This is a genomic window from Marinomonas arctica, assembly GCF_003259225.1.
GTDB classification, from domain to species: domain Bacteria; phylum Pseudomonadota; class Gammaproteobacteria; order Pseudomonadales; family Marinomonadaceae; genus Marinomonas; species Marinomonas arctica.
In genome coordinates this window covers 1-115,343 of sequence record NZ_QHJF01000005.1, presented here as the reverse complement: position 1 = coordinate 115,343, position 115,343 = coordinate 1, and the positions used below count along the sequence as shown (strand labels likewise).

Annotated in this window: 108 protein-coding genes, 1 tRNA gene, 1 pseudogene and 1 riboswitch (1 of these 111 running past the window's edge); of the genes and pseudogenes, 66 read left to right on the top strand and 44 right to left on the bottom strand. The window is 44.1% G+C overall.

The annotated features are described in order from the left end of the window. The 10 genes from DK187_RS04075 to DK187_RS04035 all read right to left on the bottom strand — a co-directional run. Positions 1-178: the start of an LTA synthase family protein gene (locus DK187_RS04075; protein ID WP_111606067.1), read on the bottom strand. The gene continues 1,787 nt to the left of window position 1, outside the view; only the first 178 of its 1,965 coding nucleotides appear in the window; its start codon is at positions 176-178; the stop codon falls past the left edge of the window. Positions 179-535: 357 nt separating this feature from the next. Then, the gene (locus DK187_RS21190; protein ID WP_188322978.1) at positions 536-706 is read right to left on the bottom strand and encodes a hypothetical protein; all 171 of its coding nucleotides are present in this window, start codon (positions 704-706) and stop codon (positions 536-538) included. A 428-nt stretch (positions 707-1,134) separates the two neighbouring features. Continuing rightward, entirely contained in the window at positions 1,135-2,532 is a 1,398-nt protein-coding gene (locus DK187_RS04070; protein WP_111606066.1) for a PepSY-associated TM helix domain-containing protein, read from the bottom strand. 158 nt (positions 2,533-2,690) lie between these two features. Beyond that, a complete protein-coding gene (locus DK187_RS04065) occupies positions 2,691-3,188 on the bottom strand; it encodes a DUF2946 domain-containing protein (protein ID WP_111606065.1) in 498 nt (165 codons plus the stop codon). Positions 3,189-3,201: 13 nt separating this feature from the next. Continuing rightward, positions 3,202-3,570 carry a DUF2750 domain-containing protein gene (locus DK187_RS04060; protein ID WP_111606064.1) on the bottom strand — a complete coding sequence of 123 codons (369 nt, stop codon included), beginning with the start codon at positions 3,568-3,570 and terminating at the stop codon, positions 3,202-3,204. Between the two features lie 101 nt (positions 3,571-3,671). Continuing rightward, positions 3,672-4,679 carry an adenosine deaminase gene (locus DK187_RS04055; RefSeq protein ID WP_111606063.1) on the bottom strand — a complete coding sequence of 336 codons (1,008 nt, stop codon included), beginning with the start codon at positions 4,677-4,679 and terminating at the stop codon, positions 3,672-3,674. 158 nt (positions 4,680-4,837) lie between these two features. Next, complete coding sequence (locus tag DK187_RS04050; RefSeq protein WP_111606062.1) at positions 4,838-5,905, bottom strand: BMP family ABC transporter substrate-binding protein; 1,068 nt, start codon at positions 5,903-5,905, stop codon at positions 4,838-4,840. 66 nt (positions 5,906-5,971) lie between these two features. Beyond that, positions 5,972-6,904: an ABC transporter permease gene (locus tag DK187_RS04045; protein ID WP_111606061.1), complete on the bottom strand. Its 933-nt coding sequence runs from the start codon at positions 6,902-6,904 to the stop codon at positions 5,972-5,974. 9 nt (positions 6,905-6,913) lie between these two features. Continuing rightward, positions 6,914-7,981 (bottom strand): ABC transporter permease, encoded by a 1,068-nt coding sequence (locus tag DK187_RS04040; RefSeq protein WP_111606060.1) that lies wholly within the window; start codon positions 7,979-7,981, stop codon positions 6,914-6,916. Continuing rightward, a complete protein-coding gene (locus DK187_RS04035; protein WP_111606059.1) occupies positions 7,978-9,537 on the bottom strand; it encodes an ABC transporter ATP-binding protein in 1,560 nt (519 codons plus the stop codon). Before DK187_RS04035 ends, DK187_RS04040 begins: the two co-directional genes overlap by 4 nt. Before the next feature lie 474 nt (positions 9,538-10,011). On the opposite strand from DK187_RS04035, the gene DK187_RS04030 reads away from it, so the two are divergent. The 3 genes from DK187_RS04030 to rlmM all read left to right on the top strand — a co-directional run bounded on the left by DK187_RS04030 (position 10,012) and on the right by rlmM (position 12,948). Beyond that, a complete protein-coding gene (locus DK187_RS04030) occupies positions 10,012-11,073 on the top strand; it encodes a GGDEF domain-containing protein (RefSeq protein WP_223232356.1) in 1,062 nt (353 codons plus the stop codon). Positions 11,074-11,177: 104 nt separating this feature from the next. Next, positions 11,178-11,858 (top strand): TIGR01621 family pseudouridine synthase, encoded by a 681-nt coding sequence (locus tag DK187_RS04025; RefSeq protein WP_111606057.1) that lies wholly within the window; start codon positions 11,178-11,180, stop codon positions 11,856-11,858. Between the two features lie 37 nt (positions 11,859-11,895). Continuing rightward, on the top strand, positions 11,896-12,948 hold the full coding sequence (gene rlmM / locus DK187_RS04020; RefSeq protein WP_111606056.1) for a 23S rRNA (cytidine(2498)-2'-O)-methyltransferase RlmM: 1,053 nt from the start codon (positions 11,896-11,898) through the stop codon (positions 12,946-12,948). Positions 12,949-13,024: 76 nt separating this feature from the next. On the opposite strand, the gene DK187_RS04015 is transcribed toward rlmM, so the two are convergent. Next, positions 13,025-14,692: a L,D-transpeptidase family protein gene (locus DK187_RS04015; protein ID WP_111606055.1), complete on the bottom strand. Its 1,668-nt coding sequence runs from the start codon at positions 14,690-14,692 to the stop codon at positions 13,025-13,027. After that, positions 14,689-14,979: a YkgJ family cysteine cluster protein gene (locus DK187_RS04010; RefSeq protein WP_442915036.1), complete on the bottom strand. Its 291-nt coding sequence runs from the start codon at positions 14,977-14,979 to the stop codon at positions 14,689-14,691. Before DK187_RS04010 ends, DK187_RS04015 begins: the two co-directional genes overlap by 4 nt. A 196-nt stretch (positions 14,980-15,175) precedes the next feature. Here DK187_RS04010 and DK187_RS04005 point away from each other — a divergent pair, with 196 nt between their 5' ends. Next, positions 15,176-16,408 carry a GGDEF domain-containing response regulator gene (locus DK187_RS04005; RefSeq protein WP_111606054.1) on the top strand — a complete coding sequence of 411 codons (1,233 nt, stop codon included), beginning with the start codon at positions 15,176-15,178 and terminating at the stop codon, positions 16,406-16,408. 123 nt (positions 16,409-16,531) lie between these two features. On the opposite strand, the gene gatB is transcribed toward DK187_RS04005, so the two are convergent. Genes gatB through gatC form a run of 3 tightly spaced genes read right to left on the bottom strand, consistent with a single transcriptional unit; the run spans position 16,532 to position 19,739 of the window. Continuing rightward, positions 16,532-17,977, bottom strand: coding sequence for an Asp-tRNA(Asn)/Glu-tRNA(Gln) amidotransferase subunit GatB (gatB, locus tag DK187_RS04000; RefSeq protein ID WP_111606053.1), 1,446 nt, complete (start codon positions 17,975-17,977; stop codon positions 16,532-16,534). 2 nt (positions 17,978-17,979) lie between these two features. Continuing rightward, positions 17,980-19,440, bottom strand: coding sequence for an Asp-tRNA(Asn)/Glu-tRNA(Gln) amidotransferase subunit GatA (gatA, locus tag DK187_RS03995; RefSeq protein WP_111606052.1), 1,461 nt, complete (start codon positions 19,438-19,440; stop codon positions 17,980-17,982). Positions 19,441-19,451: 11 nt separating this feature from the next. Beyond that, positions 19,452-19,739 carry an Asp-tRNA(Asn)/Glu-tRNA(Gln) amidotransferase subunit GatC gene (gatC, locus tag DK187_RS03990; protein ID WP_111606051.1) on the bottom strand — a complete coding sequence of 96 codons (288 nt, stop codon included), beginning with the start codon at positions 19,737-19,739 and terminating at the stop codon, positions 19,452-19,454. Positions 19,740-19,975: 236 nt separating this feature from the next. Between gatC and DK187_RS03985 the strand changes: the two genes are divergently transcribed. From DK187_RS03985 to DK187_RS03955, 7 genes are read left to right on the top strand one after another with little or no spacing between them, the layout of a single operon-like run. Beyond that, a complete protein-coding gene (locus DK187_RS03985; protein ID WP_111606050.1) occupies positions 19,976-21,019 on the top strand; it encodes a rod shape-determining protein in 1,044 nt (347 codons plus the stop codon). A gap of 46 nt (positions 21,020-21,065) precedes the next feature. Next, positions 21,066-21,872: a rod shape-determining protein MreC gene (gene mreC, locus DK187_RS03980; RefSeq protein WP_111606049.1), complete on the top strand. Its 807-nt coding sequence runs from the start codon at positions 21,066-21,068 to the stop codon at positions 21,870-21,872. Further along, entirely contained in the window at positions 21,869-22,342 is a 474-nt protein-coding gene (mreD, locus tag DK187_RS03975; protein ID WP_111606048.1) for a rod shape-determining protein MreD, read from the top strand. The genes mreC and mreD overlap by 4 nt, the downstream gene beginning before the upstream one ends. Positions 22,343-22,362: 20 nt before the next feature. Continuing rightward, positions 22,363-22,971, top strand: coding sequence for a Maf family protein (locus DK187_RS03970; RefSeq protein ID WP_111606047.1), 609 nt, complete (start codon positions 22,363-22,365; stop codon positions 22,969-22,971). Continuing rightward, complete coding sequence (gene rng, locus DK187_RS03965; protein WP_111606046.1) at positions 22,964-24,418, top strand: ribonuclease G; 1,455 nt, start codon at positions 22,964-22,966, stop codon at positions 24,416-24,418. Before DK187_RS03970 ends, rng begins: the two co-directional genes overlap by 8 nt. 17 nt (positions 24,419-24,435) lie before the next feature. Continuing rightward, positions 24,436-28,254 (top strand): YhdP family protein, encoded by a 3,819-nt coding sequence (locus DK187_RS03960; protein ID WP_111606045.1) that lies wholly within the window; start codon positions 24,436-24,438, stop codon positions 28,252-28,254. After that, the gene (locus DK187_RS03955) at positions 28,254-29,087 is read left to right on the top strand and encodes a carbon-nitrogen hydrolase family protein (protein WP_111606044.1); all 834 of its coding nucleotides are present in this window, start codon (positions 28,254-28,256) and stop codon (positions 29,085-29,087) included. The genes DK187_RS03960 and DK187_RS03955 overlap by 1 nt, the downstream gene beginning before the upstream one ends. 91 nt (positions 29,088-29,178) lie before the next feature. On the opposite strand, the gene yjgA is transcribed toward DK187_RS03955, so the two are convergent. From yjgA to DK187_RS03910, 9 genes are all read right to left on the bottom strand, one after another. Continuing rightward, positions 29,179-29,715 (bottom strand): ribosome biogenesis factor YjgA, encoded by a 537-nt coding sequence (gene yjgA / locus DK187_RS03950; protein ID WP_111606043.1) that lies wholly within the window; start codon positions 29,713-29,715, stop codon positions 29,179-29,181. A 6-nt stretch (positions 29,716-29,721) separates the two neighbouring features. After that, positions 29,722-31,074: a magnesium transporter gene (gene mgtE / locus DK187_RS03945; protein WP_111606042.1), complete on the bottom strand. Its 1,353-nt coding sequence runs from the start codon at positions 31,072-31,074 to the stop codon at positions 29,722-29,724. A 9-nt stretch (positions 31,075-31,083) separates the two neighbouring features. After that, a complete protein-coding gene (locus DK187_RS03940) occupies positions 31,084-31,353 on the bottom strand; it encodes an HPr family phosphocarrier protein (protein ID WP_111606041.1) in 270 nt (89 codons plus the stop codon). A gap of 9 nt (positions 31,354-31,362) precedes the next feature. After that, complete coding sequence (gene ptsN, locus DK187_RS03935) at positions 31,363-31,812, bottom strand: PTS IIA-like nitrogen regulatory protein PtsN (RefSeq protein WP_111606040.1); 450 nt, start codon at positions 31,810-31,812, stop codon at positions 31,363-31,365. Between the two features lie 17 nt (positions 31,813-31,829). Then, on the bottom strand, positions 31,830-33,302 hold the full coding sequence (locus DK187_RS03930; RefSeq protein WP_111606039.1) for an RNA polymerase factor sigma-54: 1,473 nt from the start codon (positions 33,300-33,302) through the stop codon (positions 31,830-31,832). Positions 33,303-33,377: 75 nt separating this feature from the next. Next, on the bottom strand, positions 33,378-34,103 hold the full coding sequence (gene lptB / locus DK187_RS03925; protein ID WP_111606038.1) for an LPS export ABC transporter ATP-binding protein: 726 nt from the start codon (positions 34,101-34,103) through the stop codon (positions 33,378-33,380). Then, positions 34,104-34,613: a lipopolysaccharide transport periplasmic protein LptA gene (lptA, locus tag DK187_RS03920; protein WP_111606037.1), complete on the bottom strand. Its 510-nt coding sequence runs from the start codon at positions 34,611-34,613 to the stop codon at positions 34,104-34,106. Then, positions 34,597-35,082 carry an LPS export ABC transporter periplasmic protein LptC gene (gene lptC / locus DK187_RS03915; RefSeq protein WP_229676474.1) on the bottom strand — a complete coding sequence of 162 codons (486 nt, stop codon included), beginning with the start codon at positions 35,080-35,082 and terminating at the stop codon, positions 34,597-34,599. The genes lptA and lptC overlap by 17 nt, the downstream gene beginning before the upstream one ends. A 92-nt stretch (positions 35,083-35,174) precedes the next feature. Beyond that, the gene (locus DK187_RS03910) at positions 35,175-36,155 is read right to left on the bottom strand and encodes a calcium/sodium antiporter (protein WP_223232357.1); all 981 of its coding nucleotides are present in this window, start codon (positions 36,153-36,155) and stop codon (positions 35,175-35,177) included. A 149-nt stretch (positions 36,156-36,304) separates the two neighbouring features. Here DK187_RS03910 and DK187_RS03905 point away from each other — a divergent pair, with 149 nt between their 5' ends. From DK187_RS03905 to DK187_RS03865, 9 genes are all read left to right on the top strand, one after another. Continuing rightward, the gene (locus tag DK187_RS03905) at positions 36,305-37,153 is read left to right on the top strand and encodes an ABC transporter ATP-binding protein (protein WP_111606034.1); all 849 of its coding nucleotides are present in this window, start codon (positions 36,305-36,307) and stop codon (positions 37,151-37,153) included. Then, on the top strand, positions 37,150-37,932 hold the full coding sequence (mlaE, locus tag DK187_RS03900; RefSeq protein ID WP_111606033.1) for a lipid asymmetry maintenance ABC transporter permease subunit MlaE: 783 nt from the start codon (positions 37,150-37,152) through the stop codon (positions 37,930-37,932). The genes DK187_RS03905 and mlaE overlap by 4 nt, the downstream gene beginning before the upstream one ends. Before the next feature lies 1 nt (position 37,933). After that, complete coding sequence (gene mlaD / locus DK187_RS03895; protein ID WP_111606032.1) at positions 37,934-38,398, top strand: outer membrane lipid asymmetry maintenance protein MlaD; 465 nt, start codon at positions 37,934-37,936, stop codon at positions 38,396-38,398. Positions 38,399-38,401: 3 nt separating this feature from the next. Beyond that, a complete protein-coding gene (locus DK187_RS03890) occupies positions 38,402-39,019 on the top strand; it encodes an MlaC/ttg2D family ABC transporter substrate-binding protein (protein ID WP_111606031.1) in 618 nt (205 codons plus the stop codon). Positions 39,020-39,232: 213 nt separating this feature from the next. After that, complete coding sequence (locus DK187_RS03885; protein ID WP_111606030.1) at positions 39,233-39,469, top strand: BolA family protein; 237 nt, start codon at positions 39,233-39,235, stop codon at positions 39,467-39,469. Between the two features lie 24 nt (positions 39,470-39,493). Further along, entirely contained in the window at positions 39,494-40,756 is a 1,263-nt protein-coding gene (murA, locus tag DK187_RS03880) for a UDP-N-acetylglucosamine 1-carboxyvinyltransferase (RefSeq protein ID WP_111606029.1), read from the top strand. A gap of 1 nt (position 40,757) precedes the next feature. Next, positions 40,758-41,402, top strand: a complete 645-nt coding sequence (hisG, locus tag DK187_RS03875) for an ATP phosphoribosyltransferase (RefSeq protein ID WP_111606028.1) — start codon at positions 40,758-40,760, stop codon at positions 41,400-41,402. Then, positions 41,403-42,713: a histidinol dehydrogenase gene (hisD, locus tag DK187_RS03870; protein ID WP_111606027.1), complete on the top strand. Its 1,311-nt coding sequence runs from the start codon at positions 41,403-41,405 to the stop codon at positions 42,711-42,713. It begins immediately after the preceding gene. Further along, the gene (locus tag DK187_RS03865; protein ID WP_111606026.1) at positions 42,713-43,264 is read left to right on the top strand and encodes an SRPBCC family protein; all 552 of its coding nucleotides are present in this window, start codon (positions 42,713-42,715) and stop codon (positions 43,262-43,264) included. The genes hisD and DK187_RS03865 overlap by 1 nt, the downstream gene beginning before the upstream one ends. On the opposite strand, the gene DK187_RS03860 is transcribed toward DK187_RS03865, so the two are convergent. Next, positions 43,261-44,313 carry a S1C family serine protease gene (locus tag DK187_RS03860; protein ID WP_111606025.1) on the bottom strand — a complete coding sequence of 351 codons (1,053 nt, stop codon included), beginning with the start codon at positions 44,311-44,313 and terminating at the stop codon, positions 43,261-43,263. The two genes, DK187_RS03865 and DK187_RS03860, sit on opposite strands and share 4 nt — an antisense overlap. A gap of 18 nt (positions 44,314-44,331) precedes the next feature. Here DK187_RS03860 and DK187_RS03855 point away from each other — a divergent pair, with 18 nt between their 5' ends. Then, a complete protein-coding gene (locus DK187_RS03855; RefSeq protein WP_111606024.1) occupies positions 44,332-45,093 on the top strand; it encodes a Nif3-like dinuclear metal center hexameric protein in 762 nt (253 codons plus the stop codon). 49 nt (positions 45,094-45,142) lie between these two features. Here the strand turns inward: DK187_RS03855 and DK187_RS03850 are convergent, their stop codons facing one another. After that, positions 45,143-45,598 (bottom strand): ZapG family protein, encoded by a 456-nt coding sequence (locus DK187_RS03850; RefSeq protein WP_111606023.1) that lies wholly within the window; start codon positions 45,596-45,598, stop codon positions 45,143-45,145. Positions 45,599-45,726: 128 nt separating this feature from the next. On the opposite strand from DK187_RS03850, the gene zapE reads away from it, so the two are divergent. The 5 genes from zapE (at position 45,727) to DK187_RS03825 (ending at position 49,318) form a co-directional block, all read left to right on the top strand. After that, positions 45,727-46,827 (top strand): cell division protein ZapE, encoded by a 1,101-nt coding sequence (zapE, locus tag DK187_RS03845; protein WP_111606022.1) that lies wholly within the window; start codon positions 45,727-45,729, stop codon positions 46,825-46,827. 153 nt (positions 46,828-46,980) lie between these two features. Next, positions 46,981-47,409: a 50S ribosomal protein L13 gene (rplM, locus tag DK187_RS03840; RefSeq protein WP_111606021.1), complete on the top strand. Its 429-nt coding sequence runs from the start codon at positions 46,981-46,983 to the stop codon at positions 47,407-47,409. 14 nt (positions 47,410-47,423) lie between these two features. Then, on the top strand, positions 47,424-47,816 hold the full coding sequence (gene rpsI, locus DK187_RS03835; RefSeq protein ID WP_072839866.1) for a 30S ribosomal protein S9: 393 nt from the start codon (positions 47,424-47,426) through the stop codon (positions 47,814-47,816). Between the two features lie 399 nt (positions 47,817-48,215). Continuing rightward, positions 48,216-48,848: a glutathione S-transferase N-terminal domain-containing protein gene (locus DK187_RS03830; protein ID WP_111606020.1), complete on the top strand. Its 633-nt coding sequence runs from the start codon at positions 48,216-48,218 to the stop codon at positions 48,846-48,848. An 89-nt stretch (positions 48,849-48,937) separates the two neighbouring features. After that, a complete protein-coding gene (locus tag DK187_RS03825) occupies positions 48,938-49,318 on the top strand; it encodes a ClpXP protease specificity-enhancing factor (RefSeq protein WP_111606019.1) in 381 nt (126 codons plus the stop codon). A 72-nt stretch (positions 49,319-49,390) separates the two neighbouring features. Here the strand turns inward: DK187_RS03825 and DK187_RS03820 are convergent, their stop codons facing one another. The 3 genes from DK187_RS03820 to DK187_RS03810 are packed head-to-tail and all read right to left on the bottom strand — an operon-like array spanning position 49,391 to position 52,111. Continuing rightward, the gene (locus DK187_RS03820; RefSeq protein ID WP_111606018.1) at positions 49,391-49,984 is read right to left on the bottom strand and encodes an SIS domain-containing protein; all 594 of its coding nucleotides are present in this window, start codon (positions 49,982-49,984) and stop codon (positions 49,391-49,393) included. A 5-nt stretch (positions 49,985-49,989) separates the two neighbouring features. Continuing rightward, on the bottom strand, positions 49,990-50,373 hold the full coding sequence (locus DK187_RS03815; protein ID WP_111606017.1) for a YraN family protein: 384 nt from the start codon (positions 50,371-50,373) through the stop codon (positions 49,990-49,992). Next, positions 50,324-52,111: a penicillin-binding protein activator gene (locus DK187_RS03810; RefSeq protein WP_223232358.1), complete on the bottom strand. Its 1,788-nt coding sequence runs from the start codon at positions 52,109-52,111 to the stop codon at positions 50,324-50,326. Before DK187_RS03810 ends, DK187_RS03815 begins: the two co-directional genes overlap by 50 nt. A gap of 101 nt (positions 52,112-52,212) precedes the next feature. Here DK187_RS03810 and rsmI point away from each other — a divergent pair, with 101 nt between their 5' ends. The 7 genes from rsmI (at position 52,213) to DK187_RS03775 (ending at position 59,806) form a co-directional block, all read left to right on the top strand. Further along, positions 52,213-53,073 carry a 16S rRNA (cytidine(1402)-2'-O)-methyltransferase gene (gene rsmI / locus DK187_RS03805; protein WP_223232359.1) on the top strand — a complete coding sequence of 287 codons (861 nt, stop codon included), beginning with the start codon at positions 52,213-52,215 and terminating at the stop codon, positions 53,071-53,073. A gap of 74 nt (positions 53,074-53,147) precedes the next feature. Beyond that, positions 53,148-53,252, top strand: a riboswitch (TPP riboswitch). 183 nt (positions 53,253-53,435) lie between these two features. Continuing rightward, complete coding sequence (gene thiC, locus DK187_RS03800; protein WP_111606014.1) at positions 53,436-55,454, top strand: phosphomethylpyrimidine synthase ThiC; 2,019 nt, start codon at positions 53,436-53,438, stop codon at positions 55,452-55,454. A gap of 15 nt (positions 55,455-55,469) precedes the next feature. Next, entirely contained in the window at positions 55,470-56,984 is a 1,515-nt protein-coding gene (gene thiE, locus DK187_RS03795) for a thiamine phosphate synthase (protein ID WP_111606013.1), read from the top strand. Beyond that, positions 56,981-57,178 carry a sulfur carrier protein ThiS gene (gene thiS, locus DK187_RS03790; protein WP_111606012.1) on the top strand — a complete coding sequence of 66 codons (198 nt, stop codon included), beginning with the start codon at positions 56,981-56,983 and terminating at the stop codon, positions 57,176-57,178. The genes thiE and thiS overlap by 4 nt, the downstream gene beginning before the upstream one ends. Position 57,179: 1 nt before the next feature. Beyond that, entirely contained in the window at positions 57,180-57,956 is a 777-nt protein-coding gene (locus DK187_RS03785) for a thiazole synthase (RefSeq protein WP_111606011.1), read from the top strand. After that, entirely contained in the window at positions 57,953-59,128 is a 1,176-nt protein-coding gene (gene thiH, locus DK187_RS03780; protein WP_111606010.1) for a 2-iminoacetate synthase ThiH, read from the top strand. Before DK187_RS03785 ends, thiH begins: the two co-directional genes overlap by 4 nt. Before the next feature lie 195 nt (positions 59,129-59,323). Then, entirely contained in the window at positions 59,324-59,806 is a 483-nt protein-coding gene (locus DK187_RS03775; RefSeq protein WP_111606009.1) for a Spy/CpxP family protein refolding chaperone, read from the top strand. Between the two features lie 144 nt (positions 59,807-59,950). Here DK187_RS03775 and aroA read toward each other — a convergent pair whose 3' ends face one another. After that, a complete protein-coding gene (gene aroA / locus DK187_RS03770; protein ID WP_111606008.1) occupies positions 59,951-61,228 on the bottom strand; it encodes a 3-phosphoshikimate 1-carboxyvinyltransferase in 1,278 nt (425 codons plus the stop codon). A gap of 276 nt (positions 61,229-61,504) precedes the next feature. Here aroA and DK187_RS03765 point away from each other — a divergent pair, with 276 nt between their 5' ends. The 4 genes from DK187_RS03765 to DK187_RS03750 all read left to right on the top strand — a co-directional run bounded on the left by DK187_RS03765 (position 61,505) and on the right by DK187_RS03750 (position 66,589). Further along, positions 61,505-62,404 carry an aldo/keto reductase gene (locus DK187_RS03765; protein ID WP_111606007.1) on the top strand — a complete coding sequence of 300 codons (900 nt, stop codon included), beginning with the start codon at positions 61,505-61,507 and terminating at the stop codon, positions 62,402-62,404. 196 nt (positions 62,405-62,600) lie between these two features. After that, entirely contained in the window at positions 62,601-63,101 is a 501-nt protein-coding gene (locus tag DK187_RS03760) for a putative pterin-binding protein (RefSeq protein WP_111606006.1), read from the top strand. Between the two features lie 8 nt (positions 63,102-63,109). Next, complete coding sequence (locus DK187_RS03755; protein WP_111606005.1) at positions 63,110-65,518, top strand: response regulator; 2,409 nt, start codon at positions 63,110-63,112, stop codon at positions 65,516-65,518. Positions 65,519-65,536: 18 nt separating this feature from the next. Further along, positions 65,537-66,589, top strand: a complete 1,053-nt coding sequence (locus DK187_RS03750; RefSeq protein WP_204355574.1) for an HD domain-containing phosphohydrolase — start codon at positions 65,537-65,539, stop codon at positions 66,587-66,589. On the opposite strand, the gene DK187_RS03745 is transcribed toward DK187_RS03750, so the two are convergent. Further along, positions 66,586-67,095 carry a YchJ family protein gene (locus DK187_RS03745; protein WP_111606004.1) on the bottom strand — a complete coding sequence of 170 codons (510 nt, stop codon included), beginning with the start codon at positions 67,093-67,095 and terminating at the stop codon, positions 66,586-66,588. The two genes, DK187_RS03750 and DK187_RS03745, sit on opposite strands and share 4 nt — an antisense overlap. Positions 67,096-67,187: 92 nt before the next feature. Here DK187_RS03745 and sbcB point away from each other — a divergent pair, with 92 nt between their 5' ends. From sbcB to pyrC, 4 genes are all read left to right on the top strand, one after another. Beyond that, positions 67,188-68,642, top strand: coding sequence for an exodeoxyribonuclease I (sbcB, locus tag DK187_RS03740; protein WP_111606003.1), 1,455 nt, complete (start codon positions 67,188-67,190; stop codon positions 68,640-68,642). Positions 68,643-68,651: 9 nt separating this feature from the next. Then, on the top strand, positions 68,652-69,686 hold the full coding sequence (locus DK187_RS03735) for an AI-2E family transporter (protein WP_111606002.1): 1,035 nt from the start codon (positions 68,652-68,654) through the stop codon (positions 69,684-69,686). A 169-nt stretch (positions 69,687-69,855) separates the two neighbouring features. Next, a complete protein-coding gene (locus DK187_RS03730; protein WP_111606001.1) occupies positions 69,856-71,784 on the top strand; it encodes a DEAD/DEAH box helicase in 1,929 nt (642 codons plus the stop codon). A 156-nt stretch (positions 71,785-71,940) separates the two neighbouring features. Continuing rightward, entirely contained in the window at positions 71,941-72,972 is a 1,032-nt protein-coding gene (pyrC, locus tag DK187_RS03725; RefSeq protein ID WP_111606000.1) for a dihydroorotase, read from the top strand. A 155-nt stretch (positions 72,973-73,127) separates the two neighbouring features. Here the strand turns inward: pyrC and DK187_RS03720 are convergent. Next, positions 73,128-73,212, bottom strand: a tRNA-Leu gene (locus DK187_RS03720). Between the two features lie 182 nt (positions 73,213-73,394). Here DK187_RS03720 and DK187_RS03715 point away from each other — a divergent pair. From DK187_RS03715 to DK187_RS03695, 5 genes are all read left to right on the top strand, one after another. Further along, entirely contained in the window at positions 73,395-74,126 is a 732-nt protein-coding gene (locus tag DK187_RS03715) for a DUF599 domain-containing protein (protein WP_111605999.1), read from the top strand. Further along, a complete protein-coding gene (locus DK187_RS03710; protein WP_111605998.1) occupies positions 74,116-74,820 on the top strand; it encodes an O-methyltransferase in 705 nt (234 codons plus the stop codon). Before DK187_RS03715 ends, DK187_RS03710 begins: the two co-directional genes overlap by 11 nt. A gap of 217 nt (positions 74,821-75,037) precedes the next feature. After that, positions 75,038-76,966 (top strand): molecular chaperone HtpG, encoded by a 1,929-nt coding sequence (htpG, locus tag DK187_RS03705; RefSeq protein ID WP_111605997.1) that lies wholly within the window; start codon positions 75,038-75,040, stop codon positions 76,964-76,966. Between the two features lie 188 nt (positions 76,967-77,154). Further along, positions 77,155-77,994 carry a DNA ligase gene (locus DK187_RS03700; protein WP_111605996.1) on the top strand — a complete coding sequence of 280 codons (840 nt, stop codon included), beginning with the start codon at positions 77,155-77,157 and terminating at the stop codon, positions 77,992-77,994. 19 nt (positions 77,995-78,013) lie between these two features. Beyond that, entirely contained in the window at positions 78,014-78,709 is a 696-nt protein-coding gene (locus DK187_RS03695; protein WP_223232361.1) for an alpha/beta fold hydrolase, read from the top strand. Between the two features lie 10 nt (positions 78,710-78,719). Here the strand turns inward: DK187_RS03695 and DK187_RS03690 are convergent, their stop codons facing one another. Together DK187_RS03690 and xthA are read right to left on the bottom strand one after the other, a co-directional pair. After that, positions 78,720-79,034 carry an ArsR/SmtB family transcription factor gene (locus DK187_RS03690; RefSeq protein WP_188322979.1) on the bottom strand — a complete coding sequence of 105 codons (315 nt, stop codon included), beginning with the start codon at positions 79,032-79,034 and terminating at the stop codon, positions 78,720-78,722. A 176-nt stretch (positions 79,035-79,210) separates the two neighbouring features. Then, complete coding sequence (xthA, locus tag DK187_RS03685; RefSeq protein WP_111605995.1) at positions 79,211-80,026, bottom strand: exodeoxyribonuclease III; 816 nt, start codon at positions 80,024-80,026, stop codon at positions 79,211-79,213. Between the two features lie 179 nt (positions 80,027-80,205). On the opposite strand from xthA, the gene gorA reads away from it, so the two are divergent. The 15 genes and pseudogenes from gorA to DK187_RS03605 all read left to right on the top strand — a co-directional run bounded on the left by gorA (position 80,206) and on the right by DK187_RS03605 (position 97,927). Next, positions 80,206-81,579 carry a glutathione-disulfide reductase gene (gorA, locus tag DK187_RS03680; protein WP_111605994.1) on the top strand — a complete coding sequence of 458 codons (1,374 nt, stop codon included), beginning with the start codon at positions 80,206-80,208 and terminating at the stop codon, positions 81,577-81,579. Positions 81,580-81,826: 247 nt separating this feature from the next. Then, positions 81,827-83,299, top strand: a complete 1,473-nt coding sequence (locus tag DK187_RS03675; RefSeq protein ID WP_111605993.1) for an aminoacyl-histidine dipeptidase — start codon at positions 81,827-81,829, stop codon at positions 83,297-83,299. A gap of 891 nt (positions 83,300-84,190) precedes the next feature. Beyond that, a complete protein-coding gene (locus tag DK187_RS03670) occupies positions 84,191-84,607 on the top strand; it encodes a cysteine peptidase family C39 domain-containing protein (RefSeq protein WP_111605992.1) in 417 nt (138 codons plus the stop codon). Positions 84,608-84,718: 111 nt separating this feature from the next. Further along, complete coding sequence (locus DK187_RS03665) at positions 84,719-85,132, top strand: GFA family protein (protein ID WP_111605991.1); 414 nt, start codon at positions 84,719-84,721, stop codon at positions 85,130-85,132. Positions 85,133-85,232: 100 nt separating this feature from the next. Beyond that, entirely contained in the window at positions 85,233-85,487 is a 255-nt protein-coding gene (locus DK187_RS03660) for a type II toxin-antitoxin system Phd/YefM family antitoxin (RefSeq protein WP_111605990.1), read from the top strand. After that, positions 85,480-85,743, top strand: a pseudogene (locus DK187_RS03655) (Txe/YoeB family addiction module toxin). The gene DK187_RS03660 and the pseudogene DK187_RS03655 overlap by 8 nt, the downstream one beginning before the upstream one ends. Positions 85,744-86,250: 507 nt before the next feature. Next, positions 86,251-86,484 carry a hypothetical protein gene (locus DK187_RS03650; RefSeq protein WP_223232362.1) on the top strand — a complete coding sequence of 78 codons (234 nt, stop codon included), beginning with the start codon at positions 86,251-86,253 and terminating at the stop codon, positions 86,482-86,484. Positions 86,485-87,255: 771 nt separating this feature from the next. Further along, entirely contained in the window at positions 87,256-88,137 is an 882-nt protein-coding gene (locus DK187_RS03640; protein ID WP_111605987.1) for a 2Fe-2S iron-sulfur cluster-binding protein, read from the top strand. Between the two features lie 62 nt (positions 88,138-88,199). After that, complete coding sequence (sbcD, locus tag DK187_RS03635) at positions 88,200-89,477, top strand: exonuclease subunit SbcD (RefSeq protein ID WP_111605986.1); 1,278 nt, start codon at positions 88,200-88,202, stop codon at positions 89,475-89,477. Beyond that, positions 89,474-93,187 carry an AAA family ATPase gene (locus tag DK187_RS03630; protein WP_111605985.1) on the top strand — a complete coding sequence of 1,238 codons (3,714 nt, stop codon included), beginning with the start codon at positions 89,474-89,476 and terminating at the stop codon, positions 93,185-93,187. The genes sbcD and DK187_RS03630 overlap by 4 nt, the downstream gene beginning before the upstream one ends. A gap of 315 nt (positions 93,188-93,502) precedes the next feature. Continuing rightward, positions 93,503-94,228: a septum site-determining protein MinC gene (minC, locus tag DK187_RS03625; protein ID WP_111605984.1), complete on the top strand. Its 726-nt coding sequence runs from the start codon at positions 93,503-93,505 to the stop codon at positions 94,226-94,228. Between the two features lie 61 nt (positions 94,229-94,289). After that, on the top strand, positions 94,290-95,099 hold the full coding sequence (minD, locus tag DK187_RS03620) for a septum site-determining protein MinD (protein ID WP_111606210.1): 810 nt from the start codon (positions 94,290-94,292) through the stop codon (positions 95,097-95,099). A 1-nt stretch (position 95,100) separates the two neighbouring features. After that, positions 95,101-95,358, top strand: coding sequence for a cell division topological specificity factor MinE (gene minE, locus DK187_RS03615; protein ID WP_111605983.1), 258 nt, complete (start codon positions 95,101-95,103; stop codon positions 95,356-95,358). Between the two features lie 178 nt (positions 95,359-95,536). Next, positions 95,537-96,718 (top strand): cytochrome-c peroxidase, encoded by a 1,182-nt coding sequence (locus tag DK187_RS03610; RefSeq protein ID WP_111606209.1) that lies wholly within the window; start codon positions 95,537-95,539, stop codon positions 96,716-96,718. A 156-nt stretch (positions 96,719-96,874) separates the two neighbouring features. After that, on the top strand, positions 96,875-97,927 hold the full coding sequence (locus DK187_RS03605) for an aldo/keto reductase (RefSeq protein WP_111605982.1): 1,053 nt from the start codon (positions 96,875-96,877) through the stop codon (positions 97,925-97,927). Between the two features lie 169 nt (positions 97,928-98,096). On the opposite strand, the gene fusA is transcribed toward DK187_RS03605, so the two are convergent. From fusA to DK187_RS03585, 4 genes are all read right to left on the bottom strand, one after another. Then, the gene (gene fusA / locus DK187_RS03600; RefSeq protein WP_111605981.1) at positions 98,097-100,187 is read right to left on the bottom strand and encodes an elongation factor G; all 2,091 of its coding nucleotides are present in this window, start codon (positions 100,185-100,187) and stop codon (positions 98,097-98,099) included. Between the two features lie 387 nt (positions 100,188-100,574). Continuing rightward, positions 100,575-101,243 carry a TIGR04211 family SH3 domain-containing protein gene (locus DK187_RS03595; protein WP_111605980.1) on the bottom strand — a complete coding sequence of 223 codons (669 nt, stop codon included), beginning with the start codon at positions 101,241-101,243 and terminating at the stop codon, positions 100,575-100,577. A gap of 123 nt (positions 101,244-101,366) precedes the next feature. After that, on the bottom strand, positions 101,367-101,843 hold the full coding sequence (locus tag DK187_RS03590) for a DUF934 domain-containing protein (RefSeq protein WP_111605979.1): 477 nt from the start codon (positions 101,841-101,843) through the stop codon (positions 101,367-101,369). Further along, a complete protein-coding gene (locus DK187_RS03585) occupies positions 101,827-103,488 on the bottom strand; it encodes a nitrite/sulfite reductase (protein ID WP_111605978.1) in 1,662 nt (553 codons plus the stop codon). The genes DK187_RS03590 and DK187_RS03585 overlap by 17 nt, the downstream gene beginning before the upstream one ends. Positions 103,489-103,738: 250 nt before the next feature. On the opposite strand from DK187_RS03585, the gene nfuA reads away from it, so the two are divergent. Continuing rightward, entirely contained in the window at positions 103,739-104,320 is a 582-nt protein-coding gene (gene nfuA, locus DK187_RS03580; protein WP_111605977.1) for a Fe-S biogenesis protein NfuA, read from the top strand. Positions 104,321-104,404: 84 nt separating this feature from the next. Here the strand turns inward: nfuA and DK187_RS03575 are convergent, their stop codons facing one another. After that, the gene (locus DK187_RS03575; RefSeq protein ID WP_111605976.1) at positions 104,405-105,481 is read right to left on the bottom strand and encodes a 3-deoxy-7-phosphoheptulonate synthase; all 1,077 of its coding nucleotides are present in this window, start codon (positions 105,479-105,481) and stop codon (positions 104,405-104,407) included. A gap of 97 nt (positions 105,482-105,578) precedes the next feature. Then, on the bottom strand, positions 105,579-106,340 hold the full coding sequence (locus DK187_RS03570; RefSeq protein ID WP_111605975.1) for a sulfite exporter TauE/SafE family protein: 762 nt from the start codon (positions 106,338-106,340) through the stop codon (positions 105,579-105,581). Positions 106,341-106,447: 107 nt separating this feature from the next. Here DK187_RS03570 and cysB point away from each other — a divergent pair, with 107 nt between their 5' ends. Continuing rightward, positions 106,448-107,422 carry an HTH-type transcriptional regulator CysB gene (gene cysB / locus DK187_RS03565; RefSeq protein WP_111605974.1) on the top strand — a complete coding sequence of 325 codons (975 nt, stop codon included), beginning with the start codon at positions 106,448-106,450 and terminating at the stop codon, positions 107,420-107,422. Positions 107,423-107,519: 97 nt separating this feature from the next. On the opposite strand, the gene wrbA is transcribed toward cysB, so the two are convergent. From wrbA to DK187_RS03545, 4 genes are all read right to left on the bottom strand, one after another. Next, the gene (wrbA, locus tag DK187_RS03560) at positions 107,520-108,122 is read right to left on the bottom strand and encodes an NAD(P)H:quinone oxidoreductase (RefSeq protein WP_111605973.1); all 603 of its coding nucleotides are present in this window, start codon (positions 108,120-108,122) and stop codon (positions 107,520-107,522) included. A 14-nt stretch (positions 108,123-108,136) separates the two neighbouring features. Next, complete coding sequence (gene arsC / locus DK187_RS03555; protein WP_111605972.1) at positions 108,137-108,481, bottom strand: arsenate reductase (glutaredoxin); 345 nt, start codon at positions 108,479-108,481, stop codon at positions 108,137-108,139. Positions 108,482-108,550: 69 nt separating this feature from the next. Continuing rightward, the gene (locus tag DK187_RS03550) at positions 108,551-110,275 is read right to left on the bottom strand and encodes a proline--tRNA ligase (RefSeq protein WP_111605971.1); all 1,725 of its coding nucleotides are present in this window, start codon (positions 110,273-110,275) and stop codon (positions 108,551-108,553) included. A 75-nt stretch (positions 110,276-110,350) separates the two neighbouring features. Continuing rightward, complete coding sequence (locus DK187_RS03545) at positions 110,351-111,220, bottom strand: SMP-30/gluconolactonase/LRE family protein (RefSeq protein WP_111605970.1); 870 nt, start codon at positions 111,218-111,220, stop codon at positions 110,351-110,353. Between the two features lie 85 nt (positions 111,221-111,305). Between DK187_RS03545 and DK187_RS03540 the strand changes: the two genes are divergently transcribed. From DK187_RS03540 to DK187_RS03530, 3 genes are all read left to right on the top strand, one after another. Continuing rightward, entirely contained in the window at positions 111,306-111,749 is a 444-nt protein-coding gene (locus tag DK187_RS03540) for an HIT domain-containing protein (protein ID WP_111605969.1), read from the top strand. A 62-nt stretch (positions 111,750-111,811) separates the two neighbouring features. Next, on the top strand, positions 111,812-113,434 hold the full coding sequence (locus DK187_RS03535) for a DUF2786 domain-containing protein (RefSeq protein WP_111605968.1): 1,623 nt from the start codon (positions 111,812-111,814) through the stop codon (positions 113,432-113,434). A 164-nt stretch (positions 113,435-113,598) separates the two neighbouring features. Continuing rightward, on the top strand, positions 113,599-115,116 hold the full coding sequence (locus tag DK187_RS03530) for a fumarate hydratase (RefSeq protein ID WP_111605967.1): 1,518 nt from the start codon (positions 113,599-113,601) through the stop codon (positions 115,114-115,116). Positions 115,117-115,343: the final 227 nt, after the last annotated feature.

Below are 115,343 nucleotides of genomic sequence, written 5' to 3'. Positions count from 1 at the left end.
TGCGTAAACCGAAGCCCAGTATTGTGAACCAATCACTAACACTGTCAATTCGATCGTATTTCCAGATCATTAACGACAAGCGACTAAGTAATAAGCAGAGTAGGGTGAGACCTAAAAAAAACAAATATGGTCTGAGAGAAGAGAAAACACGCAAAAACACATTTTTATTATTTGGCATATCTTGTCTCTAAAAGTGGTTATATCTGCGTCAATGTAAAGCATGTGAAGTGAAATAAAAATGAAAAGAAAAACTATATTTTTTGGCTGTTTGATGTTTCAAGCCAATAGAGCGTTTTCTTCCACATGACGTTAGTATTTGTGAAAGAAAAGCCTGAGAGAGTGTTTTTGATTTCCTAATTCGCAGAGCTAGGGAAGGTGCGAATAAGGCTACTAAGGCCCGTAGGGCATGATCTAAAAGCTTGTATTCTGTGTTGAGCACCTCAAAAATAGAACCACTATTGGTATTCGCCTCGAATAGCAAGCTTTTATCCATATGCTGAGACAAGAGGATTTGTTCGTACCTTCCCTAGAGTACTTAGTCTTTTTTCTCTATCGTGATTTCTAATGTTTTACTGCCGCCAGCGAACCACTTTTGTACATACAGCGTCCCCATGATAGGGGCTTTTCCTTCTTCAGGTACTTCTAGATAGCGAACGCTGTTTTTGGTTTCTTTTTCATACTCGAATTTCACTGTGGTTTTAGACATATTAGCTTCCTACGTTAATGAGTGTATGTTGGCGTTTGAAATATCGGATTTTTCCCCGATCTTGAGCAAAAGTGATTATGCTCCGCCCGTGGTCTATTTTGAATTTACGGTCAGATTGATAATGTATTTATGCAATTTATCTAATTTATTTTTTAAAAAAGAGAGATACATCTTAGGTTTGGAAAGCATTTCCTAGATCATGTTGTCATCGTTGGTGATTGTGACTGAGGCTTGCTGCGCCTTTTTTATAAGTAGCTGGATGCCTTTAAAAAATCGTTCTGACGATAAAATTAACCCGATATTCTACTGATAACATGCCAATAGGCCAGAGAAAAAACCATTTAGGGTGTCTGTCCGATGGATTTAAAGCATCGATAATGCTCATCAAGTTCGCAGTGAACTTGATGAGCATAAGCGTGCTGAACGCCTTACTGTTGATATTTCCAGCGAAGGGTGTCAATGATTAAAAAGACAAGCAAACTAATGCCCATTACGGGCATGCTAACACCTAAAATAATGGCAATCAGCAGCGTGATGGTTTTTTGCGTGCCGGAGAGTTTCTTCCATGCTTGGCGCAGTGGTTTGGCCGAAGAGCCTGCTTGTGGTCGACGTAGCCACCACATTTTATAGCCCCAGATAATCATCAAACACAAAGAGAGTCCAAAAAATGCCAAAATGATCTGGTTGGCAACGCCAAACAAAATGCCCATGTGCGCATCAATGCCCCAGCGAATCAGCTTGGCAACAATCGGGAAGGTGGCAAAATCCGCGCGGCTAGTCACTGTCATAGTACTCGCATCAACGGCGACGCTGTCGACTTGCGTTGGCCAAGAGCGATCTATTTCACTCACCCGCCAAGCTTTGTCTTTGGTTGAGGAGGGTCTTATTTCCAGCTTATTCGCGTCGATTCCAGCGTCTCTTGCTGCTTTCAAAACCCCATCAAACAGAGCATCAACATCTTCAAATTTTTCTGCTGCTGGTTTCTTTGCCGGCATATTATGGTGACTTGAATGATTTAGATGATCGGCATGTTCGTCAGACATCATCATATTGTGATCTATGGTTGTGAGGTCTTGTGAGACTGACGGTGTGACCCAGCCAATGCTATTGCGCAATGTGCTGATGTTGTCCCCCGCCCATTTAGACCAAGTTAATCCAGTAATGGAGACAAAGACTAAACCGACAAAAAGCAACAAACCTAATTGATAGTGGCGTCTACGTTTTCGAAGATGCGCTGTTTTGTTGGCCAATTCGGCCTTATTTTTCTTACCGCCTTTGTACCATAAAAATACGCCACCCAGTGCGGCGATCCATAGCCAAGAAGCGGCTAATTCACTGTAATAGCGTCCAACTTCGCCTAAAAGCAGTTGACGATGCATAAAATCTATTGTGGTTCTAAGTGGTAAAATTCCGCTGGTTCCATAGACAGGCAGATTACCTTTGACCTCGAGTGTGATCGGATCGATAAACACCGCTCTGGCACCTGAATGTTGAGCGCTTGCATCTAAGAACATGATGCGTGTTGTATCACCGGTTTCAGGTGCTGGGCGAACGGCAAATAAGATTAAGTTATTCTGTAGGTGCGATTTTGCCGCGGCTATTTGTTGAGAAAGAGGCTGGCTTTCACCCACACTTTGCGTGGTGAGTACGTCTTTGTAAATGGCACTTTCAATTTGTGGTGTGAGCACATAAAGCGTGCCAGTGAATGCGGCCACAAAGATAAAGGGGCCGACGAACAGACCAATATAGAAGTGCAGTCGTGTAATTAGCAGCAACATTGCGTTTGAAGAAGACTCGGGGGTCTTAATAGGTTTTTTTGTCGACATATTGATATTTCTCGTCTTGTAGAAAAGGGCAGAACAATGCCTCTGAGCGGTAAACTCACTTTTCTAGCATTATTAAAGACACGTACACATGATTCAGTACAGTGACGAATCTGAATAGGTCGTGTCGTTTTAGATGTACATATCGATTGCAATATTCATTAGATGAAAACGACTGGTGGCGCTCGAGGTAGAATGGAAGTGAAAGGCACGTGATATTTGTGCGAAAGAGTGGCCACTACGGGGTTTGGGTAACGGTTTTGGCGTAGTGGAATAAGCTCTAAGGTTTTGGCGTCAATCCAATTTAAATGAAAGAGGAGAGAGCAATAACCACAGGCTTCTAGTAAATTTGTGCTTTCTCCATGGGCATGATGCCCATGATGGCTAATATGGGCTGAGTTTGTTTGCGTTGGTTGACTGTCCGTAAGTTCGGAAAGCATTTTGCTATGGTCGTGTCCAGGCATTACCATGGACGTCATAGACATGGCTTCCATTCCAGTATTTTCGATTGATGTGGGCGTTGTTGTGGGCTGGGATGAAAGGGCGTTACTTATTTGCGAGAACAGTGGGCCAAAATAAATCAGGAAAACCGCGATCAAGCACACACACACAGAAAACTGAGTGTGTGTGCTTTTCGTAGGTTGAACGGAAAGGCGCATTGACAAACGACGGCTAGATTTTTAAGTCGGCGCCATGTTCTTCCGCGGATGATACAATGCATTCACCCGCAAGATTTGGTGCGACGCCCACTGAAAAACCATCGCCTTGCATGCCCGGCAGCCATTTTGCGGCCCAATCCACGGCATTGATTTCTAGACTATTGAACCCTGTATAATCTTTTTCGCCCCAAGCCACTGCTAAGGCTTCCGTCGGCCAAATGGGTAATACTTTGTCGCTGCCAAGATCAATGATCAAGCAGCCTTCAGTATCAGCGAGTGTCCACACAGACGAGCCTTTTTTTACGAGTTTTATAACATGCTCATAGCGTTCACGGCTGGGCAAACGGTAAAAAGTATCATCAAGAGGGATTAGGTTTGACATGGGATGGTCTCAATTCAGTCGTAAAAAACGAAATCTTACCACATTGACGAAAAGGAGTGATCCATTCAATCTACCTTTCACCAATGTGGCGGATAAAAATGTTAGGCGAACAGGGTGCGTAACTGCGCTAGGTGTTTTTCTTTTAAATTGTTCTCCATCCAACTCCCCGTTATACCATTTTGCGCCAATTGCAATAATTCCTCTTTGCTAATGCCTGTATGAGTAATTAATGATGCGTAGTTGTCGGCCATATAGCCACCAAAATACGCAGGGTCGTCTGAGTTGACTGTGGCGTTCAGACCACGTTTTAACATGGTTTTAATCGGGTGGTCTTTCATGTCATTAACGACACAAAGCTTTAAATTGGATAAAGGGCATACCGTTAATGTTAGGCCGCGCTTTTTGATTTCTTCAATAAGTTGGTCGTCTTCCAGTGCTCTATTGCCATGATCAATTCTATCGACACCGATTTGATCGATTGCTTGCCATACGTACTCTGGCGGACCTTCCTCTCCCGCATGGGCGGTGACTTTTAGGCCAAGGTCTTTGCAGGCTTCAAAAACGCGCAAGAATTTCTCTGGTGGGTGACCCACTTCAGAGCTGTCTAAGCCAACTCCGTCGATTAACGGCAAAAACGGTTTGGACAGCTCAAGTGTTTCAAAAGCACTTTCTTCGCTTAAATGTCTGAGAAAAGACATGATGAGTTTAAATGTCATGCCCCATTTTGTTTCTGCGTCTTTGAGGGCGTTATAAATGCCGTTGATTTGCGTATCAAAAGGGACGCCACGAGAAAGGTGTCCTTGAGGGTCAAAAAAGATCTCTACATGCACGACGTTTTCGCTGTGAACCTTGCTAAGGTATGCCATGGTGAGATCGTAAAAATCCGCTTCGTGAAGCAATACAGACATGCCTTGGTAATACAGATCTAAAAAGTCTTGCAAGTTAGTGAATTGATAGGCCGCTTTTAATGCTTCAACGGTATGGTATTTCAGTTCAACCTGGTTTCGTTGTGCAATGGCAAACATCTGCTCTGGCTCAAAAGTTCCTTCTATGTGTAAGTGAAGTTCCGTTTTAGGCATTTTCTTTGATAGTTCGATCAGTGTTTCCATAGGTTTCCCTTTCGTTGCTGTGCCTTGAATTCTTAAATATAGCGATAAAAGCGAAGATGAAAAAGAATGGCTGGCAATGTTTTGTGAGTGTGGTTTAAAAAACAGGGGAATATACAGCCAGCAGAGCTGGCCGTATATAAAAAATTACAGCAAACGTATTAACGTGGAATTTCGTCGGTAATACCTTCCACGTACCAGTTAACCTGAGCAAGTTCTACATCGGTTAAGGAGTGGTCAGCGGGTACGGCGATATTGCCTTTGTTGTCTTTGATTGGTCCAGTGAAGGGTTTGAATGCACCGGATTTGATGGCATCGTGAGTGGCATCAATTTTGGCTCGTACGTCCGCTGGTAGATTTGGGTTAATAGACGCAAGCGTTAGCATATCATCTTGGAATCCACCCCAGAAATCTTGCGCTTTCCATGTGCCATCCATGACCGCTTGTACGCGTTTAACATAGTAAGGCGTCCAGTCGTCACGTACGGAAAAGATGTGAGCTTCCGGTGCAAATTTACTTTGATCCGAAGCTTGTCCAATAGCGCGTAGACCACGTTTCTCTGCAGCAATGAGCGGAGCTGGGCTGTCTGTGTGTTGCAGCATGACGTCAACACCTTGGTCCATGAGTGCGTTTGCGGCATCAGTTTCTTTGCCTGGATCGTACCAAGTGTTTGCCCAGACAATTTTCATTTTTACATCAGGGTTAACGCTTTTGGCACCCATGTAAGCCGCATTGATATCACGGATAACTTCAGGGATTGGGAAAGAACCAATATAGCCAATGGTGTTGGTTTTGGTCATCATTCCTGCCGCTACACCAGAGATATAACGACCTTCATAGGTACGCAATACATAAGTACCTAAGTTTTTATCCAGTTTATAGCCTGTTGCGTGTTCAAATTTCACATTTGGAAAGCGTTTTGCAACTTTCACTGTTGGGTTCATAAAACCGAAAGAGGTTGTAAAAATAAGATCATTTCCGGCTTTTGCTAACTGAGTAATAACACGTTCTGCATCGGCACCTTCTGGCACGTTTTCAACAAAAGTGGTTTTGACTTTATCACCAAAATACTCTTCTAAGCCTTTACGGCCCATGTCATGCTCGTAGCTCCAACCTAAATCGCCAACTGGGCCAACATAGATGAAACCAACTTTTAATGGCTCTTCTGCTTGAACCGCAGCGGCCCCCGCTAAAAGCCCCAAACTAACCAGCAAACTTTTCAGTTTCATTTCTCGCTCCTTTTGTGCCCTAAGGCTTTATTGTCTTCAATAGTGAAGTAATGGTTAATGATCTTGTTACGCCATGTTTCTTGGGTCAAAGGGTTTGCCCAATGAACGAGGCGCTAGTAATTTTTCTTTGAAATGGTCGGCACTAATAATCACCATGACAACGACGGTCGCCACATAAGGCAACATGGCCAGTAAGTTGGGAGAAATAGACCATCCCATACCTTGTAATACCAGATGCATAATGCTCGCCAAACCAAATAGATAGGCTCCTAGCATGATTCGTCCAATTCGCCATGAAGCAAAAACAACCAGTGCCAGGGCAATCCATCCTCGTCCAGCGGTCATGTTCTCTACCCACATAGGGGTATAAACGAGCGACATGTAAGCCCCTGAAATCCCCGCCATGGCGCCGCCAAACATGATGGCTAAATAGCGTACTTTGAGTACCGGTATGCCAATCGCGTTTGCCGCGTTAGGATTCTCCCCTACGGCTTTGAGCGTTAAGCCAATGCGGGTTTTATTGACCACGTAAAACAACACTGCGGTCATGCCAAAGGAGAAATACACTAAAATATCATGGTTAAAAAGAATGCGTCCTAGATAAGGAATATCAGACAATAATGGGATGGCGATGGGGGGGAAACCTTGAATGGTTTGACCGACAAAACCCGCCCCCACAAAAGCACTTAAGCCCGTACCAAAAATCGTTAAGGCCAGTCCAGTGGCGACTTGATTGGCACCAAGCTGCAAGACTAATACGGCGAAAATCAGGCTCATGGTACTGCCCATTATCATCGCGGCAAGAACACCAAACCCCATATTTCCAGTAGAGTAGGCGGCTAAAAAGCCAACCACAGCACCCATTAACATCATGCCTTCTTGACCTAGGTTTAATATGCCTGATTTCTCGCAAATGACCTCGCCAAGGGCAATAAAGAGCAGTGGCGTGCCTGTTTTTACAGCGGCAAATAAGATTTGTACGATAAGATCTGAATCCAAGATGTGCTCCTAGTTTGTCGCTTGATTTGAAAAGCTGAGGCGGTTATTAATGAAAAAATCACAGGCCAAGAGGAAGAAAAGTAAAATCCCTTGAAACATACTGACCACGGCAACAGGAATGCCCATTTCGATTTGGGCCAGATCGCCACCCATGTAAATAACGGCCATAAAAACAGCGGCAATGATAGCCCCCAGCGGGTGGAGCCTACCTAAATACGCGACAATAATGGCGGAATAACCGTAGCCCGGGGACACATTCGGTACCAGCTGTCCGATGGGGCCTATGGTTTCGCTGACCCCTGCTAGGCCAGCCAATGAGCCTGCAAATAGCATGACGAACCAACTTAATTTTTTACTATTAAAACCGGCGTATCTTGCCGCGGGTTCATCGGCACCAAAGACGCGTATTTGAAAGCCTAGGTGGGTTTTACTCAAGATAAACCATCCGATGATGCCAGACAGAATGGCAAAAACAATACCAAGATGGATGCGGCTATTTTCAAACAGCGTGGGCAGTAAAGTGGCATCCGTAAACATGGCGGATTCTGGAAAGCCAAACCCCTGTGGATCTCTTAATGGTCCATGCACCGCCCAAATCAATAAATACAGAGCGATGTAGTTGAACATAATGGTGGTTAATATGAGATTTGAATTAAAGCGCAGCTTTAAAAAGGTAGGGACGGCAGCCCAAATCATTCCGGAAGCAATGCCTGCCAATAGGGTAATGGGCAAAGCCAATGCCGAATCTGAGTCGATGAAGTAAAGTGCCATGGCAGAGCCGCCTAATGCCCCTGCTAACAATTGCCCTTCTGCACCGATATTCCACATGTTTGCTCGATAACATAGGGATAATCCCACTGCACAAAGCAGAAGAGGGCCCATTTTGACGAACATTTCACCAATGTTATAACTGTCTGCCAATGGCGCGATCAGTAGTACGTGTAATGCTTGTGAGGGCGATTTACCTATGGCAGAAAATAGAATGCCGCCAAAAATCAAGGTTAACAAAATAGCCAGTAGCGGAGAGGCTACTTTCATTAATGAGCTTGGCTCAGTGCGAGCTTGAATGCGGATCATGCCTTAGCCTCTTGTTCTTGTGCACACACCGATGTGTTATTGATAAAAGTTCCTGCCATCCATTGACCTATTTGGTCGATGTTGGTGTGTTCTGTTTTCACCAAGGGGGATAAATGTCCGTTGCAAACGGCGGCCATTCTGTCAGCCAATAAAAACAGCTCGTCTATGTCTTCTGAGATGAGCAAAATGGCGGCCCCTTGATCTCGAAGCTCGAGTAAGGCTTGATGAATGGCAAGCGCGGCGCCCACATCAACTCCCCACGTTGGGTGGGCACAAATTAATACTTTTGGGTTTTGGCCAATTTCTCGACCCATAATAAATTTTTGTAGATTGCCGCCACTTAAGCTTTTCGCTTCAGAAAACTCGCCATGGCATTTCACTTTGTATTTGGTAATAAGCGTCTGAGTGTAATTTTTGATGCTTTGCCACTGTACGAGTCCGTTTTTAACAAAGCCGTCGCTGTGTGTTAACAGGGTGTTCTCTGTTAGGCTCATATCTGGCACTGCTCCCCGACCTAAACGTTCTTCAGGGACGTAGGCCATGCCCAGTTTTCGCCTTTCGCCGGCATGCAAATGACCAATGTCGAGGTTATTCAGTGAAATAGCCTGTTTGACATTGCGGGCGTCCTCGCCACTAATTATGGCCATGAGTTCGTCTTGTCCGTTGCCCGCAACCCCAGCAATGCCTAATATTTCGCCAGCTTTTAACGTAAGATTGATGTCTTTTAGCGCTGTGCCGAAAGGGTGTTTGGATGGCAGAGACAAATTGGTGACGCTGAATATAACGTTTGTGCCTTCTCTTTTGATGTACCCCGCCTCTTGTTCGGCCAGCTCGCCCACCATCATTTTGGCAATGGTGGCGGGCGTTTCTTCATTAGGGATACAGGTATCCACTACTTTTCCGCCACGGAGAATAGTGGCTTTATGGCAAATTTCAGTGACTTCATGCAGTTTATGGCTGATAAATAGAATACTACAGCCTTCTTTTGAAAGAGTGCGTAATACGTCGAACAGTCCAGATACTTCCTGTGGTGTTAGTACTGAAGTCGGTTCATCTAATATGAGCAGTTTCACCGACTGTACAAGACAACGCATAATTTCCACTCTTTGTCTTTCGCCAATAGAAAGAGAGTGTATGTAGCGACTTGGATCAACGTTTAAACCATATTCTGCCGATAGTTTTTTGATCCTATCCGCCAAATCACCAATGTTATTCAATTGAGCTTTGCTTAGACAGAGCTCAATGTTTTGGCTGACGGTCAGCGTTTCAAACAGCGAAAAATGCTGAAATACCATACCAATGCCTAGGTCTCTAGCGATAGAGGGTGATTTGATGCTGACTTCTCTGCCATCCCAAATGATGTCGCCTTTATCTGGTGCAACCACACCATAAATGGTTTTCACCAGAGTACTTTTTCCGGCGCCGTTTTCGCCGAGTAAGGCGTGGATCTCTCCTGGCATTAGAGTCAGGCTTATATTGTCGTTGGCAAGGCAGCCTGGGTATTGCTTGGTAATGTTCGCAAGCTCAAGGCGTGATACCGAGTTGTGTGTTTTCAATGTTCTGACACCTTATTATTCAAGGTTACATCAATGAAAGAATGCACTTTTTTGGGTGTTGTTTGCTCTATTATGGGGCGCATTATGTTCGTTTTTTACTTATTTGACCGATTAGTTAATGTTTGCTGTCTGAAACAGATATACTGGCTTTATGCTAATCAATATTCATGCCAATGGAGCTGGCAAATATTGTGGCGTAGAATACGAAAGTTTCGGGTGTTTGTCTTAGACTGTTTTATAAGAATGTTATTTATTTAGAGCGATGTTTCTTTGCTCAAATGAATAGGAAAAAGAAAGGCTATTCTGTAGAATACGAGTTTTGGTATTTAGTTAATGGAAACTTTTTTTGCGCGTCTAGTGGTTTTTTGCGAACACAAAGTAGCAAATACTCTGGTTAAGTCTAATGGCTCTTAATGCGGATTGTAAGTGCGGGGTATAGTGTTTTCTTCAATAAAAAAAATCACAGAAAAGCTTTTGAATCTCGGTTTTGACGACGAGTATGGTAATGACCTTAATCAAAAGCATGTGGTGAATTTTTCTTACATGATGTTTTGCATTAGCTCAGTGCTAATGCTAATTGTATTTACATCGCGATGCATGCCTTCTGTTGCGATTTTTTCCTTTGTTGGATTGTTTTTAGGCTTGATTGGTTTGCGTTATAACTACAGAGGATATTTCTATCGCGCGCAAGTATTAATGCCGATTATTAAGATTGTGCAGATTGGCATTCTCAGTTTGTTTTACTTTGGCACAAACAGTGGTCTTCATTGGCTTTTTGTGAATGTTGTTGCCTACTCTTTTGTGGTTTTCCGTTCTGATCAGCGCTCAACCAAATACTGGGTTGTCTGTGTTTCTGCTCTCTTGTTTCTAGCTTGTGAATTATTAGATACAAGAGGTCTTTATCTGACCAAGATTGATCAACATGCAGTGATTGTATTGGTGTTTTTCTCCGTGTCATTCTACTTCGCCATGGTGATACATTTGGTGATGAACAGGCTAAAGTCGGTCAATCGACACTTGCGCATTTTAGCCGAAAAAGATGAGTTAACCGGGTTATCCAATCGAAGAAAGGTGTTGGCGGATGCGGTCAATATTTTTGCTGACTCGGTGATTAATAGAGAATCTTGTGTGTTTGCTATTGTGGACTTAGATCACTTTAAAAAAATTAATGATACGTTTGGTCATGAGGCCGGTGATCTGGTGTTGTCTAAGGTATCTAAACTGATGGCGTCAGTGATACGCCCTCAAGATAAAATTGGTCGTTATGGCGGTGAAGAGTTTATTGTCATATTGCCCAACACTACCCTGAACGCTGCTGAGCGTATTATGGAGCATATGAGGCAATCAGTCGAAGATATGTTGATCGAGACTGAGCATGGCATTGTTATCCCAGTTACTATCAGTATCGGCTTGGCGTCGATAGAGTCCAGTGTGTCTCGTTATGAAGAGATATTGGCGCAAGCTGATAAAGGCTTATATGAGGCTAAGCGCAGTGGTCGAAATAGGCTGTCTGCGCAGTCTAATTATCAAAACTAAAATATAATCGCTTCTTTTTGTTGACATATGAGTTGTCCACTTTCTCTGTGGATAAACTTGTTGGCTAATCTATTTTTCCTTTATTTATTCGTGATGAGGCCGTTTTGCTCGAAGTATTGTTCCGTAGTGATGACTACTGGGTTATTGAAAAGCCTGCAGGCATGAGTTTCCATGCAGAGTCTGAGGAAGTCGGAGTGATGCAGTTTTTGGCCTGCTCCTTCCCTGAGAACACTTTTTATCCAGTGCATCGTTTAGATAAAATGACGTCTGGATTATTGATCGTTGCCTGTAATGCTAAAGCTGCCGCTGCGTTTGGTAAAATGTTTGAAAGTCATGAGATGGAAAAGCGTTACTTGGCGTTGTCCGCAAAAAAACCAAAGAAAAAACAAGGTACTATTGTGGGTGGTATGGTGCCCAGTAGAAGAGGTCAGTGGAAATTAACTAACACTAGGGAAAATTTAGCGGTTACGCAGTTTTTTTCTCTTTCTTTTCAAGGGAGTAGAGTGTTTCTTGTCAGGCCTTTGACTGGCAAAACTCATCAGATTCGTGTGGCGCTCAAGAGTCTTGGGTCGCCTATTCTAGGAGACCTTAGGTATGGTGGGGAGGAAGCTGATAGGGGATATCTGCATGCTTATTCTCTGCAATTTGATTGGCAAGGTGAGGCAGTGCGTTATGTTAGCTTGCCTAGATTTGGGGCATATTTTTCGCCTGAATTGTCTGCTTTTGTTACGGCCCAACTGGGTGAGTCAGTTGTAAAATGGCCCTCTAGAAAGTCATCAATATAACTCAGTAGGAACGATGCCTACTTGAGAAGGAATTGTAATGAAAAATGTTTTGGTTTATTGCCGTCAAGGTTTTGAAAAAGATTGTGCGGCAGAGTTGTCTGAGATCGCAAGTAGCAAAGGATTTTACGGCTACGCTAAGGTGGCTCCAGATACGGGTTATGTTGTGTATAACTTTGATCAGTCGGATGCTGGTGAGCTATTGATACAGCAGCTGGATTTCAATCGTCTTATATTTGCACGTCAGATTATTGCGGTTAACGATGTGATTGCATTGGAGCAGGGTGGCCGAGTTGAATCTTTGCTTGAAGCGGCTCGAGAGTTGCCATTGGCTGAAGATATTTGGATAGAAACCGCCGATACTAATGATGCGAAAGCGTTATCGAATTTGATCAAAAAACTTGAAAAACCCCTACGGGAAGGCTGGAAAAAGTCAGGCGTTTTGCGTAACAAGGCGGTTGGTGTGCGTCATCATGTGTTTATGCTTGACGGAGAGTCTGCTTATTTGGGCGTATCGTATGCTGCATGTCGTAGTGAGTTTCCCATGGGAATTCGTCGCTTGCGCTTTCCTGCAGCGGGCCCAAGTCGCTCAACTCTAAAGCTAGAAGAGGCTTTTTTGCAATTTGTCCCAGAGCGCGCTCTTGAGGCGGATTTAACGGAAGGAATGACGGCGGTTGACTTGGGGGCTGCTCCTGGTGGCTGGACGTATCAGTTTGTTAAAAAAGGCATTCATGTGATTGCCATTGATAATGGTCCTATGCAAAAAGAGTTAATGTCTACGGGCTTGGTGCAGCACGAAAAAGCCGATGGGTTTAAGTTTGAGCCCCCTTACACGGTTGATTGGTTGGTGTGTGATATGGTTGAGCGTCCTATGAAGGTGGCTGAACTGATGGCTAAGTGGTTAGCCAATGGCTGGACAAGGCGTGCGATTTTTAATTTAAAACTGCCAATGAAAAAGCGATATCAAGAAGTCTCGCTGTGTTTACAAGCCATTGAGGCGATGTTGAAAAAAGCGGGAGTAGGTTACCATTATCAAGTAAAACACCTTTATCATGATCGTGAAGAAGTGACCGTTTGCATTATGGTTAGGTAGTGACTGTAAACACGTGTGTAATTTTGAGTTTTAATAAACCCCATAAACGTGCAGTGCGTTTATGGGGTTTATTGCATTAGATGGAGTCTCTAGGATCGATAGGAGAGTACCCCATGGCTTCTTCCATTAGGTTGTCTCTTGCGTAGATATCATTACGAAATTCCAGCATGCCATTTGCGTTTGGCACAACGGTAAAATACACCAAATAAACGGGAATGTAGTTAGGTAAACTGATCACGGTGTTGCTGCCTGTTTTCAGTGTGTTGTTCATTTCATTAAACTGTTTGCTGCCTTTGGTGATTGCTTCAGCAAACACCATAGGCTTTTCTAGTCGAACGCATCCTGAACTAAAAGCCCGCTCCGCTTCACGGAATAGATGTTTCGCCGGTGTATCGTGCAAGTAAATTTCATTCTTATTGGGAAACATGAATTTAAACTGGCCTAGCGCGTTACCCTCGTCAGGTTCTTGTTCAAAGCGAAAAGCAAGTTGGTCTTCACTAATGCTTTTCCAGTTTATTTTGGTGGAGTCCAGTTCTTTTGCACCGATACTCCAGCTTGAATAAACTTTATAGCGATGTTTGATAAGATAATTTGGGTCTGCCTGAAGTTTAGGTAGTAAATTTTCTCTGGCTATACGATGGGGAACGCGCCACGTCGGGTTGGTGACCATGTAAGTCATTAATCCCTTGAAAACAGGGGTTTTACGGTCAGGTTTGCCAATGACGGCTTTCATGGAGGTGAGTTCGCCGTTTAAGTGCATGTCAACTGTGTAGTTGGTTAAGTCCACCCAGATGCGATTTGCTTCTAATTCGCTTGGTAACCAGCGCCATCTTTCTAGATTGTAGGCAATTTGTTTTGCTCTAGATTTCAGTGGGATGTTCAGCATTTCGATGGTTTTTGAGCCAGCGGCACCGTCAGCAGCAATGTGATGGCGTTGTTGAAAGCGCATCAATGCTTCTTTTAAGGAAGAATCAAATTGCTCTTCATTTAGCTTACGTGTAGAGAAGCGTATATCGCCGAGTTGAACTAAGCGTGCCCTTAGCTGTGCAACACGGGGGCCTGTGTCGCCAGCAGAGAGCGGAACCCCAGCGCTTACCAATATGTCTTTTTCTTTGGCGGCTAGCTCTTGGTAATACACGAGCCATTTTTGTAATACTTGATATTGTGGGCTGCGAGGAGCTAGTAGCGGAAGTGCGTTTACCATCTCTGTGGCTGAATCTAAATAAAGAAGCTCTTTCCAATGACTGTTTGGCGCGTCTAGCTGCCAATTCGGGTCGATAAGTTGAGGTTCATAGCGACCATTACTTATGTCATGAGCGTAGCTTGTTAATGCAATCGTCGCGATAACGTCCATTTCTGCCAGTTGTTGAGGGCTGGGTTGCTTTAGCGCTAAATATTCTTTGATGATGCCGGAATGGTAGTGAATAGGATTCAGCCCGTGGGTATAGGATTGCTCAAGCACGTCAACTAGTTTGTAGATAGACGTGTTGACTTTTTCGTCTTGTATCCAAATAGGTTCGTAGTCGCGTGATAGGTAGGCGTCAAGGACGGTTTCATTTGGCAGTGCCTGGCCGGCAACGGGAGTGAAGGCATTTAATGTCAGTGACACTTGAGCTTTGATGCTATTCTCTATTTGAGATTCACTTGGAGGGACTAGGACAAATGACTTATTTGAGCCAGTAGAACAGGCGCTCAAAAATATGCTTGCGCAAAGTATAGGGAGGAGTTGTTTTGCTAATGTCATTTGTCTTTCCTTTTTAATAAACTACTGTGTATTGGCTTTGTGTCGTTTTCCAAATTCGACAAAATACGGATTGCCTCAATTCTGTTGTTACCACAAGTGTCATCGTCTGCCTGAAAGTCTGAGCATACTTTGGGTCTTAATGGATCGCCAAAAATAGCGCAGCGATAGTCATTCAAGAGTTGCACGCAAGTTTCTCCAGCCGCTTTGCCGTTAGGCATGCCGGGGATGGGAGAGGTGATTGAGGGCGCTGTGCAGCATGCACCGCAACTTGGCCGACATTGCATCATTAATTGACCTTATATCTGAAATAAGAGATTGTCTTGTGAGTGATGTATTTTCTTACGTATTATTTACAAAATAGCCTTAAGAATAAGTATTCTAGAGTATCGGAATCTTAGGTCATAGGGGGGAATTAAAAAAGACGCTAAGAAAAGTGTAAACATAATGATTTTACAAGAAGTGCTTTAAGAAAGGATTTTGTTGATGATATCAGAACGGAAAATATTGGTTGTAGAAGATAGTCCAGTTGTACTTAAAGTTCTCAATCATTTGCTGTCTCAAAACCCTATGTTTGTTCCAGTTTTGTGTACTTGCTACGACGAGGCCAAGCGCAAGTTGGAGGAGGATGATTTTTTTGCGGCCATTGTCGATTTAAATTTACCCGATGCTGAAAACGGGGAGATTGTAGATTTGGTGTTGTTCAAGCAAATACCTTGTGTTGTATTAACGGGAAATTTTGATGATGATTTACGTATTAGTCTATTAGATAAAGGGGTTTTGGACTACATCACTAAAGACAGTCGTTATTCGTTTAATCATGCGATCAAAGTGGTTGAGCGTTTGGTTAAAAATGAAGGTGTTAAGGTTTTGGTGGCTGAAGACTCTGTTGCGAGCAGTCGTTTTGTAAAGGCGCTTTTGGAGCAATATCGTTTTAATGTCCTTGAGGTGGATAACGGTCAGGAGGCGTTAGCTAAGCTAGAGGAAGACACAAGTATAAGAATGCTGATAACCGATTATAACATTTCCTTAGTTAATGGTTATGAGTTGGTGCGCATGCTGAGAAGTAACGTTCGATTTCAGGATTTAGTGATTATTGGTCTTTCCGCAGAAGGGGACAGTGCATTATCGGCTAAGTTTATTAAGGCGGGTGCGAATGATTTTTTGAAAAAGCCTTTCTATCACGAAGAGTTTCATTGTCGTGTGGTGCATAGTCTTGAGGCGCAAGAAATGCTAGAGACAATACGTGACTTAGCGAATACAGACCCACTGACGAAGTTGAAAAATAGGCGTTTCTTTTTTGAAGAAGGTGAGCGTCTCTATCGCAAGGCGAATGCTGAAGTTTCTTTGGCCATGTTAGACTTAGATCATTTCAAAGTGGTCAATGATACATATGGTCATCTTATAGGTGATGATTTATTAGCTTTGTTTGGTAGCGATATGCAAGAGGCTTTTCCAGATATGCTAGTTTGTCGCTTTGGAGGAGAAGAATTCTGTCTCATTGCTCAGGTGAATGGGCGAGAGTTACTTGATCGCTTAAACGTATTTTTGGGTCATCTTCGTGCTAAAGAGTATACAGGGGCGAAAGTATCTTTGACTTGCAGTGTGGGATTATGCTGTGAGTCTATGGGCACTTTTGAGGAGCTGATAAAGATGGCAGACCGATATTTATATGAAGCGAAGCGTGAAGGTAGGGATAGAATAATTTCAGGCTTGTAGGTTTTGCTTTGTGTAAAAGCGTCTATAGAATAAAACCTCCCCCTAATGTTTAGATATTAACATTGGGGGGCGATTTTATGTCGCTCAGCTGATGCTTTCACCTGAATAAAAGGAGAGAGAAGGCTATCCTTTTAGCATTCTGGCGAGGATAGGGTTAACTAACCCCGGATTCGCTTTGCCTTGTGATGCCTTCATCACTTGTCCAACAAAGAAGCCAATCATTTTTTTCTGCTTGTCATCATCTGCGGCACGATATTGCTCAACTTGAGCTGCATTGGCATCTAAAATAGTTTGGATCATAGCTTCAATGGCACCCGTGTCTGTTACTTGTTTTAGGCCTTTCGCTTCGATGATCTCATCTGCTGACCCTTCACCGTTCCACATCGCTTGGAAAACGTCTTTTGCGGTTTTTCCATTGATGGTGTCATCCTTGATTCGAACCAATAATTCGCCAAATGCTTGGGCATTGACTGGAGAGTTTTCGATGTCTAGCTGTTCTTGATTAAGTAGCTTGCTCAGCTCACCCATGACCCAGTTAGTTGTCAATTTAGCGTCTTTCACTACATCGTTGGCATTTTCAAAGAATTCTGCCATGGCGCGAGAGGATGATAGAACGCTTGCATCGTACTCGCTGAGTGCATATTCGCTTTGAAAGCGTGCTGCTTTCTGGCTTGGTAGTTCGGGTAAGCTGGTTTTGATGTCGTCAACGTATTCTTGTGTTAATACCACAGGCAGTAAATCTGGGCACGGGAAGTAACGGTAGTCGTTAGCGTCTTCTTTGGAGCGCATACTACGAGTTTCATTTTTCTCTGGATCGTACAGACGAGTTTCCTGAATGATGCGACCGCCGTCTTCTAGAATATCGGCTTGACGCTCAATTTCAGTGTAAATGGCTTTTTCGATAAATCGGAAAGAGTTAACGTTTTTGATTTCGGTTCGGGTGCCGTATTCTTTTTGGCCTTTTGGGCGTAGCGATAGGTTGATGTCACAGCGCATTGAGCCTTCCGCCATGTTGCCATCGCAAATACCAAGATAAGTGACGATAGAGTGAATCATCTTGACGTAAGCAACCGCTTCTTTTGCTGAGCGAATGTCTGGCTCTGATACGATTTCAAGCAAAGGTGTGCTGGAGCGATTTAAATCGATACCTGTCATGCCCTGAAAGTCTTCGTGCAAGGATTTGCCAGCATCTTCTTCTAAATGGGCGCGAGTAATGCCGATGCGTGACGTGGTGCCATCGTCTAGCACAACGTCAAGATAGCCTTTTCCAACAATGGGGTGATCCATTTGGCTGGTTTGGTAGCCCTTTGGAAGGTCGGGATAGAAATAGTTTTTACGAGCAAACACCGATGTCATGCCGATTTCAGCGTTGATGGCATGGCCAAACATAACCGCCATGCGAAGCGCTTCTTTGTTGAAAACCGGTAAGGCACCAGGCATGCCTAGGTCAACAAGGGTTGTTTGTGTGTTTGGCTCTGCGCCAAAGCCAACCGCGGCCCCAGAAAATAGTTTTGATTTTGTAGAGAGCTGAGTATGAATCTCAAGGCCTATAACGACTTCCCAATTCATTGTTATGCTCCTTTTGCCATGTTGGGTGTTTGTAAGTGCCAGTCAGTGTGTTGTTGATACTGATGTGCTACGTTGAGTAGCTTGGCTTCGGCAAAGTAGTTGCCCATGATTTGCAGGCCAACCGGCATGCCATCAGCAAAGCCTGCAGGAACAGACATGGCTGGAATGCCAGCAAGATTCACAGATAGCGTGTAGATGTCTTCTAGGTACATGGCAACAGGGTCGTTGGTTTTGCTGCCGAGGCCAAACGCGGTGGTGGGTGCAACAGGCCCCATGATCACATCGACTTCTTCAAGGGCTTTAACAAAATCTTCTTTTATAAGGCGACGGATTTTTTGTGCTTTCAAATAGTAAGCGTCGTAATAGCCTTCTGATAAGGCGTATGTGCCTACCATGATGCGTTTTTGCACCTCAGTGCCAAAGCCTTCCGCTCTTGAACGCATATACATATCTAATAAATCTTGTGGATTGTCGCAGCGATGACCAAATCGTACGCCGTCAAAACGAGATAGGTTAGAAGACGCTTCAGAAGGTGCAATTACGTAGTAAGACGGGATGCTCAACTGTAAGTTTGGTAGAGAAATCTCTTTCACTGTGGCGCCCAGTTCTTCAAACTCTTTCACCGCTGACATAATGACATCGGCTACCTTTGGGTCTAAACCATTGCCAAAGTATTCTTTTGGTAAGCCAATTTTTAAGCCAGTTAATGGCGCGCTTAGGTTTGCTAAATAATCGTCGGTCGGTTTGTCTGCAGAGGTCGAATCTTTTTCGTCAAATCCCGCCATGGCTTGCATTAAATGCGCGCAATCTTCGGCGCTTTTTGCCATTGGGCCGCCTTGGTCTAGGCTTGAAGCATAGGCAATCATGCCAAAACGCGAGACTCTGCCATAGGTCGGTTTAAGGCCGGTAATACCGCAGAATGAAGCGGGCTGTCGGATTGAGCCGCCAGTGTCAGTTCCTGTCGCAGCAACCGCTAAACCAGCCGCAACGGCAGCGGCGGAGCCACCTGATGAACCACCTGGAACCATGTCTAAATTCCAAGGGTTTTTAACCGCACCGTAGAAGCTATTTTCATTGGAAGAGCCCATGGCGAACTCGTCCATATTGGTCTTGCCCAGCATAACCGCGCCAGCTTGTTGGATGCGACTGGTGACGGTGGATTCGTATGGCGGTATAAAGTTATGCAGCATTTTAGAACCGCAAGTCGTTAATGTGCCTTCGGTGCAGAATAGATCTTTATGGGCAACAGGGATGCCTGTAAGGCTCGTGCCTTTTCCGCTTTGAAGCAGAGTATCAGCCACCGCGGCTTGTTCTAGAGCGCGTTGTTCGCTGACGGTGATGAAGCTGTTTAGTTGAGGATCAAGTTTGGCTATGCGCGCTAAGAACAGACGGGTCAATTCAACGCTAGAAATGTCTTTGTTGCGTAATTTTTTTGCTAATGTCGCGATGCTTTGTTCGAACATGCTTATCTCTCTTAATCGATCACTTTTGGTACGAGGAAAAGGCCTGCTTCGGCTTGCGGCGCGTTCGCTAGGAAGGCGTCACGACGATTTTCCTCGGTGACTACGTCTTCTCTTAATCTTTGCGTCATTTCAAGCGGATTGGAAAGCGGTTCAACACCATCGGTATTAACAGATTGCATTTGTTCGACAAGCGACAAAACGCTAGATAGAGAATGTTGGTATTGATCGGCGTCTGCCTCAGTAAGGGCGAGGCGAGCCAAGTGTGCAATTTTTTGCACGTCTTGTTTGTCTATGGACATGTTCCACCTGATATTTTGATTATCGTAAATGGCTTTTATTGTATCCCTTAGTTGTAAGGCTATAAAGCTAACAGTGTGAAAAATCTAGCTTATTTTTCATTTATCAAAAAAATTTTAGGAAACAACGAAATACTGGGGAACTTTTTCAACATTTACGCGGAATCAACTTGCCCAATGGCCCCGTGATTGTTACATTTTGACGCTGTTCGTTTCGTATTATCAGGGTGTAAGAATTCATGTTTAAGAAAATCAGGGGAATGTTTTCAAGTGATTTGTCTATTGACTTAGGAACGGCAAATACCCTTATTTACGTTCGTGATCGCGGGATTGTGCTTGATGAGCCATCTGTTGTCGCTATTCGTCACAACGGAAACCAGAAAACAGTCGCGTCTGTTGGTACAGATGCTAAGCGTATGTTGGGTCGTACCCCAGGCAATATTACGGCTATTCGACCGATGAAAGATGGTGTTATTGCGGACTTTCATGTCACTGAAAAGATGCTGCAGTACTTTATTGCAAAAGTTCATGAAAACAGCTGGCTAAAACCGAGCCCGCGTGTTTTGGTTTGTGTGCCATGTAAGTCAACTCAAGTTGAGCGTCGTGCGATCAAAGAATCTGCATTGGGTGCTGGTGCTCGTGAAGTGTATATCATCGAAGAGCCTATGGCGGCGGCTATTGGTGCAGGCCTTCCTGTTGCTGAAGCGTCTGGTTCTATGGTTATTGATATTGGTGGCGGTACAACAGAAATCGCGATTATATCTTTAAACGGTATCGTGACGTCGGAATCCATTCGAGTTGGTGGTGATCGTTTTGATGAAGCGATTGTGACTTACGTTCGTCGTCAATACGGTAGCTTGATCGGTGATGCAACGGCTGAAAGAATTAAGACAGAGATTGGTATGGCTTACCATACTGGTGAAGAGTTGCAGATTGATGTACGTGGCCGTAATTTAGCTGAAGGTATTCCTCGTTCATTTGTACTCAGTAGCACAGAGATTCTAGAAGCTTTACAAGAGCCGCTGGCACAAATCGTCCAAGCTATTAAAGGTGTTCTTGAGCAATCGCCACCAGAATTGGCTGCTGATATCGGTGAAACAGGGTTAGTGCTTACCGGTGGTGGCGCTTTGTTGCGTGAGATTGACCGCTTAATCAGTGAAGAAACGGGTCTGCCTGTTATTATTGCTGATGATCCACTGACTTGTGTTGCTCGTGGTGGTGGTATGGCTTTAGAGTTGATGGATAAGCATGCGTCTGAATTGTTTACTGTTGATAATGAGTAAAGGTTAGGAGCGCACCATTAATAATTCGCTTCTTTTTAGCGGTAAGGTGTCCAGCGCCCGATTTATTGTGTTGGTTCTCTTATCTGCAGCGATGATTGTTGCCGACGTTCGCTATGCTGTTTTTTCGCAAGTAAGGCCATATTTGACCTTGCTTGTAACGCCTGTTCAAGTGGTGGTTAATACACCGCAAAAAATGTTTAATTGGGCGGGAGAGCATCTTGCCAGCAGGGAAGGGTTAGTGAAAGAGAACCAATCCTTGCAAGCAGAGATATTGCTCTTGCGTAGTCGTCAGCAACGACTTGACTCACTGCAGGCGGAAAATATTCGCTTACGAGAGTTATTGGATGCTTCGCAACGTGTTGATGAAAAAATTGTCATGGCTGAAGTGATTGGTTTTGATCAGAATGCTTACAGTCATCGATTGATGATTGATAAAGGTTTTTCTTCGGGTGCTTATGTGGGGCAGCCTGTTTTAGATGCGACTGGCGTGCTTGGGCAGGTTGTGGAAACGGCGGCATACAGTAGTCGAGTATTGCTGATTGCTGATGCGAGTCACTTTGTTCCTGTGCAGTTATCTCGAACGGGTTTTAGGGGGATTCTGCGGGGAACAGGGGATTTGAAGCGTATGGAGCTAATGAGTGTTCCTCGATCCGTGGATATTAAAAAGGGAGACATTTTGACAACGTCCGGTTTAGATAATCGGTTCCCAAGTGGCTACCCGGTTGGCGTGGTGCGAAGTGTAAAATATACCCAAGGTAAAGCTTATGCAGACGTTGATGTGGTTCCCTTGGCTCAGTTAGGTCGTAGTCGTCATGTAATGCTGATTGAAAAACCCGAGGCTGAGAGAGAATGAAGCCAGTTTTTGTTTTTTGTATCACGCTATTAACGGCTTTAATGCTTGAGGCTGTGCCTTTCCCTGAACAATTTGTTTGGTTCCGTCCTGAGTGGGCTTTGCTGGTCATCCTATATTGGGTGATTGCCTTGCCATTTCGAGTGGGGGTTGGGGTGGCCTGGTTCTTAGGGTTAATGGTGGATTTATTGCAAGGTGGCATAATAGGTCAACACTCCCTTACTTATGTCATCATTGCTTATACTTGTGCTGTTTTTTATAAGCGCTTAAGAATGTATCACCGCTGGCAGCAAGGTTTTTTCATTTGTCTGTTGGTCAGTATTAATCAGCTGCTGGATTTCTGGATTGATCATTATCTTGGCTATGCTGAGCCTACCTTGATGATTTTTATGCCGGCGGTTGTTACTGGTTTGTTGTGGCCTTGGTCATTTATTGTTTTGCGTAGCGTGCGACGCATTTATGCTATCCGTTAGGCTGTTTTTGGGAAGAGTTTATGCTTGTTTTGGCTTCCGCTTCGCCGAGAAGGAAAGAGCTTCTTAGTCTCTTGGTGAAGGAGTTTAAAGTTCTGCCGGCTGACATTGATGAGACACCACATCATCAAGAATTAGCAAAGGATTATGTTGTTCGTATGGCGGTTGAGAAAGCCAAAGCAGCCATTAAGAAATATAAAGTACAAGCGGATGCTGATGCGTCGGCTATCTTTATGGCATCCGATACGAGTGTTGTGATTGAAGGAGATATTTTAGGTAAACCAACTTCCCTTGATGACTCACGATCCATGCTTAGACGGCTTTCTGGTCGTTCCCACCAAGTCATTACCTCTCTTTGTCTTTGTGACCTTGAATTCGACCAGGTCGTAACAAAGTGCATCATCAATGATGTATTGTTTCGTGACATTTCCGATGTTGAAGTAGCGCAGTATTGGAAAACAGGTGAGCCACATGACAAAGCGGGTTCTTATGCTATTCAGGGATTAGGAGCTGTTTTTGTTCGTTCAATGTCAGGTTCATATTCGGCGGTTGTCGGTTTGCCTTTGTATGAGGCGGCACAAATGTTGGCTCAGTTCGGAATCCATCCACTAGAGGAATTATCCCATGAGTGAAGATGTTCTCATAAATGTGACCCCGATGGAGATACGCGTTGCCTTGGTTGAGAACGGAGTGCTGCAAGAGGTTTACATTGAGCGCTCAAGTCGTAAAGGCATTGTAGGAAATATTTATCAGGGAAAAGTAGTGCGCGTGCTTCCAGGCATGCAGGCGGCTTTTGTCGACATAGGTTTAGAGCGTGCCGCTTTTATTCATGTTTCAGAAGTGGCTGACCGCGATGCTGTTAACCCAAGTGATCAAATTGGCGATTATTTGCGTGAAGGGCAATCATTGGTGGTGCAAGTAACGAAAGATCCTATCAGTACGAAAGGGGCGCGTTTGACAACGCATCTTTCCATACCTTCTCGCTACCTTGTTTACATGCCAGACCAATCTCATGTAGGTGTAAGCCAAAGAATCGAAAATGAAGCTGAGCGTGAGCGTCTTAAATCCTTGGTTTCTGAAGCCTTGACCGATGCCGACGAAAACAGTGGTTATATATTACGAACAGCGGCCGAAAGAGCAGGCGAAGAGGAGATATTGGCGGATATTAAATTTCTTACTCGACTATGGCAGTCTGTGAAACGTCGTATGCAGCATGTCAAAGCTCCTTCTATTATTTATGAAGATCTCCCTCTGCATTTGCGCACTATGCGTGATCTAGTGGGGTTATCGACAGAAAAAATCCGCATCGACTCCAAAGAAAACTATGCAAAATTACGCTCTTTTGCTGAAGACTTTATACCTGAGTTGCGAGATCGTATTGAGTATTACCCAGGTGAGCGTCCGATTTTTGATTTGTACAGTGTTGAAGATGAGATTCAAAAAGCATTAGATAGAAAAGTGCAATTGAAGTCAGGTGGGTATTTATTGGTTGAGCAGACCGAATCAATGACAACCATTGATGTGAATACAGGCGCTTTTGTGGGCAGTCGAAATCTTGAGGAGACTATCTACAAGACGAATCTTGAGGCGGCAACCGCCATTGGTCGACAACTGAGATTGAGAAATCTTGGTGGCATTATTATTATCGATTTCATTGATATGGAAGATGAAGAGCACAAACGTCAAGTGCTTAGAATGCTTGAAAAAATATTGGATGCAGACCACGCTAAAACCAAAATTACCGGTGTTTCTGAGTTGGGTTTAGTGGAAATGACTAGGAAAAGAACGCGCGAAAGTCTTGGTCAAACGCTTTGTGAGCCTTGTCGTTCTTGTCGTGGTAGTGGTTTGGTAAAAACACCTGAAACGGTGTGCTATGAAGTGTTCCGAGAGATTTTAAGGGCAGATCGTGCTTATAATTCTCAGACTTATACCGTTTTAGCGGCCAGTTCGGTTGTCGAGCGTTTTCTTGATGAAGAAAGTGCGGCGGTTGCTGAGTTAGAGGCGTTTATTGGTAAGACAATTCGCTTTCAGGTGGATTCGATTTATACACAAGATCAATATGATGTGGTTCTGCGTTAGCAGTAAAAGGTCTTAATATGCGTTGGCTATTGCGTAAACTGATCTTGGCGTCTTTTTGGGGAGGAGTGGCTTTCATCGCCCTGCTTGCTGTATTTGCCGTCAGCGTAGAGAGATTGCTTCCCTATTTAGATCATTATCGGCCTCAAATAGAGCGTAACCTCCAACAAATTACAGGGTACCCTGTTTCTTTAGAGCAGATAGATGGGCGCTTAGAGGGAATTGATCCGACCGTCTCTGTGAGTGGCTTTGATTTGTATGTCGATGGTCAGTCTGCCATTACGATAGATGAAATGCGTGTTCGGTTGGACATTGTTCAGACCATTTTGAGTTTGAGTCCGCAGTTTACCTATATTCGATTTGTGCGACCGTCTATTTTGTTACAAGAAAGTGACGGACAGTGGCGCTTAAATGGCGCGATGCCTTCTCGTGACATGCAGAATGACGTTGGGGTTGAGCGAGTATTGGATTACCTTGCCGCACAGCGTAATTTCTCCATTTTTGATGCAACACTCCATGTGCGCAGTGAGCAATTGGGTGAGCATTCTGTCAATATTCCCCATGTGTACCTTTTTAAGCAAGCTTTTGAATCGTTAATGAGCGCTACTTTTTATCTGGATGATAATCCATCGCCATTTCAGGTGAGTGCGCGTCTTGATGAGACTCGTGGTTTGCTGAGTGGTTATCGTGTAAAAGCCTTTCTTCGAGCGCCTCAAGTTGCCTTGCCGTTGAAAAATATGTTGCCAGCGGAGGCGTATTCATTGTCGTCTGTTGAGCTTGGTGGCGATGTTTGGCTAGATGTGCTGATTGGTAAAGAGCTTGAGATTCGCGCGGAGTCTGTGCAGCTTAATGTCGCCTTTGATGATGGTCAGCAATACAAAATTACCCCTTCTATTCGTCTTCAGTACTCATTCACTCAACCTGGCGTTCGGATGGGTGTGCATAATATGTCGGTTGTTGATAAAGATGGGCGATCTTACCCAACAACCGATCTGGCTTTCGATTGGTCTTCCGTGACGGATCGCTCAAACCTCACGTTTAATCAGGTTGATATGGCTTTGGCGCAACAGATTGCTAGGCATTTTTTGCCTGAAAAATCGGATGCTGCTCAAATATTAGCAGGGCTGAATCCTACTGGATTGGCTCAGAATGGTTCTGTTCGTTTGTGGCGTGAAAACGATGATTTGGCTTTTCAATTTTTAAGTAATCTGCGTTCAGCCTCTGTGCAAAGTTATAATGGTATCCCTAAAGCAACCAATATTAATGCTGTTTTTAGTCTGTCTGATGATAGTGGTTATATTGATTTTCGTGGACGTAACAGTGATATTGCTTTTGATGCGCTGTATGAAGAGTCTTGGTCTACTGATTTCTTATCTGGCTATGTGAGTTGGCAAAAAGTCTCAGATGCTTTTTTGATCAGTGGTCAAGACTTACTGGTTCAGCGTAATAATGCGGATATTCAAGGAGGATTTAGATTAGAGGTTCGTGATACAGCGCCAGATTGGATCGCGTTGGATTTGCATGGCCGCAATTTGTCTGTCGCCGATCGTTTAACTTATCTTCCGCCAACGGCGCTTAGTCCAGATGTGATGGCTTGGATAAAAGAAGCATTCGCAGATACTGGTAAAGTAGAGAGTGTCGATGTTTTGGTACACAGTGAGTTGTCTGATGGGGCAGCGCCTCATGTTCGAGTTCAGCTGGCGGTAAGTGATGCTAGCGTAACATTTGATCCTAATTGGCCGACAGCAAATAAAGTGAATGGTTTTTTTGAGCTTGATGGGGCAGGTGTAAGTGTCGAAGTCGCATCGGGTTATCTGCTGGATTTGCCGATTAGTGATTTGTTATTGACGGTGCCTATCTCGAATGGTTCCGTAGATTGGTTAAACCTTAAGGGTGAGGTTAGTGACAGTGCTCCATTGATTTTAGCAATGCTGAAAGCCACCCCTCTTGCTGATTCTGTATTACAGCCTTTCTCGAATTGGCAGCTAGAGGGCAATGTAGCGGGACGTTTCGACATTGCCGTTCCATTCAAAGAGGGGGTTGATCCTAAGGTGCAACTGAGGTTGGATTTTAAGGATAATCCTTTGCTCATTAGCGATATTGATCTTTCCACGCGGGTTAAATTAGGGCGCTTGAATTACAGTTCCGATCTTGGTGTAACGGATTCTGAATTTGATGTAGAAGCATTAGGGGGCTTATCACACCTTTCCTTGTCTTCTGAAGCAACACCGAATGGTGTGCTTGCCGTTAATGGTGATATATCAGGGAATGTGGATATTAAAAGAGTGGCTGCGTGGCATAAATTGCCTGTTGTCTTGAGTGACAAAGTGTCAGGGAAAACAGCTTACACGGGGGCGCTATTTGTCAATAAATCTCAAGATGGACAGGTAGATTTAACCATTAATAGTAATTTACAAGGTGTAAGTATCGATTTGCCTGAACCGGTTGGTAAAAAAACGGCAGAGGCGGAGCCGTTACAGCTTAAGGTGATGCAACACGAAAAAGATTTGGTTATTGATGTTGATTATTCTACGTTAGTGGAAGCGAGGTTGTTGCTGGACGGTAGTGAATTCGTTGGCGGAGAGATACTATTAAATGCAAATCAAAATCAGGTGTTGAGTTCGCAGATACCGAAAGGTTTGGTGTTGTTGGGTGGAGTTGACCGCTTTTATGTCAAAGATTGGCAGGCGTTGTTTAGTGACTTGTCAGCAGACTCATCACCGTCTGTCGAGACGGTCGACATTCCAGAGATTCCAGAATGGTTGAGCAGAGTGGATTTGATCGTGGATGATGTCGTTGTAGACGACCATAACACATGGCATAACTTTAAGGTTGCCTACGATGTTGCTGCAAATAGATCGCTTTTTGTGAGCTCTGATGAGATGAATTTTTCTTTGCTGGATGACAATGGTACACCTAATTTGCATTTTGGTTTTTTAAGTTGGAACACAGGGTCTTCGGATTCTAAGGCTTCCGTATCGAAGGAGGCGCCTATCTCGGCAAAGCAAATTCCTAATATGATGCTGTCAATTGATCAGCTGTATTTGAATGAAAGCCCTTATGGTGATTGGCAATTGGCCATTTCTCGTGATGGTGATGTTTTGCGTATTAACCCTATTTCCTCTCAGTTACAGACAGGTGACTTCAAAGGCAGTCTAATATGGCAAGACAAAGGTAAAAATTCTCGTGTTGACTTGGCAATTGCAGCGAATGGTGCCGATTTGGCTGAATTGACAAAGAAATTTTCCAGCGAGGCCATTGTATCTTCGAAAAAATACAGTATTGATGTTGGTTTGAATTGGGATGGGCATCCTTTCTACTTTGATCGTAAGTCGGTTTCTGGGCGTATTGCTTTTTCGGCTGAGAATGGAAACTTCAGCAAAGTGGATGAATTACCAGCGTTTCTTAAAGCGTTGGGTATTTTTAATATTGGCGCGTTAAGTCGACGTTTGCTGTTAGATTTTTCTGACGTATATGAGCCTGGTTTGACCTATGATCAGTTTAAAGGGACCTTGTCTTTAGATAGGGGGCTTCTGAAAACGACTTCTCCGGTGTCCATTGTGTCGCCTACGGCGGAATTGGTCATCGAAGGAGAGGCCGACATTGTCAATGAAACGTTGAATGAAAGGCTTACCGCTACTTTTCCAATATCTGGAACCTTGCCTTTGGCGGGCTTATTATGGGGGACACCACAATTAGCGGGTTTGTTATTTATAACGGACAAACTAATAGGTGATCAGCTTTCAAAGGTAACAAGTGTGCAATATCAAGTAGAAGGGTCTTTTAATGATCCGATTATGACTCCGATCCGCTATCGACCGCTAGAGAAAACAAAATAATGACTGCCTTGATTGTTGCTGCCATTCAGTTAACCAGCTCGAGTTGTTGGCAAGATAACTTGCATGAGGTGAAGAGGCTGGTGGCGGCTGCCGCAAGCGATGGCGCTCGTCTTGTTGTGTTGCCTGAAAATGTTTTCTTGTTTAATGGTAAAGGGATGCGGGATTTAGCCGAATCGCCCGATCAAGCAGCATTATTTGAAGAGATGCGTGGCCTGGCGATAAAGCATGCTATTTATCTTGTTGTTGGCTCCCATCCATCCTTGCTCAGGCCAAATGGTGACAAGGTGAGTGATCAACGAGTTCGGCAAACCTGTTGGGTGATTCGTCCAGACGGTTGCATACTGGAGCGTTATGACAAGATTCATTTATTTGATGTGACAGTCAATGATAAGGCGGCGTCCTATAAAGAATCCGATGTCATTGAGCCCGGAGAGCTGGCATTAAAAGTGGTTGAAGTGGATGGTTTTAAAGTAGGTTTGAGTATCTGCTACGATTTACGCTTTCCTGAGCTTTATCGGGCGCTGGTTACATTGGGTGCGGAGATATTGCTGGTTCCAGCGGCATTTACTTATGTTACTGGCAAGGCGCATTGGAATATTTTATTGGCTGCGAGGGCCATAGAGAATCAGTGTTATGTTCTGGGTGTAGGGCAGTGTGGTTGGCATAATGAGACGCGACAAACTTATGGCAACAGTGCTCTGTATTCCCCTTGGGGGGAGTGTTTAGCCAATTTGGGTGAAGCGCCGGGCTATTTTGTTTTTGCTGTAGACAAACAGCAGATTAGCGAAAGTAGACAAAAAATGCCTTGTTTCTCTCATCGAAGGCTGATCTAAGTTAAAATAACTGGCTAAAGTAAAAAGCCCCTTTTTCCAAGCCTTCATTGTAGGCCGAGATGTTGGGGCTTTTTATTATTTTTGTGCGACTTTACTCTTTTAAGCCAAGGCGTTTTTCTTCTGTTTCTCGCAAGAAGCGGAAAAGTTTTTTGCGGTTTGAGGTGTTTCCTTCTTGCGAAACTTCCTTTTGTGACTGGCGAATTAGTTGTCTAAGCAATTGAATGTCTTCAATCTGAGGGTTTTCCTCCAAATACTCTGACAAGGCTTCTTTGCTGTTTTCTCCGATAAGTAGATCTCGGCGAATCTCAAGCTGATGGAACAGCTTATTGTATGCGGCAGAAGTAGAGTCGAATAACGCTACACGATGTGCAATGGCTTCGTGATCTTCCGTACGCATAATTTTGCCAATGTACTGTAAGTGTCTTCTCATGGCTTCATGTTGTTTTATTCTGCCAGCTTCGACAAAGGCTTCGCGTAATGTGTCAGACATTTCCACTTTTTTAAGCTGATTTTTGCTAAGACCTAATAATTTTTTTCCAAGATCTTGCAGGGCTTCCATTTCACGCTTGATCTGGGTTTTGCTCTTAGGAATGTCGTCGTCGTTTTCAAATTGATCAAAGTCTGTCATGGGAACCTATATTAGAAAAATAGTAGCAAGACCAAGGAAGGACAAAAATCCCACCACATCGGTCACGGTAGTCAAAATTACGCTGCCAGCGAGGGCTGGGTCTATGCCAATTCTTTTTAATAAAATCGGCAGAAGTGTTCCAGTGGCTGCTGCAAATAGCAGGTTTATTACGATAGCGCCCGCTATGATATAGGCAATCTTGATGTTGTCAAACCAAAGTGCAGTAAGGATGGCAATAACGGTAGACCAAAGTAGGCCGTTGAGTAGGCCTACGATCAATTCTCTATTCAGTAGCCAGCGCGTATTTGTTGCGCCAATTTGATTTAAGGCAATCCCGCGAATCACCAAGGTGAGTACCTGAGAGCCTGCAATACCGCCCATACTGGCGACGATTGGCATTAGAATGGCCAGTGCAACGACTTGGTCAAGCGTGGCTTGAAACAGCCCAATGACGTAAGAAGCAATAAACGCAGTGATAAGGTTGATGCCTAGCCAGACTGCTCGCCGTTTTGTGGTTTTCATAATCGGCGAGAAGGTGTCTTCATCGTCATCAAGGCCTGCCATGCTTAGCATCGAGTGTTCAGCTTCATCCCGAATGACATCCACAACATCGTCGATGGTGATGCGACCCAGTAGTTTTTTGGTGTTGCTGTCGATAACAGGGGCAGAGACAAGGTCCATTTTTTCAAACAGTTGTGCGACTTCACTGGCGGGCGTTTCCGCTACGATGACAGTAAACTCTGTCTCCATGATGTCACGTATTGTGGCATTGAGATCAGAGACCAATAGTTTGGTTAAAGGTAAGGTGCCAAGCAGTCGATCAGAGCGACTAACCACCAGTAAGCTGTCAGTCATGTCCGGCAGGGAGGCGTGTCTGCGTAAATATCGAAAAGCGATATCTACCGTGATATTTGGACGGATGGTGATTGTGTCCGTATTCATTAAGCCACCGGCAGAGTCTTCCGAATAGCTTAATAGTCCTTCGACCCTTGTCCTGTCTTGTATTGACATGGACGCCAGAACTTCTTTTACAATTTTTTCTGGTAAGTGCTGCAACAAGTCAGCAAGGTCATCACTTTCAAAATGCTCGGATACGGCGATAAGTCGCTCTGTATCCATGTTTTTCATGAATTGTATGCCAATATCTTCGCTGAGATACTGTAATACTTCGCCTTCATTTTTGGCTTCAACTAGCTCCCACAAAAGCTTACGTTCTTTTGGTGGGGAGGACTCTAATAGCCTTGCTACATCTTGTGCGGGTAATGCGCCGTTCAGCAAATAACGAATCTGCATGGTTTCACCCGATTCGAGTGATTCAGTGACCGTTTGCAGATGATTGAGCGTATTTTGATCTGACATAGAAGAGGTTTACTCGTCTTCACCAAAGCGGTTATTAATCAGTTCAATAATGGCTTTGATCGCGTCGTTTTCATCTTCACCATTGGTTTTTATGCGAATTTCTGTTCCTTTTCCAGCTGCGAGCATCATCATGGCCATAATGCTTTTTCCGTCTACATTGCGACCGTCTTTTTCTATGGTGATATCGCACGAGAAACGAGTGGTAGTTTCAATCAGTTTGCCAGCAGCACGAGCATGCAGGCCAAGCTTATTGATAATAGTAATGGACTCTTCCTGCATGTGCTTTTCCTAAATTAATGAATTGAAAGTGGCAAATAGATCTTGATTGGTCTGTGCAGTGCGTAATTTGTCTAGTGATTCTGGTGATTGAGCCAACTCTGCAATTTGAGCTAAAGTCGCAAGGTGCTGATCGCACTCGTGAGGTGGAACGATAAGCGCAAAGATAAGATCCACAGCTCTCTTGTCTATAGAATCAAAGTCGATAGGCGTGTCTAAGGACATGACAACGATAGCGGTGTGGTTTGCTGACTCTAATCGACAATGAGGGATGGCTATGCCATTGCCTATCCCTGTGCTGCCGAGTTTTTCGCGGCCCAGCAGTGCGTCATACACCGCTTCGTTATCGCAATGTAAGCGATTGGAAGCGACTTCTGCGATGCTTTCAAGGACGCGTTTTTTACTTACAATATCTTGTTTTGCGAGAACGAGTTCCGCTTTTAATAATGATTTCAAGGACATGATAAAATGTTTTCCGTTTAGATCAGTCGTTTGCGTTCATTGGAAGGAGGGATGTTCATCGCCTCACGGTATTTGGCAACAGTCCGTCTTGCGACTTGGATGCCTTGTTCGGCTAAGATAGCCGCTAGCTTATTATCACTCAGTGGCTTTTTAGCCGGCTCGTCTGAGACAAGCTTTTTAATCATAGCTCGTATTGCCGTAGAAGAGCATTCTCCTCCAGCGGCTGTATTTACGTGGCTTGAGAAAAAATACTTGAGCTCAAAAATACCTTTAGGGGTATGCATGTATTTCTGCGTTGTCACCCTTGATATTGTGGATTCGTGCATGCCCACTTCTTCTGCAACATCATGCAGAACCATAGGTTTCATGGCTTCTTCACCAAGCTCAAAAAAATCGATTTGTCGACTGACGATACAGCTTGCCACTTTGAGTAGCGTTTCATTTCTGCTTTGTAGGCTTTTCATAAACCATTTTGCTTCTTGAAGCGACGTTTTTATGTAAGTCGCGTCTTCGGCTGTCGCTGCAGTGCTCGCCATGGCTGAGTACGTTTCATTGATTTTTATCGGCGGTAACGCTTCATTATTCAGCTCGACCTGCCAGACGTTGTGACGCTTTTTCACGGATACGTCAGGAATGACATAATCGGTGTCGTCAGCGTCTATGACAGAGCCTGGGCGAGGGTTGAGCTGCTGTATTAAGTCGATAACTTCTTTTAGAGCTTCATCTTTTAACTTTGTTTTACGGCTTAGTTGTGCAAAATCTCGATTGCCCAACAAGGGTAAATAGTGATCAATAATATTATGGGTGCTTTTGTAGAGAGGGTGGTTACTAAATGCCTCTAGTTGCACCAATAAGCAATCACGTAAGTCAATGGAGCAAACACCAACAGGATCAAAACGTTGTAATCTATGCTGAACAGCAATGACTTCTTCTATCTCTAGATCGTCTAATTCAGTGCCTAATGACTCACATATGTCATCTGGAGAGATGCTTAAATAGCCATCAGGTTGTACGCATTCAATGATGGCGTAGGCAATCTCAATGTCTCTATCAGACATATGGGTCAAATTTAATTGCCAGATCAAATGATCTTGGATGCTTTCTGCCGGTGCGTTGCGACTTTCGAAATCACCATCACCTTCGTAGCTATTATGATCGCTAACAGCCGCAGAACTTTGGTAGGTATCATCCCAGTTGCTGTCAATTGACAGCTCTTCAGGGATACTTTCTGTCCACTCTGAGTCAACACGGGCTTCTTCACTATTGTGATCGACTGTCTGGTCAGCTGCGCTTTTGGCTTCTATGCTGGCTGGAATGTCGATGTGCAATTGCTCATCATCGTCGAGCTCAAGAAGTGGATTAGACTCAAGGAATTCGTGTATTTCTTGTTTTAAATCCAACGTAGAAAGCTGCAGCAAGCGAATGGCTTGTTGCAGTTGCGGTGTCATGGTCAGCTGTTGACCGAGCTTTAATTGTAAAGACTGCTTCATAGAGCAACTCTTTCAGTTTGAGTGAATTGGAACGAGTTATGCATACTACTCCCTTTCTACAGCAATGATAAGGGGTTACAGACGGAAGTCGTCGCCTAAATAAACCTTTTTTACTTGCTCATTATTGATAACAGTGTTGGCATCGCCTGACGCAATGATATAACCATTACCAACAATATACGCTTTATCACAAATATCTAAGGTTTCTCTGACGTTGTGATCGGTGATTAATACACCAATTCCGCTTTCTTGAAGATGTTTAATGATCAGTTTAATGTCGCCAACTGAAATGGGGTCGACGCCTGCGAATGGTTCATCAAGGAGGATGAATTTAGGGTTCATGGCAAGCGCTCTGGCTATCTCAACTCGACGTCTTTCTCCACCAGATAGTGCCATGCCAAGATTGGTGCGTATATGGTTGATATGGAATTCTTCTAGTAGTTCCTCGAGTCTTTCCTCTTGTTGGGCTTTGTTTAGTTCTTTACGAGTTTCTAAAATAGCCAGAATATTATCTTCTACAGACATCTTTCTGAAAATCGAGGCTTCTTGTGGAAGATAGCCTATGCCTTTTTGCGCACGTGTGTGCATGGCGTCGTGAGTGATGTCTTGACCATCAATAAAAATACCACCCGCGTCATTGGCTACCATGCCAACAATCATATAAAAGCAGGTGGTCTTTCCCGCACCATTGGGTCCTAGTAGGCCGACTGCTTCACCTGATTCTACGGCAATAGAGACGTCTTTTACTACTTGGCGCTTTTTGTAGCTTTTTGCCAGATGTTTTGCTTCTAATATTGCCATCTATTTCTTCGCCTCGGGTGCTTGTGGTTGCAAAGTCATGTTGACGCGCCCAGAATTCGTTTTCTCGGCACTGAACGTGCCGTCATTGATCATGTACAGAATGTAGTCAGCAGTGATGGAATTTTGCATGCGGCTTAGGTAACCGTCGCCAATGATTTCTAGCTTAGATTTGCTTGTTAAATAGTTAATCTTATTGCCCTTACTTATGACAATATTGCCACTCCAATCAATTTGTTGGCTGAATTTGGCCGGTTTGCCAGTCGCTTCTAAACTGCTGAATTTTCGGGTATTTATGTCTGTTGAGACTTTGAGGTATTGTGCTTGAATCTCAATGGTGCCTTGTTTGACAAACACGTTACCTTTGTAAATGGCTTCGCCTGTATTTTGGTTAAACGAAGCCTCGTCAGCTTGGATTTCTAGGGGTTGATTTACGTCGTCAGGCAATGCATAGGCGTGCTGGGCTATTATGACTGAGGTGATCAATAAGCCAATGTTAACGAACTGTTTCATATTTTCCTCTTACCGATCCTGTCATCACGACTTCTTCTGAATTGATGAAAGTAGTAATTTTGCCAGCAGAAGTGTCGCCTTGAGAAGAGATTAGGGTGGCATTCCCGTAGCTGGTTAATGATTGATCTTTGTCTAGGTAGTGCATGTTGTCTGCACTGAGCTTGATGTCTTCAGATTGAAGATATTTTTTGGTAGCCCGAGCATTGTCTGTTAATAGAATATCATTACTTCCATCTTCAATAACCCCTTTCTCTGCTTTTGCGCTCCAAGAGCCTGACGCAGCTTGACGTTCAATGCTGGGTTTTTCTAACAGCGTCCTAGATTTTGCTATGTAATGAAGTGTTTGTTCAGCATCTAACGTCTCAATCAGTTTGCCTTTGTTGTCGAACTCTCTCACTTTTACATTGGTAATGAAATAATCAGGCGAACTTCTTAATGAGTCTGTCTCAACCAAGTTTTGTGTCGGCATTGTCCCATACCAGAAGGTGAGGGCGAACAAAATGAGCGCCGCTCCACTTAAAAATAGATTTCGTGCCGAAATGAATTTTGTCAAAAAAAGCATTATACCGAGCCGTTTGTACTGATAATAAATAAGTAAACACCATAAGACGCGATAAGGGGTAATCCTATCCAGCGCGGAATACTATTGTTTTTGCTCTTTTTGAAGACAAAGATGGCGATGGCAAGTGCGGCGGTTAGACCTAGTACCCAAGGGTAGTCTCGGCTAATAACACTGGCGTCTACGAGTCCTGGAGCAATCAATGCTGGTAATGGTAATACCGTGGCCAAGTTGAAAATATTTGAGCCAATGATATTGCCAATGGCGATATCGTGATGGCCTTTTCTAACGCTGCTTACGGATGCTGCCAGTTCTGGCAGACTCGTGCCTACAGCGACGATGGTGAGGCCAATGACTAATTCGCTAACGCCAAGGGCGGTTGCAATGCCTATTGCCCCCCACACCAGTAATTTAGAACTGCCAATCAGTACGGCTAGCCCAATCAATGCGATAAAGAGAGATTTCCCCACTGGCGCACCATCATCTTCTGGCAATTCGTCCGCTAGTTCACTCTCAAGATCTTTATTGCCCTTTAGCAAAATGGTCAATATAACGACAAAGGCCGCCAGCAAAATGATGCCGTCCCATAAATCGAGAGTTTGATCGTAAAGCAAAGCCCCTGTAAGCAGTGTGATTGCAAGTACAAGAGGGACCTCTTTCTTGATGAGCCCTTTTGCGATAGGAACGGCAGAGAATAAAAGTGTGATGCCAAATACCAATGCAATGTTGGCGATATTTGACCCCAGTACGTTACCGACGGCGATTTCTGGGGCGTTATCTAGTGCTGCGATGGCTGAGACGACCATTTCTGGTGCCGATGTGCCAAATGCAACGAGTGTGATCCCAATGACCATGGGGTTGACATTCAATTTTTCGGCCACTAACGCAGAGTGTTCGATGAATTTGTCCGAACTCATGATCAATAATACGAGTCCTGCGATGAGGGCAACAGAGAATAGCAGCATGGTATTGAAATTACTCATAGATTTTAGGAGTTACCATTTAATGAGGTTTGACGTTTGAATTCAAGACTTGATCTCACAAACAAGGTGCATTTGATGGTGCCATGATTTTATTTATTGGAGTGCAGTGATAGTATCAGACGATATTTTACAGTGATAAAGGTGTGTCAGTGGTAGATGCTTATATAAGGGTCAATGATCTGAGTTTTTTTAGGGGAGATCGTGCAATTTATGAAAATGTCTCCCTTACGATACCTAAAGGAAAAATCACAGCTGTCATGGGGCCCAGTGGAACGGGAAAAACCACTTTGTTGCGTTTGATTGCGGCACAGTTGGTGCCCAATGCAGGCACTATTTTTGTTGATGGTAAAAATGTACACGCTTTGTCTCGCTCTGAGCTTTACAAAGTGCGTAAAAAAATGGGGATGCTATTTCAAAGTGGTGCGTTATTTACCGATATGTCTGTGGCTGAAAATGTGGCTTTTCCCATGGAAGAACATACAAAGCTTAGTGCGAAAGAGATTGCGGCCATTGTTTCCGATAAGCTGCATAGCGTTGGTCTTCGGGGTGCTGCGAAAATGATGCCGGCTGAACTGTCTGGAGGTATGGCTAGGCGTGTTGCATTGGCTCGAGCGATTGCATTAGATCCAGAGCTGGTTATGTATGATGAGCCATTTACAGGACAAGATCCAATATCCAAGGGGGTCTTGGTGAAGTTGATTCGCCAGCTTAACGATTCGGCGAATATTACCTCGGTTTTGGTTTCGCATGACGTAAAAGAGTCACTTTCCATCGCGGATCATGTGTGTATCTTGGCCGGTGGGCGTGTGATTGCCGAAGGTTCTGCTGAAGAGATTCGAGCATCAGCGGACCCGCAAGTGCGGCAGTTTCTAAACGGTGAGCCTGATGGGCCTGTGCCATTCCATTACCCTGAAGATAATGATGTTGACGATATTGGTGATAACGACGGCCCTATATCTGTTGCTAGTAAGTCTAATAAAGATGGAGCGGTACAGTGAAAGCGATTATTTCTTTGGGGGCGTGGCTTTTTAATTGGCTTGAAGCCGTCGGGCGAGCTGGCATTTTTTTGGTGCAGAGTGTTTGTCGTTTGCCTGTTAGGTTTGGCGAGTCCGTTAATTTGCTTGTGAAGCAGCTTTACTCGGTGGGTGTGTTGTCCCTCGTTATTATCCTTGTTTCGGGGGCGTTTATCGGTATGGTGCTGTCGCTGCAAGGTTACAGTATTTTAGCTAAATTTGGCTCTGAAGAGGCGGTGGGGCAGTTGTTGGCCTTGTCACTACTGCGAGAGCTTTCGCCTGTTGTAACAGCGCTTTTGTTTGCTGGTCGGGCTGGCTCTTCTTTGACCGCTGAGATTGGCTTAATGAAAGCCACTGAGCAGTTATCCAGTTATGAAATGATGGGGGTTGATCCGCTTAGGCGAGTTATTGCCCCACGATTTATTGCTGGTGTTATTTGTTTGCCATTGCTGAGTTTGATTTTTTCTGCTTCTGGGATTCTGGGTGGGCAGTTGGTTTCAGTGGGATGGTTAGGTGTTTATGATGGCGCGTTTTGGTCATCAATGCAGCAATCTGTGCATTTTGACACGGATATCATGAATGGTGTGATTAAGGCGGTGTGTTTTGCTGTCGTCGTGACTTGGATCGCGGTTTATCAGGGGTATGAGTGTGTGCCTACTTCTGAAGGAATTGGTAAGGCGACCACTCGCACTGTGGTTCTAAGTTCATTGGCTATTTTGGCGTTAGATTTTGTATTGACCGCTGCTATGTTTGGAGATTTTTAGGATGAGAAGTAAGCGAGCTGAGTTATTGGTTGGGTGTTTTATTGTGCTGGGTGTTGCTGCCCTTGTCTATTTGGCGGTGCAAGTGAGTGGTTTGGCTTTTTCCAGTAAGAAAGACACTTATCAAGTGGTTGCAAGATTTGATGACATTGCTGGCTTAACAAGTCGAGCAAAAGTGTCCATCTCAGGTGTAACGGTGGGCAGTGTTGAGTCCATCACGTTTGATAAAGACTTGTATATGGCGTTGGTGACGATGAATATCCATTCTGATGTTAATAATATTCCTACGGATAGTTCCATTGCGGTATTAACCAGCGGTTTGTTGGGTGAGAAGTATCTGGGGATATCGATTGGTGCGGACGATGAAATGCTGAAAAATGGCAGTGAAATATACGATACGCAATCTGCGCTTGTTTTGGAGACCTTGATTAGTCAGTTTTTGTTTAAAGCTGGTGACTCGGAGAAGTAAGATATGTCTAGAATTTTGATGAGTTTTTTGCTTGTTTTTACCATGCTGAGTTCAGGTTTAGCTTGGTCCAATGTGGATGGTGCAAGGGATGCCGTCATTGGTGTGGTGGATGCTTTTCGTAAGGATATTGTTGCTGAAAAGACGGTTTTAGCTTCAAATCCTGCTTTGCTTGAGCAGCGCGTCAACGCTATTCTTGAAGACGTTGTGGATTTTGATGATTTTTCAAAGAAAGTGATGGGAAAGTATTATCGCAGAGCGACTGCTGAGCAAAGAGTTCGTTTTGCCACTGTCACTAAAGATACGTTATTGAAAACTTATGGTGCCTCTCTTCTTGAGCTTGATGCAAATCGTATTAATGTTTTGCCACTGGGTCCTCAAGGCCAAGGGCGTGAAACGAAAGTCGATGTGGATTTCCAAATGGAAGCTGGTGGCATGTTGAATATTAGTTTCTATATGGAGCAGTCCAAAGCGAATAAATGGATGCTCAGCAACGTCGTTATTAATAATATTAATTTTGGTTTAACTTTTCGCAAGCAGTTTGCGGTCATGATGGAGCAAAATAGAAACGATATTGATGCGGCCATTTCTGCTTGGCGTGATTCTTTGGCGAAAAAGTCTTAACGACTATAGCTGTTCGTTTTTTGTTCTCTAAGAATCCGAATTCATCATATGAATTCGGATTTTTTTTGGTTTTTTTGTCTGGTATTGTCAGTCTGGATTAAAATCTTGGAAAACAAGTGGTTTTTTATTCAGAGTTAGGCTTCTGGGTGTTAAGTAGTTGGCAGTACTCATGTAGAATAGTGCGATCAAGTATCTTTATCTATTGGAGCGACTGTGAACGCAGGTGAAGTTAAAGCACTTTTAGAATCCTCTATTCCTAACTGTGAAGTAGTTGCAGAAGGGGAAGGTTGTAATTTCCAAGTGGTAGTAGTGACAAGTGAATTTGAGGGCCTGTCAACCGTGAAGAGGCAGCAGCTTGTATACTCACACCTTCAAAAGGCTATATCCAGTGGCGCCATTCATGCCGTTACAATGAAGACCTATACGCCAGAACAAATAAGCAAGCTATAAAAGCGATTATAAGAGATTAAAAATATGGATAAGCTTCTGATTACCGGTGGTACTCGGCTTAATGGTGTTGTTCGTGCTTCCGGTGCGAAAAACGCTGCGTTGCCTATTTTAGCGGCAACCTTGTTAACAAAAGAATTAATTACAATTAAAAACCTTCCTCATTTACATGATATTACCACCATGCTTGAACTGCTGGGTTCTATGGGGTGTGGTGTGGTCGTTGATGAAAAAATGAGTGTGCAGTTGGACGTTTCTACACTGAATAACTGCGAAGCGCCATATGACCTCGTTAAAACCATGCGAGCTTCTATTTTGGTCCTTGGGCCATTAGTGAGCCATTTTGGTAAAGCGGTTGTTTCTCTTCCTGGTGGCTGTGCCATTGGTAGTCGCCCTGTTGATCTTCATCTTCGTGGTTTAGAAGCAATGGGGGCGAAAATTTCGGTTGAGGGTGGGGATATCATTGCAAGCGTAGATGGTCGTCTTAAAGGCGCGCGCATCTTCTTTGACAAGGTGACGGTTACTGGAACCGAAAACTTGTTGATGGCTGCGACCTTGGCCGATGGGAAAACGATTTTAGAAAACGCAGCGCGTGAGCCTGAAGTGGTTGATTTGGCTGAATGTTTGATTTCTATGGGAGCCAAAATTAAAGGGCATGGAACAGATACTATTACCATTGAGGGTGTTGAGTCCTTACATGGTACTACTTATCCTGTTATGCCTGATCGTATTGAAACAGGGACTTTTTTAGTTGCTGCGGCTATTACGGGCGGTAAAGTAAGAGTAATTGATACGAATGTAAAATCTCTTGAGGCTGTGCTGTCTAAATTAGAAGAAGCTGGTGCAAAAGTGACTTGCGGTGATAACTGGATAGAGGTTGATATGGAAGGGCGTCGTCCTGATGCTGTCAATATAAGCACCGCGCCTTATCCAGCGTTTCCAACGGATATGCAGGCGCAGTTTGTTGCGTTGAACTCTATTGCTAACGGTGTTGGTCGAGTCATCGAAAATATTTTTGAAAACCGCTTTATGCATGTCGATGAGATGCTGCGTATGGGGGCAGACATAGAAGTGAGTGGTAATACGGCAATTGTTCGTGGTTGTGAGCGTTTGAAAGGTGCTCCGGTCATGGCGACAGATTTGCGTGCATCCGCTAGTTTGGTGCTTTCGGCTTTGGTTGCTGAGGGCGATACGAAAATTGATCGTATTTACCATATTGATCGTGGTTACGAGTGCATCGAAGAGAAATTCGGAGCATTAGGTGCGAAAATTTCACGAGTTTTAAATTGATATGAGCAGAACATTAACGATTGCTCTGTCGAAAGGGCGTATTCTTGGCGAGACTTTACCGCTTTTAGAAAAAGCGAATATTGTCCCAATTGAAGACATTAGCAAAAGTCGTAAGCTGATTTTTGATACCAATCATGAGCATATTAAGTTGGTGATTCTGCGAGCAACGGATGTGCCGACTTATGTTGACCATGGCGTGGCGGATTTTGGTGTTGCTGGTAAGGATGTGTTAATGGAAGCATCCACTAAAAACCTTTATGAGCTTCTGGATCTTAAAATAGCCAAATGTCGCTTGATGACCGCTGGTGTGGTTGGTCAGCCGCTGCCAAATAGACGTTTGAAGGTCGCTTCTAAGTTTATTAAAACAGCGAAAGCGTATTTTGCTGAACAAGGTATTCAGGCTGATGTCATAAAGCTTTATGGTGCCATGGAATTAGCGCCTATCATGGGGTTAGCTGACCTTATTGTTGATATTGTTGATACGGGGAATACATTAAAAGCCAATGGTCTAGAGGCGCGCGAACTGATCGCGCCGATTAGCACGCGTTTGGTGGTCAATAAAGCGGCTTACAAAACTAAGTACGCTGAAATTGAGCCTATTTTAGAAATGATACGACGTGCGGTTGACGATAATGAGGGTAAATAATTGAATCTTAATATTCGAGAGTTTTCTTCTAGTTCTGATGGTTTCCGCTCTGATCTAGAATCTTTGCTTGCATGGGATTCTGTTTCCGATGCCGGTGTGCAGAAAGCCGTTGCTGATATTGTTGAGCAAGTGCGTCTTAATGGCGATCAAGCCGTTATTGAGTTCACCAATCGATTTGATCGTCGTCATGTTGTCTCTTCTTCTGAACTTGAGATAACACGTGAAGAATTGGCCCTTGCGAAAGGTCGAGTCAGTGCTGAGCTTGTGGCTAGCTTAGAGGCGGCTGCCAAACGTGTACATGATTATCATGAACGCCAAAAACAACCATCTTGGCAGTACCAAGAAAACGACGGTACAGTGCTTGGTCAAAAAGTGACGCCTTTAGATCGTGTTGGAGTGTATGTGCCAGGCGGCAAAGCGGCGTATCCTTCTTCTGTATTGATGAATGTTATGCCTGCAAAAGTGGCTGGTGTTGGTGAAATTATCATGGTAGTGCCAACGCCTGATGGTTTGGTAAATGATATCGTTTTGGCGGCGGCTTACATTGCGGGTGTTGACCGAGTTTTCACTATAGGTGGTGCTCAGGCTGTTGCTGCTTTGGCGTACGGAACGGCTACTATTCCCAAAGTCGATAAAATTGTTGGCCCTGGTAATATTTATGTGGCCACCGCGAAGAAAATGGTCTTTGGTGTTGTTGGCATAGATATGATCGCTGGGCCTTCCGAAATTTTGGTTGTTTGCGATGGTAAGACAGATCCTGATTGGATCGCCATGGATTTATTTTCTCAAGCTGAACACGACGAAGATGCTCAATCTATCTTGATCTCTCCTGACATGGCTTTTATAAAAGAAGTAAAAGCGTCAATGGAGCGCTTGATTGAGACGCAGAGCCGCAAAGACATTATTAAGGCTTCCTTAGAGGGGCGCGGTGCTTTTATTCATGTTGAAAACATGGATGAAGCGATGGATATTGCCAATGTTGTTGCTGCTGAGCACCTTGAGTTGTCGATTGATGAGCCCGAAAAATGGGTTGAAAAAATCCGCCATGCTGGCGCCATTTTTATGGGGCGTCATACACCAGAAGCGCTTGGTGATTACTGTGCTGGGCCGAATCACGTTTTACCAACGTCTGGTACGGCAAGGTTTTCATCTCCTTTGGGCGTGTATGACTTTCAAAAGCGTAGCTCATTGATTTACTGTTCGCCGGAGGGTGCGAGTACGCTGGCAAAAATAGCGTCGCCTTTAGCGCGTGGAGAATCATTAGAAGCGCATGCTATGTCGGCTGAATATCGTATTCTGAAGGATTCGTAATGGTAGGTGGCTCATCACATCCGGCGGCGCTTTATAAACTTAGAAGAGTAACTCGTGTTACGGCATTGGTTATTTTGCTTTTGGTTGTGGTGGGTTTTTTTATGCCGACCGACTATCGTGTGGAGCGTGGTATTTTTATACAGGCTCCAAAGGCAGCGGTTTATAAAGACATACTGCGTGGCGACTATTTGGCAGATTGGATGTTTATCCAGGATGGCCAATTGGAAGCGTTTGACGGCGTTTTGGAGGCCGGCGACTCAGTTGCCTTAATCTACGAGAAAACAAGCGATCAGGGTATTTTATCGATAGTATCGTCCTCTGAGTCTGTTATTCGTTTTGATGTTCGCCCTAAGCCCAATGTGAATCTTGTTCATAATCAAATTATGCTATCTGATGCGGAGGGCGGTACTTTGGTGAACTGGGTGATCGATGGTGATCTTAGTGCTGGGTTGTTGAGTCCTTATCTTGCTTTGTTCGCTAACGATATTGCGGGCAATAACTTCGAGCGTAGTTTGAATCAATTAAAAGTGCTGATTGAGCGTCAAGACTAATAATTGATTCTTTGCATGGCTGGCTGCTTTTCTAGCGTGATATTGGTTTGGTAGGATTGCAGCCCTCTAATGCCAACTAAGGATATGTGTGTTCCTGGCTTTAGAGAGGCGATAAAGCGTCTGATTTGAAATGGATCTTCGCTTGGTGTGTTGTTTATTTCTAGTATAATGTCGCCAACTTCAATGCCTGCTTTTTCTGCAGGACTCTCTTTTGTAATGTCGTTTACAAGAAGCCCGTGATTGGATGGCAAGGATAAATTGTCCGCCAGCAAAGGGGTTATTTTTTGTGCCTCCATTCCTAAATAGCCTCTTATGACTTCTCCGTATTGTATTATGTCGGTCATGACTTCCATGGCGTCATCGACAGGCGTTGCAAAACCAATTCCCTGAGAGCCGCCAGAGCTTGAGTAAATGGCTGAACTGATGCCTATCAACTCGCCTTTTAAGTTGACTAAAGCGCCGCCGGAGTTGCCTGGGTTAATGGCTGCGTCTGTTTGTAAAAAATTTTCATAGGTGTTGAGGCCTATGCTGTTACGACCTTTGGCGCTAATGATTCCGGCTGTTACGGTTTGTCCAATTCCAAAAGGGTTGCCGATGGCTAAAATGCGATCTCCTACTGATACCTTGCTGCTGTCTCCCATTTTAATGCTTGGTAGGTTGAGGTGTGGTATTTTTAATACTGCCAGATCGGTTGACGGGTCGGAGCCAATGAGTTGTGCCTTGATACGTCGATCGTCATGTAGGGCGATGACAATGCTTTGTGCGTTCTGAATCACATGATGGTTGGTGAGAATAAAACCATCTTTTGTGACGATAACACCTGAGCCTAAATTAATGCTATGTTTTGCTGTATCTAAGTCATTAAGTCCTTTCTGTTGGATCACTTGAGTGTAAATATTGACCACTGATGGCGTGGCGATTTGCACGGAAGTGGAGTAACTGTCACTTGTGGTTTTGTGTTTTTCTTGTATTAAGAGAACCGTTAAGCCTATGCAGGCGCCAGCAAGTGCAGAAAGGATAAGGGGTGACCAAGCGTTTTTTTGATTCATAAAATATAAGGGGTTATTTTGCTACGCAGTGAATTTGAGAGTCTACTTGATAAGACATTAAGTCCAAATCGTTTTAAGGATTATGCGCCCAATGGTTTGCAGGTGGAAGGAAAAAAAGAGATTCAGCGGGTTGTTACTGGTGTTACAGCGAGCCAAGCGTTAATTGATGCGGCAATTGAATATAAAGCTGACGCGATCTTTGTTCACCACGGTTATTTTTGGAAAAATGAAGATCCCCGTGTGGTTGGCATGAAGTATCGTCGCCTTGCCGCCTTGATAAAGAACGACATAAATCTGTATGGGTATCATTTGCCATTGGATGCGCATCCAACGTTAGGAAATAATGCCGGATTGGCGGATGCTCTTGGGCTTTTAAACCGATCTGGGTTGCAAGCTGGGGTGGCTATTGAGGACGCTATTGGTGTAGTCGGTGAATTAGGTGAGCCGGTTTCGTCAGCAGTATTTCGTCAAAAAGTAGAGGCGGCAGTAGGGCGTGACGTGTTGTTTGAGTGTGTCAATGATCATATGATACATCGAGTTGCACTTTGCACGGGTGGCGCTCAAGGTTATATTGAGCAGGCAGTGGCGTCAGGCGCAGATGTCTATATTACGGGTGAAGTTTCTGAGCAGACAATTCATATAGCTCGTGAAATGGGAATTCATTTTGTGGCAGCAGGGCACCATGCTACGGAACGTTTTGGTGCGAAATCCATGGCAGACTTTCTTGTTCGAGAATGTGGGTTGGATGCCGTGTTTATTGATATCGATAATCCGGCTTGATTTGCGGTCAGAAATAAAAAAACGGGCTGTTTGATGGCCCGTTTCTCGTTTACATGGTGCGTTTGGGTTCTAGATCTAGGTCTCTGTTTTCTAGACCAAAGTTCTCACTTAGCATGCCAGGTTCTTTCCCGTGTTTTAGGGCGTAATCCCTTGGAGGTTCTACTGAATCAGAAAACTCAGACGTTTGGTTTAGTTCTCCTGTCGCACTAGATTCAACATGAATGTTGCTTAATTGACTGGCGTTCTCTGCTAGGCAGTTGCGCAGTTCTGCTAAGCGTTTTTCAACCGTAATAAGGTGTTGGTTACTGTCAGCGAAAAAATTATCAATGATGACTTGTTTGCTGTCTAATTCTTGCTGCAGTGTCTTCATAGTGATGATGTTTGAGCTTGAGTCTGTTTGCTTGCGATTGTTTTTCGCAATGTAACTTTTAAGAGCAAGTGTGGCGACACAGCCAATGATAATGCCAGTAATAAAGATAATAATGTTAAATTCTTCTAAGTTCATGACTTTCTCCAAAAAACAGATAATCCATTATAGCGAAACACCCCTTACGATAACAGCTTGATAGGTGTTGTTTAAGATGCAATTTGTTAGAATAAGCATAATTCACTTATTCTAATGAAAGAGCGGCAATGACACCCATTACACGTTATAAGCAAGATTTAACAAGAACAGACTTTAATTATGACCCAGCACAAGAGGAAGCGGTAGAAGCGCTTCAAGATTTATTTGATCGCTTGGTTGCAAGTCAATCAGGCGCATCCTCTGCAGGTTTCCTGGGGCGTCTTTTGAAGAAAAAAGCGCCTACGGTGGAGCAAGGGCTTTATTTTTGGGGGGGAGTTGGTCGAGGCAAGACCTACTTGATGGATACTTTTTTTGACTGTCTGCCGACGGAAAAGAAAATGCGTCTGCATTTTCATCGTTTCATGCAGATGGTGCATCAAGAGTTGCGTAAATTGCACGACGTAAAAAATCCACTTGAAATTGTCGGGAAAGAAATTTCGTCGAAAGCTCAAGTATTATGCTTTGATGAATTTTTTGTGACTGATATTACAGATGCAATGATTTTAGCCGGTTTGCTTGAGGTGTTGTTTAAAAATGGTACGACGTTAGTCGCAACGTCCAATATAGAGCCAGATGGCTTATATAAAAATGGCTTGCAGCGTGCGCGCTTCTTACCAGCCATTGATCTTGTGAAGAAACACACCAAGGTGATGAATGTTGATGGTGGTGTAGATTACCGGTTGCGTACTTTGAAACAGGCTAAGCTGTATCATTTTCCGCTAAGCGAGATGGCAGATAAAGAGCTCAATGACCGTTTTATGAGCTTGATTTCTGATGCCTCCCACATTGTTGAAGGTGGCACGGTTGAGATAGAAGGGCGAAATATTCCATTGCTGCGTAGCTGTGAAGGGCTGGCGTGGTTTGATATTAAAGCGCTTTGTGATGGTCCAAGAAGTCAAATTGACTATATTGAGATTGCGCGTTTTTATAGCACAGTGATTATTTCCAATTTACCGCAAATGGATGCATCACGAGATGACTTGGCGAGACGTTTCATTAACTTGGTGGATGAGTTCTATGATCGTCATGTTAAGGTGATTTTTAGCGCAGAAGTGGCTATTCCAGATATCTACACGGGCACTAGATTAGCGTTCGAATATGACCGTACAGTAAGTCGACTATTAGAAATGCAATCGGAAGAGTATTTGTCTTTAGAGCACCGCCCATAATCGTCTTTTGGCTTTCATATTTGGTTGTGTTGGTATATACTTCGCTCGCCTTTTTAAAGGTAAGTGTACGTTGATCAAATACAATCTATTTGGCCAACCAATAATAATAGGTATAGCGTGCTATTTAAGCGCGCGTATTGAAAGGGTTTTTTGATGAAAACTTTTACAGCTAAACCTGCTGAAGTTCGCCGCGACTGGTTCGTGGTTGATGCTGAAGGCAAAACTCTAGGCCGCTTGGCTACTGAAATTGCTCGCCGTCTACGTGGCAAGCATAAAGCGGAATACACTCCACACGTTGACACTGGTGATTACATCGTCGTTATCAACGCTGAGAAAATTCACGTTACAGGTAACAAAGCAGCTGCTAAACAATACTACCGCCATACTGGTTACCCAGGCGGCTTGCGTTCTATGAATTTCGAGAAGTTGATTGATCACGCTCCTGAGCGCGTTCTTGAAATCGCCGTAAAAGGTATGTTGCCAAAAGGTCCTTTGGGCCGTGCAATGCACAAGAAAATGAAAGTGTACGCTGGTACTGAGCATCCACATACTGCTCAACAGCCTCAAGCCCTTAACATTTAATACGGAAGATCATTATGTCAGCTACTCAATACTACGGTACAGGTCGTCGCAAAACGTCTACCGCTCGTGTGTTCCTTAAAGCGGGTTCTGGTAACTTGGTTATCAACAACCGTACTCTTTCTCAGTACTTCGGTCGTGAAACGGCTCAGATGGTTGTTCGTCAACCTCTTGAACTTGTTGGCGCTACTGAAAAATTTGACGTTTATATCACTGTTAAAGGTGGTGGTATCTCTGGTCAAGCTGGTGCGATCCGTCACGGTATCACACGTGCTTTGATGCAATATGATGAGACTCTACGTCGTACTCTACGTTCTGCAGGATTCGTTACTCGCGATTCTCGTGAAGTTGAACGTAAGAAAGTTGGTCTACGCAAAGCACGTCGTCGTCCTCAGTTCTCTAAGCGTTAATTTTCGCTTTGGAATTATTATCAAAACGCTTGGTGTTTTCGCCAAGCGTTTTTTTTGCTTGAAATAAAGCCCTTTATACTATTCTTGCAACAAAATCGTTTTTCTAAGAAAATTTATCTGAAAATGATGTTAGAATAGCTTGGCTTTAAACACCATGGCTTCATGGTAGTATTCTGAACGTGCTGCGTATCGCTTGGCTTGTTGGGTGAATGATAGTTTATTTCAATAATGCTGAGTGTTAAGTTGAAACCTTGTTTTATAAAAGGTCCGTGGTAAAGTTTCTTTAAAGATTTTTTTGTGGTGGCGAAATCGTGTAATATTTTTGTTATTTTGCCACCATATTATAGTTTGTCCTCTCCTTTGAAGGGGACGTAGATGTTTTCAATATAGGGGTTAGACATGGGTGTTATTGCAAAGCGCTCCTCAATGACGTTCTTCTCTGATGGAGAAGATCATTACAGCCATCGAGTTCGTATTGTATTGGCTGAAAAAGCCGTCACAGTGGACATCATAGATGTAGACCCGTTTAACAAGCCGGACGAGTTGGCCGATGTTAATCCATACAATGAGTTGCCAGCTTTAGTCGATCGTGATTTGGTTCTGTATGAGCCAAATGTCATGATGGAATACTTGGATGAACGTTTCCCGCATCCACCGTTATTGCCTGTATATCCTGTTGCTCGCGCTGAAAGTCGTTTGTTTATGTACCGCATTCAGCGTGACTGGGCGAAGTTAGTCGACTTGATTTTAACGAGCAAAGATAAAGAAGCGGTTGCTAAAGCTCAAAAAGAGCTACGTGAAGGTCTTCTGAACGTAACGCCTATTTTTGAGGAAAAGCCTTACTTCATGAGTGATGAGTTTACGATAGTAGACTGCTGTTTGGCTCCAATATTGTGGCGTTTGCCTATTTTGGGTGTAGAGATACCAAAAGATCAGGCAAGAGCGCTGTATAAATATATGGACCTCGTGTTTTCTCGTGAGTCTTTTCAAGAAAGTCTTTCTGAAGCAGAACAAGAGATGCGTTTAGACTAAGTTTAGTCTCTGAAGCGATTTTATCAAGTTACAAAAAAGGAGCTTATGGCTCCTTTTTTTTACTAAATAGTTATTAAGTCGGAGGAAGAATGTTACCGAAAAGATCTTATTTATTAAATGCTGCCTACGCTTGGGTAGCTGATAATGATATGACGCCTTACCTGTTGGTGGATGCGGAGCAGAAAGATGTTGTTGTGCCCACAGAATTCGTAAAAGATGGTCAGATAGTGCTCAATATTGGTATGTCTGCTGTGCGTCATTTGATTATGGATAAAGAAGCAGTGTCTTTTGAGGCGCGTTTTAGTGGTAAGCCTATGCAGGTTTATGTGCCTATGCGAGCGGCGCTTGCTTTATATGCGAAAGAGAATGGCGATGGTTTTGTTTTTCCGCCCGAAGAGTTTCTAGATGAACCGACACCACCAACCACGCCAGAGCCGAAAAAGGGCTTTCAGTTGAAAGTGGTTAAATAGGGTACCCTGCGTATTCGCCAAAAAAACAGCCGCTTGAGAGCGGCTGTTTTTTTGTCATAAATGTGGCTCTGGTTAGTCTTCATAGCCAAAAAGTTGGCGCTCCAGAAGATCAACCAATATGTGAATTACGCTCAATTGGCATTCGTGAACTCTGGCGGTGCCAAGTAGGTTAATCTTGATCTCTGTATCGTCCTGTGAGGTAAGTGAGGACACATTTTTGGCTTCAGGGCTAGTCAGTGCAACAATGCTCATTTTTCGTTCATGGGCGGCTTGTATGGCTTGTATTATTGGCGATGTGTTGCCACGATTGGCAATCACGAACAATATATCGCCTTGGTTGCCAAGTGCGGTGATTTGTTTGGAAAAAACGTCGTGATAACTGTCATTGTGGGTGATGGCTAATAATGCAGCGCCTTCACCGCTCAGGTTAATAGCGGGTAGGCCGGGTCTTTCTCTGTCCATTCTGTCTAGCATTAAGGTGCTGAAATACTGAGAAAGATGAGAGCCTGTGCTGTTGCCTATGCAGATGACTTTTCCACCAGAAGCGATGCTCGAAAAAATGACTTTGGCAGCATGTTCAATATAAGGCGGTAAACTTTCCAGCGCTTGTTGTTGTGCTTCAAAGCTCTGGGCAAATTGCGTGTAGATTGCTTCTTGAAAATCCATAGTGATTAAAATACTGCTTTAAGCCAAGTTAAATGTTGAGTGTCTATTTTTCCGTCAAATAAAATTGCGTCGAAACGACTCGCGTTATTTTCTTTGTTGTTTTTTTGCAGCCATAAAGCCGCGCTATTGCGTACTTTTCTTAGCTTAGATTGCCGAAGGCTTTCCGCGGCGCTGCCATGTGCACTACTGGCACGAAACCGAACTTCGATAAAAACAAACGTACCTTGGTCGAGAAAAATTAAGTCAATTTCCCCTAAACGACAGAAAAAATTTCTTTCTACAAATCGCAGTCCTTGCTTGCGTAGAAAGTCTTCAGCGGTTTGTTCGGCTTTTTCACCGTTATTTTTCGGTATTTTCCTTTTTTTCAAAAAATTCTGGACTGTTTGCATAAACCAAATTTCCTTTTTGGTAAGTCATTATGACGGGCCTTTTGTGAAAAATGCCATCTTCATCCATGGTGATAATGCCGGTGTTGGCAGAAATTTTAGTGCTCGGGAGCAATGTGAACAGTTGATACTTGTTGGCCAGCAAATAGGAGTCTGCTCCTAGAGCTTGAAGTCGACGAAGTATATTTGAATTCTGATTTTTAGGCAGTTCATCAAGCACATTGCTGTTAGGGGTAAGTGCTGGCGCTTCGCTGAAAAGAATACGCTCAATATCGCCAGGCTTGATCGATCTATCAAGGGCGCTGTCATTGAGTGTGCTGGTAGCGAGCATAGGGATCTTATCAGCGAAGTAAAAATCTAAAAGAGGGCGTATTTGCTTAGCATCATTGAGCTTGCCAACATAGAAAACATAATCAACGTCTTCGCGCGCGCGCGCGATGCTATCAACACTGGTGCCAGTCCATTGTTCCACTAACCGTTTGCGAGCGTAGCTTTCATTAATGAGTAAGAGTTTTTGTATCGCATCTTGTCTGCCTTGTGGGGTATTGGCATACGACTGATTCGATGTGATGGCGATATTTTGTTCGACAGCGGCCGATCTAAATTCATCACTTTGTTTCAATGCCCATGTATCTTGTGTGCTCAAAATAGCTGCTTTTGTCGCACCTTCTTGTTTTGCAAAGTTGATTAATTCGTGAATCTCATCCTCTGCGCTGAGAGAAAAGTGGTATAGGTTTTTAGCGTATTGGTTGAAGTCTAGTTGGTTGAGTGCAATAACCGGGTACGACAGATCTAGGCGACTGATTTGTGCAACATTGTTTTTTTGCAATGGACCAATGATGACGTCGGGCTGTCTTTCGTTTGCGGCGGTCAATGCGTCAACGATGTTGGGATATTGATTGACGTCAATAATGCTGACCTGAGGTCTCGCTTCTTGTTGGTGGTAAAAACTTGCGAAAAAACCATCCACAATCGCTTGTGAAGCGCGCTCTAGGTTGCCACTCATGGGTAGCATTAACACAATTTTCTTGGGTGCCATCTTTTGAATGGATGACATGATTGTAAAATCTTGTGGTGGCGAAATGGCAGCAGGGTGGCTTGGGTTTTCAGACTGCCAATTTTTGAACATGTCGATTTGTTGTTCTATAGACAAAGATTGGTCTCTTAAAATACTGCTGATGGTAAGCCAGCCATTAAGTAGGGGCTGTTGTCTTTTATAGAGCTCATCTATCTCATTTTGAGTGAGATTCTGTATGGCCATCCAAAGTCGAGTTTGGTTCTCTTCGACTTCGTTAAGTGGCAAGTTGTAGGTTAAGTCCATGCGCAACATAACGACGTCAAACCAGTTGCCGAAATATTCTAAAATCGAGGCTTTGGTTTGTTTCAGTTTGTTTTGGTTATCAGGGTGATTGGCAAGAGCCAACTGGTTTGCTTGCGCCAAATAATTTAAGGCTTCTATAGAATCGTCCAAATTAGACGATGCCAAGGCGGCTAATAGATAGGCGTCAAACTGGATAGGTGAATTCACTGACAGAACTTTGTTTTCTAAGGTGTCAATGGCGTTTAGAAAATCACCTTGTTCATAGTCCGTTTTGGCTGAGTTATAAGCGTCCGCTAATGCACCTGACACCCCCGACCCTTTAAAGGGATGGTAAATGCTTGGCGGTAACGTTCTATCTTGCATAGCTCCGTTTTCAGTGTATTGAGCGCCGTTTTGCTGTGATTCCGTGTTTAAATTCATGGAATTACAGGCGCTCAGAAGAAAAGAACATAGAGTTAATGGTATGATGCGATAATTAATGAGGCTCATAAGCTTACAAAATGACAAATAAAAGAGGCAACATGTTACCACATAGTTCTGATGATGCGAGAGGGTCGTTATACATAGTTGCAACCCCAATTGGTAATCTAGATGATTTTAGCAAAAGAGCAGAGCAAATTTTACGTGATGTAGACTATATTGCGGCGGAAGATACGCGACACACCCGCCGTTTATTGAACCATTTCGCCATTGAGGCGAAATTATTTTCCATTCATGATCACAATGAAAAAGACAAAGCCGATTATGTTGCCAGTTTGTTAGATGACGGTAAAAACGTGGCTTTGGTTTCTGATGCTGGCACACCATTGATCTCTGATCCTGGTTATCATGTCGTACATGCATTACGTGAAAAAGGCCATAAAGTTGTGCCTATTCCTGGAGCGTGTGCCTTGGTTGCGGCTCTATGCGCTTCTGGGTTACCAACGGACCAATTCTTTTTTGCGGGCTTTGTGCCGGCTAAGTCAAAAGGTCGTTGCGACTTGTTTGAATCTTGGAAGAAGCAGGTTGGCACGGTTGTATTTTATGAATCTACGCATCGTGTTTATGACTCCATAACGGATGTACAAAAAGTCTATGGCGATGACGCACAATTAGTATTAGCTCGTGAAGTAACGAAAACCTTTGAGACGTTTTTGTCGGGGACAGCGTCTGAGATTCTTGCTAAGTTCGATGCCGATGCCAACCAAATGCGTGGCGAGTTCGTAGTGATGTTAAGTTTTACGCAAGAAAGTGGTAACGAAGCCGAGTTAGAAGCGAAGCGTATTCTTACTATTTTGTTGGAAGATTTACCGGTTAAGCAAGCGGCCGCTATGGCAGCCAAATTAACCGGTGAAAAGAAAAATTATCTCTACAAAATGGCGCTGGAAATGCAAAGCGAATAGTTTTTGGATTTTTTCTGGTAAACACTCACAAAAAGCATGGGTGTTTACATTCCGATAAGACTGAGTATACTCCACTCTACTTGTCGGAGTGCCATTTGGCTGAGATCGCATCATTAAATGCGGGATCCGCAGAACCTGATCGGGCTAATACCCGCGTAGGAAACAAGAAAGTCTCCATTTTTCTTTTCTGCATCGAATGAACTCCTGAGTTTTATGGAACCGATGCGGTCATATCATTGAAAGCGTCCTTTCTACTAAAATTCAGGGTTCATGTTTTGCAATCAACGCCTGTAGTGCGTTAATCGTTGTGAAGCAGCACCCCAGACAAGCCATTCTCCATTTTAATAATAAGGGAAGCGCTTATGTCTACTAGTAATGAGTTACATCGAAGCTCAGCGAATTTATCTAAAAAGCAGTCTCGTGAAGAATCACGCCAAGCGGCGAAATCTTTTATTGAGTCACTGCAAGCCAAACCTTTTCCTGCGTCCGAGCGCATTTATTTAACAGGCTCTGACGACTCCATCCGCGTTCCTATGCGTAAGATCAATCTGACCGATACCCCAATTGGATCGGATCCCGACAATTTAACCTTCGAGCCCAATGAAGCGATTTACGTTTATGACTGCTCTGGTCCTTATGCGGATCCACAAGAAAACATAGATGTGTATCGTGGCTTAGCGCCCATGCGTGAGTCTTGGATCGAAAAGCGCGGCGACACGGAAGTATTGCCAAGTGTGTCTTCTCAGTTTGCTCAATCTCGTCTGGATAAGGCGGCGCTGGACGAGTTACGCTTTAAAGCCTTACCTAAAGTGCGTAAAGCTCGCCAAGGTAAGTGTGTGACGCAAATGCATTACGCACGTCAAGGCATTGTTACACCAGAGATGGAATACATTGCACTGCGTGAAAACCAAAATATTGACGCTATTAACAGTGAATTATTGCTAAGACAGCATCCAGGTCAAAGCTTTGGCGCGAACCTACAAACCCGTATTACCCCCGAGTTTGTTCGTGACGAAGTCGCTCGAGGTCGCGCTATTATCCCCAATAACATTAATCACCCTGAATCCGAGCCAATGATCATTGGCCGTAACTTCTTGGTGAAGGTCAATGCCAATATTGGTAACTCAGCCGTGACCTCGTCTATCGAAGAGGAAGTAGAAAAACTGGTCTGGTCGACCCGTTGGGGCGCAGATACCGTGATGGATTTATCGACGGGTAAAAATATTCACGAAACCCGCGAGTGGATCTTGCGTAACTCGCCGGTTCCTATTGGTACCGTCCCCATCTATCAAGCCTTGGAGAAAGTGGATGGCGTGGCTGAAAATCTAAATTGGGACGTTTTTCGCGATACCTTGATTGAGCAAGCAGAGCAGGGGGTCGACTATTTCACTATTCACGCGGGTGTGTTGTTGCGCTACGTGCCGATGACCGCCAAACGTCTTACTGGCATCGTGTCTCGTGGTGGTTCCATCATGGCGAAATGGTGTTTGGCGCACCACAAAGAGAGTTTTCTTTATGAGCGCTTCCGTGAAATTTGTGCGTTGTGTGCGGAATACGATGTGGCTTTGTCTTTGGGGGATGGCTTGCGTCCGGGGTCTATTATGGACGCCAATGACGAAGCGCAAATGTCGGAGCTTCGCACCTTGGGCGAATTGACAAAAATTGCTTGGGAATACGATGTACAGGTGATGATTGAAGGTCCTGGTCACGTCCCCATGCAATTGATCGAAGAAAATATGACAGAGCAATTAAAGCATTGTCATGAAGCACCATTTTATACTTTGGGGCCTCTAACCCAAGACATTGCACCGGGGTATGATCACATTACCTCTGGCATTGGTGCCGCGCAAATTGGTTGGTACGGCTGCGCTATGTTGTGTTACGTGACGCCAAAAGAGCATCTTGGTTTACCTAATAAAGAAGACGTTAAGCAAGGTTTGATCACTTACAAAATTGCGGCCCATGCCGCCGATCTGGCTAAAGGTCATCCGGGCGCACAAATTCGCGATAATGCTTTATCAAAAGCGCGTTTTGAATTTCGTTGGGAAGATCAGTTTAACCTGTCTTTAGACCCTGAAACCGCTCGCTCTTACCATGATGAAACATTGCCGCAAGCGTCAGGTAAAGTGGCGCATTTCTGTTCTATGTGTGGACCAAAATTCTGTTCGATGAAAATCACACAAGAAGTTCGCGACTATGCCAAGGGCTTAGAGGATGCCAAAGGCTTGGAAGGTGCTCAAAAAATCGACATGAGTGCTTTGGAAGGCGATGCTGTTGCTAGCGAAGCCGAAACAGGCATGCAGAAAATGTCGGCGCAATTCCGTGAGCTAGGCAGTGATGTCTATCTCACTACGGATAAACTAAAAGAAACATCGCTGTAGGCGAAAGGAGGATTTATGTCGATAAAACCTCCTGTTGTCTGGTGCGTGGGCGGATCGGATTCGTCCGCCCACGCTGGACTCCAAGCGGATTTGCGTACAGGGCAAGACTTAGGTTGCCATGTGCAAACGATAGTGACGTGCATCACCGCACAAAATTCTAAAGAAGTGCGGTCTGTGGAGCCTGTTTCGCTGATTGTGTTCAATGAACAGTGGCAAGCCTTACTCGATGATGTGCCACCAGCGGCCATTAAGGTTAGCTTGCTGCCTTCCATCGACATTGTGAAAGCTTGCTCGGTTTGGGTGCAACGCGTCAAAACCGACTTTCCGAATGTGCTGGTTATTTTTGATCCTGTTATGGCGGCGAGTAGTGAATCGGGTAATCGCCTGCAACAAGATTCTGTTGGGGCTTCTTTATTGGAGTCTTTGCTTCCACATGTGGATGTGATTACGCCCAACTTGCTGGAATTTGAGCGGCTGACAGGCTTGTCCGGCCAGCAGCCAGTGGTGGACATACAGAGTCAATTGGCCGCGTATTTAGCGTCGTCAAAATGCGCGTGGTTACTGAAAGCTGGGCATTCAGACTCTGAACAAGCAACGGATTGGCTGGTGGGCCACGATTCTGTCATCGGTTTCTCTTATGAAAAACTCACTGTGCACAATACCCGTGGTACAGGTTGCACCTTATCGACAGCGTTGGCGAGCTTTATTGCCCATGGCTACGATCTTCTAGATGCCATGACCATGGCTAAGGCCTATATCACTGGGGCGTTAAAAAGAGGCGTGCAGATTGGTGTTGGTGCTGGGCCATTGGGGCGACCTGGTTGGCCGCTTCAGATTGAAAATATGCCAACGATTGTCTCACCATTCTCACCAGTAATGTCCATGAATCAGCCGTTTGCCAAGATGGATCTTGGTAAAATGGGTTTGTACCCTGTGGTGGATTCCGTTGCTTGGCTTGAGTTAGTGCTTAAGCAAGGGGTGAAAATGGCCCAGCTGCGCATCAAAGACCCTAACGATGTTGATTTAAAGCATAAAATTCAACAGGCGATTGCCCTAGGAAAAGAATATGACGCTCAAGTCTTTATTAATGACTATTGGCAGCACGCTATGACGTTTGGTGCGTATGGCGTTCATCTTGGTCAGGAGGATTTGGATGTGGCGGACTTGACGCAAATTCAAGCCGCCGGACTGCGTCTCGGCATCAGCACCCATGGTTACTATGAAATCGCTCGCGCTCAGTCTATTCAGCCAAGCTACATCGCGTTAGGTCATATTTTCCCTACACAAACCAAAGAAATGCCTTCTCAGCCACAGGGTTTAACTCGACTGGCCCATTACGCCACTTTATTGAAAGGCACGTTTCCTACGGTGGCGATTGGTGGCATCGATGCAGAGCGGTTACCAGCCGTGGTGAAAACGGGCGTGGATTGTATTGCTTTAGTGACGGCCATCACCAAAGCAACAGAACCCGAGGCCGCGACACGATCTTTGATGATGACCTTTGAGGCCAGTGTAGGAGATAAGCGATGAAGATTGTGCTAAACGACGTACCTTATGAATTTACTGGAAACACTCTCGAAGACCTACTGAATGAGTTGGGGAAAAGTCAGCAAGGTATTGCCATTGCGATCAATCAACAGGTCGTGCCAAAAAGTTTGTGGTGCGCTACTGAGTTGAATGAGCAGAGTCAGGTGTTTATTTTTGAATCCATTGCTGGAGGTTAACATGTCGTCTTTATTGATTGCAGGACACGAATTTCACTCTCGACTTTTTACGGGTACTGGGAAATACGCCAGTGCTGATGCCATGATGGATTCGCTAACGGCCAGCGAAAGCGAACTGGTAACCTTATCTTTGCGTCGCATGGATTTAAAAAATCACACGGATAATATTCTTCAGCCTTTGCAGCAGCAGGGCATAAAGTTGTTACCCAATACCTCCGGCGCGCGTACCGCCAAAGAAGCCGTTTTTGCGGCAGAGTTGGCTCGTGAAGCATTGGAGACCCATTGGGTGAAGTTGGAAATACACCCTGATCCGCGTTACTTGATGCCAGACGGCATGGAAACCCTGCTGGCGGCCGAAGAGTTGATCAAAAAAGGTTTTGTGGTCATGCCTTATGTTCACGCCGATCCTGTGCTTTGTAAACGATTAGAAGAAGTCGGTTGTCAGTGTGTCATGCCACTGGGTTCGCCTATTGGTTCAAACATGGGCTTGGCGAGTCGTCCATTCTTAGAAATCATCATTGAGCAGAGTCGAGTGCCTGTCATTATTGACGCCGGCATTGGTGCGCCTTCGGATGCGTCATTGGCCATGGAGCTTGGCGCGGATGCGGTGTTGGTAAACACGGCCATGGCCGTTGCCAAACGCCCTGCGCAAATGGGCAAGGCTTTTCGTCTTGCTGTGGAAGCGGGTCGAATGGCCTATGAGTCTGGTTTGGGAGCAAAGCGAATACAAGCGCAAGCGACTAGTCCATTGACGGATTTCCTTGGAGCCTTGTCATGACAGATGGAGTCAGCCAGACAATTCGCATGTTAGAGCAAAGTCCAGCGATAGATGGTCAGTTTAGCCAGTTTGTTGAAAGCACAGATTGGCAAATTGTGACGCAAACGCATCAGGCAAAAACCGAGCAAGATGTGTTGCGTGCTTTGACTAAAAGCAAACTCGACGTAGACGATTTTGCGGCCTTGATTTCCCCTGCGGCAGAGCCGTATTTGCTGGAAATGGTGACCAAAAGCGAGCAACTGACGCTGCAGCGCTTTGGAAATACCTTGAGTTTGTTTGCGCCCTTGTATTTATCCAACACCTGCGCAAACGAATGTACCTACTGTGGCTTTTCTATGAGTAATGCGATCAAGCGCCTCACGCTGAATGAGTCGCAGATAGTCAAAGAAGTGGCAGCCATTAAAAGCAAAGGCTTTGACCATATTCTCTTGGTGACAGGGGAAACCAACAAAGTCTCCATGCCATACTTTGAACGCATGATTCCTCTTATCAAGCCGCACTTTAGTCAGCTCTCCATGGAAGTCCAGCCATTAGAGATGGAAGAGTACAAACGGTTGCAAGGTATCGGCTTAGATGGTGTGTTGGTGTATCAAGAAACCTATCGCCGCACAACTTACCTTGAGCATCACTTACGGGGCAATAAGTCTAACTTCAATTATCGTCTAGACGCGCCTGATCGTATTGGGCAGGCTGGCATTCATAAAATTGGTTTAGGCGTGTTACTTGGGCTGGAAGACTGGCGTACGGATTCCGTGATGATGGCGCATCATTTACGGCATTTGCAAAAGTGTTACTGGCGCAGCCGCTTTAGCGTGGCGTTTCCGCGTATTCGTCCTTGCGAAGGTGGTATCGTACCCAAGTCTGTTATTACCGACCGACAGCTCGTCCAGCTTATCGCGGCTTGGCGTTTGTTTGATCGTGACTTGGAAATGAGCTTATCAACGCGGGAATCTCCAGCGTTTCGTCATCATGCAGTGCGTATGGGGTTTACAACAATGAGTGCCGAATCGAAAACCCAACCGGGCGGCTACGCAGAAGATTCACAAGAAGCGCTTGAGCAATTTGAGATCAGTGATGAGCGCCCTGTGGCTGAGATTATGGCGATGATTCGAGAGCAGGGGCGCGACGTCGTTTGGAAAGATTGGGATCCGGCACTTTCGGGGGCTCAATAGGAGGTCAAGGTTTACGCTGATCTTCAAGAATGTGATGGTATTTGCTTGGTTGCAAGTGGAAACAAACAAATGTCGATTTACCTTTACAAACTAATGACAAGTTTTGCACGTGGATTCTTTCTCTTTGGCACTGTTTGACGCAGAAATAGACATAATAGATTCCAACAAAACAGGAAACAGCTTAAGGAGCTTACTATGTTGGATCGTAAAAAAGCAGGAATGATGGGCGTTATTGGTTTGAGTGCCGCGATTATAACCGGTGTAGCAGTGAGTGCTTATGCAGAAACAAAATCACCTCAAGGTGATGTTGTTAAAGGCCAAGCCACTCAGGAAGCGCCAATGAACGCCGTACCAACCCATGATCAATTGGCAAGCCGTATAGCGCAGCAACTTGGTTTAGATGAAAAAACACAAACGAAAGTGTCTGATCTGTTTGAAAAAGATGGTAAGGCCATTCGTAAAATTCAAGAGCAGTTACAAACGACTCAAATGGAATTAAGTAGCTTGTCACCAAGCTCAAAAGACTACCTAGATAAGGTCGATGATCTTGCCGAAAAAACGGGCGAGTTAACCGAAGATCTCACCGTGGCCTATGCAAAAAATCGAGTGGGCTTGTACGAGTTGCTTACACCAGAGCAGATCGAAAAACTGGAAACCCCAGTTCAGCCGCAATCGTAATTTTTCATTGATACATTTCCCTTTGTATTGAGAGCCTTGCCCCAGTTCTAAACAGCTGGGGCTTTTTTTGTTATTGACGTTATAAAAAAGGCCAAATTTCTTTTTGCAGAATTTGGCCTTTGTGGTATTGCTTAAAGCGCGCTTTTAGCTCGCTATAGAATCAAACAGTTCAAAATACGTTGGGAAGGTTTTTGAAGTACAGCCAGGGTCGTTTATGGTCACTGGTGTATCAGAAAAAGCCACCAGAGAGAAACACATGGCAATGCGGTGATCATTGTAGGTATCGATGGCCGCATGTTGAAGTGTCTCAACGGGAGTGATGGTAATAAAGTCTTCACCTTCAATCACGTCAGCACCGAGTTTTTTCAACTCGGTTGCCATGGCGTATAAACGGTCGGTTTCTTTGACTCGCCAGTTGTAGATGTTGCGAATGGTGGTTGGGCCTTTGGCGAATAGAGCGGTGGTAGCTATGGTCATAGCCGCATCAGGAATGTGGTTCATGTCCATATCTATGCCGTTCAGTTCGTTCCGTTCCGCTTCTATCCAAGTCGGGCCATAAGTGATTTTCGCACCCATTTGCGCTAATACATCGGCGAATTTCACGTCACCTTGTACGCTGTCTGTTCCCACACCGTGGACTTTGATTTTTCCGCCGGCAATGGCCGCGGCAGCCAAAAAGTAGGAGGCGGAAGAAGCATCCCCTTCTACCATGATTTCACCAGGACTTTGGTACGTTTGCTGACCTTTCACTACAAATGCTTGGTAGTTCTGATTTTCTACTTCCACACCGAATTGTTTCATGGCATGTAGTGTAATATCGATATAAGGTTTAGACACCAATTCGCCATCGACTTTGATGGTCAAATCGCTGTTTGCCATGGGCGCACTCATCAAAATAGCCGTCAGGAACTGGCTTGAGATATTGCCTTTAATAGACACTTCGCCGCCAGATAAGCCATTTGCTTTAATGCGTAAAGGCGGATAGTTTTTCTCGCCCTCGTAAGCAATATCAACCCCTAATGCTTGTAGCGCATCGACTAGATCGCCAATAGGACGTTCGTGCATACGTGGCTCACCATGAAGGTGGAATTCGCCTTTTCCTAAACAAAGCGCGGCGGTGAGAGGGCGCATTGCGGTACCAGCATTCCCTAGAAACAAGTCACCGAAATCGGCTTGAATCGGGCCTGCCAGACCGTCAAGAATGCACGTTGTGCCATTGTCTGCTAGAGAGTACTTAACGCCTAATTTGGTTAGACTTTCTAGCATGCGGCGAATGTCGTCGCTGTCTAGTAAGTTGGTGATTTTTGTCGTGCCTTTTGCCAGTGTGGCTAGTAATAAAATACGGTTTGAAAGGCTTTTAGAACCTGGGATTTGGATCTCTCCATTGGCGTTGGAAAGCGGGCCTAGTGTTATTGAATTCATTATTAAGTCCATCACAGTGGTTGTGTTTATTGTATTGGTCTTGTGTTAGTAGCGTGTTGCCGCGAGTAAATGATTCGTTCTCAATATTGTTTAAAAAATGTCCATTTGTAGGTGGTCGCGTCGCTCTGTGATTAAGAGGTCAGTCTTGAATGTGAGATAGTATACCTTTGATGACGTTTCCTGTCAGTTCTGCTAATTCACTCAGTGCGCTGTTTTTTACCACAAAGTCTCTTTAGAATGTTGGTTAATAAAATAATGACGTATAGGAAACAGTTTATGAGACACCAATATCATCCTCTTGGTTTTGACGGATCACGTATTGCCCAAGGTTTTTGGCGCCTGCAAGAATGGAACATGACGTCTTCAGAAACGCTTGGCTTTATTGAGGCTTGTCTGGATTTAGGGGTAACGACATTGGACCACGCAGATATTTATGGCGGTTATCAATGCGAAGCATTATTTGGAGAGGCGTTAAAACATAAGCCCGCTCTGCGGGACAAAATGGAGATTGTTACAAAATGCGGGATATTGCTGCCATCAGAGAGTCGTCCTGAAATACGGGTTCATCGTTATGATTATCGTGCTGAGCATATTTTAGCCAGTGTTGATCGTTCTCTTGCTAATTTACAGTGTGAGTATATTGATACGTTACTCTTGCATCGCCCAAGCCCGTTGATGGATGCAGATGAGATCGCACAGGCGTTTGATTTGTTATTTACACTTGGTAAGGTTAAGCACTTTGGTGTGTCAAATTTTACAACTCATCAATTTGATTTGTTGCAGTCTCGTCTTGATGCGCCTTTGATTGTGAATCAGGTGGAATTATCACCATTGGCGTTGCAACATTTTGAAGATGGCACCTTAGACCATTTACAACAACATGCTGTAACCCCCATGGCGTGGTCGCCTTTTGCTGGTGGTGAATTGTTCTCAGGCTCCAATGAAAAAGCAAAACGCGTTCAAATGGTATTGGGTGAGTTAGCACAGCAAAACAATTGTACAGTCGATCAAATTGTTGTTGCGTGGTTATTGCGACACCCGTCTGGTATTTGTCCTGTTATGGGATCAGGAAAGGTTGAACGTTTGGCCATGGCTGTTGACGCATTGTCCATTCCGCTGAGTGATGATGATTGGTTTCGTATTTGGGTTGCATCTAAAGGTCAGCCTGTTCCCTAAAACTTGGAATCGTTAACCGTCATTGTAAGCTCTAAACAGGATATTAAGCCGCTATATGCGGCTTTTTTTGTATCTAGAGTCCTGTCTTTGTTTTGCTTGGTGTAGAAAGCGTGTTGTTTCGTAACCATGTGATGGAAAGTGCACTTTTATTCCCTATACTGGCAGCAACGTAGTTATCTAAGAGGAGGTTTATCAAATGAAAAAGTACGTGGTTATGGCGTTAATGGCGTTGGCTAGCATTGATTTATATGCGCATACGCTAACAAAGCCAACAGGCCCTGTTATTTTAACCGTGACTGGAAATATAAATATTACTAATACCGAAAGAAAAACAGCAGAATTTGATCGTGAAATGCTGATGAATTTGGGTGTCGTTGAGCAAAAAACAATGACGCCGTGGAGTGAGGGGGTCGATTCTTACAAAGGGCCGTTATTGAGATCCTTGATGGCCGCCGTTGGCGTAGATTCTGGTACTTTGGCTGTGACCGCATTAAACGATTTTAGTGCCTTAGTGCCTGTGCAGGATGGAAAAAATTATAATGTCATGCTTGCTATGGATATAAATGGGAAACCGATGTCTGTAAGAGACAAAGGGCCTATCTTTCTACTTTATCCATTTAGCGATGTTCCAAGTCTGAATAATGAAGTGATATATAATCGATCTGTTTGGCAGATAAAATTGATCAATGTAGAGTAGACTATAATATGCGCTTTCTCTTTCTACCTGGACTTAACAGAGTTACCGATAAGCAGTCATCGCCCTTTATTATTTTGGTTTTTTTGGCATTTGTTTTTATGAGTGCTGCTGTACTAATGTTTACCGAACTGGTTGAACGGCAAAAGATGATTATGTCTGCGGTAGAAGAGGATGCGGTATGGGCGGCTTATCAATTAGATAGAGAGGCATTGAAATTTAGTAATGCACTTAGCTTGTTGCATGATGACTTTACTGATGAACGTCTTAAAGATGCCAAGAATCGTTTCGATATATTGTACAGTCGAGTGAATATATTAGAAAAAGGACAGCTAAGAGTGCTTTTTGATCGGTTGAAAAATTCTGATCAAATTTTGATTTTTCTTCAAACAAAAATGTCTGAAATAGACCGTGTTTTATTCTCCAATAAAGACGCCATAGATGTTGATTTTTTGTTAAATGAAAGTAATGAATTGTTGAAAAATATAGAGATTACTGTGGTTGAGACAGTCGCTTTTCGATCAAAAGAGAAGGTTGTACAGAGAAACGACTCTTTAGGTCTGTTTCTTTATCTAGGATCGTTGATCGCTTTATTAACCATTACCATGATGTTTATTATCGTTATGCTTTTTAGACAGCTAAAAGTCGCTCGTGAATCGTATGAAAAAACACAAAAATTAGCCGATGACTTAGAAAAAGCCGTATATTCAGCTGAGCAGGCATTAAAAATAAAGTCAGAGTTTTTGGCAACCATGAGTCATGAGATACGGACGCCAATGAACGCCATTATTGGATTCAGTTATCTACTACTCGACGACAGTTTAGAGAAAAATCAGCGGGAGAAAGTGGTTAAAATCCAAAAGTCTGCCGATGGTTTGTTAGCAATAATAAACAGTATCTTAGATTATTCAAAAATTGAATCTGGGAAAATGGAGTTAGAAGTCAGCGCTTTTAGTCTGGATGATGTTTTAGATTATGTATATCAAAGTAATGAAACGGCTGCTGGTTCCAAAAAAATAGATTTTATTATTCGTCGTGACTTTTCTATTTGTGATAATTTGATTGGAGACAAAACCCGCTTACAGCAAATTTTAATCAACGTTGTGGGTAATGCAATTAAGTTTACTCACTCTGGGTTTGTGCATCTCAATCTATCCTTATCATCGAATGAGATGTTGGTGATTGAGGTTGAAGACACTGGAGTGGGTATTAAAGAGGGGGTTGATGTTTTCGATGTTTTCAAACAGGCGGACAGCAGTACCACTCGATTGTATGGTGGAACAGGGCTAGGGCTTAGTATCACGCAAAAGCTTGTGGCCTTATTAGGTGGTGATATTTCTTATACTTGTGTTCTCGGTGAAGGGTGTTTGTTTAGAATTGCCATACCTTATTGCCCCGATCAAAACGTAGAGCCGTTTGTGTTGAGCAATATCGCTTTCATAAAAGAGGATGTGCAAACGAACGCTTTATTAACAGACCTTAAGATCAACTCTTTGACTGAATGGCGTACATCCGATTTACTTAATTGTCACCTTCCTGTTATTGCCAGTCGTCATTGGCTTAAATCAGAGTATGTATTGTCTACTCAACTAGAAAAATTTTTAATGAAAAGGGTGCTTTTCTTAGGTGGAAGCCTAGATCAAATGGATGAGTATCATATAACAGGATTAATTACACCTTCGAATATTATAGAGCAAACTTTGTTATTAGAGTTGCAAAATTCAAATCAAGAGACAGAACCTTCTCCATCTGATTTATCTGATAAAAATGATTTTTTTAAAGATAAAGTTATTTTGTTAGCAGAAGATAATAAAGTTAACGCGAATATTGTTAAAGCGATTATTGAGAAAGTTGGAGCGAAAGTGGAATGGGTGGAGAACGGTAAAGACGCCGTAGAACGTTCCCTTTCTCAGCAATATGACTTAATTATCATGGACATTAGAATGCCATTAATGGATGGCTATGAAGCAAGTGAAAAAATCTGTCAAAATTTATCGGACAGTAAACCTCCGATTATTGTGTTAACAGCGGACACATTTATAGCGCCACAAGATAATACGGTGAGATCTGGTATCGACGATGTATTGTTTAAGCCACTCAATCCATATCTTTTGATCGAGAAAATTGAGTTCTGGATGATGAAGTATGGTGTGAATGCTTTGCAAAGCACCGAGAATACCAGCTGTTCATCTGTCAGTTATGAGGATTTAAAGCATGTCCTCTCTAAAATAGAGGTGCTTGAAAACTTGCTTTTATCAGGTAGTTCTGATTCTGAGATGATAATAGATAGTCTAGTGAAGAAATGTGCACAATGTGATGACTTAGCCGTGCTTGTTTCGGCGGCAAAGGATATTGCGTCTTATGACTATCAAGATGCGTTGATAAAGGTTAGAACGTTTAAAAGGCAACTTTTACTGTAGTTTCTGAGGGAAAGATAAATGAATAAAATGAAACTAGAATTTTCGATGGATATGAAAGATAAGCGAGTGCTTATTGTCGATGATGTGCCGAGTAATATTGATTTGCTCAAAAGCATTTTAGCTGAACATTATCAAGTTCAGGTTGCAAAAAGCGGTCAGGCCGCGTTGGATATTATCAATCGGTGTATGCCTGATATCGTATTGTTGGATATTATGATGCCGGGCATGAACGGTTTTGACGTCTGTAAAGTGCTCAAAGCGGAGGCTAAAACAGCGGATATTCCAGTGATTTTCTTAACGGCAATAACGGATGCACACCATGAGCAAGAGGGTTTCAATGTCGGCTGCGTTGATTTTATTACGAAGCCGATTACGCCGTTAACGACCTTATCTAGAGTTGCTACGCATCTGAAGCTGGCTGAGAATAATAAGCGTAATAAACAAACTATAGTGGATAGAACAAAGCAATTAGATAATGCTTTACAGTCTGCTATAGAAATGCTCGGAGAGGTAGGGCAGCTTAACGATACGGATACTGGTGTCCATATGTGGCGCATGGCCGATTATTGTGCCATTTTAGCAAGAGCGATTGGTTGGCAAGAAGAGCAAGTTGAGCTGCTTAAATTAGCTGCTCCCCTTCATGATACGGGGAAGGTTGGTATTCCGCACTCTATCTTGAAGTCACCGAATAAGCTGAGCGACGAAGAGTGGGAGATAATGCGCCAGCATACGGTAATAGGGCACCAAATTTTAATTAAAAGCGATGCACCACTGTTTAAATTAGCGGCTGAAGTGGCGCTTGGGCATCATGAAAGATGGGATGGCACAGGTTATCCTTTTGGTCTTACTGGGCAAGAGATTCCGCAGTCCGCTCGGATTGTTGCTTTAGCTGATGTGTTTGATGCGCTTACCATGACACGATCTTATAAGCCGTCTTGGACCGTTGAAGAGGCTCTCGAACATATTAAAAAAGCGGCTCATTCCCATTTTGATCCAGAGTTGGTTGATTGCTTTTTGTCGATTGAAAGCGAGATTCGTGGGGTTAAGGCCAAATGGGACGCTGTTGATTAATGAGCAGCGCAGCATTTTTTAAACTTTTTGCCCGATCCACATAGGCAAGGGTCGTTTCTCCCTACTTTCATTGCTTCAGAATTGATCAGTGGCGTATTTTTTTGAATATCATGTTCGCCTGATGTATAGAACCATTGTCCCTTTATTTTTTTGAATAGGGAGCGTTCACTTAAGCGACCAATGTGCTTTCCCTCCTTAAAATGAGCAGAAAAGGCCACAAGGCCTTTTTTGTCTTTTTCTAAACCTTCTTCAGTGCTATGGATTTCGAGCTTTATCCATTTTGTCTTCTCATTGCTGTCTTGTATGTCCGAGGCAGACTGGTTGGGTTCATCTGTCAGCTTTTGAGTCGCCGCGATGTAATCAAAATTACCCAAAGCGAAAGCAGTATAGCGTGAGCGCATTAGGGTTTCTGCCGTTGGGGCGGTACCCGGATTGTTATGGTACATACCACAACACATTTCGTAGGGGCTGCCTGTTTCACAAGGACAATTTACTGGAATTGGCATAGTTCACTCCTCTCATCGCCAAATGCACTTTCACAAATGTACTTCAAGATGCGTATAATACCTTTTTATTTAATGGCTAACAGGAATTATTTGTGACCTCATCGGGCCCTACATCATTTTTTTGGTTTGACTTTGAAACAACCGGAACGGACCCTGCGCGTGATCGTCCCATGCAATTTGCCGGAATTAGAACGGATCTTGATTTTAATCCTATCGGTGAGCCTGTCATGTTTTACTGTCGATTGGCAGAGGATGTGCTCCCACAACCAGAAGCTTGTCTACTCACGGGAATAAGTCCTCAAGACGCAAATCGTGAAGGGCTTTGTGAGGCGGAGTTTATGCAGGCGGTAGAAGCTGAACTGTCTCTACCAGGGACTTGTGCGCTTGGCTACAACTCGATTCGGTTTGATGACGAAGTGGTGCGTTACGGTTTTTATCGTAACTTTATCGATCCTTATGCTAGAGAGTGGCAGAATAATTGTTCTCGATGGGACATTATTGATTTAGTTCGAATGACCTATGCTATGCGCCCCGAAGGGATTGTTTGGCCAAAAGGTGACGATGGTCAGGTCTCAATGAAGCTCGAAGCACTGACAAAAGCCAACGGTATTGCCCACGAGCAAGCACACGATGCATTGTCTGATGTGTATGGCACCATCGAAATAGCGAAATTGATTTGCAGTAAGCAGCCTAAATTGTTTGCTTACTATTTCAAAATGCGCCAGAAGCATGAGCTACAGCAGTTCATTGATATACCGAGACTAAAACCTTTTCTGCATATCTCGGGAATGTTTGGTCAGGCGAGGCACTATGCGGCGTTTGTTGTTCCCATTGCGCCTCATCCAAGCAATAAAAATGGTGTGATTGTTTACGACTTAATGGCAGATGCACAACCTTTAGTAGATTTGAGTGTTGAGGACATTCGCCATCGTGTATTTACACGTCAGGATGATTTGGGGGAGTTGGAAAGGTTGCCGCTAAAAGTCATTCATTACAATAAATCCCCAGCGGTTGCTCCGGCGACTTTTCTGAAAGATGCGCAAGTTGTTCAGCGCTTAGGCTTGGATGGTGCTGTTTGCCGTCATAATCTTGCCATCATAAAAGGGCATGCTGGTCTTGCGGCTAAGTTGAGCGATGTTTTTGCGCAAGAAGAACGACCCATCCATAAAGATCCAGATGTCATGCTTTATTCTGGCGGTTTTTTCTCCCGAGAAGATAAAGCTAGAATGGAAACGATTTGTTCGACGCCTGCAAGCCAATTGTCTGAACTGGCCATATCGTTTGATGATCGACGATTGCCAGAAATGTTAATGCGCTACATTGGGCGTAATTACCCAGATCAACTGACAGAGCAACAAAGAGTGGAGTGGGAAGAATATCGCCAAGTGCGTTTGCTTGAAAAAGACGGTGGCGGTTCTATTTGCATGGAGCAGTATTTTGAGCGTTTGAATCAGATTGCTCAAACTCCCGATTTGGCGGCAGCAAAGCAAATCATGCTGCAAGACTTGGCTGATTATGCACAAAGTATTTATCCTATTGCGCTATAAGGAATCAAAATGAGCGAACAACACAATGGTACGAGTTGGTTAGTCGGTTTTGCTGCTTTCATTATCATCATTGCAGGGCTAAAAGCCGCATCGCAAATAGTCATACCTTTTATGCTATCTGTGTTCATTGCCATTATTTGCGCCCCGTTGATGTCAAGTCTACGTCAGCGTAAGGTGCCGACTTGGTTGGCTATTATTTTGGTGGTGATGTTGATATTGGTTGGCATTGGATCTTTAGCGGTTTTGGTTGGTGCCTCCTTGGATAATTTTTCCAGTCAGCTGCCAAGTTACAAAGCTCGATTTGCTGAAGAAACGTCTAGTTTGATTCAGCTGGTGAACAGTTTGGGCTTACAAATATCCTATGATCAAGTAAAAGGCTATATTGATCCTTCAGCATTAATGCAGATGGTAGCTAATGCTCTACGTGGATTAGGTAGCGCTCTGACAAACCTTATTTTGGTTGTCATGATTGTGATTTTTATTTTATTTGAAGCCGTTGAGTTACCTAAAAAGTTATCTGTGGCTTTAAATGACGCGTCACAATCGTTGCAAAAATTTGAATCTTTCATTCAGTCTGTCAATCGTTATCTTGTCATTAAGACCTTGGTGAGTATTTTAACTGGGGTGCTTATTACGCTTTGGCTTTGGGTGATTGGCGTTGATTTTCCTATTTTATGGGGCGTGTGTGCGTTTCTTTTGAATTTTGTGCCTAACATAGGCTCCATCATCGCGGCAGTACCGGCCGTGTTGTTGGCATTTGTTCAGTTGGGTAGTCTTTCGGCAGGATTAACAGCGGCGGGATTTTTAGCCGTCAATTTAATCATCGGCAATGTTATTGAACCTCGATATATGGGTAAGGGGTTGGGGCTGTCTACTTTAGTTGTGTTTTTGTCTTTGCTTTTGTGGGGATGGGTTTTTGGTCCCGTTGGCATGTTACTCTCGATTCCTTTGACCATCATTATGAAGTTAGCGTTTGAGGCACATCCAAAAATGCAATGGTTGGCTGTCATGATCGATTCGGACTCAAGTAATCCAAGACGTTAATTCGGCTTAGCTCATGGTCTGTAAGCTGGCGGGATCTTATTTTGAACCTTGCTGGCTTTATTTTCTTTTTTCACGTATACTTCGCCATCGGATTTTCGTCCGAAGAAATCTATTAAGGCATGTAAATACTTACAGGCCTTATACTCACCAATAAAAGGTACTAATTTACATGTCTGACGCTGATACTCAGCCTACATTTGATTCGTTGGGCCTAATCGCCCCTGTTCTTAAAGCGGTTGCTGACCTAGGTTACGAGCAACCATCTGCTATCCAAGCGCAAAGTATTCCATATCTATTAGAAGGTCGAGACCTTTTGGGGCAAGCGCAGACGGGTACCGGTAAGACAGCAGCGTTCGCGCTCCCGTTACTGTCTCGCATTGACGTTACAGATAAAACGACACAATTACTTGTACTGGCTCCAACCCGTGAACTTGCTATTCAGGTTGCTGAAGCATTTCAAAGTTACGCTCGTAACCTTCCAGATTTTCATGTTTTGCCAATTTACGGCGGCATGTCATACGACACTCAACTTCGCCAACTAAAACGTGGTGTTCAAGTTGTTGTTGGTACGCCTGGTCGTGTTATGGATCATATTCGTCGTAAAACATTGAAGCTAGACGGTCTTAAAGCCCTAGTTCTTGATGAAGCGGATGAAATGTTACGCATGGGATTCATCGATGATGTCGAGTGGATTCTAGAGCAAACACCGCCCACACGCCAAATCGCATTGTTCTCTGCGACTATGCCTCCTGTGATTCGTCAGGTTGCTAATCGTCACCTTAATAATCCGAAAGAAGTGAAAATTGTTACCAAAACTTCTACGGCAATGACGATTACTCAAAAATATTGGTCAGTGAGTGGTCTGCATAAATTAGACGCGTTGACTCGTATTCTTGAGATGAACGAACATGACGGTATGATTATCTTTGTTCGTACCAAAGCGGCAACGATTGAGCTTGCTGAGAAACTCACTGCCCGTGGTCACGCTTGTGAAGCGTTAAATGGTGACATTAGTCAAAACTTGCGTGAGCGTACGGTTGATCGCATTAAGAATGGTCAAATTGACATTCTGGTTGCCACAGACGTTGTTGCTCGTGGTCTAGACGTAGAGCGCGTAAGTCACGTGGTCAACTATGACATTCCGTATGATACTGAATCTTATGTTCACCGTATCGGGCGTACCGGTCGTGCTGGTCGTCTAGGAACAGCAATTTTGTTCGTTGCTCATCGCGAGCGTCGTATGTTGCAAGCTATTGAGCGTGCGACTCGTCAGCCAATTGAAAGTATGACTTTGCCGACTGCTTCCGATATTAACGCACATCGCGTTAATCGTTTTAAGCAGCGCATCACCGATGCGATGGACAATGAAAACCTTGATTTCTTCTTGGAGCTTGTTGAAAGCTACCAGAAAGAAAATGAAGTGGATCCTTTGAAAATGGCGGCTGCTTTAGCGCATATGGCACAAGGCAAAACGCCTTTGCTATTGTCTGAAATGGAAGTTCGCCAAGAACGCAGAGAGCGTCGTGAAGATCGCGATGGATCTCGTTCTGACCGCGGCGATCGTGGTGATAGAGGCGATCGTAGTGATAGAGGCGATCGTGGTGATCGTACGCCGCGTGAACGTAAGGTTCGTCCTGTTACTGCAGAAGCAATGCCGTTAAAAGATGATCCAAATACATCCATGACTCGTTATGTTGTTCAAGTTGGCTACAGCGATGGTGTTAAACCTGGCAACATTGTTGGTGCGATTGCGAATGAAGCGGATATTGAAAGCCGTTATATTGGTCATATTGAAATATATGAAGATTTTGCAACTGTCGATTTGCCTTCTAACCTAAGTGCCGATGCATTGGGTAAGTTAGGTAAGACTCGCATCTGTGGACAACGCACTGATATTGCTAAGCTAGATAATGCTGATGAGTTGAATAAGCGTGCAGCCGCGCCTTCTACTCGTAAGCGCCCAGCTGGTGGCGGTGAACGTCGTCCATCTAATGGTGGTGAACGTCGTCGTCCAAGCGCTGGTGCGGGTGGCGGTCGTGACCGCGATGCAAACCGCAGTGCTGAGCGTCGTCCAAGAGCGCCACGTAAAAACGCTTAGTATGTTTTACGTGTTGTAGCTTTTAAAAAAACCGAGTCTAGTCTTAGATTCGGTTTTTTTATATCAAAAAGCTGGCTATTGTCAATTAGCCACTTCTGTTAAAATTTATTTGTTATTTCCTCTTACTATTTAATATGTTATCCAAAAAGGCCGCTAATGAACGAGATTACTATTATTAAGCCAGATGATTGGCATTTACACTTTCGCGATCAAGACATGTTGTTCGAGACGGTTCCAGCAACAGCTCGCTGTTTTGAGCGTGCTGTGGTGATGCCCAATTTGGTACCGCCAGTAACAACGGCAGCGCTCGCATTAAGCTATAAGGAACGTATTTTAGCGGCCCGTCCAGCTGGCAGTACATTTATGCCAGTAATGACCATTTATTTAACCGACAAAACCAGTGTGCAAGACATTAAAGATGCAAAAAAAGCCGGCGTATTGGCGGCGAAAATGTATCCAGCTGGCGCAACGACCAACTCTGATTCTGGGGTCAATTCTTTAGAGTCTTTATACCCTGTTTTTGAAGCGTTGGCCGACAACGGCATGTTGTTGTTGATCCATGGTGAAGTGACTCAGAAGCACATTGATATTTTCGATCGTGAAAAAGAATTTATTGATCAACACATGGTGAAGATTGTTGAACGTATACCTCATCTAAAAGTTGTGTTTGAACACATTACGACCAAAGAGGCTGCTGATTTTGTGCTGTCTGCTCGTGAAGGGGTTGCTGCAACTATTACGCCCCAACATTTGCTGTTGAATCGTAATGATATGTTGGATGGTGGGATTCGCCCGCACAACTATTGCTTGCCTGTTCTTAAGCGCAGTACTCATCAACAAGCTCTACGCGCGGTGGTGAAATCTGGCTCGCCACGATTTTTCTTGGGAACAGACTCCGCTCCTCATGCCAAGCATCGTAAAGAATCCGACTGCGGGTGCGCGGGTTGTTACAGTGCTTGGTCTGCACTTGAGTTGTACACGCAAGTGTTTGATGAGCTAGGCGCGCTTGATAAGTTAGAGGGGTTTGCGAGTTTTTATGGTGCTGACTTCTATGGGTTGCCTCGCAATACAGAAACCGTGACCTTGGTACGCGAGTCTTGGGAGGTGCCTAGTAATATCACCCTGCCAAATGGTGAGCCCATTGTGCCGTTTTTTGCTGGTAAGCAAGTGGCTTGGAAATTGAAGTAAGACACTCTGTCTATGTTTAAATGAAACCGGATGCAGCAATGTGTTCGGTTTTTTTCATCATTTTTATGATTGATGTCGTAAACCATTAGATAGCACTTGGCGGTATAAACGTCTACTGACTAAAGATGAGAAAGAAACTTAGAGGGGTAATAAGATGGTGCGGATGGAGAGACTCGAACTCTCACGCCGTGAAGCACTGGAACCTAAATCCAGCGTGTCTACCAATTCCACCACATCCGCATGCCGTGTTAATGTGCGAGATCTTACCGATATTTTTTGCTGATGCAAGCGTTTTTTGGGGAAGGATTTATATTTATTTTTTTAGAATGGATCACGGAATTTTATAAGATGAAACAGGACTTATAAAATCAAAAATGGTCTAATAATAGCACCCTAAATTGTTATTTCAGCAGAGTGAGAATATGGAAAGTCATTCGGTGTTAATGTTATTAAATCCTCTTGATCTTGTTACACTTTTTGTCTTTTTTGCTTGCTGGTGGGGATACGCTTTTTATGCTCAGTACAATTCTAAGCGTCGTTCTTGTTTGGTGAGTGTGTTGCATCAATTTCGCTTAGCGTGGATGTCTCGTTTACTTAGACGAGACAATCGAATCGCCGATGCTTCGGTGATGGCGAATTTGGAGCGCAGCAGCTTGTTTTTTGCATCGAGTAGCTTGCTGATTATCGCAGGTTTGTTCACTGCCTTTAATTACTCCGAAAAAGCCATTGGTATTTTATCCGATTTTTATCTTGTCTCACCCATGAGCCAGCAAGAATGGGAATTGAAAATTATTGTTTTGGTGGCGATCTTTTCTTATGCGTTTTTCACTTTCACCTGGTCTGTTAGGCAGTATAACTTTTGTTCTGTATTGGTTGGTAGTGCACCACTTGCAACAGAGCGTGGTATCGAAGACAGTGAGCGTGAATTGTACGCCATGCATATGGCGCAGATTTGTAGTTTAGCGGCGAATCAATTCAACTACGGATTGCGTGCTTTTTATTTTGCGATGGCGTTTTGTGGTTGGTTTCTTGGTCCATACTTTTGTATGGCCGCCAGTGTCATGGTAGTGGCGGTATTGTATCGTCGTGAATTCCGTTCTAAAACATTCAAAACATTGAGCCGAGGACTCGTTATGAAATCTCATGCTTCCTAATTTCCCCAAGCCCTTACCAGTAGAGGACAAGCCTGTTAATCGTACGGTGAATGTCGATGACAGGCTTTACCAGTATTTGGTTGATGTTTCCGTTCGTGAAAATGATCTTTTGAAAGCGTTACGACGTGAAACAGCACAATATCATATGGCTCGCATGCAACTGTCCCCAGAAGTTGGTCAGTTGTTGGCTCTACTAGTCAAACTACAAGCCCCTAAAAAGCTACTCGAAATAGGCGTGTTTACGGGGTACAGTACTTTATCGATGGCGATGGCCATGCCAAAAAATGCGAGATTAGTCGCCATTGAAAAGAAGCAGATGTGGCTGGATATTGCGACGCGTTATTTAGAGCAAGCAGGGGTGATGGATCGAGTTACTACTTATTGTGATAAAGCCTTGCCAGTCATGCAGTCTTTTTTAGCCGCTGAGCGGGAAAGTTTCGACTTCATTTTTATCGATGCGGACAAGCAAAATCTTTTGGCTTATTACCAACTGGGAAAGCAATTATTGCGTCCAGGTGGTTGTCTGTTGATTGATAACACATTGTGGTGGGGCAATGTGGCCGATGAAGCGTTTACCGATAAAGACACCAGTATTGTTCGTGAGCTAAACAAAACGCTGCATCAGGATATGGATATTGAATTGTCGTTGATTCCCATAGGCGATGGGCTGACCTTAGTTCGAAAAAATGCCTGATCCTTGATGGAAAAATCATCAGGCATTTTGCTTTGTTCCTATCTGAACACCTCTAAATCCTTTCTACTTATAAGTTTATTGTGACTTTTTGCCTCTTTTTATCGCATTAGCCTCTTGAAATTGCATCAAGAGGCTTTATCTATGAGTCACAAGTGAAAAGAAATACGCCTTTGGATCTTGGGTCCGAGGGTTCATTCAAATAGGAGCAAGCTATAACATGGCAACTGATACTCAAAAAGAAACGTTAGGGTTTCAAACCGAAGTAAAACAACTACTTCATTTGATGATCCACTCTTTGTACTCCAACAAAGAGATCTTTCTACGGGAGCTGATTTCGAACGCGTCTGATGCGGTTGATAAGCTTCGCTTTGAGTCTGTCGCTAACGCAGACCTTCTCGCCGAAGATCCAAATCTTCGTGTCCGTATTGAATTTGACAAGGACAGCAACACGGTCGTTATTGATGATAACGGCGTGGGTATGTCCCGTGAAGAGGCCATTACCAACCTAGGTACGATTGCTAAATCCGGCACATCGGCGTTTCTTGAGCAATTGAGTGGCGATCAGAAAAAAGACAGCCAGTTAATTGGTCAATTTGGCGTTGGTTTTTACTCCGCTTTTATCGTAGCGGATCAAGTGACCGTTGAAACTCGCCGCGCTGGTGTGACAGCTGATCAAGCGGTACGTTGGGTATCGGACGGTTCTGGTGAGTTCACCATTGAGAATATTGAAAAAGCCACGCGTGGTACACGCATTACTTTACATCTTAAAAGCGATGAAAAAGAATTTGCAGACAACTTCCGTTTGCGTCATCTAGTGACCAAATATTCTGACCATATTTCTATTCCAGTGGAAATGGAAAAGCCCGTTTACCCAGAAATGGACGAAGAGGGGAATCCTAAGCCTGTTGACGAGAATAAAGCACCAGAATTTGAGGCGGTTAACTCGGCAAAAGCCTTATGGACACGTTCACGCAGCGATGTCACCGATGAAGAATATCAAGAGTTTTACAAGCATATTTCTCACGATTATCAAGAGCCTTTGAAATGGTCTCACAATAAGGTTGAAGGCAAGTTAGAGTACACCAGCTTGTTGTATATTCCTTCCAAGGCGCCTTACGATCTTTGGAATCGTGATATGCAACGCGGTCTGAAATTGTATGTTCAGCGTGTGTTTATTATGGATGAAGCAGAAGCCTTCTTGCCGCCATACATGCGTTTCGTAAAAGGCGTGGTAGATTCAAATGATTTGTCTCTGAACGTGTCTCGTGAAATTTTGCAAAACGACCATGCCGTTGATTCTATGCGCTCAGCATTGACGAAACGCGTACTCGATATGCTAAGCAAGATGGCGAAAAATGAGCCAGAGGATTACCAAAAATTCTGGAATGAATTTGGTAACGTGATCAAAGAAGGCCCAGCTGATGATATGGGCAACAAAGATAAAATCGCCGGTTTGTTGCGCTTTAGCTCGACTCACACAGACGCTGCTGCGCAAACAGTCTCGTTGGCTGATTACATCGAGCGCATGAAAGAAGGCCAAGATAAGATTTATTATATCTACGCTGAGAGTCATAATACGGCGAAAAACAGCCCACATTTAGAGATTTTGCGTAAGAAAGGCTTTGAAGTCTTATTGTTAAGTGATCGCATTGATGAGTGGATGATGTCTTCTCTACAAGAGTTTGAAGGTAAATCTTTCCAAGATGTTACCAAAGGCAAGCTAGACTTAGCTGACCAAGAAAACGAAGAAGAGAAGAAAGAGAAAGAAGAAAAGGCTGAGCAAATCAAGCCGCTTCTGGATCGCATGAAAACGGTTCTTGAGTCGAAAGTGACCGCTGTGAACAGTACCGATCGTTTAACCAATTCTCCTGCGTGTTTGGTGGTTGGGGAATACGATATGGGTCTACAGATGCGTCGTTTGCTTGAGCAAGCGGGTCAGAAATTGCCTGAATCTAAGCCAACATTGGAAGTGAATCCAGATCACCCCATTGTCGCTAAGATGGACGCTGAAACAGACGAAGAACGTTTTGCGGATATGGCGTGGTTGCTGTTCGAACAAGCGACTTTGTCTGAAGGCGGTCAGTTAGAAGACCCAGCGACGTTTGTTAGCCGTATGAACAAATTGATTGTTCAGCTAAGTAAGTAATACCTGAAAACGGTGTAATGGTTTCATTACGCCGTCTTGCTAAGCTCAATAAAGCCTCTATTTTAATGGAATAGAGGCTTTTTTTATGGCGGATGATTTGCTTTTTGTTGGATAATTCTTTAGGTTGATAAAGCACTAAGGACAGTGTGTTAACTATTCAACGTGTTAATTATTCAAAGGAGTGATATATGTTTTTAAGACAATGCCTAGCCGCTTGCCTGTTATTTTTTTCTGCATTTGCGCTTTCTCAACAAGACGTGCAACTGGCGTCCAGGTTTTCTGATGACGTTCACGTTGATGACTATTTAGTCAGCGAAAAATACGATGGTATTCGGGCGATTTGGACGGGAAAGCAATTGATAACCCGCCAAGGTAACCCTATCTATGCGCCCACTTGGTTTACCGATCCCTTACCGGATGTTTGGCTTGATGGTGAGCTTTGGTCTACACACAATGATTTTGCTTTTATTATGTCTACGGTGCGAAAGAATGTGCCAGTTGACCGTGAATGGCGCAAGATCCATTACATGGTGTTTGATGCTCCAGACGAGGCAAAAGAAATGCCGTTTGAAAAACGTTATCAACGGTATAGTCGCATTGTTAATCGTCTAAATGTCTCTCATGTGCGTCCAGTTGAACAATTTTCTGTAGAGAACAACCAAGCCTTGTCTCTGTTATTAGAGACCTATGTGAAAAACGGCGCAGAGGGTTTGATGTTGCATCGTAAATTGGCCACATTTGAAAATGGTCGTACGGATAATCTGTTAAAACTAAAGCCTTATATGGATGCGGAGGCTAAAGTGGTTGCGATTTTAAATGGCGCTGGAAAATACGATGGTATGATGGGGTCGATTCTGGTTGAAATGCCATCTGGTATTCAGTTTAAAATTGGCAGTGGTTTTTCCGATGATGAACGACGTAATCCACCTCAGCCAGGTGATTATGTAACCTATAAATATCATGGTTTTACGGAGCGCGGCATTCCAAGATTTGCCAGTTTTTTGCGGCTTCGAGAAATCGATTATTAATGTTTTTGAAGAGGTGATCGTGCTGACAGAGGTTTATTGTTTGCCTGGTACTATGTGTGATCAGCGCCTTTGGGATACAACTCAACAGGCTCTGGGTTCCCATATTGCACTGCGCCATGTGGCGATACCCGGCGAAGACTCGATTAAGTTAATGGTCGCAGCCCTCGCGCAGGTGTTGCCGACAACGCCCATTAATCTGTTGGGGTTTTCTATGGGAGGGTACATTGCTTGTGCCTTTGCCTTGGCATACCCAGAGCGAGTAAACCGACTAATGGTCTTGTCCAATACCGCAAGTGGCTTGTTAGAGTCAGAGCGTCAGCAACGTGAAATTGCCCTTAATTGGGTCGCGAAACAAGGCTATCATGGCATACCGCGTAAAAAAGCCCTTGCTATGTTGAGTCCTGTGAATCAAGGTAATAGCGAGCTGATTGGTTGCATTTTGGCTATGGACGAAGCATTGGGCGAAGCGGTTTTTATTCAGCAATTGAAAAGCAGTTTGCAGCGTCCAGTGTTATTAACTGAGCTTGAACACGCAGGGTTTGCGTTGTGTTTTCTTGTTGGTACAGACGATGTTTTATTATCGGGCGAGGTATTAGATAAAATGCAGTCTTGCGAGCGTTACGCCCTGCAAAAGATCGATCATTGTGGGCATATGGTGCCTTTGGAGCAGCCAGCGTGGCTGGCTCAGCGGATGCTAGCGTTTTATAAAGGCTAATGCCTTCGCATTAAAGTGTTGGGCAAAAAAGTCTGTGAAGTGTCTGGATCAGCTCTTTTACTCTGCTGTCGCCTATCATATAGAAAATAGTTTGTGACTCTCGACGGGTGTTGACTAAACCGTCTTTTCGCAATATCGCAAGGTGTTGTGAAAGGGCGGATTGGCTCAAAGGCAGCTTTTCATTTAAAGCCGTCACGGACAGTTCTTTATCCAGCAAATGGCATAAAATCATCAGACGATTCTCGTTACTGAGCGCTTTTAAAAACAGGGCGGCTTGTGAGGATTGTTGTAGCATATCTTTCATGGTAGGCGTTGTGTTTTCCATTTTTTTCTCTTTCTAAAGTAGCCGTTGGTGCATCGTGTTTTCTGCCGCAAACAAAACCATCCACATTGTCTGTGGATAAACTCGGTAGTAGTCGCTGTCAACGGCTGTTGTTGTCAGGTAATGCGGTCATTATGTCGTGTTGTATGAAATTTGCACAATGACCGTGTCATGGCTTTTTATTTGTTAAGATTAAAGCTTGTCCAAATAGGGGCGTGATCGGATGGCTTCTCTAGGGCACGCAAATCGTAATCTACATCGGCATCTTCTAAATAAGGTGTCAGTCCATTGGAAGCCATAATGACGTCGATTCGTAAGCCTCGTTTAGGCGTGTCTTCAAAGCCTTTAGAGCGATAGTCAAACCAGCTGAAACGATCATTTCGTGTTGGGTTAAGTTGACGATAAGTGTCTGTTAGTCCCCAGTTGGCCAAGGTAGAGAACCATTCTCTTTCTTCTGGCAAGAAACTGCATTTACCTGTTTTTAACCAGCGTTTGGCGTTGACCTCTCCAATGCCGATGTCTAAATCTGTAGGGGAGATATTAATGTCACCCATGACAATGATTTTTTCATCAGGAGAATGAGAAGCAAGGTACTGCATTAAGTCTGCATAAAATTTGCGCTTCGCAGGAAACTTAGTTTCGTGGTCGCGGCTTTCTCCTTGAGGGAAGTAACCGTTTATCACTTTTACTGCTCCTTGGGGAGTGTCAAACGTTGCAATAATCATTCGACGCTGCGCGTCTTCTTCATCATCTGGAAAGCCATACTCCACGTTAGTCGCTTCTTGCTTACTAAAAATAGCCACGCCGTAATGGGATTTTTGTCCGTAATAATAAGCATGATAGCCAACAGACTGCGGAATCTCGTGAGGAAAAGCATCATCGTGCACCTTGATTTCTTGCAGGCCAATGACGTCCGGTGCGTGTTTTTCGACAAGCGCGGTTATTTGATGTGGTCGAGCACGTAAGCCGTTGATGTTAAAAGAGACAAATTTCACGGGGGGTCCTTGTTAAACGAATTTGCTCAATGATACCGAGATGTGGGGTTTACATAAAGCGGTTAAATGAGATGAATTGATGGCTTTTTCATGGCACGTGTAAGGGATTGTTTTTAACTTCTTTTGGCTGGCCTGTTACACTGTACGAATGGTTTAAAAAGTAATTTTGGAGACTCAACATGTCTTATCAGTACGACTTATTTGTTATTGGCGCAGGCTCTGGTGGCGTTAGAGCAAGCCGAGTAGCAGCATCGAAAGGTTATAAAGTCGCCGTTGCAGAAGGCGGCGCATTGGGTGGCACTTGTGTCAACATCGGTTGTGTGCCTAAAAAACTCTTTGTCTATGGTTCAGAATTTGGCCATGGTTTTGACGAAGCGGCAGGTTATGGTTGGTCTCACCAAGGGGTTGAGTTTAACTGGTCGGTTTTACGTGATAACAAAACCAAAGAAATCCAACGCCTCAACGGCATCTACGGCAATTTATTAGGTAATGCTGGTGTTGAGGTTATTGCCGGTTTTGCGAGTTTTGCCGATGCGCATACCGTGATGGTAGATGGTAAAACCTATACCGCAGAACGCATCTTGATTGCTGTTGGCGCTAAGCCTTTTATCCCTGAATTCAAAGGCAGCGATCTCGTCGTCAGCTCTAACGAGATGTTTTTTCTAGAAGAACTGCCTCAAAAAGCACTGGTTGTTGGTGGTGGTTACATTGCTGTGGAATTTGCTGGTATTCTGAATGGCTTAGGCGTGGAAACCAGTCTTGCCTACCGTGGTGATCAGCTGCTGCGTGGCTTCGACCAAGATGTTCGGGATTTTGCCAGTGAAGAATACAAAAAATCTGGCATTGATGTTCGTTTAAATACCGACGTTGAATACATTGAATTGGCGGATGCGGCGACCCCAAAAGGCGCTCGAACAGTGCACTTTAAAGATGGTCATGTAGAAGAGTTTGGTTTGATTCTATATGCCACTGGTCGTGTGCCCAACGTGGCTTCCCTCGCGCTTGATAAAGCGGGCGTTAAAACCGGTGCAAACGGTGCAGTGATCATTGATAAAAACTTCACTACTTCTACAAAAAGTGTCTTTGCTCTTGGCGATGTGACGGATCGTATCCAGTTAACGCCGGTTGCGATCAAAGAAGCCATGGCGTTGATCGCTTATTGGTTTGAAGGCAAAGAAGTGACCTTCGATTATGACAATATTCCAACCGCTGTTTTCAGCCAACCCGCAATAGGCACCGTAGGGTTAAGTGAGCAGGAAGCCGAGACGAGAGGCATAGACTTCCGAGTGTATCAAACGGACTTCCGCCCAATGAAACACACACTGAGTGGCAGCACGTCACGCTCTATGATGAAGTTGTTGGTAAACAATGCAGACGATAAAGTCATTGGTGCGCACATGGTAGGCGATTACGCTGGCGAGATTATCCAAGGCTTAGGGATTGCGATCAAAGCCGGTGCAACCAAAGCGGATTTCGACGACACGGTAGGGGTTCACCCAACCAGCGCGGAAGAGTTTGTGACTTTTTCAGCTGCGTCTTTAAAGAAAAAATAAGACGGACAAAGACGCTCGAGTAATGCACTGAAAAAAGACGCCTTGATACGGATTATCAGGGCGTCTTTTTTGTATATCTAATGTTTGTCCATTTAATCTAGAATTTGGCTTCTTCTTCACGATCAAATTGTACAGCGCATACGTTTTCTCTATCAGCATAGTCTTAATTTCGATTGCCTCAATGGCGGCACTTCATTAGTGTGGCTAGCATTCGCAACATGTTCTTAAAAAAATACACGAGACTAAAATGAACGAAGTACTAACGACGTTACAACCTGCTGCTATTTGGCGCCATTTTCAAACACTATGCAACACACCGCGCCCGTCTTACCACGAAGCCGCCTTAAGAGCACACTTGATTCAATGGGCGAGCGAACTAGGGCTTGAAACTTACGTTGATCCTGTCGGCAACCTATTAATCCGCAAAGCCGCAAGTAAAGGCATGGAAGACAGAGAAACTGTCGTCTTACAAGGTCACTTGGATATGGTTGCGCAGAAAAATGCCGACATCGACCATGACTTCACCAAAGATCCGATTGTCACCCAAGTGATCGATGGTTGGGTTCACGCAACCGGAACCACCCTTGGTGCTGACAATGGCATTGGTGTTGCTGCCGCCATGGCTGTATTAGAAGCGACCGACTTGGTCCATGGGCCTATTGAAGCCTTGTTTACCATCGAAGAGGAAACCAGTCTACGGGGTGCTCTACAACTCGAAGAGGGCATTTTAAAGGGCAAGATCTTATTAAACTTGGACTCTGAAGATCGTGGCGATGTGTATATTGGCTGTGCAGGCGGCATGGACATCAATATTGAAAAACACTACGTCGCTATCGCGGCTGATAGCGACAAAAAAGCCTTCAAAATTACCGTCTCTGGTTTACGTGGTGGACATTCTGGATTGGATATCCATAAAGGTCGTGCCAGTGCGAACGTGCTGATAGTCCGTTTGTTAAACTTGCTAAAAGAGCGTTGTGATTTCGGTTTAAGCGCGTTTAGCGGTGGTACATTACGCAATGCCATTTCACGGGATGCCATAGCAACCATCAACGTCAGCAACAAAGACCAAGCCAAACTGTTTGCCTTTATTGAAGCATTTGAGAAAGCCACACAAGCGGAGTTTTCAGCGACAGAAGCGAATTTAAGCGTTACCTTAGCCTCCGCGGCACTGGATTCAGAACTGGAAAGCAACGCTAAAGACGCTTTGTTAAATGCCATGTACTGCGCGCCCCATGGTGTTCATCGCATGAGTGCGGACTTGGAAGGCGTCACCGAAACCTCTTGTAATTTTGGTGTGATGAATCTTCGTAACACCGCTGACGGTAAAAAATCGTTTGATGCCTGCTTGTTAGTACGATCGTTAGTGGATTCTGCCGTAGAACACCTGGCTTACGTGGCAAAATCTGCCTTCTCATTAATTCAAGCTGACGTGAAACTCGAAAATGGCTACCCCGGTTGGCGCCCAGATCCAAAGGCAGGCTTACTCAAGCACTTCTTAACCGTTCACACCAACGTCATGGGGCACGAAGCCAATGTAAAAGTTATCCATGCGGGCCTAGAGTGCGGCATCATCGGCGCGAAATACCCTGGTATGGAAATGGTCTCCTTCGGCCCCAACATCCGTGGTGCCCATTCGCCAACCGAACGCATGGAAATCGACTCCGTTGGGGATTTTTGGCGACTACTTGTCGCGTTGTTGGCGTCCACGCCGAAGGCCTAAGTTGCTTCCCCTTCTTCAAGGGGAAGACTGAAGATGGGGTTGTTCTTTTCTTTCTTCTGAATCCTCTTATTGGCTTTGTATTCCTAAAGGTTATTCCGCTCTTCAATTCAGTGAATGCTGAGCGGATAACTTTTTGCAAGCGCCCAAAACTTACCTTATAAAGAAAAGCAAAAATTCGCTTTAAGATCTTTAATGCCTGATTTCTTTCATAGGTACATCATTTTTACCTACGCTCCTTGTATCGTAAGGCATAGATTGGTTGTTTAGTCTAAAGAAACGATATTTTTAACTGACCCTGAAACGCCATAACGTCGCGCAACTTCGTCGCGTCGAACTGACTTCTTCGTGGCAAAAGGGCGTCGTACTATATCTCACCTTGGTATTGCTTTGCTTGCGCCTGTTTCGCAGGCTCAACGCGTCAGCGCAAAATCAAACCAAGGTGAATGGCTGATGTAATACCTGTATATATTGGCTTTTGTGGATCGTTCTTTAGCGCGTCAAGGGATTTAATTTTTTTGATTGTCTAAAATCTTTTGTAGGTCTGACCTATAGGCGAATCGAAATTTAGCTTTCATTCGACCGATTTGTATTCCAACTTGGGATATTAATGTATAAAACGGATCAGCTCATAAGACCTGAGGGAATTGCTTGCCTCGCGGGTCAAATCGCGCTAAAAAAGGGCAAACAAAGAACCAACATAGTGGCGATCAAAGACGATCTGAAGCGGCATCGTCCAAACAGATTTTGGTATTGAGCGAGTTATATAACAGGGAAGTCCTATCATGAAAAAAGCAACCCCCTATATAGACAACGCAGCTGTTCAACAGTGGGTTATAGCCGCAGCCACGCTGCCGTATAGCTCTTAATTGTTATGCGTTAAAGGAGTGAAATGTGCTTAAGCCCGTAATACAGGAAGAAACCACGGGGTGCGGAATTGCGTCTGTTGCCTACATTCTTGGAAAGACCTATTCGGAGATGAAAGCAACAGCAAATGCTATGGGTATCTATGCTGAAGATAAATCGCTTTGGTCTGATACCCAATATGTAAGGAAAATGCTGTCCCGTGCTGGAGTCGAGACGTCTTCCGATGAAATCCCTTTTGAATCATGGAGAGCACTCCCCGATCTGGCATTGCTATCCATCAAGTATCATCAGGAAAATGGCAAAAATTTCTGGCATTGGGTCGTTTTCAAGCGCATAGATGGTGAGGAATTTGTTCTGGATTCAGCAAGTTATCTGCCATCTAACATTCGAACTGACTTCAATGAAATGCAGCCCAAGTGGTTCATCAAGGTCAAGAATGTATAACAAGGCCATTAAATTCGCTCCCTACGGTCGCCGGACGCTCGTTCCTCGCGCCTTTTATGGCGGGCATTAGCTGAAGAAAAGTATCACTCATACAAAAGTGTTGGAGGCAATATGAAGGGTAATGGTAAGTGCTTATGTGGTTCGGTAGTTCTAGAAGTCGAGTATGCCAGCAGCGAGATAGCGGCATGTCACTGTAGTATGTGTCGCAATTGGGGTGGCGGTCCAATGCTAGCAATCGACTGCGCTGATTCTGTAAAAATATCTGATGAAACCAGTGTCATAAGATATTCATCATCAGAATGGGCGGAAAGGGGGTTTTGTAAAAAATGTGGAACACATTTATTTTACTACCTTAAGCCTGCTAATCAGTATCATCTACCTATCGGCTTACTGAAAACTGATAACAGTTTTACGTTTACCCACCAAATCTTTATTGATGAAAAGCCCGAATACTATGAGTTCAAGAACGAAACACACAATATGACTGGTGCCGAAGTATTTGCTCATTTTGAAGCAGAAGGGTAAGAAGCGAACAAGCGGCATACAAGTTCGCATGTTCCATTAGCTGTACAAGTTAGTTTCAAAGCATTGCACTTGTCCAATTAAATATACATGTGGAGGTTTTATGAAAATTGTATCTTTTACTGAAGCTAGGAATAGCTTGAAGAGCGTTTTGGATGCTGTTGTTAATGACGCAGATACAACCGTGATCACGCGTCGTGATTCTGAAGATGCCGTTGTTATGTCACTGGATTATTACAATAGCTTAATGGAAACGGTTCATTTGCTTCGTTCTCCGGCAAATGCTGAGCACTTACATCGTTCAATTGCTCAATTTAAAGTGGGTAAGGTGAGCCAAAGGGATTTAATCGATGAGTAGTCGTTTATTATCTTGGACTGATGAATCTTGGAATTGTTATGTTTATTAGCAGACGCAAGATAAGAAAACACTTTAACGCATAAATAAACTCATCACGGATGTTAAGCGCTCTCCTTTCGAGGGCATAGGTAAACCTGAGCCATTAAAAGAAAATTTATCCGGTTTTTGGTCGCGACGAATAGATGATGTGAATAGGTTAGTTTATGTGGTTGATGATAGTGCTATCACGATCATTTCTTGCCGTTACCACTATTAATTTAGGCTTCATCGTCAGGCAGCTCACAAACGCTGCAAGAGGGACAGCCAACGTTTGGCATTTTTACAATGTGAAACTAAGCTCTTTTTTATCTGCCCCTAAATTCTCTAAATAAAGCTCTTTTTTATCTGACCCTAAATTCTCTATATCTCACTTTGGTGTTTGCTTCGCTTGCGCCTGTTTCGCAAGCTCAACGCGTCAGAGCGAATCTAGCATTAGGTTGTATCCACCTCATTCCTCAAACATACCATAACAAATTGATAGAGGTCGTGCGGATATCGCGTTTATTTTTATGATTGCCAATTATTGCCTGATTTGTGTGATAAACAATCATGTTTAAACGTGTTTGTACTGGCAGAGAATCAGAAAGTTTTTTAGAATCAATGAATAAGAATCTACAGCACAGGAATAACGTGCTGTGGATAAAAGACTAAACGCGCATGCGTACTATTAAAATAATGAGCAATAACGGAGCACGCATTGGTTAAAGTTCATAAATGCAAAAGCATGGAAGCCATAGAAGCATGGATAGAAAATGATCAAGGTGAGTGGTCACTAAATATAAATAATGTCGCAACCGAACAAGATTTAGAAGAGAATCATTACTTAGAAGAGGTTGGTCAAACTATTGAGCATGTGGCGATAAATGTCCTATTCTGTCCATATTGCGGTGAAAAGCTTGATAAAGCGTCGGCTGATTTTACTCCTTCGTTTATTCACAATGATTACTCAAAGTGGTGAACATGGTTTCTCATAACAAAAGGTGACAGCGGGAATTTGTTTGGAGAGCAGGAAGTTATGCTTTAGGGGTGGGGATAGGCTAATGTCCTCCCGGAGCTAAGCAAGTGCAAGATGGATACCATATAACGCTGGGTTGAATGGATTGTTCTCATACATGTTGGTGTAGCTATTTTGAGTGCCATAATAGTTGATGGCCGGTCTCGCTATCGGCTTCGGAGGCACTGGACAGAGCGGAACATCATTTAAAGCGATTTTCATTGCTTTCCAATCAATACCATTTGTCATTTTGGTGAACTATGAAAAATCGCGATTTATTTGCGGAGTTAAGCTTTGCTTCATTTTTACCCAACAAGCTGAGTTTCGGATAAAGCCTCCTTCAAGGAAATCATCGACTTATGGATGAAAATACTGAGATCTGGCGTCAGTACTACGAAAAGGTATTGTCTCGCCCACACGCACATATTCTGTGGTCGCTGTAAAACGTACAACCTCAACCTTCATTTTATAGCACGTTTTCATCTGACCCTAAATTCTCGCTTATTAAGCCTAAAATAAACAAAACGAAATGACATTCCGACGAAGTAGGCGATAGTTTCGAGGAAGGAATGTCATTTCACTTTGTCGTTGCCAAATAAGCTGATATTGCAAACAGAACCCAAGGCAATGCGTTCAATCAGCATTGCCTTTTCTTTTTTAGGAATGGGTTTTAAGAAAGGGCGAGGGTGAGGCGTGAGAATATGTCATAATAGCCAAATCAAAAGATGAGGTTGGATGATGGATTCACAGGCGCTGACGATAAAATTGGATGATGAGCTGTTTGAGGCGGTGTTGGGTGACAACTTGTTGTCTTCCTTGCTGTCTCAAGGGGCGGATGTTCGGTATGGTTGTCGCGCTGGGGCGTGTGGGGCTTGTCGTCTTTATGATGTGAGTAATTGCGAGTCGATTCTTTCCTGTCAAACGACCGTGGTGTCGGCGATGTCTTTAACTCGGCAAACGCCGGCTGAGTCTTCCTCTTTTACTGTTTTAAGTAATATTACTATTGATGAAGCATCGATTGAGCTGACTCTTTTAGGAGCAAGTGACGATTCTTTTGGCGACCGCGTTTTTGTGTCTCTTCTCTCTGAAGGGCTATCGAGTGAGGTATCTGAATATTCGTCTGCTGAGCGAGCTCATTTTTATGAATGCATGATGCTAAACTCTGCTGGTGCACCTTTGAAATTGGTTCTGCAGAAAGAGCATGTTTCCGCTGAGGATTGGTTGAGAGCCTTGGCGCTTTCGTCTGATGATAAGCTTGCTGTTCAATTATCCACGGGGATTAGAAAAGGACGTTTGTTGTTTGAAATGGACATTTCCGATGCGCCTGTGGTGGTGATTTCTTCTCCGGATAACGCTATTTTTGAATCTTATTGGCGTGAGGCTTTGCTGGATTATACGCCAAGTTTTCTCGGGCATTTTGTTTTGCCTGCGAAGAGTGATCTCAAGCTAAGTTTGGCGGATGCTGCGCTGTTGGCGTTTCTTCAAGCGGCGCTGGTGGATGCTGGCGATGCCTCTTTACAGCTTATTTACCATGGTCAAAACGTGTCTGCGAAGGATTGGGGTAGGTTGTTACGTCCTTTGCGGATTCATCCGAATCAGCTGCATTTTGTTCGGTAGCTTGGCCTTTTTATTTTTATGCATATTTTTATGCTTTTTAATTTTATTCACGGATTCTATTAATGAAAATTCTACACACCTCTGACTGGCATCTTGGTCAGCACTTTATGGGGAAATCCCGCCGAGATGAGCATAAGGCCTTTATTGATTGGTTGTTGGCGCTGGTGGATCGAGAGTCAATCGATGCGGTGATTATCGCGGGCGATGTGTTCGATACTGGTTCTCCGCCAAGTTATGCCCGTGAAATGTACCATCAGTTGGTGTTGGATATGAAGGCTCGTCACTGTCAGTTGGTGATTGTTGCAGGTAATCACGATTCGGTCAGTATGTTAAATGAATCTAAGAGTTTGCTGATGTATCTTGATACGCAAGTGTCTAGTCAAGCCACTCTCGAAGATATTGACTCTCATGTTGTTGCGCTGAAAGACAAGACCGGCGAGGTGGCTGCTTGGGTTTGTGCTGTGCCGTATTTGCGCCCAAAAGACGTGATGCAAAGCGTTGCTGGGCAATCTGAGCAAGACAAGAAGTTGAGTTTGTTGCAGTCGATTGGCGAATTTTACCAGCAGGTGTATGAAGCAGCGTGTGAGAAAAATAAAGCGCTGAAAACGCCAGTGCCGATTATTGGTACTGGGCATTTGACCGCAGTGGGCGGGCAAGTGAGTGAGTCGGTTCGTGATCTTTATGTGGGCACAATAGAAGCCTTGCCGACGTCTGTGTTTCCGGCGTTTGATTACCTTGCGCTTGGGCACATTCATCGTGCTCAGCCAATCAATAAAAGCGGTCGATTCCGTTACAGCGGGTCGCCCATTCCGTTGAGTTTTGATGAACTGGGACGAGACAAGACGCTGGTGATAGTGAATACCGACTTGTTAGGTGAAGACACCTTTGTTGAAGACTTGTTTGCCGAGCCGGTTGACCCTGTTCAGTTGGTAACGATTCCTAATTTTCAGCCCATGGCGAGTGTAAAAGGCAATCTGAAAGACGTTATTAAGCAGATTTCTGCCTTGCCATTAGACGAAGATAAAACGTTGTGGTTGGAAGTCACTGTGATTGCGGATGAGTATTTGAGCGATGTGCATAAGCGTTTGCTAGAGGTGATTGAGGGAAAGCCAATCGAGTTGCTGCGAGTCATGCGAAGAAGTGCCATAGAGAAAAAGAACGACGGTTTTGAGGCGCGTAAAACCTTGTCAGAATTGACGGTCGGTGATGTGTTTCAGCAGAGTCTTAAATCGAATTTAGAGTTGGATGAAGAAGAGTCTAAAACCCTGACGGAGCTTTTTAATGCCTGTTTGACGGAGTTGGAAGCGCATCAGCAAAACGGCGAGGAGAAGCAATCATGAAAATTTGCAAACTGCGCCTAAAAAATCTGAATTCCCTCAAAGGCGAGTGGGAAATTGACTTTACCAAAGCGCCGTTTGACGATGCGGGCGTATTTGCTATTGTTGGGCCAACGGGCGCGGGTAAGTCGACTTTATTAGATGCCATCTGTCTGGCTTTGTACCATGAAACGCCGCGTTTGAAAGTCTCGCCGAGTCAGAATGATGTGATGACGCGTCATACGTCTGAATGTTTGGCGGAAGTGGAGTTTGAAATTAAGGGGAAAGGTTATCGCGCTTTCTGGGGGCAACGACGCGCCCGCGGTCAAAGCGATGGCAAGTTACAACCCATGACCTGTGAGTTATGCGAACGTGATGGCACCATTATCACCACTAAGATAAACGAAAAGATTGATAAAATTGCTGAGATCACTGGCTTGGATTTTTCGCGTTTTACCAAGTCTATGTTGTTGGCTCAAGGTGGGTTTTCGGCCTTTTTAAATGCGTCGCCCAATGATAGGGCCGAGCTATTAGAAGAGCTAACCGGCACGGAAATTTACGGTGATGTGTCTAAGTGGGTGTTTGATAAACACAAGCAAGAAAAGCAGGCCATCGCCGCCTTGGAAAGTGTCAATGAGCATACTCAATTGCTAACGGACGAGGCTTTTGCAGAGCTAAAACTCACCGAGTCGAGTTTTGATGCCAATGAAAAAGCCAATGCTCGAGCGCTAAAAGCCCATCAAGCCGTTCTTGAATGGCGACGGTCTGAGCAGACACTGCAAGAGCAGGTGGCGCAATATCAGCAGCAATTCGACGAAGCAACCCAGGCTCTTGCGGATTTTGCTCCACAACAGCAACAACTTGAGCAGGCGCTGACTGCGCAAGTTTTGCAACCGGATTATGAAAAGCAACAAGGTTTAAAATCGCGTTTAGATCAGAATCAGGCTGACGTTAGTCAATACACTGAAATGCAAGACGCGCAGCTCAAGCAAAGCCAGGTTTTAGCCGAATCGGTTGAGCAGGCAAAACAGCAGTTAACCAAGGCGTATGCTGAATTAGTAGCGTTGAATAATAAGATCAATGATGAAATTCAGCCTGTCCTGACACGCCAAGAAAGTGTGAAGGCGCAGCACCAAGATGCGTCAGCTCGATTCATGCAAGCCGCTGAAAAAGTCGAAAACCAACAGGCGCAATTAGCCGTCGTCAACGAAAAGCTGACCGACATTGATAAGGCGTGTGAGGAAAGCCAGGCGATTTTGAGTCGCTGGCGCTCGCCGGAGAAGATTGAAAACCAATTGGCCAGTTGGCAGCATCAAGCGCAAGGCATGACGTCGAATACCCAAGCGATTGTTGAGCTTGAGACGCAGATTGCGTCGAATACAAAGGACTATGAGGCGGCTCGCGCTTTGTATTCGGAAAATCAGACTAAGCTTGAACGAGATCAAGCTCACATGTTTGATCGTCAGCAAGCCTTGCAGAGGGATGTTGACGCTTTTATGGTCTTGTCCTCGCAACGTGACTACACAGATTGGCAGAAAGGCTATCATCAGGCTGAACGCGCTCAGTATCATGCGCAATCCCTTTGGAAGCAGTTTCATCAGTACCAAGAACAGCAAGTACAATTAACCGAGTTAGACGCGAACTTGAAGGCAATGACGCAGCAGATTCAGCAGCGACAAACTCAGCTGGAGCAGCAGCGACAGGCTTACAAAGATAAACTTCGCCTGCAGAAATCCATCGAAAAACTGGCAGAGGCAGAGCGTCATATCGTGGCGCTCACCCAATTACGGGATGAACTGGGCGAGCATGACGCTTGTCCTCTGTGTGGTTCAGCTGAGCATCAGCTTGCCAATGCTTTGTATCAAGTGGACTCCGGTCGCCAAGAAGAATTTATTCGCTTGGGCAAAGAACTTGATCGTTTGAAAGGCCAAGGAATGCAGTTGGCCGCAGACTTAGAATCCATGCAGAGAGAATTTACGTCTATTCAAACTCGTCGTCAGCCATTAGTGGATGTTTTACTGAAAACAGAGCTGGAGTTGAAGGAGTGGCTCGCATCGTTAAATCACGGCAAGAACGGTCAAGGTACCAGTGTTAATCTTTCTGATAAAGAGCAGGTGTTGGCTCTGGTGCAGCACGTGGATCAAGATTGGCAAGCCGTGCAAGACATCGCCCCTAAGCTTGAGGCACTTCAGCAGTCTCGTTTAGCGTTAGAGACTGAGTTGCAAAACTTGCACATTCAGCAGCAAGCCACACAACAGCAGGCGGCGAAAAATGAATCGCAATGTCAGTTGCTCTGGCAACCCCTAGAGACGCTTCAACAAAATCTAGTCAGTAGGAAAGACGAGCAGGCGCAAACCACTGCGCGTTTGAAAGAAGATATGCTGCAAGCGGGTGTTCCTGACAGCTATTTTGATGTGTCTTTGTCCGAGGCATTGGTGCTCTTACAAGATGCCATAACTCAGTGGCGAAACAGTAAAGCGGGTTATGAGGTCTTGATGCAACAAAAAGATCAGCTTGCTTACGAGGTAAAGAATCTCGAAAACGTGTTAAAAGACAGTCAGCAGTTACATGGCGAGGCGCGTGAGAAGGTCGCAGGATTTGAGGCGAGCTTACAGGCAATGGCTGAGCAGTTGAATGCACTTTTGGGTGGCAAGAGTATTGGTGAGCGTCGTCACGACCATCAATCTCAGGTGGATCATGCTCAACAAGCGCTCGATAAAGTTGAAGCGGAGCGGCAGCAGATGGCTCAGGCATTAGCGTCGAGTAAAGCGACATTGGCGACGCTGACGAAAACGCATCTCACGTTAGAAAAAGAATATGGTCTGGCTCTGTCTGAATGGCAAACGCGTTTGGCTGAGAAAGGCTTTGAGGACGAGAGTGTTTGGTTACAGGCGATGTTATCCACAGAAGAGGTCAGTCATCGTCAAGCAAAGTTGACGTCATTACAGGAAGCCGCTTCTCGATCACAGACCTTACTGAATCAATCTGCTGAGTCTTTGCTAAAGCATAATAACAGTGTGCCTGACGTAGCCGAATTACTGGTGTTACCACTCGATAGCCTGGTGAATAAACATGCTCAGCTTGATGCTGAACGTCAAACACTGCACCGTCAGTGGGGCGTGGTGACACAGCAAATCCAAGAAGAAGCACAGCGTAGAGAGCAGGTAAGCAGCGCTAAGGCGGCCCTCGAGGTTCGTCGTGAAGCGTTTGTGCACCTTGAGCGCTTGAATCATTTGATTGGCTCGGCAGACGGGGCGAAATTCCGTCGTTTTGCACAAAGTCTCACCTTGGATCATTTAGTGTATTTGGCCAATCAGCATTTGGCTATCTTGCATCGTCGTTATCAATTAATGCGAAACGCAGAGGCATTGTCTTTGTTGGTGGTCGATACGTGGCAAGCCAATGCGGCACGTGACACGAAAACCTTGTCTGGTGGTGAATCTTTCTTGGTAAGTCTTGCCTTGGCGTTGGCCTTGTCTGATTTGGTGTCGCATAAAACCAGTATTGATTCTTTATTTTTGGACGAGGGTTTTGGTACTTTGGATAGCGAGACGTTAGAGTCAGCTCTGGATGCTTTGGATAATTTGCATTCCAGTGGCAAAACCATTGGTATTATCAGTCATATCAATGCCCTAAAAGAACGTATTCCGGTACAGATTAAGTTAACCAAGCAAAGTGGTCTAGGTGTCAGCCGCCTTGCGCCTGAATTTGCGGTTCATTCGCCAGAAGAGTGAGGTGAGAGTGGGTTGATGTGTTGGACGTTCATGGTGCAAAAGTTTTCCCCAGATTAATGGGAACAAGTATGTAAGTAAGTTGTAAAATATTAATTAAATCAAACGCTTAATCTTTCGTTCATTATTGTGCATTTTACGTTATTCTTAGCCCTTTAAGAGAGCAAATAATATGTACCGAGAATGTAAATAGTGTGTCTTGATGGCTTTCTTTAATCATGCAGCTTGATAGAATAGATTTTCAATGCTGATAGTGAAAATTCAGCGCGGCTTGGCAGTATTTGGGGCCATTTAAGGTATTAATAAAGGACAGTTTGCATGACAGACTCAGGCTTCCGACTTAAAGGAAGTGTCGTTACGACGATTTTGCTGGAGATTCAGACTTTTTCATTAGATGACATCGTCTTTCATTTAAAAGAAAAGATTGATCAGGTTCCACATTTTTTTAATCAAGCGCCGATCATTATTGATATTTCAAAAATGAAGCGTGGCATTACGATTGATGAGTTTGATGTACTTATTCAGTCGGTCAGTGCGCTCGGCCTTGGTGTGATTGGTTGGCGTTGTGATCCAGAGGCGTTGCCTGTATGGAAGGCGCTGGTCAAAATTCCGCTTTTGCCCGCAAGTAAAGCAAGAGCAATCACGACATCCACAGCGGAAAAAGAAGAGGCTAGTCCAGATGTGGTGGTGAAAACCGTTGTTGAAGAGCGTCTAGTGCCTCAAACAACTAAGGTGATTACTAAGCCGATTCGTTCTGGACAGCAAGTCTATGCCGAAGGGGACTTGATTATTCTGAATCAAGTGAGTGCGGGCGCAGAAGTGTTAGCCGATGGTAATATTCATGTTTATGGCGCATTGCGAGGCCGAGCTTTGGCTGGCGTAAAAGGTGACGTTGAGGCAAGAATTTTTTGTAGAAGCATGGAAGCGGAGTTGGTTTCTATTGCGGGTAATTTTATGTTGAGCGATGCGCTGCGAAATATCGTTTGGAAAGACAGCGCGCAAGTGTTATTAGTTGACGATAGCTTAGAAATCGTACCGCTTTAAGATTTACTATTCATTTAATTAGTTAGATAAGCCTCTTTTGGGTTTATCGGGGGATAAGGCATTGGCAAAAATTATAGTAGTCACCTCAGGCAAGGGTGGCGTCGGCAAGACGACATCCAGTGCTGCTATTGGGACTGGTATTGCGTTAAAAGGGCATAAAACGGTTATCATTGATTTTGATGTAGGCTTGCGTAATTTAGATTTGATTATGGGCTGCGAGCGTCGAGTTGTTTATGACTTTGTTAATGTTATCAATAAGGAAGCGACCTTATCGCAGGCTTTAATTAAAGACAAACGCACAAAAGACTTGTTTATTTTGCCTGCGTCTCAAACTCGAGACAAAGATGCTTTGACCGTGGAAGGGGTTCAAGCCGTTCTGGAAGAGTTAGCGAAAGAATTCGAATACATTATTTGTGATTCTCCGGCCGGGATTGAGAAGGGTGCTCAAATGGCCTTGTATTTCGCAGATGCCGCCATAGTTGTGACCAACCCAGAAGTGTCTTCTGTGCGAGATTCGGATCGAATTTTGGGTATTCTGCAAAGTAAGTCAAGACGAGCAGAAGAAGGTAGAGAGCCTATCGAAGAGCATCTACTTTTAACTCGTTATCATCCTGGGCGTGTTGCGCTAGGGGAAATGTTAAGTGTGTCTGATGTGGAAGATATTTTGGCAATTCCATTGCTCGGTGTCATTCCTGAGTCTGAAGCGGTTTTAAAAGCGTCAAACCAAGGTACGCCAGTTATTTTGGATACTGAATCTGAGGCGGGTCTTGCCTATATGGATGCGGTTGACCGTTTGATGGGCGAAGAGCGTCCGTTGCGATTCTTAGAGGTCCAGAAAAAAGGCTTCATCAAACGATTATTAGGGGGTTAGAGTGGGAATTTTTGACTATTTTAAAAGCAAAAGCGTGCCTAGCTCCGCGTCTGTTGCTAAAGACAGACTGCAGATTATTGTGGCTCATGAGCGCAGTAAGCGCCATCAACCTGATTATTTGCCACAAATGCAACAAGAAATCATTGATGTGATTCGTAAGTATGTGAATATCGGTAATGAAGATGTGCAGATACAGCTCGACAATACCGATGATTGCTCCGTGTTGGAGCTGAATGTCACCTTGCCTGAGCAAAATTAGTCTTATTTTACGGGTTACCATTAGAAAACACCTAACACCTTCTTGATATAGATCGTGTTAGGTGTTTTTTTTGCAAAATTAATTAATTAATTAATTAAGAATGATTGTCATTGTTTTACTGATTTTTTGTGTCGGTGTATTATCTAGCTTATTCATTTTTCAGTTTGAGCAAAATTTAATGCTGCGTTCTTATTTTGGTATAGTGGCCGTTGTAGTGTTCCTTTCTGCTTGTAGTGACCCCAAACAGGTGATCGATTCTCCTCGGGTCGTTAACTCGTCTTCTGAACTTCCTATTCCGCTATCAGATCCGAAGGCGATACTTGGTTCACAGTTGTTCTTTGATACAAATTTATCGAAACAGCGTAATCAGTCTTGTGGTACGTGTCATGATATTGCTAATGCGTTTGTTGATAAAAGACAAGATGCATTGTCGGGGGCGGTCTCATTGGGAAGTGATGGCCATTCAATGGGCGGACGCAATACACCAACAGCAGGCTATGCGGCTTTTTCTCCTGCTTTTTATCGTATGTCGAATGGCGAATATCGTGGTGGTCAATTTTTGGATGGTCGGGCCTCAGGATTGGCGCAACAAGCTGAAGGGCCTTTTTTGAACCCTTTGGAAATGGCCTTACCGGACGGTGCTTCCGTTGTTGAACGGGTCAAAGAAAATCCACGTTATATTGATTTGTTCAATACGCTTTATGGTCAAGACATTTTAGAAGACGCGCAAACCGGCTATGCAGCCATTACGAATGCGATTGCAACGTTTGAAAAAACGGCGTTGTTTATGCCGTTTGATTCAAAATATGATCGAGCATTACGAGGTGAAGCTAAACTGACGCCTCAAGAGGAGCTGGGAAAAACCTTGTTTTTCTCTCAGCAATTTACTAATTGTAACGCATGTCATCAACTGAGTACGTCACCACTCAATGCCCAAGAAACGTTCACGAATTATGAGTATCGTAATATAGGCGTGCCAGCAAATCCGGCCTTGATGGCGTTCAATGGCAATAAAAAAGACCTCGGCCTTTTAGACAATCCAGTGATTGATGACCCTAAGCAGGCTGGTAAATTCAAAGTGCCTTCTCTGCGTAATGTCGCTGTGACAGGGCCTTATATGCATAACGGTGTGTTTAAAGATCTGCGTACCGTTGTGCTTTTTTACGATAAATATAATAACCCTATGCGTAAGTTGAATCCTGAAACAGGTGAGCCTTGGGCAGAACCTGAAGTAGCGGAAAATATCGATTTAGTGAATCTAGAGAAAGGTCCTGCTTTGCCAGATCAGCGTGTGGATGCCATTGTGGCCTTTCTGAAAACATTAACAGATCAGCGGTATGAGCCCTTGCTTGAGAAATAGCGCTGTTTTCTATTTGTTTTTTGATTGGCGATTTCGGTCAAGTCCTTATTGTTTTCATTGATAAAACTGGCGAGTGAGTGCGTTTTTTATTACATTGTCTCTTTGGTGTAAATTCCGCATCTTATATATGTCACTTGAATTTGAAGGATTGAGAGAATGAAATACGTTCCACTCGGCCGAACTGGCTTAGATGTTTCTCGTGTTTGTTTGGGTACCATGACTTGGGGGACTCAAAATAATCAAGCAGATGCTGATGTTCAGATTGAATACGCGTTAGCAAATGGTGTGAACTTTATTGATACGGCTGAGATGTATTCTGTTCCGCCAACGCCAGAGTCTTATGGTAAAACAGAAACCATCATAGGGAATTGGCTTTCTCGCAATCCATCTCGCCGTAAAGAGTTTGTGCTTGCCACCAAGATTGCTGGCCCTGGTATGAAGTACGTGCGTAATGGCAGCAATATTTCTGGCAAGGCGGTGATTGAGGCGGTTGATGCTTCGCTAAAGCGTTTGCAAACGGATTATATTGACCTTTATCAGCTTCATTGGCCTAATCGCTCTACTCCTCATTTTGCTAAGCACTTTCCTGGCGTTATCAGTTTTACCGATGTCGACCGTGATGAGCAGTCCGCTCAAATGTTGGATATTTTGCAAGGCTTAGAGACTTGTATTAAAGCGGGCAAGATCCGTCATTTTGGTTTGTCGGATGATACGACATGGGGGATTAATGAGTTTATCCGTTTAAGTGATAAGCATGGTTTGCCTCGTGTTGCGTCTATTCAAAATGAATTTAGTTTATTGCATACCAAAGATTGGCCTTATTTGATTGAAAATTGTGTGCACGAAGAGGTTGCCTATCTACCATGGTCGCCTCTAGCGGCTGGTGCCCTCACTGGGAAGTATCTTGGTGGTGCACGTCCTGCAGGAAGTCGTTGGACTTATTCTCAGCGTAACGGTATTTTCCGTGATACTCCTTTGGTTGATAAAGCGGTAACCGCATACATTGAAGTGGCGAAAAAGCATGGCTTCACTGCCGCTCAGCTGGCCTTGGCGTGGTGTGATCAGGTGGATGGTGTCAGTTCAACGATTATCGGTGCGACGTCTTTAGAGCAATTGAAAGAAGACATGTCTGCGTTTGATATGACGCTATCTGAAGAGGCGTTAAAAGACGTTATGTCGGTGTTTAAAGAGTATCCAGTGCCTTTCTAAACGGCTTTTAATGGCTCTTAAATCACGTGATGTAAAAAAGCGCTTCGGCGCTTTTTTTGTTTGTTTAAAAAGAGCGACGTAAATAGGGTGGTGCGTAGCTGTTTATTTAGGCAATAAAAAACCCGAAACACAATCGTGTTTCGGGTTTTTGAAGATTAGAAGCGAGTAATTAGTTCTTTTCTCTTTCTTTCTTTTCTTTAACGGCAGCAATAACAGTTTCAGCTACGTTAGAAGGACATGGTAGGTAGTGAGAGAACTCCATAGAGAACTGACCACGACCAGATGTCATTGTACGTAGAGTACTGATGTAACCAAACATTTCAGAAAGAGGAACTTCAGCTTTGATGCGAACACCAGTCAAACCTTTCTCTTGGTCTTTGATCATGCCACGACGACGGTTAAGGTCACCGATTACGTCACCAACGTGATCATCTGGAGTGAACACGTCAACTTTCATGATTGGTTCGATCAACTGTGGACCAGCTTTTGGCACAGATTGACGGAATGCACCTTTCGCTGCGATTTCGAAGGCAATCGCAGAAGAGTCAACCGCGTGGAAGCCACCGTCGAATAATTCAACTTCAACGTCTAGTACAGGGAAGCCTGCTAGAACGCCTTGGTTCATCATAGACTTGAAGCCTTTTTCTACCGCAGGGAAGAATTCTTTTGGAACGTTACCACCAACAACCGTAGAAGTGAACTTGAAGCCAGAACCCACTTCACCTGGTTTGATACGGTAGTCGATTTTACCGAACTGACCAGAACCACCAGATTGTTTCTTGTGCGTGTAAGTATCTTCAATCGATTTAGTGATTGTCTCACGGTAAGCAACCTGTGGTTGACCAACGATTAGATCTACACCGTAAGTACGTTTTAAGATATCTACTTTGATGTCTAGGTGAAGTTCACCCATACCTTTAAGAATGGTTTCACCAGAATCTTGATCCGTTTCAACGCGGAAAGTTGGATCTTCTGCAACCATTTTACCGATAGCGATACCCATTTTCTCGTTACCACCTTTATCTTTTGGTGTAACAGAGATAGAGATTACTGGCTCAGGGAAAACCATCGCTTCAAGTGTGCAAGGGTGTTTTGGATCACAAAGAGTGTGACCAGTTTGAACGTTTTTCATGCCCACGATAGCAATGATATCGCCTGCTTGTGCAGTGCTGATCTCGTTACGGTCGTTTGCTTGCATTTCTACCATGCGGCCTACACGTTCAGTTTTGCCCGTGAAGCTGTTAAGGATAGTGTCGCCTTTGTTCAATACGCCTGAGTAGATACGTACGAAAGTAAGAGCACCGAAACGGTCGTCCATGATTTTGAATGCAAGGGCTTTAAGAGGCTCTTTAGCATCAACGATCGCTTTCGCGCCAGTTGGGTTGCCTTCTTCATCAGTAAGATCTTGAGGCTCTACTTCAGTTGGGCTTGGTAGGTAGTCAACAACCGCATCTAGAAGAAGCTGCATGCCCTTGTTTTTGAAAGCAGAACCACAGTATGTTGGGAAGAATGCTAGGTCGCGAGTACCGATACGGATGCAACGTTTCAAGTCTTCAATAGAAGGCTCTTCGCCGTCCATGTAAGCCATCATTACGTCATCGTCTTGCTCAACCGCGGTTTCGATTAGCTTTTCACGGTATTCTTCAACAATCTCTTCCATGTCAGCTGGAATGTCTTCAATGCTGTAGTTTTCTGGTTGACCAGAATCATCCCAGATGTACGCTTTGCGAGTTAGCAGATCAACTACACCAGAAAACTGGTCTTCAGTACCAATAGGTAGAACCATGATTAGTGGAGTCGCGCCTAGTACTTTTTTAACTTGTTCAGTAACACGGAAGAAGTTAGCGCCAAGACGGTCTAGTTTGTTAACGAAAATCAGACGTGATACTTCTGAGTCGTTCGCATAGCGCCAGTTAGTTTCTGATTGTGGCTCAACACCACCAGATCCACAGAATACACCGATACCACCGTCAAGAACTTTAAGTGAACGGTATACTTCTACTGTGAAGTCAACGTGTCCAGGTGTGTCGATAACGTTAAAGCGGTGATCTTTCCAAAAACAACTAACAGCCGCAGACTGGATGGTAATACCGCGCTCCGCTTCTTGTTCCATGAAGTCAGTAGTAGATTCACCCTCGTGAACTTCACCGATTTTGTGGATCATACCGGTTAGTTTAAGAATACGTTCTGTGGTGGTGGTTTTGCCCGCGTCAACGTGAGCAAAAATACCGATGTTTCTGTATTTTGATAAGTCAGCCATTACATTACTCTAAATAAGTGAGGACGAAATTTGCGCGTTAGTATACAAGACTTTTTGCTTTGTAGTCAGGTATTTCGCGCTATTCTATTATATTTTATGTGTTTAAAGGAAGGGCAAGATAAAGGCATTTTAAAAATGAATATTAAAGATGTTGGAATTGTTAGGAAAATGTTTCTAAAAGTACGCATCTCTGCGTATCTAGTGAGGTTCATTTAAAGACGTTGGTGTTTCTTTCGGCGGCTTGAGTGTTGTTTTATATGGTCGATAGGGGGAGAAAAATACCAATGCCAATGTTTTCACGTTTTAGGTCAAGCAATGGGGGTGGCTAATCTTGTCAATATGATAACAAAGAGCAAGCCGACACGACCCCCATGCTGTATTTCTAAATTAACCCCAAGAGCCTGAGCTGCTCTTTTTGCGTCTTAACATGGGTAGCAAGGAGCCCAATAATAAACCGCCAAATAGCGTGGCAGCACCGATAACAAACCATTGCTGCTCTGTGGTATCTTGCAGTTTTTCTGATTGGGCAATGGCAGCATCTGCTTGTTGTTTAAGGCTCTCTAATTGATAGCTTGCATCATCATTTTGAGAGACAATAACTTGTGCTTTTTTCGTTAGGTTAACCGCTTCTTGTAATTGTTGCTTTAGCGACTCATTTTCTTCTTTTAGGGCAGTATTTGTATTGCTGAGTTCTTGAAATTTTGCTTGGCTTGCATTAAGGGATTTGACGACTTCTTCTCGGCTTGCGACGCTTTTGTCAAGATTGGCTTGCATTACGTCAAGTTGATCTCGGGTGACGATATTTTCACTGAGGAAATAGTCTGCCACCCAACCTTCGTTGCCGCTAGGTGTGCGAACCTTAGTATAACCTTCGCTTTGCTCTAGTACTTCCAAAGGTGTACCACTTTTTAAACCTCTTTCTACGGCTCTAGTGTTGTTGTCCAGTCCTTCTCTAATAGCGACAAACTGGATGTCTGAAACATACACTGTCGCGGAATGCGCAGTGGCAGAAAGTAGTAGGCCAACAATTAGGCCTGTAATACGTTTTTTAGACACGTTAAGTTCCTTTAACAATCAATCACTTTATCTTTTTAGTACGATAATCATGAGGTGATCATTACGCAATAGAAAAGGCCATCGTAATGGCCTTTTCTGTGGTTTTAATTGTAAAAAGTATCTTTAACGACGAAGAAACAGAGGTCTTGGCTCCGAAACATCACCTTGATAAGCGACTGAGAAGGATTTATACAAGAGAAGGGCTTTTTCTAAGTCAACGTTTTCGTTAAATTGAAAGCCATTAAATCCGACTCGTAAAAGATAGCCCAACTGATCCGGGATGAAATTGCCAAGGGCTCTTATTTCGCCTTGATAGTTGAGTCTCTCTCTTAGTAGACGAGCGTAACTAAAGCCTCTTCCATCGGTAAAAGCAGGAAAATGTACACCAATAACATCGAATTGATTCAAATCAACGCCTTGTAGAAACTCGACGCCATCGCCAGCTTCGAGCCAAATGCCTGCGATGTTGCCAATGGTGTCTTTTTCAGTCAGCCATTTTTGTGCTGCTACAATGCTGTTTGCTGTTACTTCTTGCCCAGCATCTTGTAGCCAGTTGTATGGATTGTCGATGATGTCACCGTTTTTAATTAGCTTTGGCATAAGCGGCCTCTTTAAATGGTGTGATGCCAACGCGGCGGTAAGTATCAATGAAGCGTTCATCTTCATAGCGGTTTTCTACATAAACGTTCATGAGCTTTTGGATAACACTGCTGATTTCTTCTTGGGCGAAAGAAGGGCCCAAAATTTTACCTATGCTTGCATCGTGTCCAGAAGCGCCACCAATTGAAATCTGGTAGAACTCTTCGCCTTTTTTGTCCACACCAAGAATGCCTATGTTGCCGACATGGTGGTGCCCACATGCGTTCATGCAGCCAGAAATGTTTAAGTCAATATTGCCTAGATCGTAGAGATAGTCTAGGTCATTGAATGTTTCTTGGATTTGAGCCGCAATGGGGATAGATTTCGCATTAGCTAGCGCACAGAAATCGCCACCAGGGCAGCAAATCATGTCTGTGAGTAGGCCAAGAGTAGGTGTCGCAAATCCCGCCTCTTTAGCGGCGTCCCAAAGTTCTACTAGTTGGTCTTGGCGTACATCGGCTAAAACAAGGTTTTGCTCATGACTGACACGCAACTCGCCGAAACTAAACTGATCTGCAAGATCCGCGGCCTTATGCATTTGCTCTGCAGTGGCATCGCCTGGTGCTTGGCCTGCTTTCTTTAGTGTCAGCGTAACGATGCGGTAGCCTGCTTTTTTGTGTTCGAATGTATTGCGTTCAAACCAGCGAGCAAATCCCGCACTATCAGCTAGCTTATTAGTTAGGCTTGCTGGGTTGTTTTCCAACACGGCGTAATTTGGCTCGCTGAAAAAGCTTTGCAGACGTTCGAATTCACTCATTGGAACGGTGCTTTCTTTACCGCGTAAATGTTGCCATTCAGCCTCAACGCGGCTTCTGAACTCTTCGATACCTAACGCTTTGACTAATATTTTGATTCGCGCTTTGTATTTGTTATCACGACGACCTTGTTGATTGTAAACACGAATAATCGCGTCTAAGTAAGTCAATAGATCCATGCGTGGAATGAATTCGCTGATAGTAACGCCAACCATCGGGGTGCGGCCTAAACCACCGCCAACGATAACTTTAAAGCCAATTTCTCCAGCTTCGTTTTTCTTGATGTGTAGGCCAATATCATGCACTTGCGTCGCTGCGCGATCTGCGGATTCAGTTGCGTTGACCGCGATCTTGAATTTACGAGGTAAAAAGGCAAATTCAGGATGGAAAGTAGACCATTGACGAATTAGCTCGCAATAGGGGCGTGGGTCAACAATTTCATCAGAGATGACGCCAGCGTACTGGTCTGTTGTTGTGTTACGGATGCAGTTGCCACTGGTTTGAACCGCGTGCATCTGCACTTCTGCTAGTTCAGCTAAAATGTCTGGCACGTCTTCTATTTTTGGCCAATTCAGTTGCAAGTTTTGGCGCGTACTAAAATGGCCATATGATCTGTCATAACGACAGCTAATATCAGCCAGCTTTCTCAATTGCGTACTGGAGAGCATTCCATATGGAATCGCAATGCGAAGCATAGGGGCGTAGCGTTGTACATAAAGACCATTTTGTAGTCTTAATGGTAAGAATTCTTGATCGCTCAATTCTTTATTTAAATAGCGGCGTGTCTGGTCGCGGAATTGTGCTACACGCTCTTCAACAAGCTGTTGGTCAATGGCGTCGTACTGATACATAGTGAAATGAACCGTGGTTAATAAGTGTTAGTTGACTCATGGTAGCAAATATCCTTTATTCTAAAAATGAATATTTATCTATATCTTTAGGGGTTTTCCTAATAAGGCTTATTAAGAATCTTGTTATGAGAAAAACCTCTAGAGAGAAAGAGGAAAAATACCCTACTTTTTTACTTGGTCTTTGGCTTTGCTCTTCATCTCCTGTAATATAGCCCTTATTGATCGTTATGTAGATTTTGAAAGGGTTATTATGAATATTACAATTACCGATGGTGCCCAAGAATATCTTTCTTCTTTGCTAGAAAAACAAGGTGTAGAAGGTATTGCTGTGCGAATTTTTATCCAGCAACCAGGTACACCTTACGCTGAAACCTGTCTTGCTTATTGTCGTCCGGATGAAGTGAATGAGTCGGATGAGATATTGAATCTGCCTAAATTGAAAGTGTACATCGAAAAAAATTCTGTGAACTTTTTAGATGAGGCCTATGTAGACTATGCGACAGAAAAAATGGGTGGTCAGTTAACCATTAAGGCGCCTAATGCAAAGATGCCGAAAGTAACCTCTGACAGTCCAATTGAAGATCAAATCAATTACGTATTGTATTCTGATATTAATCCAGGTTTGGCTGCCCATGGCGGTGAAGTGAGCCTGCTTGAGGTCATTGATGGTCAGATTGCTGTGCTGAAATTTGGTGGTGGTTGTCAAGGTTGTAGTGCGGTTGACCTTACTCTTAAAGAAGGTGTTGAAAAGACCTTAATGGAGAAAGTTCCAGGACTCACGGCTGTGAAAGATTCAACGGATCATACTGTTACTGATAACGCATTTATGTAAATGTATTTACCGAAGAATTCGGTAAATACAAAAGGGGCACCTCTTGATTGAAGTGCCCCTTTTTTGTTGTGTGCTTTTTAATGCTTATCCGCGTTGGCGTTTTGGTAATACGTCACGCAAGGCATTCGACATTTCTGTCAATGCTTTTTCCGTTGTTTCCCAGTCAATGCAGGCGTCAGTAATAGAGACGCCATATTGTAAATCCTCGAGGTTGGCGGGTACCTTTTGATTGCCCCAGCCAATGTTGCTTTCTATCATTAACCCCATAATGGATTGATTGCCATTAATAATTTGCTGCGTAGCGTCCTCTGCGACGGTGACTTGGCGCTCAGGTTTTTTGCTAGAGTTCTCATGAGAGGTATCTACCATGATATTGACTTTAAGATTGGCTTTTGCCAGCTCTTGCTCTGCTTCTGCAACAAATTTTGTTTCGTAGTTTGGCTTGCCGCCACCGCCGCGAAGTACAATATGTCCGTAATCGTTGCCTTTTGTGTTTACAACAGTGACTTGGCCTTCTTCGTTGATGCCCAAGAAAGAATGCGAGTGAGACACTGATTGCATGGCATTAATCGCAACAGTGAGTCCGCCATCCGTGCCATTTTTGAAGCCAACTGGGCCAGATAACCCTGATGCCATTTCGCGGTGGGTTTGCGATTCTGTGGTCCGGGCTCCAATGGCAGACCAGCTAATGAGGTCTTGGATATACTGAGGTGAAATTGGATCTAGTGCTTCAGTAGCAAGAGGAAGACCAAGTTCGGCTAAATCAATAAGTAACTTACGGCCAATACGAATGCCTTTATTGATATCAAATGTTCCATCTAGATTTGGATCGTTGATTAAACCTTTCCAGCCTACAGTAGTGCGTGGTTTTTCAAAATAAGCGCGCATAATGATGTAAAGCGTATCATCCAGTTTTTCCGCGAGGGCTTTTAGGCGTGTTGCATAATCTAGAGCCGCTTTTGGGTCATGAATGGAGCATGGTCCAATAACGATCGCCAAGCGATGATCTTTTCCATCCATAATGTTTTTGATGATGTCACGTGATTGCGCTACATGGCTGCTAACACTTTCGCTTACGGGCAGCTCTTTCTTTAATTGACTCGGTGTTACCAGAGGGGTAAAGGAGGCAATATTCAAGTCTTCAAGACGTTTGTTACTCATTGCGGGGTTTCCTGCTTTTTTTGCTTTTAGTTATAGCTGCTTACAATATCGTGTTTTTCTCTTTGAATGAACCGCTTAGCTGCGATTTTTTGACTTTTTAGAAGAAAAGATATTTCACGCCAAAAGAGAGTAAGGCGGAGGCTAATAAAGGCTGTAATACATGATTTGGAACATGGCTTGCGATGCGGGTTCCGATATAAATGGTCGGGATGGAGCCGATTAAAAGGGCACCCAGCAAGGTGTAATCAACATTACCCAAGAAAATGTGTCCTGTGCCTGCAACAAGAGTAAGGGGTACGGCATGAGCCAGATCTGTCCCAACAATGTTTTTTGCTCTCATGGCGGGAAAAAGCATCATCATAATAGCCGTGCCTAAGGCTCCAGCGCCCACAGAAGTGAGTGTAACAAGGACGCCTAAAATAAAGCCGCAGATGAAGACAATTTTTGTGCTTTTGCTTTCTGCCATATTGAAGTTGAATGTTTTGGTCAGCTTGGCTCTAAATAGTATAACGATGGCGGTTAAAACTAACATCGCACCTAATGTGCTGGTGAGTATTTCTTGGTAATGATCAGGTTTCTCAAACCTTGATAATGCCCATACTGTAATGAAAGATGCGGGAATGCTGCCTGCAGCCATAGCGAAAACAATTTTCCAATTTACATTGCCGCGTTTAGCGTGCATGACAACGCCAGTGCTTTTAGCCAGCCCTGCATACATAAGGTCTGTGCCAATGGCAATATGGGGTGGGAAGCCGAACATTAACAAAAGTGGCGTCATTAGTGAGCCACCGCCCACTCCCGTGATACCGACTGCTAATCCAACAGCCGCGCCAGCAAAAACATACCAAATAAAATCCATAGAAAGCCACATTAAGGTTATTTAAGCTGGCAACACTAGAGGTTTTTTACTATTCTATAAAGTAATATTTTATTATGTTTTTAACTCTTTTTCGAATAAGGCTCGCAATGAAGTTACAACAGCTTAGGTACATATGGGAAGTGGCGCGTCATGACTTAAATGTTTCTGCGACTGCACAGAGTTTATATACGTCACAGCCAGGCGTGAGCAAGCAAATTCGTCTCCTAGAAGATGAGTTGGGTGTGGAGGTGTTTGCCAGAAGTGGAAAACACTTGACGCACATTACACCAGCGGGTGAAAAAATCATTGCGTTAGCTGGCGAAGTATTGAGTCAGACACAAAATATTAAGCGTGTCGCGAAAGAATTTAGTGACGAACGCAAAGGCTCTCTTGATATTGCAACAACCCACACGCAAGCACGATATGCGTTGCCTAAGGTGATAAATCAGTTTATTGAAGGCTATCCTGATGTCAGTCTGCATATGCATCAGGGTACACCAATGCAGATTGCTGAAATGGCCAATGATGGGGTCGTGGACTTTGCGATTGCAACCGAGGCATTGGAGTTGTTTGGTAATTTAGTGATGTTACCTTGTTATACTTGGAACCGTTCTGTAGTGGTGCCAAAAGGTCACCCTTTAGCGCAGGTTAAAAAGCTCACCTTACAAGCTTTGGCTGAATATCCTATTGTTACTTATGTGTTTGGCTTTACGGGGCGATCTCAGCTAGACCAAGCTTTTCAACAAGCCGATTTGCAGCCAAATGTGGTTTTTACCGCTGCCGACTCTGATGTCATAAAAACGTATGTTCGTTTGGGGCTTGGTGTGGGTATTGTGGCTTCAATGGCCCATGATGCTGTGCAAGACGCCGATTTGGTTGCTTTAGATGCCTCTCATCTTTTTGCTGATAGTTGTACGAAAATTGGTATTCGAAGCAGCACATTTATTCGAGGTTATATGTATAGGTTTATTGAGTCGTTTGCCCCGCATCTGACAAAAGATTTGGTGATGGCGGCGATGGCGGCAGGAAACCGACAAGAGGTTGAATTGTTATTTAAGGATATTGAGCTTCCAAGGCACTAACGTTAAGCGCCTTTTTAGGCGTGTAGGGTGTTAAAAAAGCCGCCGCAGAATGTCTTGTGCGACGGCTTTTTTATTGGTTTCGGATGGATCAAAAAGATTATTTTTGCAATGTTATTGCCATTTCAGCAATGCGCTTTCCTTGCGCTTCGCAGAGTGCTTTTTCATCATCTGTCAAAGCGGTTTCGTTGGTGCTATTTGCTAGGTGACTGGCGCCATAAGGGGTTCCGCCAGCCGTTGTGTTAATCAGTTCTTTGTTTTTATACGGAAGGCCAAGCCAAACCATGCCATGATGCAGTAATGGTGTCATCATGCTGTGAATACACTGTTCTTGTCCGCCGTGCATGGTGCTCGCACTGGTAAAGCCGCAAGCGGGTTTGTCTATCAATCTTCCCGTTAGCCATAATGTCGAAGTTTGATCGATAAAATGTTTTAGTGGGGCGGCCATGCTACCAAAGTAGGAAGGTGAGCCGATAGCAAGCCCAGCACAGTCTGCGAGTTCTTCCAAGGTGCAATAAGGGGCGCCTGCATCGGGCAGGGCAGGTGATGCGATTTTTGTCGTGTCGGAAACCTCTGGAACTTGGCGTACCTTTGCCTCGATGCCATTAATTTTGTTAATACCACGAGCGATATGTTTTGCCATTTCGGCGACTGAGCCGTGACGACTGTAAAATAAAACTAATACGTAAGGTGACTGGGTCATTCCGTACTTCCTTGTTAATTAAATAAAGTCAAAACATCTTCAGGTGGTCTGCCAATTTTTGCTTTATTGTTGTGTATGACGATAGGGCGTTCTATTAAAATTGGATGGGAATGCATGGCTTGAAGGCATTCTTCGTCTGTTGAGTGTGCGCTTAGACCAAGTTCTTTGAATATGGCTTCTTTTGTGCGCATGAGTGCCAGCGGTGCTATCTCGAGCTGGGTCACAAGTGTTTTGATTTCTTCTAGGTTGGGTGTGTCTTGCAAATACAGGCGGATAGTAGGCTGAATATTATTTTCTTCGAGCAGTTGTAGGGTTTGTCGAGATTTAGAACAGCGAGGATTGTGGTAAATAGTCGTCATGCGGGGCTCCTTTGTGGCGGGAATAAATAAGCCTGACAGAAGCGGATGCCTCTGTCAGGCCTGTCGATTTTATTTTTTGCTTAAAATAAAATCGACAGCATCGGCAATTGCGATGTCTTCGTTCTCACCTGCTTTGCGGTATTTGTATTCTAGCGTGCCTTTTTCTAGGCCTTTATCGCCAACAACTAAGCGATGCGGAATGCCTAGAAGTTCGCAATCAGCGAACTTAACGCCTGGGCGTTCTTTGCGGTCGTCTAGTAATACGTCTAAGCCTTTTGCTTTAAGTTCAGCGTATAAGCGATCACATTCTGTTCGTACTGCTTCGGATTTGTCGTAATTCATTGCCACGATGACAATATCAAATGGCGCAATGCTTTCAGGCCATAAAATACCTTTTTCATCGAAATTTTGTTCGATTGCTGCCGCCACGATACGAGAAACGCCAATGCCATAACAGCCCATGTGCATGACTTGCGCTTTGCCATTTTCATCTAAAACCGTGGCTTTAAGTGCTTCAGCATATTGTTGGCCTAGTTGGAAAATATGACCCACTTCAATGCCGCGTTTGATGACAATGGTGCCTTGACCATCTGGCGATGGGTCACCTTCTACAACGTTACGGATATCAGCAATGTCAAATGCCGCACAATCGCGTTCCCAGTTTAAGCCAGTGAAGTGGTAGTCGTCTTTGTTTGCGCCAGCACAAAAATCGGACATGACAGCAGCCGAGCGATCTGCAATAACGCGGATGCCTTTTTCTGCTAGGCCTTTTGGTCCAATGGAGCCAGGAGCGCAGCCTATTTTCGCTATAATGTCGGCTTCATCGGCAAATTCAAAAGGAGAGAGGATGCCGTTTAGTTTTTCTACTTTGATTTCGTTGATATTGTGGTCGCCACGTAACACAAGAGCAACAATTGTTGGTTGATTGTCTTCGTCAATAGCTTTTACTAGCATGGTTTTAACTGTGCTAGTAACGTCGAGTTGTAAGAATTCAGCCACTTTTTGGATGGTTTTGCAGTCGGGCGTAAATACTTCTTTTATTTCTTGAGTTGGAGCGTCGGCTTTTTGTTTTAAGCAAATCGCTTCGGCAAGTTCAATATTGGCGGCAAAATCTGAGGAATCGCTAAAAGCAATGTCGTCTTCGCCAGAGTCTGCTAGTACATGAAACTCATGTGAGTATGCACCACCAATGCTGCCTGTATCAGCGCGAACAGGGCGATAGTCTAAACCAATGCGATCAAAAACGTTGCAGTACGCTTGGTGCATGACATCATACGTTTCTTGTAGTGATTCAGCGCCGACGTGAAAAGAGTATGCGTCTTTCATGCAAAACTCGCGAGAACGCATTACGCCAAATCGAGGACGAACCTCATCGCGGAATTTGGTCTGTATTTGAAAGAAATTCATGGGTAGCTGTTTATAGCTAGTCAATTCATTGCGTGCCAGTTCGGTAATAACTTCTTCATGGGTTGGGCCAAGGCAATAGTCGCGGCCGTGGCGGTCTTGTAGGCGAAGAAGTTCTGGACCGTATTTTTGCCAGCGTCCAGTTTCCTGCCATAACTCTGCAGGTTGAACGCCAGGCATGATCACTTCAAGTGAGCCGGCTTTCTCCATTTCGTCACGAACAATGTTTTCAACTTTGCGGAAAACTTTTAGACCAGTCGGCAACCATGTATATAAGCCTTTAGAGACTTGACGAATCATGCCTGCGCGAATCATCAGTTGGTGGCTGGTAACAACCGCATCCGTTGGGGCATCACGTAGTGTGGAAAATAAATAATTGCTTGCGCGCATAATAATGTTTGTACTTTAAGGTTAGGTGATTAATGTTAAGTTGCAGATTAAAGTGTAATCATAAAACTAAGCGTTCTAGCCTGCAAAGCGAGGCTCAATTTGGCCTTTTACATTGGTTTCAATAGCAAAAATCCCGCCCGCTTCTGGGAACTGCTTTAGTTCCTCTTCAGTTTGTGCGCCACGACAAGTACTCACAAATAACGTCTGCATATCTGTGCCGCCAAACGCAACCATAGTTGGGTAGGTGGCAGGAACGGGATATTCTTCTAAAATCTTCCCTTGAGGGCTAATTTTAACAACGCGTTGGCCTTGGTAAAGCGCTGACCAGTAGTTTCCTTCACTATCAACAGCGGCACCATCTGGTCGGCCGTTACCACGAGGAAATTCAATGAAGATGCGTTTATTTGTTGCGACACCGCTTTCTAAGTCATAATCAAATTGATAAACCACATGGTTCGGCGTGTCAGAGTAGTACATGATCGTGTTGTCAGGAGAGAAGGCTAAGCCATTAGATGTCCATGCAGCTTGATCTATAAGCGTTTCTTTGCCTTGACTAAACTGATGCAAGGCGCCATTGAAAGCATCTTTCGGTGAGTACATTGTGCCCGCTAGGAAGCGTCCTTTTGCATCACATCGACCATCGTTAAAGCGTGTGGTTTTTTGATCATAAGAAGCGAGCCAGTAGGGTTTCAAGTCGGCATTAAAATGTTCAAATGTGTAAACGCCAGAACGAAACGCAGCGACAAAGCCTTCGTGCTCGTCTAGAGAAAAACAGCCTATTTCTTCATCAAATTTACGATGTGCTAGGCTTTTGGATTTTGTGTCATAGGCGTATAGTATGAAAGAATCTATATCGACAAAATAGAGCGTTTGAGTACGTTCGTCCCAACGAGGACATTCGGCTAATTTTGCTTGTGCATTTACAGCGCACTGCATATCAGTCATGCGGGCTCCAAGTCTCTGAGAGTTTTAGAAAATAGGATGCTATAGTGCTTATTAAAGCCTTTTTTGTAAATAGGAAGATGTAAAGATGTTTGAGTTAGATCCAGTATTGAGTCGTGATTCCATTCTTGTTGGGCACTTTTCGCTGTGTCAGCTTCGTCTCATTAATGATGCTCAGTTTCCTTGGTTTATTTTGGTACCTCAAAGAAATGATATTACTGAAATATATCAACTGGTAGAGGAAGATCGTCAACAATTGATGGCAGAAAGTTGCCTTTTGGCGGAAACGCTTCACGATGCTTTTTCCGCCACTAAGCTTAATATTGCCGCTATTGGTAACCAAGTGCCACAGCTGCATGTGCATCATATTGTACGTTATAAAGCAGATCCATGCTGGCCAGGACCAGTTTGGGGAAAATTGCCGGCTGTTCCATATGGAAAGGAAGACTTGGCTGAAATATTGCAAAAGGTTTATTCGTTGTTGAGTGATGATTTGACGTTGCCGAGCAACGATGCAGAACGCTATTACTGAATAAATATCTTAACTTATAATCTATACTGAGTGAAAATTAGCCAACTTGGAAAGCATGTTTTATGAGCATCAGTAAAAGGAAGAAGGCCATACAGAAAGTGGTTAAATTATTAAATTTAGCCACTTCAACTAATTCAAGTGAATCTGTTATGGCTTTGCGTCATGCGGAGTCGCTAATTAGGCAGTATCAGGTTGCTCAAAGAGAGTTGCCTATTCTGCAGTTGTGTGACCGTTCCATGCTTTATCGTGTGAGTTGGGGTGGGGCTGCGCCACGCCATCAAAAAGAGAGTACGGTTAAGTCGCCTTCTGAGGGTTCGGTTTATCAGCGGCGTTTTAGTGAAAAAAATAGTGATGCTAGCAGGGCGTATGAATCGGCTCGCACTATTTTGGACGATATAGACTTGTCAGGTTACCAAGAGCCTGAAGAGATGCTTCGCGATTCATTTAATGCTGATGACGTTGACGATGTTGAAATTGAGAGCGAATGTTTTAGTGTCGATGGTGTAGTGCCGGAAAATATATTGGAAGGTGTGGAAATGGCAGCTCAGTCTGTTGTGAACGATGGGGGACAAGATAGCTCAACTACTTATACGTCCAGTGACAATGTTATTAACGCGGCAAAGGCTTTTCGTCCCGACGGGTATGAGTTTACTGAAACGCTTAAAACGCAATATGCAACCAGCAACCCAAATGTGCCATTTGTTGAGGATGGCTATTGGTCTAAAGTGTATGAAAAGCTTGTTGATTTTGATGAGATCAAGGTTCAAGCGGACATAGAGGCGTTAAATCAGCAGCTTCTTCTGGCTCAAGAGAATTTGCAGCTCAAGAAAAAGAAACGCTATGAGCATGAGCAAAATGAAGTTCAGGAGCGCTCGGAGCGAGCTCGTATTGAGCAGAGTTTTGAAGAGGCTATTGAACGTGCTTTTCAAGCTAGAGCTAAATCTTACGAGGCTTGGGAGAGTAGTTGCACCAAAGTTCGTATGGAACGTTTGAAAGAAGAGCAAGAGGCTGTTCAAGGGTATGATGCTATTAGTCATGCTTTAGCCAAAAACAAAGAGTCCTTTAGGCAGCATTTGCAGCGTAAAGAGGACTATAGAGCGGCGAAAATTATGCACGAGCTGCGTCGGCATCTTGTGTTGGCTGTCTCTGTTGGTGCAGAAGCAACGGCATCATACGAGAAAGTCATTGATATTATGTCAAATAATGGCTTGTCTCTTAAGGATTTAGAATTTTCAGATATCAAAAATAAGAGTTTGTTTATTCGATTGCTGGAGCGCGAATCAGCCAGTATTGCGGATGTGCATGCAAGGGAAGCGCATACGGAAGAAATGTTGGATAAATTCCTAACGTCTAGCCAGACAAAAAAAGAGTCGCGAACATCTGAAAACCCGATACAGCATATTCAGCGTTTGCTTATCGCTGCGAGTGAAGGAGGGCAGTTTGAAGCCCAGAAAAATCTAGAGCAAGTGACTTACTTGATGGAGGTTAACGGCATAGGTGTTAGGGATATCGGTTACGGCTTCATTAAAAAATATTCGGTTTTTATTCGGTTGATCAATTGGGAGGCTGAGAGAATTTCTTCCCTGCCGGAGCGTGAGAAGTTTACCGCTCAAATTTTAGAAGAGTACATTCAGCATTCGGTACAAAAACCGAAGTCGGATAGAGAGCAAAAAGCTAACCGTTAATGATCTTAGGTGTAGTGCGCCAAATTTTTCCTCTATATACCCCTCATTCATTTGATTGATGAGGGGTATATTTTTTTAAAACCCACCTTAATGCTTTCCTTGCAGGGCTGCATCTTTTACCATTTCGTTTTCGATTTAATCGTGAGACTCGGCAGGAGAGAAGCATGAGCATTATTAAAGAAGATGATCTGATTGATAGCGTTGCAGACGCGTTGCAGTTTATCTCTTACTATCACCCTTTGGATTTTGTAAAAGCAGTACATGAAGCTTACGAGCGAGAAGAAAGTAAGGCTGCGAAGGATTCGATGGCACAAATTCTTATTAACTCTCGTATGTGTGCAGAAGGTAAGCGTCCAATCTGTCAGGATACCGGTATTGTTACTGTATTTGTTAAGATAGGAATGAATGTGCAATGGGAGAGCACAAGAAGCGTCACTGATATGATTAATGAGGGTGTGCGCCGTGCTTATCTTCATCCAGATAACGTCTTACGTGCTTCTATTCTCGCTGATCCTGCTGGCGCTCGTAAAAACACCAAAGATAATACGCCTGCTGTGATTCACATGGAGGTCGTGCCTGGTGATACGGTTGAAGTTCACGTCGCTGCTAAAGGTGGTGGTTCTGAGAATAAATCCAAACTGGCCATGTTGAACCCTTCTGATGATATCGTTGAATGGGTTAAGAAAACAGTTCCTACTATGGGGGCGGGTTGGTGTCCTCCAGGTATGCTTGGCATAGGTATTGGTGGTACAGCAGAGAAAGCCATGGTGATGGCGAAAGAATCTTTGATGGAGCCAATCGATATCCACGAATTGAAAGCTCGTGGCCCTCAAACTCGTGTTGAAGAGCTTCGTCTGGCTATTTTTGATGCAGTGAATAATTTAGGTATCGGTGCGCAAGGCCTCGGTGGTTTGACAACGGTTCTTGATGTGAAAATCATGGATTATCCAACGCATGCCGCTTCTTTACCTGTTGCTATGATTCCAAACTGTGCCGCTACTCGTCATGCGCATTTTGTGCTTGATGGTTCTGGTCCTGCAGATTTAGTTCCACCGTCATTGGATGATTGGCCAGAAATTACTTGGGAGGTCGGTGAGAGTGTTCGTCGAGTAGATTTGAATACCATTACACCGGAGCAGGTTAAGGAATGGCAGCCTGGCGAAACGATTTTGTTAAATGGCAAAATGCTGACGGGTCGTGATGCCGCGCATAAGAAAATGGTTGAGATGATGGCCAACGGCGAAGAGCTTCCTGTTGATCTTAAAGGGCGTTTCATCTACTACGTAGGTCCTGTTGATCCAGTAAGGGATGAGGCGGTAGGTCCTGCTGGTCCAACGACGGCGACTCGCATGGATAAGTTTACTCGCACCATTTTGGATAAAACGGGCTTGCTTGGCATGATTGGTAAGTCTGAGCGTGGTCCTGTAGCCATTGAGGCGATTAAAGAGTTTGGCGCTGTCTACCTTATGGCTGTTGGTGGCGCGGCTTATTTGGTATCTAAGGCGATCAAAAAAGCAGACGTGGTGGCCTTTCCGGAATTAGGGATGGAGGCTATCTACGAATTTGATGTTGTCGATATGCCAGTCACTGTGGCGGTAGATACCATGGGGACGTCTGTGCATATTACTGGGCCTGCTGAATGGAAAGCGAAAATTGAAGCGCAAGCGCTCGAAATAAAATAGTCGATTTTAAAAAAGGCTATATTAAAAGTTTTAAAAAAGTCACTGCGTTGATCGGCGCAGTGACTTTTTTGTTTTCGTAGTGTTTTTTTGTTTGCAAAGTGGTTGCATAGATATAAATAGTCTGTATTATACACGACCTCAGCCGCACAATGTGTGCGGTGACGCTCTTTAAAATAGATAATCAGATAATTTGTGTGGGCGCTCGCTGGAGGCTTCAGAAGATCATC

Bases quoted from the DNA above. Each gene is read 5' to 3' on its own strand.
- DK187_RS21190 (WP_188322978.1), bottom strand. From the start codon at position 706: ATGTCTAAAACCACAGTGAAATTCGAGTATGAAAAAGAAACCAAAAAC.
- DK187_RS04070 (WP_111606066.1), bottom strand. From the start codon at position 2,532: ATGTCGACAAAAAAACCTATTAAGACCCCCGAGTCTTCTTCAAACGCA.
- DK187_RS04065 (WP_111606065.1), bottom strand. From the start codon at position 3,188: ATGCGCCTTTCCGTTCAACCTACGAAAAGCACACACACTCAGTTTTCT.
- DK187_RS04060 (WP_111606064.1), bottom strand. From the start codon at position 3,570: ATGTCAAACCTAATCCCTCTTGATGATACTTTTTACCGTTTGCCCAGC.
- DK187_RS04055 (WP_111606063.1), bottom strand. From the start codon at position 4,679: ATGGAAACACTGATCGAACTATCAAAGAAAATGCCTAAAACGGAACTT.
- DK187_RS04050 (WP_111606062.1), bottom strand. From the start codon at position 5,905: ATGAAACTGAAAAGTTTGCTGGTTAGTTTGGGGCTTTTAGCGGGGGCC.
- DK187_RS04040 (WP_111606060.1), bottom strand. From the start codon at position 7,981: ATGATCCGCATTCAAGCTCGCACTGAGCCAAGCTCATTAATGAAAGTA.
- rlmM (WP_111606056.1), top strand. From the start codon at position 11,896: ATGAAAAATGTTTTGGTTTATTGCCGTCAAGGTTTTGAAAAAGATTGT.
- DK187_RS04015 (WP_111606055.1), bottom strand. From the start codon at position 14,692: ATGACATTAGCAAAACAACTCCTCCCTATACTTTGCGCAAGCATATTT.
- DK187_RS04010 (WP_442915036.1), bottom strand. From the start codon at position 14,979: ATGATGCAATGTCGGCCAAGTTGCGGTGCATGCTGCACAGCGCCCTCA.
- DK187_RS04005 (WP_111606054.1), top strand. From the start codon at position 15,176: ATGATATCAGAACGGAAAATATTGGTTGTAGAAGATAGTCCAGTTGTA.
- gatB (WP_111606053.1), bottom strand. From the start codon at position 17,977: ATGAATTGGGAAGTCGTTATAGGCCTTGAGATTCATACTCAGCTCTCT.
- gatA (WP_111606052.1), bottom strand. From the start codon at position 19,440: ATGTTCGAACAAAGCATCGCGACATTAGCAAAAAAATTACGCAACAAA.
- gatC (WP_111606051.1), bottom strand. From the start codon at position 19,739: ATGTCCATAGACAAACAAGACGTGCAAAAAATTGCACACTTGGCTCGC.
- DK187_RS03985 (WP_111606050.1), top strand. From the start codon at position 19,976: ATGTTTAAGAAAATCAGGGGAATGTTTTCAAGTGATTTGTCTATTGAC.
- mreD (WP_111606048.1), top strand. From the start codon at position 21,869: ATGAAGCCAGTTTTTGTTTTTTGTATCACGCTATTAACGGCTTTAATG.
- DK187_RS03970 (WP_111606047.1), top strand. From the start codon at position 22,363: ATGCTTGTTTTGGCTTCCGCTTCGCCGAGAAGGAAAGAGCTTCTTAGT.
- rng (WP_111606046.1), top strand. From the start codon at position 22,964: ATGAGTGAAGATGTTCTCATAAATGTGACCCCGATGGAGATACGCGTT.
- DK187_RS03960 (WP_111606045.1), top strand. From the start codon at position 24,436: ATGCGTTGGCTATTGCGTAAACTGATCTTGGCGTCTTTTTGGGGAGGA.
- DK187_RS03955 (WP_111606044.1), top strand. From the start codon at position 28,254: ATGACTGCCTTGATTGTTGCTGCCATTCAGTTAACCAGCTCGAGTTGT.
- yjgA (WP_111606043.1), bottom strand. From the start codon at position 29,715: ATGACAGACTTTGATCAATTTGAAAACGACGACGACATTCCTAAGAGC.
- mgtE (WP_111606042.1), bottom strand. From the start codon at position 31,074: ATGTCAGATCAAAATACGCTCAATCATCTGCAAACGGTCACTGAATCA.
- DK187_RS03940 (WP_111606041.1), bottom strand. From the start codon at position 31,353: ATGCAGGAAGAGTCCATTACTATTATCAATAAGCTTGGCCTGCATGCT.
- ptsN (WP_111606040.1), bottom strand. From the start codon at position 31,812: ATGTCCTTGAAATCATTATTAAAAGCGGAACTCGTTCTCGCAAAACAA.
- DK187_RS03930 (WP_111606039.1), bottom strand. From the start codon at position 33,302: ATGAAGCAGTCTTTACAATTAAAGCTCGGTCAACAGCTGACCATGACA.
- lptB (WP_111606038.1), bottom strand. From the start codon at position 34,103: ATGGCAATATTAGAAGCAAAACATCTGGCAAAAAGCTACAAAAAGCGC.
- lptA (WP_111606037.1), bottom strand. From the start codon at position 34,613: ATGAAACAGTTCGTTAACATTGGCTTATTGATCACCTCAGTCATAATA.
- lptC (WP_229676474.1), bottom strand. From the start codon at position 35,082: ATGCCGACACAAAACTTGGTTGAGACAGACTCATTAAGAAGTTCGCCT.
- DK187_RS03910 (WP_223232357.1), bottom strand. From the start codon at position 36,155: ATGAGTAATTTCAATACCATGCTGCTATTCTCTGTTGCCCTCATCGCA.
- mlaD (WP_111606032.1), top strand. From the start codon at position 37,934: ATGAGAAGTAAGCGAGCTGAGTTATTGGTTGGGTGTTTTATTGTGCTG.
- DK187_RS03890 (WP_111606031.1), top strand. From the start codon at position 38,402: ATGTCTAGAATTTTGATGAGTTTTTTGCTTGTTTTTACCATGCTGAGT.
- murA (WP_111606029.1), top strand. From the start codon at position 39,494: ATGGATAAGCTTCTGATTACCGGTGGTACTCGGCTTAATGGTGTTGTT.
- hisG (WP_111606028.1), top strand. From the start codon at position 40,758: ATGAGCAGAACATTAACGATTGCTCTGTCGAAAGGGCGTATTCTTGGC.
- DK187_RS03865 (WP_111606026.1), top strand. From the start codon at position 42,713: ATGGTAGGTGGCTCATCACATCCGGCGGCGCTTTATAAACTTAGAAGA.
- DK187_RS03860 (WP_111606025.1), bottom strand. From the start codon at position 44,313: ATGAATCAAAAAAACGCTTGGTCACCCCTTATCCTTTCTGCACTTGCT.
- DK187_RS03850 (WP_111606023.1), bottom strand. From the start codon at position 45,598: ATGAACTTAGAAGAATTTAACATTATTATCTTTATTACTGGCATTATC.
- zapE (WP_111606022.1), top strand. From the start codon at position 45,727: ATGACACCCATTACACGTTATAAGCAAGATTTAACAAGAACAGACTTT.
- rplM (WP_111606021.1), top strand. From the start codon at position 46,981: ATGAAAACTTTTACAGCTAAACCTGCTGAAGTTCGCCGCGACTGGTTC.
- rpsI (WP_072839866.1), top strand. From the start codon at position 47,424: ATGTCAGCTACTCAATACTACGGTACAGGTCGTCGCAAAACGTCTACC.
- DK187_RS03830 (WP_111606020.1), top strand. From the start codon at position 48,216: ATGGGTGTTATTGCAAAGCGCTCCTCAATGACGTTCTTCTCTGATGGA.
- DK187_RS03825 (WP_111606019.1), top strand. From the start codon at position 48,938: ATGTTACCGAAAAGATCTTATTTATTAAATGCTGCCTACGCTTGGGTA.
- DK187_RS03820 (WP_111606018.1), bottom strand. From the start codon at position 49,984: ATGGATTTTCAAGAAGCAATCTACACGCAATTTGCCCAGAGCTTTGAA.
- DK187_RS03815 (WP_111606017.1), bottom strand. From the start codon at position 50,373: ATGCAAACAGTCCAGAATTTTTTGAAAAAAAGGAAAATACCGAAAAAT.
- DK187_RS03810 (WP_223232358.1), bottom strand. From the start codon at position 52,111: ATGAATTTAAACACGGAATCACAGCAAAACGGCGCTCAATACACTGAA.
- rsmI (WP_223232359.1), top strand. From the start codon at position 52,213: ATGTTACCACATAGTTCTGATGATGCGAGAGGGTCGTTATACATAGTT.
- thiC (WP_111606014.1), top strand. From the start codon at position 53,436: ATGTCTACTAGTAATGAGTTACATCGAAGCTCAGCGAATTTATCTAAA.
- thiE (WP_111606013.1), top strand. From the start codon at position 55,470: ATGTCGATAAAACCTCCTGTTGTCTGGTGCGTGGGCGGATCGGATTCG.
- thiS (WP_111606012.1), top strand. From the start codon at position 56,981: ATGAAGATTGTGCTAAACGACGTACCTTATGAATTTACTGGAAACACT.
- DK187_RS03785 (WP_111606011.1), top strand. From the start codon at position 57,180: ATGTCGTCTTTATTGATTGCAGGACACGAATTTCACTCTCGACTTTTT.
- thiH (WP_111606010.1), top strand. From the start codon at position 57,953: ATGACAGATGGAGTCAGCCAGACAATTCGCATGTTAGAGCAAAGTCCA.
- DK187_RS03775 (WP_111606009.1), top strand. From the start codon at position 59,324: ATGTTGGATCGTAAAAAAGCAGGAATGATGGGCGTTATTGGTTTGAGT.
- aroA (WP_111606008.1), bottom strand. From the start codon at position 61,228: ATGAATTCAATAACACTAGGCCCGCTTTCCAACGCCAATGGAGAGATC.
- DK187_RS03765 (WP_111606007.1), top strand. From the start codon at position 61,505: ATGAGACACCAATATCATCCTCTTGGTTTTGACGGATCACGTATTGCC.
- DK187_RS03760 (WP_111606006.1), top strand. From the start codon at position 62,601: ATGAAAAAGTACGTGGTTATGGCGTTAATGGCGTTGGCTAGCATTGAT.
- DK187_RS03755 (WP_111606005.1), top strand. From the start codon at position 63,110: ATGCGCTTTCTCTTTCTACCTGGACTTAACAGAGTTACCGATAAGCAG.
- DK187_RS03750 (WP_204355574.1), top strand. From the start codon at position 65,537: ATGAATAAAATGAAACTAGAATTTTCGATGGATATGAAAGATAAGCGA.
- DK187_RS03745 (WP_111606004.1), bottom strand. From the start codon at position 67,095: ATGCCAATTCCAGTAAATTGTCCTTGTGAAACAGGCAGCCCCTACGAA.
- DK187_RS03735 (WP_111606002.1), top strand. From the start codon at position 68,652: ATGAGCGAACAACACAATGGTACGAGTTGGTTAGTCGGTTTTGCTGCT.
- DK187_RS03730 (WP_111606001.1), top strand. From the start codon at position 69,856: ATGTCTGACGCTGATACTCAGCCTACATTTGATTCGTTGGGCCTAATC.
- pyrC (WP_111606000.1), top strand. From the start codon at position 71,941: ATGAACGAGATTACTATTATTAAGCCAGATGATTGGCATTTACACTTT.
- DK187_RS03715 (WP_111605999.1), top strand. From the start codon at position 73,395: ATGGAAAGTCATTCGGTGTTAATGTTATTAAATCCTCTTGATCTTGTT.
- DK187_RS03710 (WP_111605998.1), top strand. From the start codon at position 74,116: ATGCTTCCTAATTTCCCCAAGCCCTTACCAGTAGAGGACAAGCCTGTT.
- htpG (WP_111605997.1), top strand. From the start codon at position 75,038: ATGGCAACTGATACTCAAAAAGAAACGTTAGGGTTTCAAACCGAAGTA.
- DK187_RS03700 (WP_111605996.1), top strand. From the start codon at position 77,155: ATGTTTTTAAGACAATGCCTAGCCGCTTGCCTGTTATTTTTTTCTGCA.
- DK187_RS03690 (WP_188322979.1), bottom strand. From the start codon at position 79,034: ATGGAAAACACAACGCCTACCATGAAAGATATGCTACAACAATCCTCA.
- gorA (WP_111605994.1), top strand. From the start codon at position 80,206: ATGTCTTATCAGTACGACTTATTTGTTATTGGCGCAGGCTCTGGTGGC.
- DK187_RS03675 (WP_111605993.1), top strand. From the start codon at position 81,827: ATGAACGAAGTACTAACGACGTTACAACCTGCTGCTATTTGGCGCCAT.
- DK187_RS03665 (WP_111605991.1), top strand. From the start codon at position 84,719: ATGAAGGGTAATGGTAAGTGCTTATGTGGTTCGGTAGTTCTAGAAGTC.
- DK187_RS03660 (WP_111605990.1), top strand. From the start codon at position 85,233: ATGAAAATTGTATCTTTTACTGAAGCTAGGAATAGCTTGAAGAGCGTT.
- DK187_RS03650 (WP_223232362.1), top strand. From the start codon at position 86,251: ATGGAAGCCATAGAAGCATGGATAGAAAATGATCAAGGTGAGTGGTCA.
- DK187_RS03640 (WP_111605987.1), top strand. From the start codon at position 87,256: ATGATGGATTCACAGGCGCTGACGATAAAATTGGATGATGAGCTGTTT.
- sbcD (WP_111605986.1), top strand. From the start codon at position 88,200: ATGAAAATTCTACACACCTCTGACTGGCATCTTGGTCAGCACTTTATG.
- DK187_RS03630 (WP_111605985.1), top strand. From the start codon at position 89,474: ATGAAAATTTGCAAACTGCGCCTAAAAAATCTGAATTCCCTCAAAGGC.
- minC (WP_111605984.1), top strand. From the start codon at position 93,503: ATGACAGACTCAGGCTTCCGACTTAAAGGAAGTGTCGTTACGACGATT.
- DK187_RS03610 (WP_111606209.1), top strand. From the start codon at position 95,537: ATGCTGCGTTCTTATTTTGGTATAGTGGCCGTTGTAGTGTTCCTTTCT.
- DK187_RS03605 (WP_111605982.1), top strand. From the start codon at position 96,875: ATGAAATACGTTCCACTCGGCCGAACTGGCTTAGATGTTTCTCGTGTT.
- fusA (WP_111605981.1), bottom strand. From the start codon at position 100,187: ATGGCTGACTTATCAAAATACAGAAACATCGGTATTTTTGCTCACGTT.
- DK187_RS03590 (WP_111605979.1), bottom strand. From the start codon at position 101,843: ATGCCAAAGCTAATTAAAAACGGTGACATCATCGACAATCCATACAAC.
- DK187_RS03585 (WP_111605978.1), bottom strand. From the start codon at position 103,488: ATGTATCAGTACGACGCCATTGACCAACAGCTTGTTGAAGAGCGTGTA.
- nfuA (WP_111605977.1), top strand. From the start codon at position 103,739: ATGAATATTACAATTACCGATGGTGCCCAAGAATATCTTTCTTCTTTG.
- DK187_RS03575 (WP_111605976.1), bottom strand. From the start codon at position 105,481: ATGAGTAACAAACGTCTTGAAGACTTGAATATTGCCTCCTTTACCCCT.
- DK187_RS03570 (WP_111605975.1), bottom strand. From the start codon at position 106,340: ATGGATTTTATTTGGTATGTTTTTGCTGGCGCGGCTGTTGGATTAGCA.
- cysB (WP_111605974.1), top strand. From the start codon at position 106,448: ATGAAGTTACAACAGCTTAGGTACATATGGGAAGTGGCGCGTCATGAC.
- wrbA (WP_111605973.1), bottom strand. From the start codon at position 108,122: ATGACCCAGTCACCTTACGTATTAGTTTTATTTTACAGTCGTCACGGC.
- arsC (WP_111605972.1), bottom strand. From the start codon at position 108,481: ATGACGACTATTTACCACAATCCTCGCTGTTCTAAATCTCGACAAACC.
- DK187_RS03550 (WP_111605971.1), bottom strand. From the start codon at position 110,275: ATGCGCGCAAGCAATTATTTATTTTCCACACTACGTGATGCCCCAACG.
- DK187_RS03545 (WP_111605970.1), bottom strand. From the start codon at position 111,220: ATGACTGATATGCAGTGCGCTGTAAATGCACAAGCAAAATTAGCCGAA.
- DK187_RS03540 (WP_111605969.1), top strand. From the start codon at position 111,306: ATGTTTGAGTTAGATCCAGTATTGAGTCGTGATTCCATTCTTGTTGGG.
- DK187_RS03535 (WP_111605968.1), top strand. From the start codon at position 111,812: ATGAGCATCAGTAAAAGGAAGAAGGCCATACAGAAAGTGGTTAAATTA.
- DK187_RS03530 (WP_111605967.1), top strand. From the start codon at position 113,599: ATGAGCATTATTAAAGAAGATGATCTGATTGATAGCGTTGCAGACGCG.